This window comes from Actinomadura violacea (assembly GCF_017573465.1).
GTDB lineage: Bacteria > Actinomycetota > Actinomycetes > Streptosporangiales > Streptosporangiaceae > Spirillospora > Spirillospora violacea.
In genome coordinates this window covers 1-111,566 of sequence record NZ_JAGEPF010000015.1, presented here as the reverse complement: position 1 = coordinate 111,566, position 111,566 = coordinate 1, and the positions used below count along the sequence as shown (strand labels likewise).

General features: G+C 74.6%; 105 protein-coding genes (1 of these 105 running past the window's edge). 49 read left to right on the top strand and 56 right to left on the bottom strand.

What is annotated here, in order from left to right:
* Positions 1-1,111: the 3' portion of an NAD(P)/FAD-dependent oxidoreductase gene (locus tag J4709_RS24535; protein WP_208244149.1), read on the top strand. It extends 32 nt beyond the left edge of the window; the window shows 1,111 of its 1,143 coding nt (coding positions 33-1,143); its start codon lies off the left edge, out of view; it ends in the stop codon at positions 1,109-1,111.
* Complete coding sequence (locus J4709_RS24530) at positions 1,104-2,246, top strand: Glu/Leu/Phe/Val family dehydrogenase (protein ID WP_208244148.1); 1,143 nt, start codon at positions 1,104-1,106, stop codon at positions 2,244-2,246. The genes J4709_RS24535 and J4709_RS24530 overlap by 8 nt, the downstream gene beginning before the upstream one ends.
* Here the strand turns inward: J4709_RS24530 and J4709_RS24525 are convergent.
* Together J4709_RS24525 and paaZ are read right to left on the bottom strand one after the other, a co-directional pair.
* Positions 2,224-3,150: a LysR family transcriptional regulator gene (locus tag J4709_RS24525; protein ID WP_208244147.1), complete on the bottom strand. Its 927-nt coding sequence runs from the start codon at positions 3,148-3,150 to the stop codon at positions 2,224-2,226. The two genes, J4709_RS24530 and J4709_RS24525, sit on opposite strands and share 23 nt — an antisense overlap.
* A 61-nt stretch (positions 3,151-3,211) precedes the next feature.
* Positions 3,212-5,251 carry a phenylacetic acid degradation bifunctional protein PaaZ gene (paaZ, locus tag J4709_RS24520; protein ID WP_208244146.1) on the bottom strand — a complete coding sequence of 680 codons (2,040 nt, stop codon included), beginning with the start codon at positions 5,249-5,251 and terminating at the stop codon, positions 3,212-3,214.
* Between the two features lie 175 nt (positions 5,252-5,426).
* On the opposite strand from paaZ, the gene J4709_RS24515 reads away from it, so the two are divergent.
* Both J4709_RS24515 and J4709_RS24510 read left to right on the top strand, forming a co-directional pair.
* Positions 5,427-6,251 (top strand): NmrA family NAD(P)-binding protein, encoded by an 825-nt coding sequence (locus J4709_RS24515; protein WP_208244145.1) that lies wholly within the window; start codon positions 5,427-5,429, stop codon positions 6,249-6,251.
* Positions 6,252-6,315: 64 nt separating this feature from the next.
* The gene (locus J4709_RS24510; protein WP_208244144.1) at positions 6,316-7,893 is read left to right on the top strand and encodes an AMP-binding protein; all 1,578 of its coding nucleotides are present in this window, start codon (positions 6,316-6,318) and stop codon (positions 7,891-7,893) included.
* Here the strand turns inward: J4709_RS24510 and J4709_RS24505 are convergent.
* Entirely contained in the window at positions 7,890-9,095 is a 1,206-nt protein-coding gene (locus J4709_RS24505; protein WP_208244143.1) for an MFS transporter, read from the bottom strand. The genes J4709_RS24510 and J4709_RS24505 overlap by 4 nt on opposite strands.
* Before the next feature lie 89 nt (positions 9,096-9,184).
* On the opposite strand from J4709_RS24505, the gene J4709_RS24500 reads away from it, so the two are divergent.
* The 4 genes from J4709_RS24500 (at position 9,185) to J4709_RS55715 (ending at position 11,978) form a co-directional block, all read left to right on the top strand.
* Positions 9,185-10,099: a LysR family transcriptional regulator gene (locus tag J4709_RS24500; protein ID WP_208244142.1), complete on the top strand. Its 915-nt coding sequence runs from the start codon at positions 9,185-9,187 to the stop codon at positions 10,097-10,099.
* A gap of 13 nt (positions 10,100-10,112) precedes the next feature.
* Positions 10,113-11,138, top strand: coding sequence for an L-glyceraldehyde 3-phosphate reductase (gene mgrA / locus J4709_RS24495; RefSeq protein WP_208244141.1), 1,026 nt, complete (start codon positions 10,113-10,115; stop codon positions 11,136-11,138).
* A gap of 67 nt (positions 11,139-11,205) precedes the next feature.
* The gene (locus tag J4709_RS24490) at positions 11,206-11,658 is read left to right on the top strand and encodes a YbhB/YbcL family Raf kinase inhibitor-like protein (protein WP_208244140.1); all 453 of its coding nucleotides are present in this window, start codon (positions 11,206-11,208) and stop codon (positions 11,656-11,658) included.
* On the top strand, positions 11,655-11,978 hold the full coding sequence (locus tag J4709_RS55715; RefSeq protein WP_208244139.1) for a DUF6343 family protein: 324 nt from the start codon (positions 11,655-11,657) through the stop codon (positions 11,976-11,978). The genes J4709_RS24490 and J4709_RS55715 overlap by 4 nt, the downstream gene beginning before the upstream one ends.
* Here the strand turns inward: J4709_RS55715 and J4709_RS24480 are convergent, their stop codons facing one another.
* Complete coding sequence (locus J4709_RS24480) at positions 11,979-12,860, bottom strand: helix-turn-helix transcriptional regulator (protein WP_307801502.1); 882 nt, start codon at positions 12,858-12,860, stop codon at positions 11,979-11,981.
* A gap of 102 nt (positions 12,861-12,962) precedes the next feature.
* Here J4709_RS24480 and J4709_RS24475 point away from each other — a divergent pair, with 102 nt between their 5' ends.
* The gene (locus J4709_RS24475; RefSeq protein WP_208244138.1) at positions 12,963-14,390 is read left to right on the top strand and encodes an MFS transporter; all 1,428 of its coding nucleotides are present in this window, start codon (positions 12,963-12,965) and stop codon (positions 14,388-14,390) included.
* A 43-nt stretch (positions 14,391-14,433) separates the two neighbouring features.
* Here J4709_RS24475 and J4709_RS24470 read toward each other — a convergent pair whose 3' ends face one another.
* A complete protein-coding gene (locus J4709_RS24470; protein ID WP_232383995.1) occupies positions 14,434-15,258 on the bottom strand; it encodes a glycosyltransferase family 2 protein in 825 nt (274 codons plus the stop codon).
* Between the two features lie 17 nt (positions 15,259-15,275).
* Positions 15,276-16,163, bottom strand: coding sequence for a glycosyltransferase family 2 protein (locus tag J4709_RS24465; protein WP_208244136.1), 888 nt, complete (start codon positions 16,161-16,163; stop codon positions 15,276-15,278).
* A gap of 275 nt (positions 16,164-16,438) precedes the next feature.
* On the opposite strand from J4709_RS24465, the gene J4709_RS24460 reads away from it, so the two are divergent.
* The 10 genes from J4709_RS24460 (at position 16,439) to J4709_RS24415 (ending at position 27,553) form a co-directional block, all read left to right on the top strand.
* Positions 16,439-18,079 carry a carbamoyltransferase family protein gene (locus tag J4709_RS24460; protein ID WP_208244135.1) on the top strand — a complete coding sequence of 547 codons (1,641 nt, stop codon included), beginning with the start codon at positions 16,439-16,441 and terminating at the stop codon, positions 18,077-18,079.
* Positions 18,076-19,596 carry an HAD-IIIA family hydrolase gene (locus J4709_RS24455; RefSeq protein WP_208244134.1) on the top strand — a complete coding sequence of 507 codons (1,521 nt, stop codon included), beginning with the start codon at positions 18,076-18,078 and terminating at the stop codon, positions 19,594-19,596. Before J4709_RS24460 ends, J4709_RS24455 begins: the two co-directional genes overlap by 4 nt.
* A complete protein-coding gene (locus J4709_RS24450) occupies positions 19,593-20,621 on the top strand; it encodes a glycosyltransferase family 9 protein (RefSeq protein ID WP_208244133.1) in 1,029 nt (342 codons plus the stop codon). Before J4709_RS24455 ends, J4709_RS24450 begins: the two co-directional genes overlap by 4 nt.
* Positions 20,618-21,613: a glycosyltransferase gene (locus J4709_RS24445; RefSeq protein WP_208244132.1), complete on the top strand. Its 996-nt coding sequence runs from the start codon at positions 20,618-20,620 to the stop codon at positions 21,611-21,613. The genes J4709_RS24450 and J4709_RS24445 overlap by 4 nt, the downstream gene beginning before the upstream one ends.
* Before the next feature lie 8 nt (positions 21,614-21,621).
* Entirely contained in the window at positions 21,622-22,857 is a 1,236-nt protein-coding gene (locus J4709_RS24440) for a glycosyltransferase (protein WP_232383994.1), read from the top strand.
* Between the two features lie 73 nt (positions 22,858-22,930).
* Positions 22,931-23,539, top strand: a complete 609-nt coding sequence (locus J4709_RS24435) for a D-sedoheptulose-7-phosphate isomerase (RefSeq protein ID WP_208244130.1) — start codon at positions 22,931-22,933, stop codon at positions 23,537-23,539.
* Complete coding sequence (locus J4709_RS24430; RefSeq protein ID WP_208244129.1) at positions 23,536-24,978, top strand: PfkB family carbohydrate kinase; 1,443 nt, start codon at positions 23,536-23,538, stop codon at positions 24,976-24,978. Before J4709_RS24435 ends, J4709_RS24430 begins: the two co-directional genes overlap by 4 nt.
* Complete coding sequence (locus J4709_RS24425; protein WP_208244128.1) at positions 24,975-25,652, top strand: SDR family oxidoreductase; 678 nt, start codon at positions 24,975-24,977, stop codon at positions 25,650-25,652. The genes J4709_RS24430 and J4709_RS24425 overlap by 4 nt, the downstream gene beginning before the upstream one ends.
* A complete protein-coding gene (locus tag J4709_RS24420) occupies positions 25,643-26,587 on the top strand; it encodes a glycosyltransferase family 9 protein (RefSeq protein WP_307801500.1) in 945 nt (314 codons plus the stop codon). Before J4709_RS24425 ends, J4709_RS24420 begins: the two co-directional genes overlap by 10 nt.
* A 9-nt stretch (positions 26,588-26,596) precedes the next feature.
* Positions 26,597-27,553: an NAD-dependent epimerase/dehydratase family protein gene (locus J4709_RS24415; RefSeq protein WP_208244127.1), complete on the top strand. Its 957-nt coding sequence runs from the start codon at positions 26,597-26,599 to the stop codon at positions 27,551-27,553.
* Between the two features lie 13 nt (positions 27,554-27,566).
* Here J4709_RS24415 and J4709_RS24410 read toward each other — a convergent pair whose 3' ends face one another.
* The 5 genes from J4709_RS24410 to J4709_RS24390 form a co-directional block, all read right to left on the bottom strand.
* Positions 27,567-28,472, bottom strand: a complete 906-nt coding sequence (locus tag J4709_RS24410) for a polysaccharide pyruvyl transferase family protein (protein ID WP_307801499.1) — start codon at positions 28,470-28,472, stop codon at positions 27,567-27,569.
* A 312-nt stretch (positions 28,473-28,784) separates the two neighbouring features.
* Positions 28,785-29,147: a fluoride efflux transporter FluC gene (locus J4709_RS24405; protein WP_208244125.1), complete on the bottom strand. Its 363-nt coding sequence runs from the start codon at positions 29,145-29,147 to the stop codon at positions 28,785-28,787.
* A complete protein-coding gene (locus J4709_RS24400) occupies positions 29,144-29,494 on the bottom strand; it encodes a DUF190 domain-containing protein (RefSeq protein ID WP_208244124.1) in 351 nt (116 codons plus the stop codon). Before J4709_RS24400 ends, J4709_RS24405 begins: the two co-directional genes overlap by 4 nt.
* Entirely contained in the window at positions 29,491-29,976 is a 486-nt protein-coding gene (locus J4709_RS24395) for a fluoride efflux transporter FluC (protein ID WP_307801498.1), read from the bottom strand. The genes J4709_RS24400 and J4709_RS24395 overlap by 4 nt, the downstream gene beginning before the upstream one ends.
* A 219-nt stretch (positions 29,977-30,195) precedes the next feature.
* Positions 30,196-30,657, bottom strand: coding sequence for an SRPBCC family protein (locus J4709_RS24390; RefSeq protein ID WP_208244123.1), 462 nt, complete (start codon positions 30,655-30,657; stop codon positions 30,196-30,198).
* 190 nt (positions 30,658-30,847) lie between these two features.
* Between J4709_RS24390 and J4709_RS24385 the strand changes: the two genes are divergently transcribed.
* Positions 30,848-31,663: an RNA polymerase sigma factor SigF gene (locus J4709_RS24385; protein WP_208244122.1), complete on the top strand. Its 816-nt coding sequence runs from the start codon at positions 30,848-30,850 to the stop codon at positions 31,661-31,663.
* 32 nt (positions 31,664-31,695) lie between these two features.
* On the opposite strand, the gene J4709_RS24380 is transcribed toward J4709_RS24385, so the two are convergent.
* Positions 31,696-32,544, bottom strand: coding sequence for a S1 family peptidase (locus tag J4709_RS24380; RefSeq protein ID WP_208244121.1), 849 nt, complete (start codon positions 32,542-32,544; stop codon positions 31,696-31,698).
* A gap of 116 nt (positions 32,545-32,660) precedes the next feature.
* Between J4709_RS24380 and J4709_RS24375 the strand changes: the two genes are divergently transcribed.
* On the top strand, positions 32,661-33,650 hold the full coding sequence (locus J4709_RS24375; RefSeq protein WP_208244120.1) for a Gfo/Idh/MocA family protein: 990 nt from the start codon (positions 32,661-32,663) through the stop codon (positions 33,648-33,650).
* On the opposite strand, the gene glpK is transcribed toward J4709_RS24375, so the two are convergent.
* From glpK to J4709_RS24345, 6 genes are all read right to left on the bottom strand, one after another.
* Positions 33,626-35,143 carry a glycerol kinase GlpK gene (gene glpK, locus J4709_RS24370; RefSeq protein WP_208244119.1) on the bottom strand — a complete coding sequence of 506 codons (1,518 nt, stop codon included), beginning with the start codon at positions 35,141-35,143 and terminating at the stop codon, positions 33,626-33,628. The two genes, J4709_RS24375 and glpK, sit on opposite strands and share 25 nt — an antisense overlap.
* Before the next feature lie 81 nt (positions 35,144-35,224).
* Positions 35,225-36,073: an MIP/aquaporin family protein gene (locus tag J4709_RS24365; protein ID WP_208244118.1), complete on the bottom strand. Its 849-nt coding sequence runs from the start codon at positions 36,071-36,073 to the stop codon at positions 35,225-35,227.
* Positions 36,074-36,165: 92 nt separating this feature from the next.
* Positions 36,166-37,863 carry a thiamine pyrophosphate-binding protein gene (locus tag J4709_RS24360; protein ID WP_208244117.1) on the bottom strand — a complete coding sequence of 566 codons (1,698 nt, stop codon included), beginning with the start codon at positions 37,861-37,863 and terminating at the stop codon, positions 36,166-36,168.
* Positions 37,860-38,633, bottom strand: coding sequence for a cyclase family protein (locus tag J4709_RS24355; protein ID WP_208244116.1), 774 nt, complete (start codon positions 38,631-38,633; stop codon positions 37,860-37,862). Before J4709_RS24355 ends, J4709_RS24360 begins: the two co-directional genes overlap by 4 nt.
* Positions 38,634-38,737: 104 nt before the next feature.
* Positions 38,738-39,241: a MarR family winged helix-turn-helix transcriptional regulator gene (locus J4709_RS24350; RefSeq protein ID WP_208244115.1), complete on the bottom strand. Its 504-nt coding sequence runs from the start codon at positions 39,239-39,241 to the stop codon at positions 38,738-38,740.
* A 44-nt stretch (positions 39,242-39,285) separates the two neighbouring features.
* A complete protein-coding gene (locus J4709_RS24345) occupies positions 39,286-40,959 on the bottom strand; it encodes an FUSC family protein (protein WP_208244114.1) in 1,674 nt (557 codons plus the stop codon).
* Positions 40,960-41,079: 120 nt separating this feature from the next.
* Between J4709_RS24345 and J4709_RS24340 the strand changes: the two genes are divergently transcribed.
* A complete protein-coding gene (locus J4709_RS24340) occupies positions 41,080-41,649 on the top strand; it encodes an ATP-binding protein (protein ID WP_208244113.1) in 570 nt (189 codons plus the stop codon).
* A 52-nt stretch (positions 41,650-41,701) separates the two neighbouring features.
* Here J4709_RS24340 and J4709_RS24335 read toward each other — a convergent pair whose 3' ends face one another.
* Complete coding sequence (locus J4709_RS24335; RefSeq protein ID WP_208244112.1) at positions 41,702-42,163, bottom strand: nuclear transport factor 2 family protein; 462 nt, start codon at positions 42,161-42,163, stop codon at positions 41,702-41,704.
* A gap of 164 nt (positions 42,164-42,327) precedes the next feature.
* Here J4709_RS24335 and J4709_RS24330 point away from each other — a divergent pair, with 164 nt between their 5' ends.
* Positions 42,328-43,173, top strand: coding sequence for a siderophore-interacting protein (locus J4709_RS24330; protein WP_208244111.1), 846 nt, complete (start codon positions 42,328-42,330; stop codon positions 43,171-43,173).
* A 108-nt stretch (positions 43,174-43,281) separates the two neighbouring features.
* Here J4709_RS24330 and J4709_RS24325 read toward each other — a convergent pair whose 3' ends face one another.
* The 3 genes from J4709_RS24325 to J4709_RS24315 form a co-directional block, all read right to left on the bottom strand.
* On the bottom strand, positions 43,282-44,640 hold the full coding sequence (locus J4709_RS24325) for an ABC1 kinase family protein (protein ID WP_208244110.1): 1,359 nt from the start codon (positions 44,638-44,640) through the stop codon (positions 43,282-43,284).
* Between the two features lie 100 nt (positions 44,641-44,740).
* Complete coding sequence (locus tag J4709_RS24320; RefSeq protein ID WP_208244109.1) at positions 44,741-45,421, bottom strand: QsdR family transcriptional regulator; 681 nt, start codon at positions 45,419-45,421, stop codon at positions 44,741-44,743.
* A 66-nt stretch (positions 45,422-45,487) separates the two neighbouring features.
* Entirely contained in the window at positions 45,488-46,669 is a 1,182-nt protein-coding gene (locus J4709_RS24315) for a M20/M25/M40 family metallo-hydrolase (protein ID WP_208244108.1), read from the bottom strand.
* Between the two features lie 52 nt (positions 46,670-46,721).
* Here J4709_RS24315 and J4709_RS24310 point away from each other — a divergent pair, with 52 nt between their 5' ends.
* Complete coding sequence (locus J4709_RS24310; RefSeq protein ID WP_208244107.1) at positions 46,722-47,555, top strand: cyanophycinase; 834 nt, start codon at positions 46,722-46,724, stop codon at positions 47,553-47,555.
* 2 nt (positions 47,556-47,557) lie between these two features.
* Positions 47,558-50,212 (top strand): cyanophycin synthetase, encoded by a 2,655-nt coding sequence (gene cphA, locus J4709_RS24305; protein ID WP_208244106.1) that lies wholly within the window; start codon positions 47,558-47,560, stop codon positions 50,210-50,212.
* On the opposite strand, the gene J4709_RS24300 is transcribed toward cphA, so the two are convergent.
* The 13 genes from J4709_RS24300 to J4709_RS24245 form a co-directional block, all read right to left on the bottom strand.
* Positions 50,213-51,037 (bottom strand): phosphatase PAP2 family protein, encoded by an 825-nt coding sequence (locus J4709_RS24300; protein ID WP_208244105.1) that lies wholly within the window; start codon positions 51,035-51,037, stop codon positions 50,213-50,215.
* 101 nt (positions 51,038-51,138) lie between these two features.
* On the bottom strand, positions 51,139-53,370 hold the full coding sequence (locus tag J4709_RS24295) for an MMPL family transporter (protein WP_208244104.1): 2,232 nt from the start codon (positions 53,368-53,370) through the stop codon (positions 51,139-51,141).
* Positions 53,371-53,530: 160 nt separating this feature from the next.
* Complete coding sequence (locus tag J4709_RS24290; RefSeq protein ID WP_208244103.1) at positions 53,531-54,124, bottom strand: acyl-CoA-like ligand-binding transcription factor; 594 nt, start codon at positions 54,122-54,124, stop codon at positions 53,531-53,533.
* 151 nt (positions 54,125-54,275) lie between these two features.
* Positions 54,276-55,436: a 4-hydroxybenzoate 3-monooxygenase gene (locus J4709_RS24285; protein ID WP_208244102.1), complete on the bottom strand. Its 1,161-nt coding sequence runs from the start codon at positions 55,434-55,436 to the stop codon at positions 54,276-54,278.
* A gap of 65 nt (positions 55,437-55,501) precedes the next feature.
* Entirely contained in the window at positions 55,502-56,302 is an 801-nt protein-coding gene (locus J4709_RS24280; RefSeq protein WP_208244101.1) for an IclR family transcriptional regulator, read from the bottom strand.
* Between the two features lie 14 nt (positions 56,303-56,316).
* Positions 56,317-56,697, bottom strand: coding sequence for a 4-carboxymuconolactone decarboxylase (gene pcaC, locus J4709_RS55710; RefSeq protein WP_307801495.1), 381 nt, complete (start codon positions 56,695-56,697; stop codon positions 56,317-56,319).
* The gene (gene pcaD, locus J4709_RS24275; protein WP_307801494.1) at positions 56,694-57,473 is read right to left on the bottom strand and encodes a 3-oxoadipate enol-lactonase; all 780 of its coding nucleotides are present in this window, start codon (positions 57,471-57,473) and stop codon (positions 56,694-56,696) included. Before pcaD ends, pcaC begins: the two co-directional genes overlap by 4 nt.
* A complete protein-coding gene (gene pcaB, locus J4709_RS24270) occupies positions 57,470-58,675 on the bottom strand; it encodes a 3-carboxy-cis,cis-muconate cycloisomerase (RefSeq protein WP_208244100.1) in 1,206 nt (401 codons plus the stop codon). The genes pcaD and pcaB overlap by 4 nt, the downstream gene beginning before the upstream one ends.
* Positions 58,665-59,216, bottom strand: a complete 552-nt coding sequence (gene pcaG, locus J4709_RS24265) for a protocatechuate 3,4-dioxygenase subunit alpha (RefSeq protein WP_208244099.1) — start codon at positions 59,214-59,216, stop codon at positions 58,665-58,667. Before pcaG ends, pcaB begins: the two co-directional genes overlap by 11 nt.
* Positions 59,216-59,881 (bottom strand): protocatechuate 3,4-dioxygenase subunit beta, encoded by a 666-nt coding sequence (pcaH, locus tag J4709_RS24260; RefSeq protein WP_208244098.1) that lies wholly within the window; start codon positions 59,879-59,881, stop codon positions 59,216-59,218. The genes pcaG and pcaH overlap by 1 nt, the downstream gene beginning before the upstream one ends.
* 188 nt (positions 59,882-60,069) lie before the next feature.
* Positions 60,070-61,056, bottom strand: a complete 987-nt coding sequence (locus J4709_RS24255; protein ID WP_208244097.1) for a sigma-70 family RNA polymerase sigma factor — start codon at positions 61,054-61,056, stop codon at positions 60,070-60,072.
* 136 nt (positions 61,057-61,192) lie between these two features.
* Positions 61,193-61,363, bottom strand: coding sequence for a DUF397 domain-containing protein (locus tag J4709_RS24250; RefSeq protein ID WP_208244096.1), 171 nt, complete (start codon positions 61,361-61,363; stop codon positions 61,193-61,195).
* A gap of 304 nt (positions 61,364-61,667) precedes the next feature.
* Positions 61,668-62,540, bottom strand: a complete 873-nt coding sequence (locus J4709_RS24245; protein ID WP_208244095.1) for a helix-turn-helix domain-containing protein — start codon at positions 62,538-62,540, stop codon at positions 61,668-61,670.
* 643 nt (positions 62,541-63,183) lie between these two features.
* Here J4709_RS24245 and J4709_RS24240 point away from each other — a divergent pair.
* The 5 genes from J4709_RS24240 (at position 63,184) to J4709_RS24220 (ending at position 67,493) form a co-directional block, all read left to right on the top strand.
* Positions 63,184-63,801 (top strand): hypothetical protein, encoded by a 618-nt coding sequence (locus tag J4709_RS24240; RefSeq protein WP_208244094.1) that lies wholly within the window; start codon positions 63,184-63,186, stop codon positions 63,799-63,801.
* Between the two features lie 76 nt (positions 63,802-63,877).
* Positions 63,878-65,311, top strand: a complete 1,434-nt coding sequence (locus tag J4709_RS24235) for a B12-binding domain-containing radical SAM protein (RefSeq protein WP_208244093.1) — start codon at positions 63,878-63,880, stop codon at positions 65,309-65,311.
* A 76-nt stretch (positions 65,312-65,387) separates the two neighbouring features.
* Positions 65,388-65,942: a universal stress protein gene (locus J4709_RS24230; RefSeq protein WP_208244092.1), complete on the top strand. Its 555-nt coding sequence runs from the start codon at positions 65,388-65,390 to the stop codon at positions 65,940-65,942.
* Positions 65,943-65,985: 43 nt separating this feature from the next.
* The gene (locus J4709_RS24225; protein WP_208244091.1) at positions 65,986-66,630 is read left to right on the top strand and encodes an adenylate kinase family protein; all 645 of its coding nucleotides are present in this window, start codon (positions 65,986-65,988) and stop codon (positions 66,628-66,630) included.
* Positions 66,627-67,493 carry a 1-aminocyclopropane-1-carboxylate deaminase/D-cysteine desulfhydrase gene (locus J4709_RS24220; protein WP_208244090.1) on the top strand — a complete coding sequence of 289 codons (867 nt, stop codon included), beginning with the start codon at positions 66,627-66,629 and terminating at the stop codon, positions 67,491-67,493. The genes J4709_RS24225 and J4709_RS24220 overlap by 4 nt, the downstream gene beginning before the upstream one ends.
* A gap of 45 nt (positions 67,494-67,538) precedes the next feature.
* Here the strand turns inward: J4709_RS24220 and J4709_RS24215 are convergent, their stop codons facing one another.
* The 4 genes from J4709_RS24215 to J4709_RS24200 all read right to left on the bottom strand — a co-directional run bounded on the left by J4709_RS24215 (position 67,539) and on the right by J4709_RS24200 (position 70,741).
* Positions 67,539-68,612 carry an acyl-CoA dehydrogenase family protein gene (locus J4709_RS24215; RefSeq protein WP_208244089.1) on the bottom strand — a complete coding sequence of 358 codons (1,074 nt, stop codon included), beginning with the start codon at positions 68,610-68,612 and terminating at the stop codon, positions 67,539-67,541.
* Entirely contained in the window at positions 68,609-69,802 is a 1,194-nt protein-coding gene (locus J4709_RS24210) for an acyl-CoA dehydrogenase family protein (protein ID WP_208244088.1), read from the bottom strand. The genes J4709_RS24215 and J4709_RS24210 overlap by 4 nt, the downstream gene beginning before the upstream one ends.
* A 135-nt stretch (positions 69,803-69,937) precedes the next feature.
* Complete coding sequence (locus J4709_RS24205; protein WP_208244087.1) at positions 69,938-70,129, bottom strand: nuclear transport factor 2 family protein; 192 nt, start codon at positions 70,127-70,129, stop codon at positions 69,938-69,940.
* A gap of 213 nt (positions 70,130-70,342) precedes the next feature.
* Positions 70,343-70,741: a nuclear transport factor 2 family protein gene (locus J4709_RS24200; protein ID WP_208244086.1), complete on the bottom strand. Its 399-nt coding sequence runs from the start codon at positions 70,739-70,741 to the stop codon at positions 70,343-70,345.
* A gap of 83 nt (positions 70,742-70,824) precedes the next feature.
* On the opposite strand from J4709_RS24200, the gene J4709_RS24195 reads away from it, so the two are divergent.
* Positions 70,825-71,421 carry a TetR/AcrR family transcriptional regulator gene (locus tag J4709_RS24195; RefSeq protein WP_208244085.1) on the top strand — a complete coding sequence of 199 codons (597 nt, stop codon included), beginning with the start codon at positions 70,825-70,827 and terminating at the stop codon, positions 71,419-71,421.
* On the opposite strand, the gene J4709_RS24190 is transcribed toward J4709_RS24195, so the two are convergent.
* The 3 genes from J4709_RS24190 to J4709_RS24180 all read right to left on the bottom strand — a co-directional run bounded on the left by J4709_RS24190 (position 71,400) and on the right by J4709_RS24180 (position 75,450).
* A complete protein-coding gene (locus J4709_RS24190) occupies positions 71,400-72,293 on the bottom strand; it encodes a DNA-3-methyladenine glycosylase family protein (protein WP_208244084.1) in 894 nt (297 codons plus the stop codon). The two genes, J4709_RS24195 and J4709_RS24190, sit on opposite strands and share 22 nt — an antisense overlap.
* Before the next feature lie 61 nt (positions 72,294-72,354).
* On the bottom strand, positions 72,355-74,358 hold the full coding sequence (locus J4709_RS24185; protein WP_208244083.1) for a HelD family protein: 2,004 nt from the start codon (positions 74,356-74,358) through the stop codon (positions 72,355-72,357).
* Between the two features lie 57 nt (positions 74,359-74,415).
* Entirely contained in the window at positions 74,416-75,450 is a 1,035-nt protein-coding gene (locus tag J4709_RS24180; protein ID WP_208244082.1) for a LacI family DNA-binding transcriptional regulator, read from the bottom strand.
* A gap of 243 nt (positions 75,451-75,693) precedes the next feature.
* On the opposite strand from J4709_RS24180, the gene J4709_RS24175 reads away from it, so the two are divergent.
* The 3 genes from J4709_RS24175 to J4709_RS24165 all read left to right on the top strand — a co-directional run bounded on the left by J4709_RS24175 (position 75,694) and on the right by J4709_RS24165 (position 78,568).
* Positions 75,694-76,893, top strand: coding sequence for an MFS transporter (locus J4709_RS24175; RefSeq protein WP_232383992.1), 1,200 nt, complete (start codon positions 75,694-75,696; stop codon positions 76,891-76,893).
* 22 nt (positions 76,894-76,915) lie between these two features.
* Positions 76,916-77,608 (top strand): alpha/beta fold hydrolase, encoded by a 693-nt coding sequence (locus J4709_RS24170; protein WP_208244081.1) that lies wholly within the window; start codon positions 76,916-76,918, stop codon positions 77,606-77,608.
* 150 nt (positions 77,609-77,758) lie between these two features.
* Entirely contained in the window at positions 77,759-78,568 is an 810-nt protein-coding gene (locus tag J4709_RS24165) for an SDR family NAD(P)-dependent oxidoreductase (protein ID WP_208244080.1), read from the top strand.
* A gap of 6 nt (positions 78,569-78,574) precedes the next feature.
* Here the strand turns inward: J4709_RS24165 and J4709_RS24160 are convergent, their stop codons facing one another.
* Positions 78,575-79,933 (bottom strand): NAD(P)/FAD-dependent oxidoreductase, encoded by a 1,359-nt coding sequence (locus J4709_RS24160; protein WP_208244079.1) that lies wholly within the window; start codon positions 79,931-79,933, stop codon positions 78,575-78,577.
* A 144-nt stretch (positions 79,934-80,077) separates the two neighbouring features.
* Here J4709_RS24160 and J4709_RS24155 point away from each other — a divergent pair, with 144 nt between their 5' ends.
* Positions 80,078-80,926 carry an ATP-binding cassette domain-containing protein gene (locus tag J4709_RS24155; protein WP_208244078.1) on the top strand — a complete coding sequence of 283 codons (849 nt, stop codon included), beginning with the start codon at positions 80,078-80,080 and terminating at the stop codon, positions 80,924-80,926.
* On the opposite strand, the gene J4709_RS24150 is transcribed toward J4709_RS24155, so the two are convergent.
* From J4709_RS24150 to J4709_RS24130, 5 genes are all read right to left on the bottom strand, one after another.
* Entirely contained in the window at positions 80,859-84,071 is a 3,213-nt protein-coding gene (locus J4709_RS24150) for a carboxyl transferase domain-containing protein (protein ID WP_307801491.1), read from the bottom strand. The genes J4709_RS24155 and J4709_RS24150 overlap by 68 nt on opposite strands.
* A gap of 119 nt (positions 84,072-84,190) precedes the next feature.
* Positions 84,191-85,564 (bottom strand): GH1 family beta-glucosidase, encoded by a 1,374-nt coding sequence (locus tag J4709_RS24145; protein ID WP_307801490.1) that lies wholly within the window; start codon positions 85,562-85,564, stop codon positions 84,191-84,193.
* Positions 85,565-85,634: 70 nt separating this feature from the next.
* Positions 85,635-86,519 carry a carbohydrate ABC transporter permease gene (locus tag J4709_RS24140; RefSeq protein WP_307801489.1) on the bottom strand — a complete coding sequence of 295 codons (885 nt, stop codon included), beginning with the start codon at positions 86,517-86,519 and terminating at the stop codon, positions 85,635-85,637.
* Positions 86,512-87,555 carry a carbohydrate ABC transporter permease gene (locus J4709_RS24135; RefSeq protein ID WP_208244076.1) on the bottom strand — a complete coding sequence of 348 codons (1,044 nt, stop codon included), beginning with the start codon at positions 87,553-87,555 and terminating at the stop codon, positions 86,512-86,514. Before J4709_RS24135 ends, J4709_RS24140 begins: the two co-directional genes overlap by 8 nt.
* A gap of 7 nt (positions 87,556-87,562) precedes the next feature.
* Entirely contained in the window at positions 87,563-89,002 is a 1,440-nt protein-coding gene (locus J4709_RS24130; RefSeq protein ID WP_208244075.1) for an ABC transporter substrate-binding protein, read from the bottom strand.
* A gap of 156 nt (positions 89,003-89,158) precedes the next feature.
* On the opposite strand from J4709_RS24130, the gene J4709_RS24125 reads away from it, so the two are divergent.
* The gene (locus J4709_RS24125) at positions 89,159-90,460 is read left to right on the top strand and encodes an ROK family transcriptional regulator (RefSeq protein WP_208244074.1); all 1,302 of its coding nucleotides are present in this window, start codon (positions 89,159-89,161) and stop codon (positions 90,458-90,460) included.
* On the opposite strand, the gene J4709_RS24120 is transcribed toward J4709_RS24125, so the two are convergent.
* A complete protein-coding gene (locus J4709_RS24120; protein WP_307801488.1) occupies positions 90,385-91,194 on the bottom strand; it encodes a class I SAM-dependent methyltransferase in 810 nt (269 codons plus the stop codon). The two genes, J4709_RS24125 and J4709_RS24120, sit on opposite strands and share 76 nt — an antisense overlap.
* 46 nt (positions 91,195-91,240) lie before the next feature.
* Here J4709_RS24120 and J4709_RS24115 point away from each other — a divergent pair, with 46 nt between their 5' ends.
* Positions 91,241-91,849 carry a TetR/AcrR family transcriptional regulator gene (locus tag J4709_RS24115; RefSeq protein WP_208244072.1) on the top strand — a complete coding sequence of 203 codons (609 nt, stop codon included), beginning with the start codon at positions 91,241-91,243 and terminating at the stop codon, positions 91,847-91,849.
* 137 nt (positions 91,850-91,986) lie between these two features.
* Positions 91,987-93,495 (top strand): RtcB family protein, encoded by a 1,509-nt coding sequence (locus J4709_RS24110; RefSeq protein WP_208244071.1) that lies wholly within the window; start codon positions 91,987-91,989, stop codon positions 93,493-93,495.
* Positions 93,496-93,499: 4 nt separating this feature from the next.
* On the opposite strand, the gene J4709_RS24105 is transcribed toward J4709_RS24110, so the two are convergent.
* On the bottom strand, positions 93,500-94,933 hold the full coding sequence (locus J4709_RS24105) for an aldehyde dehydrogenase family protein (RefSeq protein WP_208244070.1): 1,434 nt from the start codon (positions 94,931-94,933) through the stop codon (positions 93,500-93,502).
* Positions 94,934-95,081: 148 nt separating this feature from the next.
* Between J4709_RS24105 and J4709_RS24100 the strand changes: the two genes are divergently transcribed.
* Positions 95,082-96,263: an acyl-CoA dehydrogenase family protein gene (locus J4709_RS24100; RefSeq protein ID WP_208244069.1), complete on the top strand. Its 1,182-nt coding sequence runs from the start codon at positions 95,082-95,084 to the stop codon at positions 96,261-96,263.
* Positions 96,264-96,326: 63 nt separating this feature from the next.
* On the opposite strand, the gene J4709_RS24095 is transcribed toward J4709_RS24100, so the two are convergent.
* Positions 96,327-97,793 carry a class I adenylate-forming enzyme family protein gene (locus J4709_RS24095; protein WP_208244068.1) on the bottom strand — a complete coding sequence of 489 codons (1,467 nt, stop codon included), beginning with the start codon at positions 97,791-97,793 and terminating at the stop codon, positions 96,327-96,329.
* A 117-nt stretch (positions 97,794-97,910) separates the two neighbouring features.
* On the opposite strand from J4709_RS24095, the gene J4709_RS24090 reads away from it, so the two are divergent.
* Complete coding sequence (locus J4709_RS24090) at positions 97,911-98,345, top strand: SRPBCC family protein (RefSeq protein ID WP_173092307.1); 435 nt, start codon at positions 97,911-97,913, stop codon at positions 98,343-98,345.
* 22 nt (positions 98,346-98,367) lie between these two features.
* Here the strand turns inward: J4709_RS24090 and J4709_RS24085 are convergent, their stop codons facing one another.
* From J4709_RS24085 to J4709_RS24075, 3 genes are all read right to left on the bottom strand, one after another.
* Positions 98,368-99,171: an enoyl-CoA hydratase/isomerase family protein gene (locus J4709_RS24085; RefSeq protein ID WP_208244067.1), complete on the bottom strand. Its 804-nt coding sequence runs from the start codon at positions 99,169-99,171 to the stop codon at positions 98,368-98,370.
* Entirely contained in the window at positions 99,168-100,121 is a 954-nt protein-coding gene (locus tag J4709_RS24080; RefSeq protein ID WP_307801487.1) for an alpha/beta hydrolase, read from the bottom strand. Before J4709_RS24080 ends, J4709_RS24085 begins: the two co-directional genes overlap by 4 nt.
* 97 nt (positions 100,122-100,218) lie before the next feature.
* Positions 100,219-100,968 (bottom strand): gamma-glutamyl-gamma-aminobutyrate hydrolase family protein, encoded by a 750-nt coding sequence (locus J4709_RS24075; protein WP_208244065.1) that lies wholly within the window; start codon positions 100,966-100,968, stop codon positions 100,219-100,221.
* 660 nt (positions 100,969-101,628) lie between these two features.
* Between J4709_RS24075 and J4709_RS24070 the strand changes: the two genes are divergently transcribed.
* Positions 101,629-102,759, top strand: a complete 1,131-nt coding sequence (locus tag J4709_RS24070) for a globin domain-containing protein (protein WP_232383991.1) — start codon at positions 101,629-101,631, stop codon at positions 102,757-102,759.
* A 63-nt stretch (positions 102,760-102,822) separates the two neighbouring features.
* Here J4709_RS24070 and J4709_RS24065 read toward each other — a convergent pair whose 3' ends face one another.
* Positions 102,823-103,632, bottom strand: coding sequence for a helix-turn-helix domain-containing protein (locus J4709_RS24065; protein ID WP_372442143.1), 810 nt, complete (start codon positions 103,630-103,632; stop codon positions 102,823-102,825).
* A gap of 92 nt (positions 103,633-103,724) precedes the next feature.
* On the opposite strand from J4709_RS24065, the gene J4709_RS24060 reads away from it, so the two are divergent.
* The 3 genes from J4709_RS24060 to J4709_RS24050 all read left to right on the top strand — a co-directional run bounded on the left by J4709_RS24060 (position 103,725) and on the right by J4709_RS24050 (position 105,722).
* On the top strand, positions 103,725-104,186 hold the full coding sequence (locus J4709_RS24060; RefSeq protein ID WP_208244063.1) for a pyridoxamine 5'-phosphate oxidase family protein: 462 nt from the start codon (positions 103,725-103,727) through the stop codon (positions 104,184-104,186).
* 168 nt (positions 104,187-104,354) lie between these two features.
* Positions 104,355-104,852: a hypothetical protein gene (locus tag J4709_RS24055; protein ID WP_208244062.1), complete on the top strand. Its 498-nt coding sequence runs from the start codon at positions 104,355-104,357 to the stop codon at positions 104,850-104,852.
* A 75-nt stretch (positions 104,853-104,927) separates the two neighbouring features.
* Positions 104,928-105,722, top strand: coding sequence for an IclR family transcriptional regulator (locus J4709_RS24050; protein ID WP_208244061.1), 795 nt, complete (start codon positions 104,928-104,930; stop codon positions 105,720-105,722).
* A gap of 54 nt (positions 105,723-105,776) precedes the next feature.
* On the opposite strand, the gene J4709_RS24045 is transcribed toward J4709_RS24050, so the two are convergent.
* Positions 105,777-106,271 carry a VOC family protein gene (locus tag J4709_RS24045; protein WP_208244060.1) on the bottom strand — a complete coding sequence of 165 codons (495 nt, stop codon included), beginning with the start codon at positions 106,269-106,271 and terminating at the stop codon, positions 105,777-105,779.
* 138 nt (positions 106,272-106,409) lie between these two features.
* Here J4709_RS24045 and J4709_RS24040 point away from each other — a divergent pair, with 138 nt between their 5' ends.
* The 5 genes from J4709_RS24040 to J4709_RS24020 are packed head-to-tail and all read left to right on the top strand — an operon-like array spanning position 106,410 to position 111,483.
* On the top strand, positions 106,410-107,225 hold the full coding sequence (locus J4709_RS24040) for a fumarylacetoacetate hydrolase family protein (protein WP_208244059.1): 816 nt from the start codon (positions 106,410-106,412) through the stop codon (positions 107,223-107,225).
* Between the two features lie 10 nt (positions 107,226-107,235).
* Complete coding sequence (locus tag J4709_RS24035) at positions 107,236-108,216, top strand: hypothetical protein (protein ID WP_208244058.1); 981 nt, start codon at positions 107,236-107,238, stop codon at positions 108,214-108,216.
* A complete protein-coding gene (locus J4709_RS24030; protein WP_208244057.1) occupies positions 108,213-108,899 on the top strand; it encodes a class II aldolase/adducin family protein in 687 nt (228 codons plus the stop codon). Before J4709_RS24035 ends, J4709_RS24030 begins: the two co-directional genes overlap by 4 nt.
* Positions 108,896-110,494, top strand: a complete 1,599-nt coding sequence (locus J4709_RS24025; protein ID WP_208244056.1) for a bifunctional 3-(3-hydroxy-phenyl)propionate/3-hydroxycinnamic acid hydroxylase — start codon at positions 108,896-108,898, stop codon at positions 110,492-110,494. The genes J4709_RS24030 and J4709_RS24025 overlap by 4 nt, the downstream gene beginning before the upstream one ends.
* Positions 110,491-111,483, top strand: coding sequence for a TAXI family TRAP transporter solute-binding subunit (locus J4709_RS24020; RefSeq protein ID WP_208244055.1), 993 nt, complete (start codon positions 110,491-110,493; stop codon positions 111,481-111,483). Before J4709_RS24025 ends, J4709_RS24020 begins: the two co-directional genes overlap by 4 nt.
* Positions 111,484-111,566: the final 83 nt, after the last annotated feature.

Below are 111,566 nucleotides of genomic sequence, written 5' to 3'. Positions count from 1 at the left end.
CGGCGGGGTGATGGGGACGAGCATCGCGTTCCACCTCGCGGAGGCCGGGGTGCGGGTGGTGCTGGCCGAGCGGGACGGGCTGGGCTCCGGGTCGACGTGCAAGGCGGCGGGCGGGGTCCGGGCGCAGTTCTCCGACGAGGTGAACATCCGCCTCGGCGCCCGCAGCCTGGAGGCGTTCGCGCGGTTCGGCGAGCGTCCCGGGCAGGAGATCGACCTGCACCGGGTCGGGTACCTGTTCCTGCTGTCGCGGCCCGAGGACGTCGCGGCGTTCGAGGAGGGCGTCGCGCTGCAGAACTCCCTCGGCGTGCCGAGCCGGATGGTCTCGGCCGAGGAGGCGCGGCGGCTGTCCCCGCTCATCGAGACCGGCGGCCTCCTCGCCGCCGCGTTCTCCCCCGACGACGGGCACTGCACGCCGGAGTCGGTCGTCCTCGGGTACGCGACCGCCGCGCGGCGGCACGGCGCGACGCTGCTGACGCACTGCGAGGTGCTCGGTATCGACACCGGCGGCGGCGAGGTCCGGGCGGTGGAGACCTCGCGGGGACGGATCGCCGCGTCCGCCGTCGTCTGCGCCGCCGGGGCCTGGTCGGCGAAGGTCGGCGCGATGGCGGGCGTCAGCCTGCCGGTCGAGCCGCTGCGGCGGCAGATCGCGTTCACCGGACCGATGCCGGACCTGCCGCGTCCCGTGCCGATGACGATCGACTTCACCACGTCGTTCTACTTCCACGGCGAGGGCGAGGGGCTGATGCTCGGCATGTCCGATCCCGACGAGCGGCCCGGCTTCCTGCTTGACCGGACGGACGCGTGGCTGCCGCGGCTCACCGACGCCATCGCCGCCCGCGCGCCCCGCCTCCTCGACGCGGGCCTCGCCGGTGGTTGGGCCGGCCTGTACGAGGTCACCCCCGACCACAACGCGCTGATCGGCGAGGACGCCGGGGTGTCCCGGTTCCTGTACGCGACCGGGTTCTCCGGCCACGGGTTCCTGCAGGGCCCGGCGGTCGGCGAGGTCGTCCGCGACCTGTACCTGCGCCGCGAGCCGTTCGTGGACGTCGCCCCCCTGCACGCCGCGCGGTTCGCCGGCGACCGCCCCCGCCCGGAGATCAACTGTGTCTGACGTGCTCGCGCTGATGGACGAGTGGGGCCCCGAGCGGGTCGTGTGCGTCTCCGACGCCCGGACCGGAATGCGCGGCGTGCTCGTCATCGACAACACCGCCCGCGGGATGGGCAAGGGCGGCATGCGGATGAGCCCAACGGTGACGGTCGCGGAGGTCGCGCGGCTCGCCCGGGTGATGACCTACAAGTGGGCGGGCGCCGACCTGTTCTTCGGCGGCGCGAAGGCCGGGATCGCGGCCGACCCCGCCTCGCCGGACCGGGAGGCGGTCCTGCGGGCGTTCGTGCGGGCGCTGGCGCAGGAGATCCCGGCCCGGTACGTCGCGGGCCTCGACATGGGGCTGACGGAGCGGGACGCGGCGGTCGTCCAGGACGAGCTGGGCGACCGCGGCGCGGCGGTCGGCACCCCGCACGCGCTGGGCGGCATGCCCTACGACGAGCTGGGCGTGACCGGGTACGGGGTCGCGGAGGCCGCCGACGCTACGGCGCGCGACGCCGGGCTGGAGCTGTCCGGCGCGCGGGTGGCGGTGCAGGGGTTCGGCGCGGTCGGGCACGCCGCCGCGCGCCGCCTCGCCGAACTCGGCGCGACGGTCGTCGCGGTGTCGACCGTCCACGGCGCGCTGCACGACCCGGACGGCCTGGACGTCGCGCGGCTCCTCGCGCTGCGGGACGAGGCCGGCGACGCCGCGGTGAAGGAGTACGGCGGGCGGCTCCTCGACGTGGGCGCCGAACTGCTGGTGCCGGCCGACGTCCTCGTGCCGGCCGCGCTCCAGGACGTGATCGGCGAGGACGTCGCCGCGCGGATCCAGGCGCGGATCGTCGTCGAGGGCGCGAACCTGCCGACCGACCGCCCCGCGCAGCGCGTCCTCGCGGCGCGCGGCGTCACGGTCGTCCCGGACTTCGTGGCGAACGCCGGCGGCGTCGTCGCGGCCGGGTTCGCGATGGACGCCCGCTACTCGGCGTTCCGTCCCGACCCCGGCGCGGTGTTCGCGGCGGTGTCGGCGAAGATGCGCGACAACACCGCGGCGGTGCTCGCCGCCGCCCGCGCGCAGGGCACGACCCCGCACGAGGCGGCGCTCGCGCTCGCGCAGGAGCGGGTCCGCGCCGCGATGGAGCTCAAGGGCCGGTGGCGCCGCTGACCTCCGCCTCGACGTCGCGGGCCACGTCCATCAGGCCGCGCATCGCGTCCTTCACCAGCGGGTTGGTGTTGGTGGTGCGGCGCAGCACGGTCACGTGGCGGCGCGGCGTGCGGCGGCTGAGCCGCAGCGTCCGCAGGCCCGGTTGCGGGACGCAGCCGAGCGCCGGGACGAGCGCGATGCCGAGGCCGCAGCCGACGAGCCCGCACACCACCGCGTAGTCGTTGCTGCGGAACGCGATGTCCGGCGTGAACCCGGCGGTGCCGCACAGCCGCAGCAGCGCCTGCGCCCCGCAGCTGTCGGGTCGGCTGGCGATCCACGTCTCCGACCGCAGGTCCCGCAGCCGAGCGGTGCGGCGCCCGGCGAGCGGATGCTCGGCCGGCACGCACAGCACGAGGTTCTCGTCCATCACCGGCGTCTCGACGATCTGGTCCGGCCAGCCGCGCGGGAACAGGTCGTAGCGGTAGACGAGCTGCAGGTCCAGGTCGCCGTCGAGCAGCTCGGGCAGCAGCTCGTCCGGCTCGCCCTCCGACAGCTTGATCTCGATGCCGGGCCGGATCCGCGCCAGCTCCGCCAGCACCCGCGGCAGGATGCGGGAGCTGGCGGTCGGGAAGCTGCCGAGCCGCAGCGCGCCGCGCTCCCCGCTGGCGACGGTGCGCAGCTCCCGCTCCAGCGTGGCCAGCGCCGACAGCACGTCGTTGCCCTTGCTGACCAGCAGGAACGCCGCGCTGGTCGGCCGCACGCTGCGGGCCCGGCGCTCGAACAGCACCAGCCCGCAGGCGCGCTCCAGCGCGGCGACCTGCTGGGAGACGGCGGACGCGGTGTACCCGAGGTTGCGGGCGGCGTCCGCGAACGATCCGGTGCGCACGACCTCGCGCACGGTCTGGATGTGCAGGGGACTGATCATCGGTGCTCCCCGTGACCGGCGGCGCTTCGACGTCTCTCCGCGGACGCCCCCTCCCTTCGTTCTAGTCCTGCGCGGGCCGTTTGGCCACCAGCGTCAGCACGTCGTACTTGGCGACGGACGCGCCGTCCTGGTTGGTGACGTCGGTGTCCCAGCGGACCTCGCCGTAGTCGGCGCCCTCGCGCGGCGAGATCTGCTTGGCGGTCAGTGTCACCGTCAGCTCGTCGCCGGGCTTCACCGGGGTGAGGAACCGCAGGTTCTCCAGCCCGTAGTTCGCCAGCACGGGACCCGGCGCGGGCTCGACGAACAGCCCCGCCGCGAACGACACGACGAGGTAGCCGTGCGCGACCCGGCCGCCGAACAGCGGGTTCTTGCGGGCCGCCTCCTCGTCGGTGTGCGCGTAGAAGGTGTCGCCGGTGAACTCGGCGAAGTGCCCGATGTCGTCCAGCGTGACGACGCGGGGCCCGCCGACGGCGGTGTCGCCGACCCGCAGGTCCTCCAGGTGCTTGCGGAACGGGTGCTCGTCGGTGACGGTGCGGTCGGTGCCGGGCACCCAGCGGCCGGTGAGCGCGGTGAGCATCGCGGGCCCGGCCTGGACGGCGGTGCGCCGCATGTGGTGCACGACCCCGCGGACCCCGCCCATCTCCTCGCCGCCGCCGGCGCGCCCGGGGCCGCCGTGGACGAGCGCGGGCAGCGGCGACCCGTGCCCGGTGGACTCCTTGGCGTCCTCGGAGTTCAGCACGAGCAGCCGCCCGTGCCAGGGGGCCAGGCCGAGGACGACGTCGCGCGCGAACTCGGCGTCGGCGGTGACCACCGACCCGGCGAGGCTGCCCCGGCCGCGCGCCGCGAGCGCGATCGCCTCCGCCGCGTCCGTGTACGGCATCAGGGTGCTGACCGGGCCGAACGCCTCGACCTCGTGCGGCTCGGCGCGCCCGGTGTCGTCGGCGCGCAGCAGCACCGGCGACATGAACGCGCCGCGCTCGGCGTCCGCGCCCTTCACCTCGACGTGCTCGGGGTCGCCGAACACGATCCGGCCCGCGTCCGTCAGCGCCTTGAGCGAGCGGCGGACCTCCTCGCGCTGGTCGAGGGTGGCGAGCGCCCCCATCCGCACGTCCGGGTCGGCCGGGTTCCCGACGGTCACCCGCGCCAGCCGCTCCTGGACGGCCTCCGTCACGGCGTCGATCAGCGGGGCGGGGACGAGCGCGCGGCGGATCGCGGTGCACTTCTGCCCCGCCTTGACGGTCATCTCCGCGACGAGCTGCTTGACGTACAGGTCGAACTCCGGCGTGCCGGGCGCGGCGTCGGGACCGAGGACCGAGCAGTTCAGCGAGTCGGCCTCGGCGTTGAACCGGACCGCGTTGCCGACGATCGCCGGATGCGTGCGCAGCAGCCGCGCCGTCGACGCCGAGCCGGTGAACGCCACGATGTCCTGCTCGGTGAGGTGGTCGAGCAGGTCGCGCGGGTCGCCGCAGACCAGCTGCACGCTGCCCTCCGGCAGCAGCCCCGACTCGACGATCAGCTCGACCAGCCGGGCCGTCAGGTAGGCGGTCTGGCTCGCCGGCTTGATCAGGCTCGGCATGCCGGACAGGAAGGCGGGCGCGAGCTTCTCCAGCGGCCCCCACACCGGGAAGTTGAACGCGTTGATCTGCACCGCCACGCCGTGCGACGGCGTGCACAGATGCTGGCCGACGAACGTCCCGCCCCGGCCGAGCGGCTCGACGGCGCCCTCCACCAGCACCGTGTCGTTGGGCAGCTCGCGCTTGCCCTTGCTGGCATAGGCGAGCAGCACGCCGATGCCGCCGTCGACGTCGAACTTGGAGTCGCCGAGCGTCGCGCCGGTCCGCGCGGACAGCGCGTACAGCTCCTCGCGGTGCTCCCGCAGGTGCGAGCCCAGCGCCTTCAGCAGCGCCGCACGCTGGTGGAACGTCAGCTCCCGCAGCACCGGGCCGCCGACGGCCCGCCCGTGCTCCAGCGCGGCGCCGAGATCGATCCCCGCGGAGGAGATCCGCGCGACCTCCTCCCCCGTGACGGCGTCGCGCAACGGCGCCCCCTCGTCCTCCGGAGCACGCCATGAACCCGACACATAGCTGCGCAGCACGACCACCGGGACCTCCTCGTCCGCATATCTCTGGTTCTTCCTGCCACGATCGGCGTCCGTTCACGCCTGGCAGACATGACAGCCCAGAGGGGGTTTCTTTGTCGACATGACGACCATTCGGAATGAAGCATTCCGTTCTGCTATAGTGGAATCGAACATTCCGTTCTGCATGGAGGCGAGCATGAGCATCCTGGTCACCGGGGCCACCGGAACCGTCGGCCGGCACGTCGTCACCGAGCTGCTGCGGCGCGGACTGCCCGTCCGCGCGCTGACCCGCGACCCGTCCCGCGCCGCGCTCCCCGCCGGCGTGGAGGTCGTCGCGGGCGACCTGGCCGTACCGGACTCCCTCACCGCCGCGTTCGACGGCGCGACCGCCGCGCACCTCATCAACTTCGCCGGCGACGGCTACGCGCCCCTGGAGGACGGGCAGGCCATCGCCGACCTGGCCGTGAAGAGCGGCGTCCGGCGCGTCACCCTGCTCGGCGGCCGCGCCGAGGGCGAGCTGGAGCAGGCCCTCGCCGCCGCGGACCTGGAATGGACGATCCTGACCCCGGTCGAGTTCATGGCGAACACGCTCCAGTGGTGGGCGCCGTCCGTCCGGGCCGAGGACGTGGTCCGCGAGCCGTTCGGGTCCCGCACGAGCAGCCTCGTCCACGAGGCCGACATCGGCGCGGTCGCCGCGGCCGTCCTCGCGGACGGCGGGTACGCGGGCGAGTCGCTCGTCATCACCGGCCCGGAGCGGATCACCACGACCGAGAAGGTGCGGATCCTCGGCGACGCGCTCGGCCGCGAGATCCGGTACGTCGAGCTGACCGAGGACGAGGCGCGGGCCAAGTGGGCGGCCGACGGGCTCCCCGCCCCGCTCATCGACTTCCTGATCGACACGCTCGGGAACCCGCCCGAGGTCGGGCGCACCGTCCGCGGCACCGTCGAGCGGGTCACCGGCCGCCCCGCCCGGCCCTTCGCGCAGTGGGCCCGCGAGAACGCGGAGGCGTTCCGGCCCTGACGGACATGGGTGAACAGGGGAACAGATCTTGTGAATCTGTTCCCCTGTTCACTACGCTGCGCGCATGCCCACCCTCTCCCGCGTCTCCGCCGAGCTGAGCGGCCTGCGGGCCGCCGCCCGCGCGGGGATGGTCGGCCCGATGCCGCCGGGCGCGCTGCTCGCGGCGGCGCGCGCGATGCGCGCCTACGGGCCGCTCGGCGCCGTCACCGCGCTGCCCGCGCACCGCTTCCCCGACCGCACCGGGCTCGTGGACGAGCGGGGCCCGCTGACGTTCGCCGAGCTGGAGCGGCGCTGCAACGCCCTCGCCAACGCCTGGCGCGAGCGCGGCGTCGGCCCGGACTCCACCGTCGGCATCCTGTGCCGCAACCACCGCGGGCTGCTGGAGGCGATGTCGGCGGCGGCCAAGACCGGCGCGTCCGTGCTGTTCCTCAACACCGACTTCGCCGCGCCGCAGCTGCGCGACGCCGTGTCCCGCGAAGGCGTCACCGTCCTGGTGCACGACGAGGAGTTCGCGGGCGTCGCCGACGGCCTCGGCCTCCCCCGCCACACCGACGCCGACCTCGACGAGCTCATCGCCGGAGGCGACACCTCTCCCCCGCCCGCCCCGTCGCGGCACGGTTCGATGGTGATCCTGACCAGCGGGACGTCCGGCCGCCCGAAGGGCGCGCCGCGCTCGCAGTCGCCGTCGATGGCACTGCCCGGCGGCATCCTGTCGAAGGTGCCGTTCCGCGGCCGCGAGGCGATGTTCGTCGCCCCGCCGCTGTTCCACGGATTCGGGCTGACCTGCGCCGTCCTCGCGCTCGGCCTGGGCTCCACCCTCGTGCTGCGCCGCCGCTTCGACGCCGCGGCGGTCCTGGACGACCTCGCCGAGCACCGCTGCACGTCGCTGATCGCCGTCCCGGTGATGCTGAACCGGCTGCTCGCCTCGCCCGCCCTCGACGCCCGCGACCTGTCCCGGCTCAAGGTGATCCTCACCGGCGGGGCCCGGCTCGACCCGGACCTCGGCCGCCGCACCGCCGAGGCGTTCGGGCCCGTCCTGTACAACTTCTACGGCTCCACCGAGGCGTCCTGCATCACCATCGCCACCCCGGACGACCTGGCCGCCGCGCCCGGCTGCGTCGGCCGCCCGCCCGCCGGGACGACCGTGGCGGTCCTCGGCGACGACGACCGCCCGGTGCCGCCGGGGGCGACCGGCCGGATCTTCGTCGACTCGCCCGCCCGGTTCGGCGGCTACACCGGCGGGGGCGGCAAGGAGGAGGTCGGCGGGCTGATGGCCGTCGGCGACCTCGGCCACCTCGACGCCGGCGGCCGGCTGCACGTGGACGGCCGCGCCGACGACATGATCGTCTCCGGCGGGGAGAACGTCCATCCGGGCGAGGTCGAGGACCTGCTGGCCGCCCATCCCGGCATCGCCGAGGCCGCCGTCGTCGGCGTCCCCGACGAGGAGTTCGGCCAGCGGCTGCGCGCCTTCGTCGTCGGCGCCGCCGGCGCCGGCGGCGCGGGCCTCGGCGAGGACGACGTGAAGAAGCACGTCGCCGCGAACCTCGCCCGGCACAAGGTGCCGCGCGAGGTCGTGTTCCTCGACGCGCTCCCCCGCAACCCCGCCGGCAAGGTCCTCAAGCACGCCCTGCCGGAGCCCTAGCGGGCCTCGCGGCGCAGCGCGGCCGTCCCCGCGAGCATCGACGCCGCCCCGGCCAGCACGATCAGCGCCGCGATCAGCACGGTGGCCGGAACGCCCAGCGCGGACGAGGCGGCGCCGAACGCCAGCGGCGCCACGGCCGCCCCGCCGAACAGCCCGATCTGCACGGTCGCGCCGGCCCGCTCGCCCTGCCCCGGCAGCAGCCGCATCACCGCGGCGAGCAGCAGGCCCGTCCAGCCCCAGCCCCCGGCGACCGCGAGCAGCGCACCGGCGACGAACGCCGCGGGGCTGCCTGCGGCGACCAGCGCGAGGCCGGCCGCGCCGCTCAGCATCATCGCGGTGACCAGCGCCGGGTTGCGCCGCGGCGCGCGGTCGGCGAACCCGCCCGCGGCGAGCCGGACGGCGACGGCGACGACCCCCGCCAGCGACTGCATCAGCCCGGCGAGCGCGGTCGACAGCCCCGAGTGGGTGCCGAGCTGCACGAAGAACGACGCGGCGGCGTTCGAGCCGATCGTGGCGAGACCGGCGGCGACCGTCCAGAGCACGAGGACGCGGCCCACCGGCGCCGCGCCGCCCGTCGCGGCCGGTCGCGCGACGGCTGCGGCAGGACCCGTCCGGGCCAGGAACGCCGCCGGGATCGCGAGGACGGGCAGGACGGCGCCGAGCAGCAGCGCCGCCCGCCAGCCGAGCGGGCCGGCGGCGAACCCGGCGAGCAGCCCCGGCACGAGCGGCGCCGCGCCGAGCGCGGCGCTCACCATGCCGGTGGCGAGCGACAGCCGTCCCTGCGGCACGCGCGCGCCGATGTAGCGGCCCGCCGCGGGCTGGACGAGGGCGTTGCCCGCCCCGGCCAGCAGCAGCGCCAGCGCCAGTACGGCCAGGTTCCCGGCGGCCGCGGCGAGGGCCAGCGCGGCGAGCGCGAGCGCCCCGGCCGCCGTCAGCACCACCGGCACGGGCAGCCGCGCCGCGACGCGCTTGGCGGCGAACGAGCCCAGCGCGCTCGCCGCGAAGAAGCCGCTCAGCGCCAGCCCGAACCCGGTCGCCGAGACGCCCAGGCCGTGCTCGATCGGCGTGGCGAGCGCGGCGGTGCCGAACGCCGGCGTCATGGCCGCGACGGACGTCAGCACGATCGCGCCCATGCCCGCCCACGGCCGGCCCGCCCGCTCCACCGGGCGGATGGTCTCGATGTCGATCCCTGTAGTCGTCACTTTCCCCTCCTAGGACCACCAAGATCGGCCTTGTCGCTCCGCCGCGTCGAAGATCCGTCCTTATGCCCGGATGGAATTACGATTCGGGAATGGACGTCTCGGTCCGGTCGCTGCGGTACTTCGTCGCGGTGGCCGAGGAACTGCACTTCACCCGCGCCGCGGAACGGCTGCGCATCGCCCAGCCGGCGCTGTCCAAGGCCGTCCGCCGGATGGAGCAGGAGATGGGCGTGACGCTCTTCGAGCGCAGCCGGCAGGGCGTCGCGCTGACCGGCGCGGGCCGCTCCCTGCTGCCCGTCGCGCGCGGCGTCCTCGGCGACCTCGACTCCTGGCTCGCGGGCGTGCGCCGGGCCCGCGACGCCGCGTCCCGCGTCCTCCGCGTCGAGTACCACTCGGGCATGGACGGCGAGACGATCGAACCCGTCATCGCCAGGTTCGCCCGCCTCCGTCCCGGCTGGCGGGCCGACCTGCGGGTCGGCGACTGGCGCGACCCGGCCGGGGGCGTCCTGGAGGGCAGGGTGCACGCCGCGTTCATCCCGCTGCCGGTGCCCGGCCAGGAGAACCTGGACGTGGAGGTCCTGCGCCGCGAGCCCCGCCGCGTCGCGCTGCACGCCGGGCATCCGCTGGCCGCCCGCGACACGGTCCGGCTCGACGACCTGCGCGACGAGCGGTTCGTCGCGCTGCCCGCCTCGTCCGGGCCGCTGCGCGAGTTCTGGCTCGCCGCCGCCGAGTTCGGCCGGACCCCCGCGATCGGCGCCGAGGTCGCCAACTCCGAGGACTGGCTCCAGGCGGTTCAGTCCGGGCGCGGCGTCGCGATGATCACCGAGTCGAGCGCCCGCGTGTACGCGCGGCCCGGCATCGTCTACCGGCCGGTGGAGGGCGTCGCGCCGGCCGTCCGCGCCGTCGTGTGGCGGCGGGACGCGACCGACCCCGTCCTGCGCGACTTCGTGCGCGCCTGCGTCGAGGCCGCCGACCGGCCGCGGGACGAGCCGGCGGAGGCGGGCTGAAATACTCGTGACCATGACTTACACGGCCGACGGCGACCGATACGAGCGACTTCCCTACCGGCGGTGCGGGCGCAGCGGGCTGCGGCTCCCCGCGATCTCGCTGGGGCTGTGGCACAACTTCGGCGACGACCGCCCGATCGACGTCCAGCGCGCGATCCTGCGGCGGGCGTTCGACCTCGGGGTGACGCACTTCGACCTCGCCAACAACTACGGGCCGCCCTACGGATCGGCGGAGACCAACTTCGGCCGGATCATGCGCGAGGACCTCGCGCCGTACCGGGACGAACTCGTCATCAGCACGAAGGCGGGCTACGACATGTGGCCCGGCCCGTACGGCGAGTGGGGGTCGCGCAAGTACCTGCTCGCCAGCCTCGACCAGTCCCTGAAGCGGATGGGCCTGGACTACGTCGACATCTTCTACAGCCACCGGTTCGACCCGGAAACGCCGCTGGAGGAGACGATGGGCGCGCTGGACCACGCCGTCCGGTCCGGGAAGGCGCTGTACGCGGGGATCTCGTCGTACTCGCCGAAGCGGACCGCGGAGGCCGCGCGGATCCTGCGGGAGATGGGCACGCCCCTGCTGATCCACCAGCCGTCCTACTCGATGCTGAACCGCTGGATCGAGGGCGGCCTGCTCGGCACGCTCGAGGAGGAGGGCGCCGGCTGCATCGCGTTCTCGCCGCTGGCGCAGGGCATGCTCACCGGCAAGTACCTCGGTGGCATCCCGGAGGGGTCGCGGGCCAGCAAGAACACCTCGTTCTCCAGCGACCTGCTCACCGAGGAGAACGTCCGGCACGTCAGGACGCTCAACGAGATCGCGCGGCGGCGCGGGCAGTCGCTCGCGCAGATGGCCCTCGCCTGGTCGCTGCGGGACGCGCGGGTCACCTCGGCGCTGATCGGCGCGAGCAGCGTCGCGCAGCTGGAGGAGAACCTCGCCGCGCTCGACCGGCTCGACTTCACCCCGGACGAGCTGGAGGCGATCGACCGGGACGCGGTCGAGGCCGGCATCAACATCTGGGCGGCCTCCAGCGCCGGCTAACGGCGCCCGGCCGGGGCGGGTCGCGGGCGGCGTGCATCGTCGTCCCCGCACCGGGCACGACGCCCGCATGGAAGAGATGACGCTGCGCAGTACCGCATTCGACGATCACACGCTCATGCCATCGGACTACTCGCACGACAGGGGCGACGTCTCACCGCCGCTGGAGTGGTCGCAGGTCCCGGAGGAGGTGGTCGAGCTGGCGCTGGCCTGCGAGGACCCCGACGCCCCGGTCGGCACGTTCGCGCACTGGCTGGTCGCCGGCATCGACCCGGTCACCACGGCCCTGGACGCCGGGGAGCAGCCGACCGGCGCGGTCCTCGGCCGCAACGACTACGGGACCGAGGGGTACGGCGGGCCGAAGCCGCCGTCCGGCGACGACCCGCACCGCTACTTCTTCCGCCTGTACGGGCTGTCAGAGCCGTCCGGGCTGCGGGACGGGTTCACCGCGGAGGAGCTGCGGGACGCCGTCGAGGACAAGGTCGTGGCGGCGGGCACGCTCGTCGGCACGTTCGCCCGGTGACCGCCGGGTTCCCCGGCCCGGACGACGAGGACGGCCGCGACCGGGACGAGGGCGACGGCCGCGACGAGGGCGAGGACCGCGGCCCGGGCGGGCAGCCGCCGGGGAACGAGCCGCTGACCGCGCGCAGCGCCCTCGGCCTGCGGGCCGTGCTGTCCGGCGTCGCGCTCGTCGCGGCGGTGGCCGCCGCGATCGTGTTCGCGATCGTCGCGAACCGCAACGGCGGTGGCGCCGCGTGGGGCGCGGCGGTGGTGTGCGCCGTCGTGGCCGCGATCGCGGCGGCGGACCTGGCCGTGATCGCCCGCCGCGCCCGCGGCCGCTGATCAGTGCCGGTGGGCCGGCACCGCCAGCTCGGGGTGGGCCAGCAGCCAGGAGATCCGCTCGCGGCTCTCGCCGTCGGTGGGCGTGTAGACGACCATCCGGGCGCCCGCCGTCCCGGTGATGTCCATGCTGGTGGTGCGGGTGCGGACCTCCTTGACGACGGGGTGCCGGAAGACCTTCACGCGCGGGCCCGGCAGCGCCACGTCGTGCTCGGCCCACAGCCGCGCGAACTCCGGGTTGGCCGCCTGGAGCCGCTGGACCAGCTCCTTCCAGCCCGGCTCGTTCATGTGCCGGCTGTAGCGGTACCGGAACACCGCGACGTGCATCGGCATCTCCTCGGCCATGTTCCCGACCGGGTTGCAGCACCCCGGCGTCGTGAAGGTGATCCACAGCGTGTTGCGCTCGCACGGCGGGAACGCCCTGATGCACGGGAAGATGGCCTCGTAGGCGGCGTTCCAGGCGAGCACGTCGGAGCGGGCGTTGCACACCGCCGCGGGCAGCGGCAGCAGCCCGTCCAGGATCGTCTGCATGTCCTCGGGCAGGTGATCGGCCTCGTCCGGCGCCTCCGCCTCCGGCACCTCCGCCAGCCGGTACAGGTGCTCGCGCTCGGCGCCGTCGAGGCGCAGCGTGCGGGCCACCGCGTCCAGCACCTGGGGGCTGGCGTTGATCGGGCGGCCCTGCTCCAGCCACGTGTACCAGGTGACGCCGACCCCGGCGAGCTGCGCGACCTCCTCGCGGCGCAGCCCGGGCGTGCGGCGACGCTGCCCCGGCGGCATGCCCACCTCGTGCGGGGCGATCCGCTCCCGCCTGCTGCGCAGGAACGCCGCCAGTTCGGTGCGGCGCCGGGACGCGCCGCGCCCGGTCGCCGTGCCGGTCGTCGTCACGGTTCCACCTTGCCCTCCGCCCGCCGCGCTTGCCAGGTGCTGTCAGTACCAGTATCGAAGGGCTCTCGTTACCGGTACCGATTTCGCTCCAGTGTCGTTCCCATGACACAAACAACCGATCTGCGCGGGGTCGTTCCCGAGCGGGGTGCGCGGAACGGTCCCGGAGGCGCGACCCTCGGCCTCCTGCTGCTGGGCCAGTTCATGGCGATCCTGGACGTGAACATCGTCAACGTGGCGCTGCCGACGATGCGCGCGGACCTGCACGCGTCCGGCGCGGGGCTGCAGCTCATCGTCGCCGGCTACACGATCACCTACGCGGTGCTGCTGATCACCGGGGCGCGGCTCGGCGACATCGCCGGGCACCGCCGGATGTACCACACCGGCCTGGCCGCGTTCACGGTGCTGTCGCTCGCCTGCGGCCTGGCGCCGTCCACCTGGCCGCTGGTCGGGTTCCGGTTCCTGCAGGGCGCCGGGGCGGCGCTGATGACGCCGCAGGTGATGTCGATGATCCAGCGGGGCTTCACCGGCCCGGCCCGGGCGCGGGCGCTCGGCCTCTACTCGGCGGTGATCGCGGGCGGGGTGGTCGTCGGCCAGGCCGCCGGCGGCCTGCTGGTGAGCGCCGACCTGTTCGGCGCGGGCTGGCGGACGGTCTTCCTCGTCAACGTCCCGATCGGCGCGGCGCTTCTGGTGGCCGGGCCGCGGCTGCTGCGGCGCGACGAGCACTCGCGGGGCGGGGACCTCGACCTGCCGGGGCTGCTGACGCTGTCCCCGGCGGTGCTGCTGTTCGTCGTCCCGCTCATCCTCGGGCACGAGCTGGGCTGGCCGCTGTGGGGCTGGGTCTCGCTGGCGGCGAGCGCCGCGTTCCTCGCCGCGTTCGTGGCGGTGGAGCGGCGCGTGGCGGCGCGCGGCGGGCGGCCGCTGGTCTCGCCGCGGGTGCTGCGCGCGCCGGGGCTGCTGCCCGCCTGCGGTGCGATCATGCTGGCGCCGGGCTCGTGGGGCTCGTTCCTGTTCACCACGACCCTGCACCTGCAGGGCGACCTGAAGATGTCGCCGCTGGAGTCGGGGCTGGCGTTCATCCCGTGCGTCGCCGCGTTCGCGCTGGTCGGGCTGAACTGGCAGCGGCTGCCGGCCCGCTGGCACCGGCGGGTGATCCCGGCCGGCTTCGCCATCGCCGCCGCGGGCTACCTGTGCGTCGGGCCGCTGGCGGGCGGCGGCGTCGCGTACGAGCTGCTCACCGCGGTGATCGGGTTCGGCCTCGGAGTCATGTCGATCATCATGACGGTGGGGCTGGAGCACGTCCCGGCGGCGGACGCGGCGGACGCCAGCGGGCTGATGCTGACGCTCATGCAGATCAGCCAGGTGATCGGCATCGCGACCATCGGGACGCTGTTCCTGACCGCGGCGGAGTCGAGCGGCTCCACCCGGCACGCCGAGTACGGCACCGGGTGGGCGCTCGGTGCGGTCGCGCTGGCAGGCACCGTGTTCACCGTGATCCTGGCCCGCAGGCGGGAGGGCGTGCGCGACACCTGACGCGCTCCCCCGGCAGCGGCGTCAGGCACCGCTCCGGCGGGCGTCAGGCGCCGAGCCGGGCCCGCGCGGTCTCGACGGCGGGCGGGAGGTGACGGCGCGCGCGGGCGAGGCGGGGCAGCGCGCGGACCGCGTCGGCGAGCCCGCCGCGGCCGTCGCGGGTGCCGAGCGCCGCGGCGGCCGTCCGGGCGACCGCGGGGAGCGGGCGGCGCAGCCACGCGGTCAGCAGCCGGTTGCGGACCTCCCGGCGGCGCCGCGCCGCCGGGTTCCGGCCGCTCCGCGACGGGTGGTGGTGCACGACGAGTTCCGGCACGTAGGCCAGGCCCCAGCCGGCGGCGGCGAGGTCGAGCGCGAGGAGCTCCTCCTCGCCGGCGAAGTGCAGGACCTCGGAGAACCCCCCGGCGTCGAGGTAGGCGTCGCGGCGCACGATGGCCGAGCACGCGAGGAAGCCGAGCACGGCGGGGCCGGGCAGGCCGTCCGGCCGCCCGAGCGGCGCCCGCGCCATCTCCTCCGACACCGGCTCCAGCCGCTCCTCCTCGCCGACCAGGACGCGGGCGGCCAGCAGCGCCGTCCGGGGATGGGCGTCGAGGACCTCCACGGCCCGCTCCAGCGCCCCGGGCGCCCACCAGGAGTCGTCGTCGGCGAAGGCGACGTAGCGGGTCGCGGCCTCGCGCACGCCCGCGTTGCGGGCGGCGCCGCCGAGGTTGCCCGACAGCCGCAGCACCCGGGCCCCGGCCGCCTCGGCGACGTCGGGGGTGCCGTCGGCGGAGGCGTTGTCGACGACGATCACCGGCGCGGCGTGCCGGGTGAGGCTGTGGCGCAGCTCGTCCGCCCGGTCCCGGGTGGCGACCACGATCGTGACGTCGGCCATGTGCTCCTCCGCTCCCATCAGCTGACGTACCGGCGCGCCTTGGAGGTCCGCTGCGTCTCCTCCAGGCTGCGCAGCCGGGACTCCACGTCGCGCGGCAGCCTGCGGCGCTCCCGGGCGACCCAGCTCAGCCCGGCGGCGGCCTCGGCGAGCGCGCCCGCGGTGACGCGGTCGCGCGGCAGCGTGCGCAGCAGCCCGGCGGTGCGGCGGAACGCGACGGGCAACGGGCGGCGCAGCCAGGTGAACCACAGCGTGTTGCGGATGCCGTGCCGGCGCCGCAGGTGGGCCTCGCGCAGCGGCGACGGCTCGTGGTGGACGACGACGTCCTCGGCGTAGCACAGGTGCCAGCCGAGGGCCATCAGGTCGGCGCTGAGCAGCTCCTCCTCGCCGCCCAGCCACAGCCGCGGCGAGAACCCGCCGGCCTCCCGGAACGCCTCGGCCCGCAGCATGGACGCCCCCGCCAGGAACGACCCGAGCGCCGGGCCGGGCAGCCAGGACGGCCCGGGGACGGGCGAGTCGCGCAGTTCCGGGACGATCGGGTCCTCGCGGCCGCCGGGCTCGACCAGGATCCGCCCCGTGACCACGGCGAGCCGGGGATGGGCGTCCAGCAGGGCGGCGGCGCGCGGCGGCGCGTCCGGCTCCCACCAGGTGTCGTCGTCGCAGAACGCGACGTACGGGGTGCGGACGTGGTCGACCGCGAGGTTGCGGGCGACGGCGCCGAGGTTGCGCTGGGACCGGATCAGCCGGAAGCCGGGGAACTCCTCGGCGACGGCGTCGGGCGTCCCGTCCCGCGAGGCGTTGTCCACCACGATGACGGGGGGCGCGCCGGGCAGCGCCCGCAGCCGCCCGAGCGTCGCCAACAGCGAGCGCCTGCGGTCCCGGGTGATGACGACGACGGTGCAGCGCATGGCACGCCCCGTACCCCCCGCGCCGGGCTCCATGTCGCGGCTTGCACCACCAAGGCCCACAAACCCCACCAGGCACCGCAATACGCATGAAATCCCATTTCAGGCGTCACTTCGTTCACCGACGACTTTTCCTGGCACAGCGTTTAGAGCCGGACTTCCCGGTAATGCACGAAATCACCTATAGGGGATTCGCTCCCACGGAGATCCTCAGGGCGATGCCCACGACGGCGGCATCCGCCACTCCACCGAACGCTGCGCCGAAACGGGGCTCATACATGCGCGTGCTCGGAATCAACGCGATCTTCCACGACCCGGCCGCCGCCCTCGTGGTGGACGGAACGGTCGTGGCCGCGGCGGAGGAGGAACGCTTCAGCCGCCGCAAGCACGGCAAGCGGCCGGTCGCCTTCGCCGCCTGGGAACCGCCGGAGCTGGCGGCCCGCTGGTGCCTGGAGCGCGCCGGGCTCGAGCCCGGCGACCTGGACGCCGTCGCCTACGCCTATGACCCCGGCCTGGTCGAGCCCGGTCTGGACGGGCACGACGAGCAGTGGGAGCGGCTGCGGACGCTGTACGCGCACCGCGCCCCGAACTTCCTGGCCACCGCGCTGCCGGGGCTCGACCCGGGGATCGTCCGGTACGTCCCGCACCATGTGGCGCACGCCGCGTCCGCCGCCCTGGCCGCGCCGCGGCCCTGCGACGGCGACGTCCTCGTCCTGGACGGCCGGGGCGAGTCGCATTCGCACCTCGCCGGTACCTACGCGGGCGGGGAGCTGACCCCGCTGCACGCGCAGCGCCTGCCGCACTCGCTCGGCCTGATGTACGAGGACCTCACCGAGCACCTCGGCTTCCTGCGCTCCAGCGACGAGTACAAGGTGATGGCCCTGGCGTCCTACGGCGAGCCGCGCTTCCTGGACGAGCTGCGCGAGCACGTGCGGGCCACCGGCGACGGCGGCTTCGCGGTCGCGCCGATCGACTGGGGCGCCCTCGCCAAGGCCCGCGCGTCCGACGGGGAGTGGACGCGCGACCACGCCGACCTCGCCGCGAGCGTCCAGGCGCGGCTGGAGGAGGTGCTGCTGGACCTGGCGTCGTGGCTGCACGGGCGGACCGGGTCGCGGCGGCTGATGCTCGCCGGCGGGGTCGCGCTGAACTGCGTGGCGAACTCGCGGCTCCTCGCGGACGGCCCCTACGACGACATCTGGGTGCAGCCCGCGGCCGGGGACGCGGGCACCGCGCTCGGCGCCGCCCTGCACCTCGCGCAGGAAGGCGGCGACGCCGTCACCGCGATGCCGGGCGCCGACCTCGGCCGCCAGTGGGACGAGGAGTCGATCGCACGGATCCTCGACACGGCCAAGGTGCTCTACGAGCGCCCGCCCGACCTCGCAGCGGCCGTCGCCGAGGCGCTGGCCCGCGACGAGATCGTCGCCTGGTTCCAAGGGCGCTCGGAGTTCGGCCCGCGCGCGCTCGGGCACCGGTCGCTGCTCGCGCATCCCGGCCACGCCGCCAACATCGAGCGGCTCAACGACGTGAAGGGCCGCGAGCAGTTCCGGCCCATCGCCCCGATGGTCGCCCTGGAGCACGCCGCCGAGATCTTCGACGGCCCGATCCCGAGCCCGTACATGCTGTTCGTGCACGACGTCCGCCCGGAGTGGCGGGAGCGGATCCCGGCGGTCGTCCACGTGGACGGCACCGCGCGGGTCCAGACCGTCGCCCAGGGCCACGAGCCGCTCGTCGCGCGGCTGCTGGAGGAGTTCCGGCTGCGCACCGGGCTGCCGGTCATCGTCAACACCAGCCTGAACACCGCGGGACGGCCCATGGTGGACGACCCGCGGGACGCACTGGAGTGCTTCGGCTCCGCGCCGGTGGACCTGCTGGCGATCGGCCCGTTCGTCGTCCGCCGACGGGAGGTGCACGCCCGATGAGCTGCACCGTCGTCGTCCCGACGATCGGCCGGCCGAGCCTGCGGACCGTCCTGGAAGCGCTGCTGGACTCGATCGCCGGCGGCCCCGAGCCCGCCCCGCACGAGATCATCGTGGTGGACGACCGGCCCGCGCACGGCGCGCCGCTGCCGCTGCCGGGCTCCGGCGGCCGGCGGATCCGGGTGATCCGCTCCGGCGGGCGCGGCCCGGCCGCCGCGCGCAACGCCGGCTGGCGCGCCGCCGCCACCGAATGGGTCGCCTTCCTGGACGATGACGTCGTCCCCGACCCGGGCTGGACGCAGCGGCTCGCCGCCGACCTCGCCGGGCTGCCGCCCAAGGTCGCGGGCTCGCAGGGGCAGGTCACCGTCCCGCCGCCGGACGGCCGCCGCCCCACCGACTGGGAGCGCAGCACCGCCGGGCTCGCCGGCGCGGACTGGATCACCGCCGACATGGCGTACCGGCGCGGCGTCCTCGCCGAGCTGGGCGGCTTCGACGAGCGGTTCCGCCGCGCCTACCGGGAGGACGCCGACCTCGCGCTGCGCGCCCTGGCCGCCGGGCACGAGCTGGTCCGGGGCGAGCGGCACGTGACGCATCCGGTGCGCCCGGCCGGGTTCTGGGCGTCGGTCCGCGCGCAGGCCGGCAACGCCGACGACGTCCTCATGTGGCGCGTGCACGGCGCCGGCTGGCGCGCCCGCGCGGGCGAAGGCCCCGGGCTGCTGCGCCGCCACGTCATGACGACCGCCGCCGGCCTCGCCGCGCTCACCGCGGTGCCCGCCGCAATGCGGGGGAACCGGGCCGCGACCGCCGCCTCGGCGCTGGCCGCGGGCGCGTGGACGGTCTCGACCGCCCGGTTCGCGCTCCAGCGGGTCCGTCCCGGCCCCCGGACGCCCGGCGAGGTGCTGAAGATGGCGGTCACCAGCGCGGTCATCCCGCCCGCCGCCGTCCGGCACCGGATCCGGGGCCTGATCCTGCACCGCGACGCCCGGCCCTGGGCCGGTCCGTGGGTCGTGCTGTTCGACCGCGACGACACCCTCATCCGCGACGTCCCGTACAACGGCGACCCGGCGCTGGTCGAGCCGATGCCGGGCGCGCGCCGGGCGCTGGACCGGCTGCGCCGGCACGGCGTCCGGATCGGCGTGGTGTCCAACCAGTCGGGCGTGGCGAAGGGGCGCATCACCGCCGGCGACGTCCGCCGCGTCAACGCGCGGGTCGAGGAGCTGCTCGGCCGTATCGACGTGTGGGAGTTCTGCCCGCACGACGGCGACGACGGGTGCGAGTGCCGCAAACCGCGGCCCGGCATGATCGAGCGCGCCGTGCGGCGGCTCGGCGCGCTGCCGGCCGACTGCGCCGTCATCGGCGACATCGGCCGCGACATCGAGGCCGCCGCGGCGGCCGGCGTCCGGGGCATCCTGGTGCCGACCGTCCGCACCCGGCCCGCGGAGATCGCGCGGGCCTGGGAGACGGCACCGGACCTCGGCGCCGCCGTCGACCTGGTCCTCGGCGGAAGGCGGACGCGATGAGGGTGCTGCTGGCACGCCAGGACAACCTCGGCGACGTGCTGCTCGCCGGGCCCGCGGTCCGGTCGGTCGCCGCGGGGGCGGACGAGGTCGTGCTGCTGTGCGGGCCGCGCGGCCGCGCCGCCGCCGACCTGCTGCCCGGCGTGGACGAGGTCATCGAGTGGCGCGCGCCCTGGATCGACCCCGAGCCGGCCCCGGTCGACCGGGCCGACATCGAGGCGGCCGTCACGAAGCTGGCGGGCTTCGACCGGGCGCTGATCCTCACCTCGTTCCACCAGTCGCCGCTGCCGCTCGCGCTGCTGCTGCGGCTGGCAGGCGTCCCGTGGATCGGCGGCATCAGCGACGACTACCCCGGCTCCCTGCTGGACCTGCGGCACCGCCCCGACGGCGACGTGCCCGAGCCGCTGCGGATGCTGGCGCTCGCCGAGGACGCCGGGTTCCCCGCGCCCGCCGACACCCGGCTGCGGGTGCGCGAGCCGCTGCCCGACACCGACCACCTCACCGGCGGCGCCGGCTACGTGGTGGTGCACCCGGGGACGTCGGTCCCGGCGCGGGCCTGGCCGCCGGAGCGGTGCGCCGAGGCCGTCCGGCTGCTGCGCGCCGCCGGCCACCGGGTCGTGGTGACCGGGCACGGCGAGGAGAAGGAGCTGACCGCGCTCGTCGCCGGGGAGGACGGCCTCGACCTCGGCGGCCGCACCGCGCTGCCGGAACTGGCGTCGGTGCTGCGCGGCGCCCGCGCCGTCGTCGCCGGCAACACCGGCCCCGCGCACCTCGCCGCCGCCGTCGGCACCCCGGTCGTGTCGCTGTTCGCGCCGACCGTCCCGGCCGGCCGGTGGGCGCCGTTCGGGGTTCCGATGGCGCTGCTCGGCGACCAGGGCGCGCCCTGCAAGGACAGCCGCGCCCGCGTCTGCCCGGTCGAGGGCCACCCCTGCCTGGCGTCGGTCGGCGCCGACGAGGTCGCCGCGGCCGTCGAGGTCGTCGCCGTGGACCCGCGCGGAACACCCCGGGAGGAGGCGCGCGCCCGATGAGAGTCCTGCTCTGGCACGTCCACGGCTCGTGGGCCACGTCGTTCGTGCACGGGCCGCAGACCACGCTCGTCCCCGTCACCCCGGACAAGGGCCCGGACGGCCGGGGCCGCCCCGACACGTTCACCTGGCCCGACCGCGCCGTCGAGGTCGCGCCCGAGCGGTTGCGGCACGAGGACGTCGACGTCGTCGTCCTGCAGCGCCCCCGCGAACTGGAGCTCGCCGAGCAATGGCTCGGCCGCCGCCCCGGACGCGACGTCCCCGCCGTCTACGTCGAGCACGACACCCCCCGCCGCACCCCGGCGGACGCGAGCCTGCCCGAGGAGGTCGTCCCCGACAGCCGGCACTTCCTGCACGACCGCGGCGACATCCCCGTCGTGCACGTCACGAACTTCAACCGGCTGTTCTGGAACTGCGGCCGCGCCCCGACCACGGTCATCGAGCACGGGGTCGTCGACCCCGGGCACCGCTGCACCGGCGACATGCCGCGCGCCGGCGTCGTCATCAACGACCCGCTGCGGCGCGGCCGCGTCGCCGGCACCGACCTGCTCGCCGAGCTGGCGCGCGCCGTCCCCCTGGACCTGTTCGGCATGAACGTCGCCGGCGTCCCGGAGGCGCTCGGCATCGCGCCGGAGTCGCTGTGGACGTTCGAGGACCTGCCGCAGGCGCGGATGCACGAGGAGCTCGCCCGCCGCCGCGTCTACGTCCACCCCTACCGGTGGACCTCCCTCGGCCTCGCCCTGATCGAGGCCATGATGCTCGGCCTGCCCGTGGTGGCGCTCGCCACCACCGAGGCGGTCGAGGCGGTGCCGCCGGAGGCCGGGGTGCTGTCCACGCGGGTCGCGCATCTGGCCGACGCCGCGCGGGCCCTGGCCGCCGACCCGCCGCGCGCCCGCCAGATGGGCAAGGAGGCGCGCGCGTACGCCGTCGAACGCTACGGCCTGCCGCGGTTCCTGCGCGACTGGGAGCGAACTCTCACGGAGGTAACGCGATGAGAATAGCCATGATCTCCGAGCACGCCAGCCCGCTGGCCGCCAAGGGCGGGCTGGGCGGGGCGGACGGCGGCGGCCAGAACGTCTTCGTCGCGGAGCTGGCGGCCGAGCTCGGCCGGCAAGGCCACTACGTCACCGTGTACACGCGGCGGGACGCGCCGGCGCTGCCGCGCCGGGTGCGCCTCGCGCCCGGCGTGACGGTCGAGCACGTCCCGGCGGGCCCCGCCGAGCGCATCGCCAAGGACGACCTGCTGCCGTGGATGCGCGACTTCGGGCTCTACCTGGAGCAGCGCTGGGGGGCCGAGGCGCCGGACGTGGCGCACGCGCACTTCTGGATGAGCGGGCTCGCCGCGCTGCAGGCGGTCGCGCCGCTCTCGTCGCGGCGCGTGCCGGTGGTGCAGACCTACCACGCGCTCGGCACCGTGAAGCGGCGCCACCAGGGCGGCAGGGACACCAGCCCGCCGGCGCGCCTGCGGCTGGAGCGCACGATCGGCCGCTCCGCCGGCGCCGTCATCGCCACCTGCGCCGACGAGGTCGCCGAGCTGACCGCGATGGACGTGCCGCGCGAGCGGATCTCGGTGGTGCCGTGCGGCGTCGACCTCCGGCTGTTCACCCCGGACGGGCCCCGCTGGGAGGGCCCCTGGCCGGACGAGGACGCCGCCGGCGGCAGGGAGCGGCACCGGCTCGTCGTGCTGTCGCGGCTCGTCGAGCGCAAGGGCGTGGACACCGCGATCCGGGCGCTGGCGCACCTGCCGGACGCCGAGCTGGCCGTCGCAGGCGGCCCGCCGCGCGGCGACCTGGACGCCGACCCCGAGGTGCGGCGGCTGCGCGGCGTCGCGCGGGACGCGGGCGTCGCGGACCGGGTGGAGTTCCTCGGCCGGCTCGGCCGCGAGGAGGTCCCGCCGCTGCTGCGGTCGGCGAGCCTGGTGGTGACCCTCCCCTGGTACGAGCCGTTCGGCATGGTGCCGCTGGAGGCGATGGCGTGCGGCGTCCCGGTCGTGGCCAGCGCCGTCGGCGGCCATCTCGACACCGTCGTGGACGGCGGAACCGGCGTGCTCGTCCCGCCGCGCGCCCCGGAGGCGGCGGCCGCCGCGATCCGGGGCCTGCTGGACGACCCGGCGGGCCGCGCCGCGCTGGGCTTCGCCGCGGCCGACCGGGCCCGGGAGCGCTACTCCTGGACGCGCGTCGCCGCCGACACCGCCGGCGTCTACGAGCGCGCCGCGACGCTGAGCGGGGTGGCCGCATGACCGAGCGAAGCGAGGGCATGCGGCGGTTTTGCCGGGGGGCGCGGGGGGTCGCCCCCCGCAGGGAGGCAGCCTGATGACGACCACTACGCAACGGGTCGCGCGGACGCGCACCGCCACGGCGCAGGACCGCCGGCTGGAGGCGCTCGCCGAGGCGGCACTGGAGTTCCGCGCACAGGTCCCCACCATCGAGGCGTGGGGCCGCCGGCTCGCGGGCGTGCTGCGCTCCGGCGGGCGGCTGCTCGCCTGCGGGAACGGGGGCAGCGCCGCCGAGGCGCAGCATCTGACCGCCGAGCTCGTCGGCCGGTTCGAGGACGAGCGGCGGCCGCTGTCGGCGATCCCGCTGCACGGCGACACCTCGTCGGTCACGGCGATCGGCAACGACTACGGCGCGGCGCACGTGTTCGCCCGGCAGGTGCAGGCGCACGGCCGCGCGGGCGACGTGCTGGTGTGCCTGTCGACCAGCGGCCGCAGCCCCAACGTGATCGCCGCGGCGGACCGGGCCCGCGGGCTCGGGATGACCGCGTGGGCGGTCACCGGGCCCGGCCCGAACCCGCTCGCCGACGCCTGCCACGACGCGATCACCGTGCGGGCGGCGGCGACCTCGACCGTCCAGGAGATCCACCTCGCCGCGATGCACCTGCTCTGCGGGGTGGTCGACGACGCCTTGGGGGTTACCAGATGACCGCACCGCTGGTGGTGGTGGGCGACGTGCTGCTCGACGTCGACATCGTCGGGACGAGCAGCCGGCTGTGCCCGGACGCGCCCGTCCCGGTCGTCGAGCAGGCCGAGGAGCACGCCCGTCCCGGCGGCGCCGGGCTGGCCGCGCTGCTCGCGGCGGCCGAGGGCCGGGAGGTCGTCCTCGTCACCGCGCTCGCCGACGACGAGCCGGGGCGGCGGCTGCGCGCGATGCTGGAGCGGCACCTGGAGGTCGCCGCGTTCCACCTGCACGGCGGCACGCCCTGCAAGCTGCGCATCCGGTCGGGGGACCAGTCGGTGGCGCGCCTGGACGCCGGGGAAGGGCAGGCCCTCGACGGGCCCGTCGGCCCGCGCGTCACCGACGCGATCGCGGGGGCCGGCGCGGTGCTGGTCTCCGACTACGGGCGCGGCGTGACCCGGCACCGCGCCGTCCGGTCGCTGCTCGGCGCGCTGCCGCGCGGCGTCCCGGTCGTGTGGGACCCGCATCCGCGCGGCGAGCCGCCGGTGCCGGGGACGCGGCTGCTCACCCCGAACGAGGAGGAGGCGGCCCGGCTCGCCGCCGCGGACGGCGCCGACATCACCGGGTTCGGGCTGTCGGCGGCGGGCCGGCGCGGCCGCCACCTCGGCCGGTCGTGGAACATCGAGGGCGTCGCGATCACGCTCGGCTCCGAGGGCGCGCTGCTGTGCGACGGGTCGGAGGCGCCGTTCCTGGCGCCCGCCGAGCCGGCGCGCGGCGACTCCTGCGGCGCCGGCGACAGCTTCGCCGCCGGGACGGTCGAGGCGCTCGCCGACGGCGCGTCGCTCACCGGCGCCGTCACCGCGGGCGTGCGCCGCGCGTCGGACTTCGTCCGGGCGGGCGCGGCGGCGGCCGTCGCGGCGCAGCTCGACGAGACCGGCAGCGCCCGGCTCGTCCCCGAACGCGGGGACGACGCCTGGGACGTCGTCGAGCGGACGCGGCGGGCGGGCGGCACGGTCGTGGCGACCGGCGGCTGCTTCGACCTGCTGCACGCCGGGCACGTCAGCATGCTGCAGCAGGCCCGGCGGCTCGGCGACTGCCTGATCGTCTGCGTCAACTCCGACGCGTCGGTGCGCCGCCGCAAGGGCCCGACCCGCCCGCTGACGCCCGCCGCGGACCGCGTCCGGGTGCTGGAGGCGCTCAGCGACGTGGACGCCGCGGTGGTGTTCGACGACGACACCCCGGCGCCGCTGCTGGCGCGGCTGCGCCCCGACGTGTGGGTCAAGGGCGCCGACTACGCCGGGACGATCCTGCCCGAGGCCGAGACGGTCCGGGCCCACAACGGAGAGGTGGTCCTGCTGCCCCTGCTGGAAGGGCGCTCCACCACGCGCCTGCTGTCCACCACCGACACGCCGTCCACCCCCAACACGCTTTCCACCACCAACTCCTCGAAGGGAAACGCGTCATGAACGTCCTCATCACCGGTGGAGCCTCCGGACTCGGCGCGGCGGTCGCGCGCAAGGTCGCCGACGACGGCGGACGCCCCCTGATCCTCGACCGGCACCCCCCGAAGGACGACTTCGAGCACATGCAGGCCGACCTCGCGGACCGCCCGTGCGCCGAGCGCGCCGTGCACGGGCTGGCGCGCGCGGCGGGCGGCCTCAACGCGGTCGTCACCGCCGCGGGCACCGACGCGTGCGGGTCGCTGTGCGAGGTGCCCGCCGAGGACTGGGAGCGGGTCGTGCAGGTGAACCTGCTCGGCACCGCCGCCGTCGTCCGCGCCGCGCTCCCCTACCTGGAGAACGAGCCGAGCGGGCGGATCGTCACGGTCGCCTCGACGCTCGGGCTGCGGGCGCTGCCCGACGCCACCGCGTACTGCGCGTCGAAGTTCGGTGTCGTCGGGTTCACGCGCGCGCTGGCCGCGGAGATGGCCGGGAAGGTCGCCGTCACGATGATCGTGCCGGGCGGGATGGACACCGCGTTCTTCGACGACCGCACCGAGCAGTACAAGCCGGGCCCGGACGCCCAGCTGAACAGCCCGGACGACGTCGCCGCGGCGATCGCCTTCGCGCTGCGCCAGCCGCCCGGCTGCGAGGTGCGGGAGATGGTCGTCTGCCCGTCCAGGGAGCCGTCGTGGCCGTGACGGCCCCCCGCCGCGCGCTGGTGCTGCGGGCGCTCGGGCTCGGCGACCTGCTCACCGCGGTCCCCGCGCTGCGGGCGCTGCGGCGCGGGATGCCCGGGGCGCGGATCACCCTCGCCGCGCCGCCCGCGCTGGCGCCGCTGGCGCTGGCCACGGGCGCGGTCGACGACGTCCTGCCGGCGGACTCGGGCCTCGGCCCGCTGCCGCCGGCCGGCCCGGTCGGCGCGGCCGTCAACCTGCACGGCCGCGGCCCGCAGAGCCACCGGCTGCTGGCGGCGCTGCACCCCGCCCGGCTGCTGGCGTTCGCGCACACCGGCGCGCTGCACACCGACGGCCCCGACTGGGACCCGGGCGAGCACGAGGTGGCGCGGTGGTGCCGGCTGGTGCGCGCCTACGGCTTCGACGCCGACCCCGACGACCTGGACCTCGCGCCGCCGCCGGTCGCCTCGCCCGTGCCCGGCGCGGTCGTCGTGCACCCGGGCGCCGCGTTCCCGGCGCGGCGCTGGCCGGCCGAGCGGTTCGCGGCGGTCGCGGCGGCGCTGCGCGCGGGCGGCGAGCGCGTCGTCGTCACCGGCGGCCCCGGGGAGGCGGACCTCGCGCACGAGGTCGTGGAGCTCGCCGGGCTCGACGCGTGCGACGACCTGTCCGGCCGCACCCATCTCCCCCAGCTGGCCGCGCTGGTCGCGGGCGCCCGGCTGGTGGTGTGCGGCGACACCGGCGTCGCGCACCTCGCGACCGCCTTCCGCACCCCGTCGGTGCTGCTGTTCGGGCCGACGCCGCCCGCGCGGTGGGGGCCGCCCGACCGGGCCGAGCACCGCGTGCTGTGGGCCGGCCGGATCGGCGACCCGCACGGCGGCGAGCCCCACCCGGGCCTGCTGGAGATCTCCGCGGACCAGGCCGTCGAGGCGGCCGGGAAGGCGCTCACGCCACACGTTTAGGAGGAACTGATGAGGCAATCACGCGCCGTCGTGACCGGAGGGTCCGGATTCCTCGGCTCGCACCTGTGCGAGGCGCTGCTGGCCCGCGACATCTCCGTCGTCTGCCTGGACAACCTGCTGACCGGCTCGTCCCGCAACATCGCGCACCTCACCGACCGGCGGGACTTCCGGTTCCTGAGGCGCGACCTCACCGAGCCGGTGCACGTGCCCGGCGACGTCGGCTACGTCTTCCACCTGGCCTCGTCGGCGTCCCCGGCGGACTACCTGCGGTACCCGATCCAGACGCTCGAGGTCGGCAGCCAGGGCACCCGCAACGCGCTGGAGCTCGCCGAGGAGAAGGGCGCCCGGTTCGTGCTGGCCTCCACGTCCGAGGTGTACGGGGACCCGCTGGTGCATCCGCAGCCCGAGACGTACTGGGGCAACGTCAACCCGGTCGGCCCGCGCAGCGTCTACGACGAGGCGAAGCGGTTCGGCGAGGCGCTGACGTCGGCGTTCCGGCACTCCCGGGGCCTGGACGCCGGGATCGTGCGGATCTTCAACAGCTACGGGCCGCGGATGCGCCCCGACGACGGCCGGGCGATCCCGACGTTCCTGCGGCAGGCGCTGACCGGCGAGGACCTGACCGTCACCGGGGACGGCTCGCAGACCCGGTCGATCTGCCACGTCCACGACACCGTCCGCGGCCTCATCGCGCTCGCGATGTCGGAGCATCCGGGGCCGGTCAACATCGGCAGCCCCTACGAGATCTCGATGGCCGACCTCGCCGGGCTGGTCGTCGAGCTGACGGGGTCGCGGTCGCGGATCCGGTTCGTCGAGCGGCCGCAGGACGACCCGAAGGTGCGGCGGCCGGACACCGCGCTCGCCGAGGAGCTGCTGGGCTGGCGTCCGAAGTTCGGCATCGAGGAGGGGCTGCTGTCCACGATCGAGTGGTTCTCCCGCGAGCTGCTCATCGCCCGTCCCGCCTAGGCGGGCCCCGGGGTCAGGCCCGGAGGGCGGACAGCAGGTCGGCGAGGAGGCCGGCGGACGGGGGCCGGACGGGCGCGCGGCCCCCGCCGCCGTCCCCGTCCCCGTCCGCACGGCGCAGGCACCACCGCCACCACCGGTCCAGCTCGGCGGGGTCCAGCAGCGGCGGCTCGTCCCGCTCGCCCGCGGTGACGATCGCCGGCCACGACCAGGCGCGGGCCTGCGCGGCGACCTTCGCGCCGCCGGCGACCGGGTCGACGGCCAGGGCCGGGACGCCGTTCTTCAGCGCGAGGACGAGCCCGTGCAGCCGCGTCGTGACGACCACGTCGAGGCGGCGCAGCGCGGACTCCAGTTCGGCGGCCGTGGAGAACAGCCGCCAGTCGCGCGGGTCGAGCCGGGTGTCGAGCGACAGCCGCGCGCACTCGCGGCCCGCGAGCCACCCGGTGAGCTCGGCCTGGATCCGGTCGTGGCGGCGGCGCGTCCCGTACTCGTGCTGGCCGGGGGCGAGGACGACGCCCGCGACGGTCACCGGCCGGGTCTCCGGCAGCGCCGCCAGGTCGCCTGCGGGCTCGGCGCCCGGCGCGTCCCTCGGCAGGACGGCGTCGAAGCCGGTGACGGCGGGGTCGTCCGGGTCGATGACCGAGACGCCGACCGCGATCCGCCGGCAGCGCGCGTACCGCCGGTGCAGGTCCTCGACCTGCGCGCCGTGCAGCGGCCCGCACGCGAACACCAGGTGGGTGTAGCCGGCGGGGTCCGCGCGGCCGAGGTCGAGCCCGCCGGGCCGGAACACCGGGCTCCAGGCGAGGTCGCAGCCGGTCCCCGCTTCGTCGAGCGCCCGCCGGACGGCCTCCATCGCCAGGACGTCCCCCGCGGTGGCCTCGCCGTGCAGGAAGCTCGGCCAGCCGGTCACCAGGACGCGCACGGCCCACCGCGAGTCATCTCGTTCCCTTCCGTCGGTGGCACGCGGGTGGCTGCTACCCGGGGACGGCGCGGCCATGTCCGCGGCGGCGCCGGATTTGGCCGTCCGTGACGGAGCGCGGGGCGGCGCGTGGCCCGCCTCTCCCCGCCGTGACAGTTGAGACACCTGCCGGTTTACCGAATGGGGGCGGCGGGAACGGTACCGTCGCGGCCCACTCGCAGCCCAGGACCCGCCAGGCCCCTTGGACAGCGAGCCTGGGCCGCGCCAGGTTTCGCGGCGCGGCTCCCGGCCGGCAGTTGCGTGCGGACCGGGCCGTCAGCCCGTGAACGCCTGCGCGAGCGCCATCCCGCAGTAGGCGGCGCCGAGCCCGCCGGCGATGCTCGCGCCCGCGTTGAGGACGGCGTAGAACCGGGCGCCGTCCTCGGCCAGCCGGAGCGTCTCGTACCCGAACGTGGAGTAGGTCGTCAGCGCGCCGCAGAAGCCGGTCCCGGCGAACGCCATCGGCCCCCCGGTCGCGGGCAGCGCCGCCAGGAAGCCCAGCAGCGCGGACCCCGCCACATTGACGGTGAACGTCCCCCACGGGAACACCGAGTCGTGGCGCGCCTGCACGGCCCGGTCGGTGAGGTAGCGCAGCGGCGCGCCGAGCGCCGCCCCCAGCGCGATCAGCAGGACCGTCACGCCTCCCCCTCCATGCCGCGGCCCGTGTAGCGGATCACCTCGACCGGGTCGATGATCACCAGGCCCTCCTCCACCAGCTCGTCCAGCTCCGGCAGGAAGGCGCGGATCTTCCGCTCGGCGTCCACGATCACGATCACCATCGGCAGGTCCTCCGACAGCGACAGGATGCGAGAGGTGTGGATGCGGCTGGACGCGCCGAACCCCTCGCAGCCGCGCAGCACGCTGGCGCCGGCGAGCCCGGCCCGGTGCGCCCGGTGCACGATCTCGGTGTACAGGGGCCGGTGGTTCCACCGGTCGCTCTCCCCGACGAACACGGTCAGGCGCAGCGCCGGACCCTGGATTCTCATGACCGCTCCCTGGGACGCGCGCGGACGGCGAGACGGGTCAGCCGGACGCCCGCGAACACCGCGGCGAGCGCGGCGGCGAGCGTCCCGCCGAGATACAACAGTCCCACCGCGGGCGCCCCGGCGGACAGCGCCCTCTGGAAGTCGACGATGTGGGTGGAGAACGTGGTGTAGCCGCCGAGCACCCCGACACCGAGGAACGGCCGGACGAGCCGGTGCACCCGCCACGTCTCGGTGATCAGCACCATCAGCGCCCCGATCACCAGGCAGCCCGACACGTTGATGAGGAACACCGGCCACGGGAACTCGCCCGGCCGGTAGGGCATCGCCTCGGTGAGCCCGTAGCGGGCGAGCGCCCCGAGGACCCCGCCCGCCGCGATCGCGCCGAGCGTCGCCCAGGGGGCGCGGCGCAGCTCGAACCGCTGGCGCGGCACGCTGAGATCGACGTCGGGGTCGACGGGACGTCCGGTCACGGCATCGGGCACGGCACACTCCTACCAGCGGAAACAGCTGTCACCGGTAGGGACCGTTGGCGGATCGCACCGCGGTTCTCCCCCGTCGCGGGGACGGCGGGCCCCACCGCCGTGGCGCCTCTCCCCCCGGAGGGCGCGCGCCCAGTCTACCGATCACCGGCGGTGCCCCGGGCGCGGCCCCGCCCTCCCGGCCCGCCGGCACCGGTCCCGGTCGCGGGCTGGGCCGTCCCGTCAGGATCCGGGCCGGTCGACCTTGCCGCGCCATCCGCCCGTCTGCACGCCGCGCGACTCGACGAACGTCTTGAACCGCCGCAGGTCGTCCTTGACGCGGCGGTGCAGCGCCCCGGCCCGGTCGCCGGCCTTCTCCACGAGCCCCTCGGGATCGAACTCCATCTGCGCGGTGACGCGGGTCGTGTCGTCGTCGAGGCGGTGGAACGTCACCACGCCGGCGTGCGCCGGCCCCTCCGTGGACGTCCACGCGACCCGCTCGTCCGGCAGCTGCTCGGTGATCCGCGCCGCGAACCGCCGGGTGACGCCGGCGACGCGGACGGTCCAGCGCAGCGTGGTGTCGTCCACCTGCCGGACCTCCTCGACGCCCGCCATGAACCGCGGGAACTCCTCGAACTGCGTCCACTGGTCGTAGGCGACGCGGATCGGGACGGTGACGTTGACCGACTCGGTGATCGTGCTCACGGGGCTCCCCTTCGTCCGTCACCGCCCCGCTACCCGCCGCGCCTCCTTCTACACGGCGGCCCTCGACACGGGCTTGCCGGGCGCGGGCGGTTCCGCCGGTCCGTTGTGTGGGAGGCGGATCGCCGGGTACAGGAGGCGCAGCGATCCGCGTCCCCGCCCATCGCCGCCTCGGCAAAGGAGAAAGACCCCCATGACGTCGGCGCCCCCGTCCGGTCCCCCTCGATCCGACGTCCGGGTCCCCCGGTTCGGGGACGGCCAGGCCGAGCTCCTCCTGGCGGAGATGAGGCGCCTACCCCAGGACGATCCGCGCCGGGAGCGGCTGCGCACCCGGATCGTGGAGATGCACGTCCCGCTGGTGCGGAGCGTCGCGCGCCGCTACGCCAACCGCGGCGAGCCGCTCGACGACCTGCAGCAGGTCGCCTACCTCGGGCTCGTCAAGGCCATCAACCGGTTCGACCCCGACGTCGGCGACCGCTTCGTCACCTACGCCTACCCGGTGGTGACGGGCGAAGTGAAAAGGCACTTCCGGGACAAGACCTGGGGACTGCGGGTGTCGCGGCGCATCCAGGAGCTCCGGCCGGTGCTGCAGAGCACCGTCCAGGCGTTCACCCGCGAGCACGGCCGCTCCCCCACGACCCGGGAGATCGCCGCGCTGATGGAGATCAGCGAGGAGGAGACGGTCGAGGTGATCGTCGCCTGCGACGCCTACCGGCCGCTGTCGCTGGAGGCCCCGGCGGACGGCACCGCCGACGGCGACGCGGCGACGGTCGGCGAGCGGCTCGGCTCCGACGACCCGGCCCTGGAGAACCTCATCGACGGCGACGCGCTCCGCCCGCTGATCGACGAGCTGCCCGAGCGCGAGCGCACGATCCTGCTGCTGCGCTTCTTCGGGAACAAGACGCAGACGCAGATCGCCGAGCAGGTCGGGCTGTCGCAGATGCACGTGTCGCGGCTGCTGCGCGCGACGCTCGAGCGGCTGCGCGGCGGGCTGCTCGCCGAGAGCTGACCGGCGAGGGCCGGTCGGCTCTCGGGGCTTCGTCAGGGCTTCGGCAGCGCGCAGGACCTGCCCAGCACGACGTCGTTGCCCTTGCCGAGGCACCGCGCGAGCAGGTACGTCTGCTGGCCGTAGTGGATGCCGTGCCGCACGGTGACGTTCCCCTTGCGGTCCACCTCGCACGGGTTGTTCAGCGTGCAGCGCTCGCCGTCGTCATTGCCGGTGTTGTTGATGGCGACGACGCGGTGGCTGCGGGCGTCGATGACGGGCGAGCCGGACGTGCCGTGGATCGTCTGGCACTGCGGCGCGTACCGGATGGAGTCCTTCCATGTCCACCCGGCCTCGCGCAGCCGGTAGACGGTCGCGTCGGTCTTGCAGCCGTAGATGGCCTTCCAGTAGCCCGACACGATCCGGATCTCGGTGCCGTCGTGGGGCCGGGACGTCGACAGCCGCAGCGCCGGAACGCCGTACCGCTTCCGGATGGCGGCGTAGGTCTCGTCCAGCCGGTACACGGTGACGTCGGTGTCGGTCATGGTCGAGTACTCGACCTTGGTGGCCCGCAGCGTGCCGAGCGTCGAACGGCCGGTCCGGTCGAGGAGGGTGAACGTCCGGGTGGACGGCCGGTCGACGATGACCTGCCCCGGCTTCGGCATCCCGTTCTCCAGGCAGTGGCCGTTGGTGAGGACCAGGGCCTTGTCGGAGTCGTGCGAGCGCGGCCCGCGCACCAGCGAGCCCGAGCAGTTGCTGAGCGCGACGATTCCGGTGAAGTCGACCTCGCCGTGGCCGCGCGGGGCGGCCTGCGCGGTGCTCGCCGCGGCGGGCGGCGCGGCGGCGAGCGCGGCCCCGGCGAGGGCGAGCGACGCGGTGACGGCTCCGGCGGATCGTCGGTTCATGCGGGGTCCTCTCGGGCTGGCCGGCGGGAGCGCCCGGCCGGTGACGGCGCTGTCCCGGCGGATGCTAGATCAGCTTCGCCGCCGGACGAAGGACCGCCACACCGTACGATCGGCCCATGACCGAACCATCGCTGCGCTGGGGGATCCTCGGGACGGGCGGCATCGCCTCGGTGTTCGCCGAGGACGTGCTGCGCCTGCCCGGCCACGAGATCGCCGCCGTGGGCTCGCGCTCGCACGGCACCGCCGCCGCGTTCGCCGAACGGTACGGCGTCCCCCGGGCGCACGGCTCCTACGCCGAACTCGCCGCCGACGACGGCGTCGACGTCGTGTACGTCGCGACGCCCCACCCGATGCACTTCGAACCCGCGCGGCTGTGCGTCGAGGCGGGGCGGGCCGTGCTGGTGGAGAAGCCGTTCACCACCGGCGCCGCCGAGGCCGAGAAGCTCGCGGCGCTCTCCCGCGAGCACGGCGTGTTCGCGATGGAGGCGATGTGGACGCGGTTCAACCCGCTCGTCCGGCGGCTGCGCGACCTGGTCGCCGACGGCGCGATCGGTGACGTCACGGCCGTGTACGCCGACTTCTCCATCGCGGCGGAGTTCGACGCCGGGCACCGGCTGTGGTCGCCGGAGCTGGGCGGCGGCGCGCTGCTCGACCTCGGCTGCTACCCGCTGTCGTTCACCTGGCCGCTGCTCGGGCCGCCCGCGTCCGTGCAGGCCACCGCGTCACCCGCGCCGACCGGCGTGGACGCGAACACCGGCATCCTGCTCGGCTACGAGTCCGGCGCGATCGCGCTGCTGCACTGCGGGCTGCACGGCGACTCGCCGCACAGCGCCACCGTCGTCGGGACGCGGGGCCGGATCGACGTCGCGTCCCCGTTCTACCGTCCCGCCTCCATGACGGTGGTGCGGACGGGCGGCGACCCCGAGGTCCTCACCGCGGACATCGACGGCCACGGCTACACCTACCAGGCGGAGGAGGTCGCGCGCTGCCTGCGCGCCGGCCTCACCGAGTCGCCGCTGATGCCGCTCGACGAGACCATCGCGATCCTGCGCACGATCGACGAGATCAGCGCCCAGTTCGGTCAGTCGACGTCCACCCAGCCGTAGGTGCGCTCGACCGCCTTCTTCCACCCGGCGTAGCCCTTCTCGCGCTGCTCCTCGCCCCAGGTGGGCAGCCACCGCTTGTCCTCGTTCCAGTTCTGGCGCAGCTCGTCGGTGGTGTTCCAGAACCCGACGGCGAGGCCGGCGGCGTAGGCGGCGCCGAGGGCGGTGGTCTCGGCGACGACCGGGCGCGACACCGGGACGCCGAGGATGTCGGCCTGCATCTGCATGCACAGCTCGTTCGCCGTCACGCCGCCGTCCACCTTGAGGACGTCCAGCGAGACGCCGGAGTCCTCGCGCATCGCCTCGACGACGTCCTTGGACTGGTAGCAGATGGACTCCAGCGTGGCGCGGGCGAGATGCGCATTGGTGTTGAACCGTGACAGCCCGACGATCGCACCGCGCGCGTCCGACCGCCAGTACGGCGCGAACAGACCGGAGAACGCGGGGACGAAGTACACGCCGCCGTTGTCCTCGACCTGCCGGGCCAGGTTCTCGCTCTGCGCGGCGCCGGAGATGATGCCGAGCTGGTCGCGCAGCCACTGCACCGCCGACCCCGTCACCGCGATCGAGCCCTCCAGCGCGTACACCTGCGGATGGTCGCCGAACTTGTAGCAGACCGTCGTGAGCATCCCCGCCTTGGACCGGACGAGCTCCTCACCGGTGTTGAGCAGCAGGAAGTTGCCGGTGCCGTAGGTGTTCTTGGCCTCGCCGGGCGAGAAGCACACCTGCCCGACCGTCGCCGCCTGCTGGTCGCCGAGGATGCCGGTCAGCGGCACCTCGCCGCCGAGCGGGCCGTCCGCGCGGGTCACGCCGTACGGGTCGGGCGCCGAGGACGGCTTGATCTCCGGCAGCATCGAGCGCGGGATGCCGAAGAACGACAGCAGCTCCTCGTCCCAGTCGAGGGTCTCCAGGTCCATCAGCATGGTGCGGCTGGCGTTGGTGACGTCGGTGACGTGCACGCCGCCGTCCGTCCCGCCGGTCAGGTTCCACAGCACCCAGGTGTCCATGTTGCCGAAGACGGCATCGCCGCTCTCCGCGGCCTCCCGCACCCCGTCGACGTTCTCCATGATCCACTGGACCTTGCCAGCGGAGAAGTACGTCGCGGGCGGCAGCCCCGCGCGGTGCCGGATCGTCTTGCCGCGGCCGTCGCGCTCGAGCGCGGAGGCGATGCGGTCGGTGCGGGTGTCCTGCCAGACGATCGCGTTGTAGTACGGGCGGCCGGTGCGGCGGTTCCACACCAGCGTCGTCTCGCGCTGGTTGGTGATGCCGAACGCGGCCAGGTCGTCGTGGTGCAGGTTGGCCTTGTTCAGGGTCGTCTGCACGACCGCGCGGGTGCGCTCCCAGATCTCGGTCGGGTTGTGCTCGACCCACCCCGCCCGCGGCAGGATCTGCTCGTGCTCGAGCTGGTGGCGGGCGATCTCGTTGCCGCCGTGGTCGAAGATCATGAACCGGGTGCTGGTGGTGCCCTGGTCGAGGGCGCCGACGAAGTCGGCCATGCGGCTCTGCCTTTCTGCGCGGGGACGTGCGGTGCCTGGTGGTGCGGCGTCTGGTGGCGCGGGGCCGGTGGCGCGGCGCCGTCACTCGACGTCGTACTCGGGCCTCGGCTCGGTGCCCCCGGGCCCCTCCTCGGGAATGTGCCGGCCGATGAACAGGATGTACAGGCCGGCGCCCAGCACGCCGCCGATGATCGGCGCGACGATCGGCACCCAGAAGTAGAAGTGCCCGTACTGATCTCGCCAGGCGTTGTCGTACCCGGTGATGAACTGGGCGAGCCGCGGCCCGAAGTCGCGCGCCGGGTTGATCGCGTACCCCGCGTCCGAGCCGAACGCCATGCCGATCGCGACCACGACCAGCCCGATGATGAGCGGCGCCATGTTCGCCAGCGGCGGCGAGTTGCGCGCGTCGGTCAGCGCCAGGACCAGGAACAGCAGGATCGCGGTGCCGATGATCTGGTCGCGGAACGCGCCCCAGGTGTGCACCGGCAGCGACCCGTTGCCCGGCATGGTGGAGAACACGAACTGCGTCTTGGTGGTGTGCCCGGGGTCGAACTTGTCCAGGATCTCGCTGTAGTCCCACCGGACGATCAGCGCCGCGATGAACGCGCCGAGCGTCTGGGCGAAGATGAACGGGAGCACCTTCCGCCACGGGAAGCCCTTGAAGACCGCCAGCGCGACCGTCACCGCCGGGTTGATGTGGCCGCCGCTCAGCCGCGCCGAGACGTAGACGCCGAGCGTCACGCCCCAGCCCCACGCCCAGGTGATGGCGTCGTGGCCGCCGAGGCTCTGCGGAGCGCCGAGACCGCTGCCCGCGATGGCCTGCGCGACGACCCCCACCCCGAACAGGATGAGGATCAGCGTCCCGGCGAACTCCGCGGACATCTCCACGACGACGTCCGGGAGCCTTCGTGCTCGCGGCGGTGCGGCCATCTCTCCTCCTCGGGGCGTGACGCACGGCACAGCAGATGATCACTGTCCGCGTTCCTTCCCCGGTCGGCGGGCCCTACACGAACCGGTACCGGTCAGTGCCCCCGGAACGCCTCCGCCAGCCACCAGGACGGCCGCCCTCGCGCGATCTTCGCGTGCACGAGCATCGGCCGGTCGCGGGGGCCGGCCAGCCAATCGGCCACGGGCGCGAGGTCGCCCGGCCGCCGGACCGTCACCGCCGCGCAGCCGAAGCCGCGGCCGATCGCGGCCACGTCGGCGGGCGGGAACGTGACGGTGCCGAGCGGATGGCCGGACGGCCCGAAATGGTGGACCTCCGCGCCGTACGCCTCGTCGTCGTAGACGACCACCAGCAGGCCGAGGCCGAGCCGGACCGCGGTCTCCAGCTCGGCGGCGGCCATCAGCGCGCCGCCGTCGCCGAGCGCCGCCACGGTCAGCCGGTCCGGGCGGGCGACGGCCGCGCCGATCGCCGTCGCCAGGCCCAGCCCGATCGACTGGAACGCCTGCGTGAACACCAGGCCGTCGGCGTCGGGGACGTCCAGGAACATCGCCGGGTACCCCATGAAGTTGCCGGAGTCGACGGCGACGGTGCGCTCGCGCGGCAGCATCCCGTCCAGCGCGATCGTCAGCGTGCGCGGGTCGACGCGGGGGCCGCCGTCCGGGTGCTGGTCGTGCTCCTTGTCCTCCTCGTAGGGGATGTCCTGCCAGCGGCCCTCGCGGGCGATGCGGGCGGCGACGTCCTGCGTGCGGTACCCGGTGGCGGAGTGCCCGCGCGCGTCCAGCTCGGCGGCCGCGGCCCGCGCGGTCTCCGCGACGTCGCCGATGAGGCCGAGGTCGACCCGGTGGTGCGCGCCGAGCGCCCGGGCCTCCACGTCGACCTGCACGACCGTGGCGGCGCGGCCGACGAGCGCGCCGTGCCGGGTCGTCCACATGGTCAGCGAGCAGCCCCACCCGACGACCAGGTCCGCGCCGGCGATCAGCTCGGCCGCCGCGGGGGTGGCGAAGCCGCCGCTGACGTCCAGGCCGAACGGGTCGCCGGCGAACAGGCCGCGCGCGACCGCGGAGGTGGCGACGAGCGCGCCGCACCGCGCGGCGAGGTCGGCGAGGTCGCGGCCGGCGCCGGCCAGGCGCGCGCCCCGGCCGGCGATGAAGACCGGGCGCTCGGCGGCCTGCAGCGCGTCGGCGAGCCGGGCGACGGCGCCCGGCGGCGGCACCGGCAGCGGCGGCACCCGCACCGCGCGGGGCCGGTACCCGGCGCGCGTCCCGCCCCGCGCGTCGGCGGCGGGCAGCTCGGCGCCCTGCACGTCCAGGGGCAGCCCGAGCAGCACCGTGCGGCGCTCGGCGACCGCGGTCCGGCAGGCGCGCGCCACGTCGGCGAGCGCGGTCTGCGGCGAGTGCACCCGCTCCGGGACGGCGCCGACGGACGCCGCCAGCGCGGCCTGGTCGATCCGGAAGTTCGAGCGGACCGCCGACGCGGCCACCTCGCCGGCCAGCACCAGCAGCGGCGTACGGCTCTTGGCGGCCTCGGCGATGCCGGTGACGGCGTTGGTGAGGCCCGGCCCCTGGTGCACCGACACCACCCCGAGCCCGCCGCTCACCCGCGCGTACGCGTCCGCCATCGTCGCGGCGCCGCCCTCGGTGCGGGCGGCGACGAACCGGGCGCCGTGCGCGGCCAGCGCGTTGGTGACGTGGAAGTTGCCGCTGCCGACGACGCCGAACACGGTGCCGGCACCGAGCCGGGCGAGGGCCTCCCCCACGGCCTCCGCGACGATCATCGCTCGACCAGGGCCAGCACCCGCGCGGGGCTGCCGGAGCCGCCGACGATCGGCAGCGGCGCCGCGACCAGCACCGCGCCGCGGGCCGGCAGCCGGGACAGGTTCTGCAGCTGGGTGAGGCCGTACTTGCCCGCGCCGAGGAAGTAGGAGTGGCAGGGGAACGGCGGGTCGAAGGCGTGCGCGCCGCCCGCGTCGGTGCCGACCGTCTCCACGCCGAGCCCGAGCAGCGGCGTCTCCTCCGCCAGCCAGCGGGCGCACTCCGGCGAGATGCCCGGCGCGTGCGAGCCGTTCTCGTCGGCGTTCAGGAACGCCTCCGCGTCGGCGGAGCGCGCGTCCCAGCCCGTCCGGTACAGCAGCCAGCCGCCGTCGGGCAGCGGGCCGTGCGCCTCCTCCCACGCGCGGACATGCTCGATCTCCAGCAGGAAGTCGGGGTCGGCGGCGGCGTGCTCCGAGGCGTCGAGCACGACCGCGGGGGCGACGAGCCGCCCCGCCGGGACCTGCGCGACGTCCTCGCCGTCGCGGCCGGTCGCCCAGTGCACGGGCGCGTCGAAGTGGGTGCCGACATGCTCGCCGGTCGTGATGTCGTTCCAGTACCAGGCGGGGCCGCGGTCGTCGTACCGGCTGATCTCGCGCAGCGAGAAGGGGACCGTGTTCGCGAACGGCTCGGGCAGCCGCAGGATCGGCGTCCGGTCCGACAGCGGCGCGGTGAGATCGACGATCTCCACCGAGCCGCCGGCGAGGGCGGCGAGGAGCTGGTCGAGGACGGGCATCGTTCCTCCGGGCGGCGCGTACGGGCTGGGGGTCTCGCGCGGGGTCCCCCGAACGTATCGCAGACACCCCTGTTCGGAGGGTCACCCCGCGCAGGTGCGCCGTGCTATCCGATCAGCCCGCCCAGCCTTCCCTCCAGGACGACGAGCAGCTCGGCGAGCGCGCCCGCCAGCTCGTCGCGGCGCTCCGCGGGCATCCCCGACAGCAGCGCGGACTCGTATGCCACCTGGTCGGGCATGATCCGGTCGATCAGCGCGCGCCCGTCCGCGGTGAGCGCCAGGTGCTGGACGCGCCGGTCCCGCTCGTCGGGGCGCCGCTCGACCAGGCCGCGCTCCTGCAGCCGGCGGACCCGCTTGGTGACCGCGGCGCCGGAGGAGAACGTCTCGCGGGCGAGCCGGGTCGGGGTGACGCCGGGGCCGAGCCGGCGCAGCGCGGTGAGCACGTCGAACTCCGGCCGGACGAGCCCCTCCCGGCCGAGCGGGCCCTCCTGGGCCTGCTGCAGCAGCGCGGCGCAGCGGGTGATCCGCCCGATCACCTCCAGCGGGGAGGTGTCCAGCCCGGGATCGACGGCCCGCCACTGGCGGACCACCTCGGCGACCACGTCCTCCACGCCCGGCTCCCCCTCCGCGTGCCGTCCGGGTGATCGTACGCCCGTCAGGCCGCCCGGGACGCGGGGACGCGTCCGGGGGCGAGCCCGGCGAGCGCCCGGTGCCCCTCCCGTTCGGCGCGTTCGACCCGTTCGGCGGGCAGCGCGCCCTGCCACCATTCACCGGACGCGACGTCGGCGGCGTCGCGCACGTCCACCAGCGCGGACGCCAGGCGCTCGCGGGCCCGCGCGGCCCGCGCCGGGTCCGGGGCGCCGGCGCCGATGGTGCGGGCGGCGGCCGTGGCGGCGTCGAGGCGGTCGAGGGCGGCGCCGACCCGCCCGCCGGCACGGCGGTTGGTGACGAGGGCGCAGCTCAGCAGCCCGGCCGCGACGCCGACACAGGTGTCCAGCCAGCGCTCGGCCGCCAGCCGCCCGGCGGGCTGGAGCGCGGCCAGCTCGACCATCAGCAGCGCCATCGGCGTCACGAACACGCTGCCCAGCCAGTAGTTGCGGGCCATCGTCGCCTCGGTGCAGAACTGCAGGCCCATCACCGCGGCGACCAGCGCGAGACCGCCCGCGCGGGTCACCGGGAGCAGCGCGGTGAACAGCGCGAGCCCGGCCAGGTTGCCGAAGGCCCGCTGCAGGCCGCGGCTCCAGCTGAGGGTGATGTTGGCCTGGAAGACGGCGGCGGCGGTCACGACCGCCCAGTACGGGCGGCCGACGCCGAGCGCCATCGACGCCCAGCCGGCGAGCGCGGCGCCGACGGCGACGCGGGCCGCGACGGGCAGCAGCGGCGACCCCGGCCGCAGTGCCCCGAGCACGCCGCGGACGCCGCGCGGCGCGGCGGCGGCCCGGTCGGCGGCGATCCCGGCGAGCTCGCCGTCCTCGCCGGGACGGCCGGGCGCGTCCGGCACGGGCCGGTTGCGGCGCAGGTCCGCGGCCCAGCCGGTGAGCCGGTCCGGGTCGTCCGGGGTGCCGGCGACGACGGTCCCCGCGTGCACGAGGAGGCGTTCGAGGCGCCGCCGGTCCGCGGCGCGGCCCGCGGTCCGGGCGCCGGACCGCAGCAGCGTGTGCCAGGCGGCGTTGATCGCGGCGGCCGCGTCGTGGCGGGCCCGCGCGGCGCCGTCCGGCTCCGCGCCGGCGAGCCGGGACGCCGCCTCCAGTGCGCGGGCCACCGCCGTGCGCTCGGGGCCGTCGGGCCGGACGAGGCCGGGCGCCATGACGACGAGCCAGGCGACCGCGCCGCCTGCGAGGCCGAGCGCCAGGTGGAACGGGACGTCGGAGAGCCGCGCGTCCGGGACGAACAGGCAGCTCGCCGCGACGAAGGTGAGGATGAGGCCGCCGGGCGGCCCGGTGCGCGCCGCGTCGCAGAGCGCCTTGTGCGCGGCGGCGAGCAGCGCGGCGACCGCGACGCGGATCGCCGCGGAGTCGGTCGAGGCCGCGGTGACCAGGGCGATCCCGACGCTAGCGACCATGCCGAGCACCATCACCGCCATGAAGCGGGCGCGGGAGGCGTACGGCTCGCCGTGTGCGTAGAGCGCGCACAGCGACCCGGCGGAGGCGTAGAGCGCGAGGTCGAGGCGGCCGAGCGCCAGCAGGACCAGCGCCGGCACGCCGAACGCGATGGGCGCGCTCAGCGCGGCCTTGTGCCAGATGTCGGCCGCCTTGCCGACCTTCAGGACGCCGCGCAGCGGAAGCGGCCGGATCCGGACGACCGGGGCGCCGATGCTCTCTTCGCTCACCCCTAAAGCTTAACAAGTAATTTACTCGTGAAATATATGGAGAGCGTGTGCTCCCCGCCACGTTCCCGCCCGGCTCCATGATCGTGGTCGAGGGCCGGTCAGAGGCGGCAGAATGGGGCGGTGCCGAAGAACTCCGGGCCAGCCCACGTGCCCGCGGGACTCGTGCTCCTCGTCGGCCCGCCGGCTTCCGGCAAGACCGGCTTCGTGCGGGCGCTGCTCGCGCACGGGCAGATCGACGAGGGCGCCGTGGTCTCCAGCGACGAGATCCGCGCGGAACTCCTCGGCACCTCACCGGCCGACGCGGACTCCGACGCGGCCGACGCACGGATCTTCGAGGAACGCGACAGCAGGATCGTCGCCCGGCTCGCCGCCGGACGAACGGCGATCGCCGAGTCCACGAACGTCGCCCCCCAGGCACGCGCCCGCCTCATCGCCATCGCCAGGCGCTTCGACGCCCCGGTGACCATGCTGCGATTCGCCCCGGACCTCGGCACCCTCCTCCAACAGCACGCCGGCCGGGACCGTACTGACATCACCACCGCGGACGTCCGCGCCTACGCCGCGGTCATGGCCCGCCACGGCGGGGCCGACCAGCTGCGCGCCGAGGGCGCGAACGCCGTCCACGACGTCCCCGGCCGCTCTCAAGGGGTTACGGCCGCCGAAGCCGCAGCCCACTTCTCATTCACCTGACGACATCCAGGCTCATCTGCCCACGGGCCGCACGGACTCCTGCGGAGCAGGACTAGGGCTTCAGCCAGGGGTAGCGTGCGGTGTCACCGCTCGCGTAGTCCGGGTCCAGGTAGATGAACACGCGCTGGATCTTCCAGTCCCGGATCTCGAAGACGTCGCACCAGCGGCCGGCGCCCCACTCGGGCACACCCGCCCGCCACGGCCCGTCCCGGTGCTCGCCGTGGCTCGTGCCCTCGACGACCAGAGTGTCCCCGCCCGAGAACACCCAGTTGAACGTCGCGTAGTGGTGCTGGATGGACCTGATCGTCGCGCCGACGTCGCCGAACAGCCGCCCGATCGCGTCCTTGCCGGTCGCCAGCCCCCACTTGGGGAAGTAGACCTGCGCGTCGTCGGCGAACAGGTCCAGCAGCGGCGCCCCGTCGGACGTCACCCCGCCGTTGTCGAATCCCTTGAGGTACTCCAGCGCGACCGACTTGCGCTGCTCGTCCGTCATCGTCTGCCTGCTGACCGCCAACTACCTCACCCGTCCCGTGCGCAGTGGGAGCCGCCCCGCAGACCGTACCCCGGCGGGCGTCCCGCCGTTAGCCCTCCGGACGCGCGGGCACCACCGGAACAAACCTGACGCGTCAGAGGTTAGGGTTGCCTAATTACCACTGATCCATTTCGGCGGAGGTCCGCATGGCCACGGAACCGGTACGCAGAGGGCGCAGGCTCAACCGGGGGACGGTGCTGCGCACCGAGCGCCTCACCCCGCACATGATCCGCGTGGTGCTCGGCGGCGAGAGCCTCGCCGGGTTCGGCGCAGGCGAGTTCACCGACCACTACGTCAAGCTGCTTTTCCCGCAGCCCGGGGTGGCCTACCCCGAGCCGTTCGACATGGAGAGGGTCCGCGCCGAGATGCCGCGCGACCAGTGGCCGAGCGTGCGGACCTACACGGTCCGCGCCTGGGACCCCGAGGCCGTCGAGCTGACCATCGACTTCGTCCACCACGGCGACAAGGGCATCGCCGGGCCGTGGGCGGCGGCCGTCCGGCCGGGCGAGGAGATCTTCTTCAACGGCCCCGGCGGCGCCTACGCGCCCCGCGCCGACGCCGGCTGGCACCTGCTGGCCGGCGACGAGAGCGCGCTCCCCGCGATCGGCGCCGCCCTCGAGCGGATCCCCGAGGGCGCGCCCGCCCGCGTGTTCGTCGAGGTCGCCGGCCCCGAGGAGGAGCAGGACCTGCGCACGCCCGCCGGCACCGAGATCACCTGGCTGCACCGCGGCGGCGGCCAGGTCGGCGACCTGCTGGTCGAGGCCGTGCAGAAGCTCGACTTCCCCGACGGCGAGGTGCACGCGTTCGTGCACGGCGAGGCCGGCTTCGTCAAGGCGCTCCGCCGCCACCTGCGCGTCGACCGCGGCCTGCCGATGGAGCAGCTGTCGATCTCCGGCTACTGGCGCCGCGGCCGCGACGAGGACGGCTGGCAGTCGAGCAAGCGCGACTGGAACCGAGAGGTCGAGGAAGAGGAGGCCCGCGCCCTCTCCTGACGGCGACCTCCGCTCGCCGGCGCTCGCTGCGTTCGCCGTGCGATCGGTCGGCCCGCTTGGACAGGCGGCCTCCGGTCGCCGGCGCTCGCCGTGCGGTCGGGGGACCGGTCAGGCGGTGGCTTCGGTCCGGTCGTCCAGGTCGGGGCCTTCGTCGTCGGCGAAGCCGGGAAGCCAGCGCTCGGCCTCGGCGCGGTAGTCGCCCTCCGCCTCCAGCTGGCACAGGACTCCGCCGCCGCCCGCCAGGGCACGGCTGACCGCCAGGTACTGCGGCGGCAGCCGGAACTGGCGGGCGAGCGCGCCCGGCCGCATGTCGGAGGCGAGGCCGAGGCCCCGGGACGTCTGCTCGCGCATCCATTCGCGGGTGTAGCGGAACCGGTCGACGGCGAACGGCGCGGCGTGCGGGGTGACAAGCGCGGCGACCTCCTCCGGGTCGACCTCCGCGTCCGGGGCGAGGAAGCCCTCCTCCCACAGCGCGTCGACGATCTCGTCGGGGTCGCCGAGCGTGCCGATGCGCAGCAGCCGGCCGATCGACCACTGCAGCTCGCCCGGGACGCGGGCGGCGCCGCCGAAGTCCATGACGCCGAGGCGGCCGTCGTCCAGCACCCGGAAGTTGCCCGGGTGCGGGTCGATGTGGATCATCTCGCAGCGGGACGGGCCGGACAGCAGGAAGCGGAACAGCAGCAGGCCGGCCCGGTCGCGCTCCTCCTGGCTCCCCTCGGCGATGACCTTGGCGAAGGGCGTGCCGTCCAGCCACTCGGTGACCAGCACGTTCCCGGACTGCGCGACGACCGCGGGGACGACGAAGTCGGGGTCGTCGGCGTAGGCGTCGTGGAAGGCGGTCTGCGCGCGCGCCTCGTCGACGTAGTCGAGCTCCTTCTCCAGCCGCCGCTTGAGGTCGGCGATCACCGGTTTGACCTCGACGCCGGGGAACAGCGGCGTGATCACGCGGCTCAGCCGGGACATCTGGTTGAAGTCGCTCATCAGGGCGTCGGCGGCGCCCGGGTACTGGACCTTGACCGCGACGGTCCGCCCGTCGTGCCAGACGGCCTTGTGCACCTGGCCGATGGACGCGGCGGCGGCGGGCCGGTCGTCGAACTCGGCGAACCGCTCGCGCCAGTCCGTGCCGAGCCCTTCGGCGAGGACCTTGTGCGTGGTGGCGGCGGGCATCGGCGGCGCGGCCTCCTGCAGCCGGGTGAGGCTCGCGCGGAACGGCGCGGCGACCTCCTCGGGCAGCCCGGCCTCGAAGATCGACAGCAGCTGCCCGACCTTCATCGCGCCGCCCTTGAGCTCGCCGAGCACGGAGAACAGCTGCTCGGCGGTGCGGCGCTGGACCTCCAGCGCGACGGCCTCGGCGGGCCGGCCGATGGTGCGCTTGCCGAAGCCGAGGGCGGTGCGCCCGGCGAAGCCGAGCGGCAGCGTCGCCAGTTTCGCGGTCCGCGTCACCGCGCGGCGGGGGATGTCAGTCACGGCCCGGCCGCCCCTCGTTCGACAGTGCGTCCAATGATCTCCAGCCTCTCATGGCGAACGAATGCCACGAAATAGTCATTCCCGCTAAAAACTTCAGCGCTCAGACCGGCTCGGAGATTCCCGCGCCGGTCCGCGGCCGGGCGGCCGGACCGGCGGGCGCATCATGCCCGCACGGGCGCAGCAGCAGCTCCACCACCTCGAGGGCCTGCTCGATCTCCGGCCGGTTCCCGCCGAGGTAGTGCGCGTACATGAACGAGTCCGCGATGCGGACGACGGCCTGGGCGAGCGTCCGGGTCGGCAGCGGCACCCGCAGCGCGCCGCGGTCGGTCTCCCGCTGCAACTCCCGGGTCAGCAGCTCGGTCGCGCGGTCCTCGATGGTGCCGGGCATCGTGGCGAGCCGGATGAACAGCCGGGGCTCGCGCTCGGTGAACGCCTTGAGCGGCGCCGCGTCCACCACCGCCCGCATGAACCGGTCCAGCACGGTCAGGATCCGCTCCGGGCCGGTGCCCCGGACGCCGCGCGCCGCGACCCGGTAGGTGCGCTCGGTCATCTCCGCCAGCACGGTGCCGAGCAGCTGCTCGCGGCTGCCGACCCAGCGGTAGAGGGTGGCGCGGCCGACGCCCAGCTCGGCGGCGAGCGCCGACATGTCGATCGGCTCGCCCCGCAGGTAGTGCGCGGACGCCGCGGCGAGCGCGGCCTCGGGCCCGGTCGGGCGGCGCGCGGGCGCCGCGGCGGGTGACGGGCCGGGCCGCCCGTCCGGGGGAACGGAGCTGCCGCTCATCCGCCCAGCATGACACAGCGGGGACCGTGCTCCGGCGGCCTTGCGGACCCGGGCCGGGGGCGAGGGTCAGGCGCCGGCGACGCGGTCGATCAGTGCGGCGAGCAGCGCCGTCCGCGGGACGACGGAGGCGAGGTCGAGCCACTCCCCCGGCGCGTGGTCGCAGCCGCCGACGGGTCCGAGGCCGTCCAGGACGGGCACGCCGAGCGCGGCGATCAGGTTGGCGTCGGCGCCGCCGCCGGTGGCCGCGTCCCGCACGGGGACGCCGACCGTCCCGCCCGCGAGGACGGCCTGGCCGACCAGCCGGGCGGTGGCCTCGCCGCGCTCCCACGGCGGCATCGGGGCGTGCTCGGTGACCTCGGCGGCGACGCCCGGCACGCCGTGCTCCGCCGCGAGCCGCCGGATGTCGGCGATCATCGCGTCGAACGCCGCGGCCCGGTCGGCGCGCACGTCCACCACCAGGCGGCCCGAGGCCGCGACCACGTTCGGCGCGGACCCGGCGGCCAGCACGCCGACGTTGACGCCGGCGCCGGGCCGGGAGCCGTTCAGCGCCTGGCACGCGACGGTCAGCCGCGCGGCGGCGAGCGCGGCGTTCGCGCCGCGGCCCGGCTCGATGCCGGCGTGCGCGGCCCGGCCCCGCAGCGTGATCTCCAGGTCGGTGACGCCGCTGCGCGCGGACACCAGGTCGCCGTTCTCGCGGGCGCCCTCCAGGCACAGGGCCGCGGCGGCGCCGCGCGCCTCCGCCTCCAGGACGGCCCGGCCGAGCGGGGAGCCGGTCTCCTCGTCGGGCGAGCAGACCAGGACGATCTCCCCGTACCGTTCGGCGCCGAGCGCGATCAGCGTCTCGACCGCGGCGATCCCGGCGAGCAGGCCGCCCTTGTCGTCGCAGACGCCGGGGCCGTGCGCGCGCCCGAGCGCCCCGTCGACCCGGAAGGGCCGCTCGGCGGCGGTCCCGGCGGGGAACACGGTGTCGAGGTGCCCGGCGAGGACGATCCGGGCGCGGCCGGTGCCGCGGCGGCGGGCGACGACCGCGGTCCGGCCGTCCGCCAGCGGCCGCTCCTCGGCTTCCAGCCCGGACTCGCGGGCGTATCCGGCGACGAGGCGGGCGGCGCGGTTCACGCCGGGGACGTCGGCCGTGCCGCTGTCGACGCCGACCAACGCGGCCAGCCGCGCGAGGTAGCGGTCGCGGCCCGCGCCGGCCGCCGACAGCAGCGCGTTGCCGCCGATCGCGGCGCCCGCGGCCGTTACCATGACACCTCGCGAACGAGAGACTACCCGGAGTGATCAAGGGTAGTCGGTAGGTGTGGAAGACAGAAGCGGGGACGCCGGACGCAAGGGCCGGCTGCTGATCATTGGCGGGGCGGAGAACCGGACCTGCGGCTCCGGGCCCCTGGAGACGTTCGTCGAGCTGGCCGGCGCGGAGGACGCGCGGATCGTCGTGGTGACGACCGCGACGGAGGTCCCCGAGGAGGTCGCCGAGGAGTACACCGCCGTGTTCGGGCGGCTCGGCGTGTCGTCGGTGCGGGAGCTGCGGCTGCTCGGCCGCGCGGCGGCCGACGACGCCGCGACGTTGCGCGCGCTGGACGCGGCGACCGGGGTGCTGTTCAGCGGCGGCGACCAGTCGCGGATCCGGACGCTGGTCGGGTCGCGGACCAACGAGCTGCTCAAGCGCCGGCTGGAGCAGGAGGGCCTGGTGATCGCCGGGACGAGCGCCGGCGCGACCGCGATGGGGCACTGGATGATCCTCGGCGGGCACGGCCACGAGGTCGCGGCGTCCAGCGTGAAGGTGGGGCCCGGCCTGGCGCTGCTGGACAACGTGCTGATCGACATGCATTTCAACGAGCGGGGGCGGCTGCCGAGACTGCTCAGCGGCATCGCGCTCGACACCCGGCTGCTCGGCGTCGGGATCGACGAGGACACCGCGATCGTGGTCGGCGACGGGCAGTTCCAGGTGGTCGGCACCGGGGTCGTGACGGTGGTGGACGCGGGCCAGTCGACGGTGGCGTACGCCGCGTCCGACGACGAGCCGATGGCGATGTTCGATGTGTCCCTGCACCTGCTGCCCGCCGGGTGCTCGTTCCAGATGCACGACCGGCTGCCCGCGATCGGCACGATGCGCGGGCCCGGGGAGGAGTAGCCGTGCGGCTTGAGCATGTGCGCCGCCTCGGCGGCCCGAACGTCTATCTGGCCCGTCCCGTCGCCATCGCGCGCCTCGACCTGCAGGGGCTGACCGGGCACGAGACCACCGACCATCCGGGGTTCGCGGAGCGGCTGGTGGCGGCGCTGCCGGGGCTGCGCTCGCACCACTGCTCGGCGGGCCGGCCGGGCGGGCTGCTGGACGCGATGGCCCGCGGCACCTATTTCGGCCACGTCACCGAGCACGTGACGCTGGAGCTGTCCGGCCTGGCCGGCCGGGAGGTGTACTTCGGCCGGACGGTCCGCTCCGGCGGCCCCGGCGACTATGAGCTGATCCTTGAGTGCCCGCGCGACGAGCCGGCCGACACGGACGTGGTGGAGCACCTGGTCGAGCTGGCTGTGCGGACGGTGACCGCGGCGCTGTCGGGGATCGTGCCGGACCCCGCGCCGGCCCTGGCCCCGATCGCCGCGGCGTACGAGGCGTCGCGGCTCGGGGTGAGCACGGCCGCGCTGGCCCGCGCGGCCCGCGAGCGGGGCATGCCGGTCCGACGCGTCGGCGATCTGAACCTGCTGCGGCTCGGGTACGGGCGGCACCGCCGGCTGGTGTGGGCGGCGATGACCGGCGGCACGTCCGCGATCGGGATGGAGATCGCGGCGGACAAGCGGCTGGCGCACCGGGTGCTGGCGGACGCGGGCGTCCCGGTCCCGGAGGGCCGGGTGGCGGCGTCGCCCGCCGAGGCGGTGGGGGCGCTGCGGGAGATCGGCGCGCCGGTGGTGGTCAAGCCGCTGTCGGGGCACCAGGGCGAGGGCGTGCACATCGAGCTGTCGGAGCCGCCGGAGGTGGTGGCGGCGTTCACCTCGGCCGCGGGCGAGGACGGCCCTGGCAACCGGTGCGAGGTCCTCGTCGAGTCCTACATCCCGGGCCGCGACTACCGGGTCCTGGTGGTCGGCGGGCGGGTCGCGGCGGCGGCGGAGCTGACCGCCGCGCAGGTCACCGGAGACGGGACGTCCACGGTCGCGGAGCTGGTGGAGCGGGTCAACGCCGACCCGGCGCGCGGCGAGGGCCATGACCGCCCGCTGACCCGGATCGTGCTCGGCGCGACCGAGCTGGCGCTGCTGGCCCGGCAGGGCCGCGGCCCGGACACGGTGCCCGCGGACGGCGAGACGGTGCCGCTGCGCCGCAACGCGAACCTGTCCACCGGCGGGACGAGCCGCGACGTCACCGGCGACATGCACCCGGAGGTCGCCGCGATGTGCGTGCGGGCCGCCTCGACCGTGGGGATGGACGTGTGCGGGATCGACCTGCGGCTGCCCGACATCGGCTCGCCGCTGCCGGCCGAGCGCGGCGCCGCGGGGATCCTGGAAGTGAACGCCGCGCCGGGGCTGCGCATGCACCTGGCCCCGTACGAGGGCGAGCGCCGCGACGTGGCGGGCGACATCGTCGACCTGATGTACCCGCCGGGGACCCCGTCGCGGGTGCCGGTGGTGTCGGTGACCGGCACCAACGGCAAGACCACCACGGTCCGGATGATCGCGCACATGCTGGAGATGGACGGCGTGCGCACCGGCATGACCAGCACCGAGGGCGTGTACGTGGGCGGCCGGCTGATCCACCGGTCGGACGCGTCCGGGCCGCGGTCGGCGGAGATGGTGCTCGGCGACCGGTCGGTGGAGGCGGCGGTGCTGGAGACGGCGCGCGGCGGGATCGTCCGGCGCGGCCTCGGCTACGACAGCGCCGACGTCGCGGTCGTCACCAACGTCACCCGCGACCACCTCGGCATGGACGACACCGAGTCGGTGGACGACCTGATCGACATCAAGGCGCTCGTCGCCGAGGAGATCCGCCGGGGCGGCCGCCTGGTGCTGAACGCGGAGGACGGGCCGTCGGCGGGGCTGGCCGAGCGTCCCGCGGTGCGGCGCCGCGACCCGGAGCTGTGCTTCTTCGCGATGTCGGCGGACGCGCCGGTGCTCGTCCGGCACCTGGAGGGCGGCGGCACCGGCTACCACGTCGAGGACGGCTGGCTGACCGAGGCGCATGGCGGGCGCCGCACCCGGGTGCTGCCGGTGGAGGACGTCGCGGGCTCGTCGGGCGGCCAGGCCGGGCACGTCGTCGCGAACGCGCTGGCCGCGCTCGCGGCGGGGCGCGCGCTCGGCGTGCCGCTGGAGGTCGCCGCGCAGGCGCTGCGGACGTTCGAGCCGCACACCCGCAACCCCGGGCGGGGCTGCGTCTACCAGGTCGGCGAGAACCCGGTGCTGGTCGACTACGCGCACAACCCGGCGGCGGTCGCCGCGGTCGGCGCGTTCGTGCGGGCCCGCTGGGGCGGGGGCGTCGCCGCGGTGACGCTGCCCGGCGACCGGTCCGACGAGCTCGTCGCCGAGACCGCGCAAGCGCTGGCGGGCGCGTTCGGACGGGTGGTCGTCTACGAGGACGAGGACCTGCGGGGCCGCCGCTCCGGCGAGATGACCCGGCTGATCGTCCAGGGGCTGCGGGAGGGCCGCCCGGACGTGCGGCACCATCCGGCGGGCGACCTCAAGGGGGCGCTGGCCTCGGCGCTCGACATGGCCCGGCCCGGCGAGCCGGTGCTGCTGCTGTACGAGAAGCTGGAGCCGGTCGTCGAGCTGCTCGACACCCTCGGCGCCGAGCCCGCGATGCCCTGACTAGGACGGCTCCGGTTCGGCGCGCGTCCCGCCCGGGGCCTTCGCTCCGCCGGGGGGCGCGGCGGGCTCGGGAGCACGCAGGAGCAGGACGGCGACGGCCAGCAGCGCCAGCACGACGATCCCGTCCATCCAGTAGTGGTTCGCGGTGCCGACCACGACGGCGATGGTCGCGACCGGGTGCAGCAGCCACAGCCACCGCCAGCGCGTCCGGCACGTGACGACCAGCCCGATCGCGATGATCGCGGCCCAGCCGATGTGCAGCGACGGCATCGCCGCGTACTGGTTGGCCATCGTGTCGTGCTGCGGCGACCCGTACACCGACGGGCCGAAGCGGGCGGCGGTGTCGATCAGGCCGGTGGCGGGGAGCATCCGCGGCGGCGCCAGCGGGACGAGCAGGTGCAGCGCGAGCGCCCCGGCCGTCAGCGCGACCAGGACCCGGCGGATCCACCGGTAGTGCGCGGGGCGGCGCAGGTAGATCCAGAGCAGGAACAGCGCCATCGCCGGGAAGTGGACGTAGGCGTAGTAGCAGTTGGCGACGTGCACCAGGAACTGGCTGTGCAGCAGCTCGTGCTGGACGTGCAGCTCGTTCGGCAGGTCCAGGGCCCGCTCGACGTCCCAGATCCGGTGCGCGTTGCCGAACGCCTCCCCCACCCGGTCGTTGGCCAGCAGCCGCCCGAGCTTGTAGATCGTGAACAGCACCGCGATCAGCAGCAGCTCGCGGACGGGCCGCGGCCGCCCGCCCGGCCGCCCCCCGCCCGGCCGTCCCGGTCTGCGCAGCCGCGCGAACGACGAGACCGGCCGGGACGGCTGTTGGAGGAGGCTCATGCTGCTGTCCTTCTGGCGGGCGGTCCACCGCGCTCGGGCGAGCCGGCGGCTGCGGGAAAGGCCCGGGCCGTCCCCTCGTCGGGGACGGCCCGGGCCCTCGGTCAGGTCACGGCCGGGTCGAGCTCGCGCTCGTCCTCGCCGGGACGCGGCGCGGGGCCGCCGTCCCCGCCGCCGTGTCCGTCGTGGAGCAGATGCCGAAGCCTCTCACCTTCGACGTCCACGTTGGGCAGGATGCGCGCGAGCCACCGCGGCAGCCACCAGGCGGACCGGCCGACCAGCGCCATCACCGCCGGGACGATCGTCATCCGGACGACGAAGGCGTCGAAGGCGACGCCGGCCGCCAGCGCGAAGCCCATCATCTTGATCATCGACTCGGAGGAGGACAGGAACCCGGCGAACACCGCGATCATGATCACCGCGGCGGCGGTGACGACGCGGGCGCCGTGCCGGAACCCGGTGACCACCGCCTCGCCCGGGGCCGCGCCGTGCACGTGCTCCTCGCGCATCCGGGTGACCAGGAAGACCTGGTAGTCCATGGCCAGCCCGAACACCACGCCGATCATGAAGATCGGCATCATGCTCATGATCGGGCCGGTCGTGTCGACGCCGAACAGCCCGGACAGCCAGCCCCACTGGAACACCGCGACGACGGCGCCGAAGGTGGCCGCGACGGTGAGCAGGAACCCGAGGGTGGCCTTCAGCGGCACCAGCAGCGACCGGAACACCAGCATCAGCAGGATGAACGCGAGCCCGACGACGAGCCCGAGGTAGGGCGCGAGCGCGCCGCTGAGCTTGGCCGACACGTCGATCATCATGGCCGTCCGGCCGGTGACCATGGCCTCGGCGCCGGTCTGCGCCTTCAGCCCGTCGCCCTTGTCGCGGATCGCGGACACGAGGTCCTCGGTCTGCTGCGTGCTCGGGCCGCTCTTCGGGATCACGGTCAGCACGGCGGTGTCGCCCTTGGCGTTCGCCTGCGGCGGCGTCACGGTCACCACGTCCGGGAGGGACTTGATCTCGCCCGCGAAGGTCTGCGCCGCGGCCTTGGCCTGGCCGCCGTCGACGACGACCATCAGCGGTCCGTTGAAGCCGGGGCCGAAGCCCTTGTCGAGCAGGTCATAGGCCTTGCGCTGGGTGGTGGCGGGCGAGGCGGCCTCGTCGCCGGGCATGCCGAGCCGCAGGTCCAGCGCCGGGGCGGCGATGACGCCCATGCCGACGATCGCGAGCAGCAGGACCGGCAGCGGGCGGCGGATGATGAACCGCGCCCACCGCTCCCCGAACGGCGGCCGGCCGCGCCGCGACACGCCGCCGCGCAGGAACGGGATCCAGCCGCCGAGCACCTTGCGGCCGGCGAAGCCGAGCAGCGCCGGCAGCAGGCTCAGCGCGATCAGCACGGCGACGACCACGGCGAACGCGGCGGCGAGGCCCATCTCGGTGAGCATCGGGATGCCCACGACGGAGAGGCCGGCGAGCGCGATGACGACGGTCAGGCCGGCGAACACCACGGCGGACCCGGCGGTGCCGACGGCGCGTCCCGCGGCCTCCTCCCCGCTGCGTCCCTCCTGCAGCTCGTGCCGGTAGCGGGAGACGATGAACAGCGCGTAGTCGATCGCGACGGCGAGGCCGAGCATCAGCGCCAGCGTCGAGGTCATCGAGCTCATCTCGAACAGCCCGGTCGCCGCGGTGATCCCGGCCATCGCGATGCCGACGCCGAGGATCGCGTTCAGCAGCGGCAGCCCGGCGGCGATCAGCGACCCGAACGTGATGATCAGCACGACCGCGGCGATGGCGACGCCGATCACCTCGGTGGCGCTCTGCTCGGGCATCGCCTGGGTGGCGTCGCCGCCCATCTCCACCTGGAGCCCGGCGTCCTTCCCGGGCTGGGCGGCGGCGGTCAGCGCGTCGCGCGCCGCGTCGGTGAGGTCGATCGCCGGCACCTTGTAGGTGACCTGCGTGTAGGCGATCCGGCCGTCCTGCGAGACGGCCTTGGCCTGGTACGGGTCGACGACGGAGGCGACCTGCGGCGCGGTCTTCAGCTTGGCGACGACCTTCTCGACGCCCGCCTTGCCGGCCGGGTCGGTGACGGTCTTGCCGTCGGGCGCGGCGAACACGACCCGTGCGGTCGCGCCGTCCGCCGATGCCTGCGGCATCCGGTCCTTGAGCAGGTCGATCGCCTGCTGGGACTCGGTGCCCGGCATCGAGAAGTCGTTGGAGGTGGGCCCCTTGAGCACCGCGGCGCCGACGCCGAAGAGCACGAGCAGCCCCACCCAGAGCAGCGTGACGAGCCGGCGGCGCCGGAACGAGAACCGGCCGAGCCGGTAGAGGAAGGTGGCCAAGAGAGCGTCCCATCGGTAACGGGGCGTGCGGACATGGCCCCACGGCGGCCGGCCGTCGGGCTGTCACTTCGGTCAGGGGGGTGGAGGGAGTGCTCGGCCGCCATGTCGGGGACCCGGAGCCGCCTGGCGGCGGTACGGCGCCGGGGTCGGAGGGGCCCGGTTAGGGGCCGGGCAGCCCGGCGCGCAGCTGCGCGAACGCCGAGTCGATCAGGTCGGGCAGGTCGGCGCCGGTGCGGCCGTCCACCCACAGGTCGACGGCGGTGCGCATGGCGACGCCGGCGGCGCCCGCCAGCAGGTGCGGGTACAGGTCGCGGCCGGCGTGCGTGCCGGTGCGCGCGGCGATGACCTCGGCGATCTGCCGCTGCATCTCGCCGAGGCCGCACAGCTGCTTGCCGACGAGCCCGGGGTTGCGCTTGACCACGCGCAGCAGCGCGATGGTCTCGTCGCGGGTGTCGGTCTGCAGCAGCACCTCCCGGACGACCGCGCGCAGCGCGTCCCAGATCGGCTCGCCCGCCGGACGGGCGCGCAGGGCGTCGATGACGGCCTGCGCCCCGTCGGTGAGCGGCGCGACGATCGCCTCTTCCTTGCCCGGGAAGTAGTTGTGGAACGTGCGGGGCGAGACCCCGGCCGCGTCGGCGATCGCCTCGATCGTGACGCCCTCGACGCCGCGCTCCACGGCGAGGAGGGCGGCGGCGCGGCTGAGCGCCTGGCGCGTCGCGACCTTCTTGCGCTCGCGCAGGCTCGTCTCGGTCATGCTCTCACGGTAAACCGAACTTGCATGTCCGGCAAAATTGCAGGCACTGCCAGCTTGCGTGATGTGCATCTCATCGCGGGCCGGGAACGGATCCGCGCCGCGCACCGTTCCCGGCGCCGCCCACTGGCGCCCCACCGACGACGTGCGCCCGCTAGTCGATCGGCAGGCCCGTGTAGTTCTCGGCCAGCGACGCCTTCGCGGCCTCGGACGAGGCCACGTAGTCCAGGTGCGAGCGCTGCAGCCGCAGGGCGAAGTCGTCGGCGGCCGGATCCACGTGCAGCAGCGTGGTCATCCAGTAGGAGAAGTGCTCGGCGCGCCACACGCGCCGCAGGCACGTCGAAGAATACGTGTCGAGGAGAGTGTCCGAGCCCGTCGCGTACCGCTCCGTCAGCGCCCTGGCCAGCACGATCACGTCGGACACCGCCAGGTTCAGGCCCTTGGCGCCCGTCGGTGGGACGATGTGCGCCGCGTCGCCCGCCAGGAACAGCCGGTCGTGCCGCATCGGCTCGGCCACGAAGCTGCGCATCGGCGTGATCGACTTGTCGGTGATCGGGCCCTCGTGCAGCTTCCACCCGTCGTCGGTGGCGAACCGGGTCGCGAGCTCGTCCCAGATCCGCGCGTCGGACCAGGAGCCGATGGACTCGTCCGGCGACACCTGCAGGTAGAGCCGGCTGACCTGCGGGGACCGCAGGCTGTGCAGCGCGAACCCGCGGTCGTGGTTGGCGTAGATCAGCTCCTCGGTGGACGGCGGGACGTCGGCGAGGATGCCGAGCCAGGCGAACGGGTACTCGCGGGAGAACGTGCGCAGCCCCGGCACCGCCGGGCGGCTGACGCCGTGGAACCCGTCGCAGCCCGCGATGTAGTCGCACTCGAGGGTGTGCGTCGCGCCGGCGGCGTCGCGGAACGTCACGCTGGGCGCGGAGGCGTCCAGGTCCACCACCTCGGTCTCGAACCGCACGTCGCCGCCGTCCGCCAGCCGCTTGGCGACGAGGTCCTTGACGATCTCGGTCTGCGCGTAGACCGTCACGGTCCGGCCCGTGAGGTCGGTCAGCGGGACCCGGTGGCCGGCGCCGCCGAACCGCAGCTCCAGGCCGTGGTGGACGAGGCCCTCGCGGTCGAGCCGCTCCCCCGCCCCGCTCTCGCGGAGCACGTCGGTGGTGCCCTGCTCGAGCATCCCGGCCCGCTGCCGCCGCTCCACGTAGCCGCGGTCGCGGCTCTCCAGGACCACCGAATCGATCCCCTGCAGATGCAGCAGATGCGACAGCAGCAGCCCCGCCGGGCCACCTCCGATGATCGCCACCTGGGTACGCATCGAGCCTCCTCGTCATCGGTCCTCGGGGGGATCCCCCTGTGATGCTGGCGCGCGTACCCGCAGGTTCAGGCGCCGGTCTTCCGCTCGGTGGAAAACGTCTCGGGGCGTGCGCGCCAGTGCCGCTCGACGTCGCGCGACAGCGCCCGCGCCGCCGTCGTCAGCGGCGGCAGCAGCCGCCGCAGGTCGGCGCTGCGGGTCCGCGCGACCAGCGACAGCGCGGCCACCACCTCGCCCGTCCCGTCGCGGACCGGCGCGCCGACCGACGAGGCGCCCAGCGTCATCTCGTCGCGGGTCAGCGCGTACCCCGAGCGGCGCACCTGCTCCAGGCAGCGCCGCATCTCGTCCGCGTCGGTGATCGTGCGCGCCGCGTGCCGGGCCAGCCCGGCGGCGATCACCCGCTCCCGGTACTCCGGCGGCGCGAACGCCAGCAGCACCTTCCCGACACCGGTGGTGTGCAGCGGCAGCGTCGCCCCGACCTGCGTCACGACCGGCACCGACCGCGTCCCGCGCAGCCGCTCGACGACCAGGACGCGGTCCTCGCGCAGCACGGCGAGCTGGACGTTGTCGTGGGTCGCCTCGTACAGGTCCTCCATGTGCGGCAGCGCCAGCTCCCGCAGGCCGGTGACGGCGGGTGCCTGGCTGCCGATCCGCCACAGCCGGGTGCCGATCCGGTACGTCCCGTCGGGCACCCGCTCCAGGAACCCGCCGGCCGCCAGCTCGCCGACCAGCCGGTGCCCGGTGGCCAGCGGCAGCCCGGCGCGGCGGCAGATCTCGCTCAGGTTCAGGCGCACGTCGTCCTGGGCGAAGGCGTTCAGGATGGCCATCACCTTGCCCGCCACGCTCATCGGGCGCGCGCGCTCCGCCATGGCCCTCCCGCCGGTCACTCCTGTTCGGCCAGTACCCGCTGGGCGACGGCGAACGCCGAGTTCGCGGCGGGCACCCCACAATAGATCGCGGTCTGCAGCAGGACCTCCTTGATCTCCTCGGGGGTCAGCCCGTTGCGCAGCGCGGCGCGCACGTGCATGGCCAGCTCGTCCAGGTGGCCGCCCGCGACCATGGCGGTCAGCGTGATGCAGCTGCGGGTCTTGCGGTCCAGCCCGGGACGGGTCCAGATCTCGCCCCACGCGTACCGGGTGATCAGGTCCTGGAAGTCGGTGGTGAAGGCGTCCTTGCGCGCCTCGGCGCGGTCGACGTGCGCGTCGCCGAGCACCTCGCGGCGCGTCCGCATGCCCGCGGCGTGGCGTTCCTCGTCGGTGCTCATGCCCGTCCCTTCCAGGTGCGATCCAGGTGCGCGGTGATCGCCTCGGTGACCGGTTCCGGCCGCTCGGCGTTGGCGAGGTGCCCGGCGCCGTCGACCACCGCCAGTTCGGCGCCGGGGATGCCGCCGGCGAGGCGGTCGGCGTGCCCCTCCGGCGGGGTCGGGCCGTCCTGCGCGCCGGCGATCACCAGGGTCGGCGCGGTGATGCCGCCGAGCCGCGCGGTGGCGTCGAACGCGGCGAGCGCGTCGCAGCAGCCCGCGTAGCCCTCCGGATCGGTCGCGCGGAGCATCGCCACGTACGGCTCCGCGCCGGTGAACCCGGGGGTGAACCAGCGCTCTGCGGCGGTGTCGGCGACCGGTCCGACGCCTTCGCGGCGGACGAGCGCGGCGCGGTCCCGCCACGGCTCCGGGTCGCCGAAGCGCGGCGAGGTGCAGCACAGGACGAGGCTCGCGACCCGTTCGGGGGCGCGGAGCGCGAGGGCGGTGCCGACCGCGCCGCCGAGCGAGACGCCCGCGTACGCGGCCTCGGCGATGCCGAGCCGGTCGAGCAGCGCGGCGACCCCGCCGGCGAGGTCCTCGACGGTGAACGGGCCGTCCGGCGGCGGCGCGCCGCCGTGGCCCGGCAGGTCGTAGCGCAGCACCCGCCATGACCGCGTCAGCGCGGGCAGCTGCGGCAGCCACAGGTCCATCGAGGTGCCAAGGGACGGGCCGAGGACGACGACGGGCGCGTCCGCCGGCCCGTCGAGGCGGTACTGCGGGGTCTCGGGATGCGGGGTCACGCGCGGCTCCTCCGGTACGCGTCGAGGGCCCGGTCGGCCAGGGCGGCGGCCGCGCCGGTGCCGGGGTCGGCTCCGAGGACGTTCAGCAGGCCGTCCAGGTTCGCGCGCATCCGGTCCGCCGACACCTCCAGCCCGCAGACCAGTTCGGCGGCGGTCTCGGCGGCGCCGCCGGTCAGCCGCAGGCACTCGCGCAGCGGCTGCCACTCGGCGTGCCACTCCCCCGCCGGCCGCTCCAGCGGCGCGGCCTGCGCGGCGAGGACGACCTGCGCGTACGCCGGGACCTGCAGCGCCGCCGACCGGACGAGGGCCGACAGCGCCGGGTTGCGCTTGTGCGGCATCGACGACGAGCCGCCCCGCCCGGGCCCGGCGGCCTCGGCGACCTCGTCGACCTCGCTCTGCGCGAGCAGCCACACGTCGGTGGCGATCTTGCCGAGGGCGCCGGCCGTCACCGCGAGAGCGGACGCGAGGTCGGCGACCGGGGTGCGGCGGGTGTGCCACGGCAGGACCGGGACGTCCAGGCCGGTCTCCTCGGCGAACGCGGCGACCAGGTCGAACGCCGCGTCCCCGTAGGCGTCCAGGGTGCCGGCGGCGCCGCCGAGCTGGACGGGCAGCGCCACCGCAGCCAGCCGCTCGCGCGCCTCCAGGCAGCCGAGCAGCCAGTTCGCCGCCTTCGCGCCGAACGTGGTGGGCAGCGCCTGCCGGCCGAGCGTGCGGCCCGCCATCGGGGTGTCGCGGTACCGCGCCGCCGTCCCGGCCAGCGCGTCCAGGGCCCGGTCGAGGTGGGCCAGGGTGACGCGCCGCGTCCGGGCCGCGACGAGCATGGCGCCGGTGTCGGCGATGTCTTGGCTGGTGGCGCCCTTGTGCACGTGCTCGCCCGCCGCGCCGGCGCGGCTGCGCAGGTCGGCGACCAGCGGCACCACCGGATTGCCGGACCCGCGGGCGCGGCGCGCCACGTCGGCCGGGTCGAACCCGCCGCCGGCCGCGGCGGCGGTGATCGCCTCCGCCGCGGCGGCCGGAACGATCTTCAGCCGGGCCTGCGCCCGGGCGAGCGCCGCCTCGGCGTCCAGCATCGCCGCCAGGTACGCGGCGTCGCTGGTGGCCGCCTCGGCCTCCGTCCCGGCGCGCACCGGCGACAGCAGCCCCGCGTCCGGCGACGGCCCCTCGGTGGGCGCCGTCTCAGAAGGCGGCGTCTCAGAGGGCAAGGAAGACCGTCTCCCCCTCGCCCTGCAGCCGCACGTCGAACCGGTACGTCCGGTCGGCCTCCCGCTCGGCGACCAGCGTCCCGCGGCGGTCCGCCGGGACCTCCGCGAGCAGCGGGTCGGCGGCGTGCGCGGCCTCGTCCTCGGGGAAGTAGATCCGGGTCGCGACCGGCTTCAGCAGGCCCCGCGCGAACACCAGCAGCGCGATGTAGGGCGCGCCCGCGCCGACCGCGCCCGGCTTCACCGTGGTGAACCAGTACCCGCCCGCCGGGTCGGTGCCGCACCGGCCGAACCCGGAGAAGTCATGCCCCTCCCGGACGATGCCGCCCGGCCGCCGCGGGATCTCCCCGTTCTCGTCGGCCTGCCAGATCTCCAGCAGCGCGTCCGGCACGGGCTCGCCGGCGCCGTCCAGCACCCGCCCCCGCACGGTGATCGCGTCCGGCCGCCACGCGGGCGCCACCCGCGGGCCGGCCTCGTACGGCAGCGCGTAGCCGTAGAACGGGCCGACGGTCTGCGACGGGGTGGTCTTCGCCGATGCCGTCATCACGCCTCCATCGGGGTGTCGCCGAGCACGATGTCCCACTGGAACCCCAATGCCCACTCCGGCTTGGTGAGGTCCATGTCGAACCGCGAGATCAGCTTGTCGCGGTCCTTCTGCTCGGGGATCGACTGGAAGATCGGGTCGAACGGGAACAGCGGGTCGTCCGGGAAGTACATCTGCGTGACGAGCCGCTGGGTGAACGCGGTGCCGAACACCGAGAAGTGGATGTGGGCCGGCCGCCACGCGTTGTGGTGGTTGCCCCACGGGTACGCGCCCGGCTTGATCGTGATGAAGCGGTAGCGGCCGTCGTCGTCGGTGAGGCAGCGCCCCGCGCCGGTGAAGTTCGGGTCCAGCGGCGCCGGGTGGATGTCGCCGAGGTGGTCGTAGCGGCCCGCGGAGTTCGCCTGCCAGACCTCCACGAGCGCGTTGCGCACCGGGCGGCCCGCCCCGTCCAGCACCCGGCCGGTCACGATGATCCGCTGGCCGAGCGGCTCGCCGGAGTGCTGGACCGTCAGGTCGTGGTCCAGCCGGCCGAGCTCCTGGTGGCCGAAGACCGGCGCGGCCAGCTCCACGCTGTCCGGGCCGAGCTTCGGCATGATCAGCTCCTGCGCCGGGGCGCGGAGCACGGTGCTCTTGTAGCCCGGATACAGGTACGGGGGATGCGTCATGCGCTCGTTCCTTCCTCGACGTGCTCCGCGGTGCGGCCCGCCACGATGATCACCTTAGGGCCGCCGTGCACGTCCGCCCCGCCGTCGCGCCGCACTGCGCTCCACCCTGGCAGCAGCCGGGGACCGCGCCGCACCCGGCTTTCCGCTCAATGGAAAACCAGGGGCGCCGTCAGCGGGAGGGGCCGGGATCAGGCGCGGTCGGGCAGCCCGAACACCGGGAACAGCGACGTGTCGAAGAACGCCGACACCTGCGACACCCCGTCGCCCGTGATGCTCAGCACCTGGATCTGGAACGGCCGGTGCACGCCCTCGGCGTCGCGCCGGTACATGCCGAAGGCCGGCTGGCCGTTGGCCGCCGCCGGGATCATCCGCAGCTCGCCCGGCTCGGGGCCGCACTGCGCCTTGATCAGCCGGACGATCGCGTCCGAGCCGACGAACCACTCGGGGAACGGCGGCATCTCCCAGACCGCGTCCTTGCGGAACAGCTCCAGCAGCGCGTCCACGTCCGCGTCGTCGAACGCCTTCGCGTACCGCTCGAGCAGCTTGCGCTGGCCCGGGTCGGTCGGCTCGACCAGTTCGTCGCGCAGCGGCGCCGCCTCCTCCAGTTGCGCGCGCGCCCGCTGCAGCGCGCTGTTGACCGCCGCCGTGGACGTGCCGAGCAGCTCGGCGGCCTCGGCGGCCTTCCACTTCAGCACGTCCCGCAGGATCAGCACGACCCGCTGCTTGGCGGGCAGGTGCTGGAGCGCGGCGACGAACGCCAGCCGGGTGCTCTCGCGGGCGGCGACGATGGTGGCGGGATCCGTGGCGTCCGCGCCGAGCACCGCGTCCGGCGCGGGCTCCAGCCACGGCACCTCCGGCGACGCGACGACGGGCCGCTCCGGCTCGTCGCTGGGCGCGCCCAGCCCGGACGGCATCGGCCGGTGGCCGCGCTGGTCGATCGCGGTCAGGCAGACGTTCGTGGCGATCCGGTACAGCCACGTCCGCAGGGACGACCGCCCCTCGAAGTTGTCGTAGGACCGCCAGGCCCGCAGATAGGTCTCCTGGACGAGGTCCTCGGCGTCGTGGATCGACCCCAGCATCCGGTAGCAGTGCGCCAGCAGCTCCCGCCGGTACGGGTCGGCCAGCTCCTGGAAGTCCTGATCCGTCTCTTTGGTGCTGTTCACCATGGTGGTCATCACCTTCGCTGGGCGGCGTCAGTGCGGCGGCGCCGCTTCGGCCGCCGTCCACCCCGACCGTAGGCGACCCCACCGACAGAACACATGCGTTCTGACGATCCTACGCCCGACCTGCGGTTTCACCACCCCGAACGGCTCACCCGGCGCGCCCGCGAATCCCCGCCACCAGCCCCGCGAAAGCCTCCCGCGTCATCGCGATCACCGGCCCCCCGGCATCCTTGGAGTCCCGCACCCAGACCAAAGCCCGCGCCCCCGCCACCTCGACGCACTCGGCCTCCCGGCTCGCCGAGGCCTTGCGCCAGCGCACGGCTCCTGCGGGCTCCTCGCGAGCGCCGGTGGGCGCGGCTCCACCGGACACGGAAACGGACCGCTGGACCAGTGTCACCAGAGCCTCCCACCGGCCTCACCGAGGCCGTTTCGCCTATCCGCGGGCACCACCGCCCGTTGCCTACCCAGAGCGATCAGCGAACACTCTCCGTAATTCGCATCGATCTCGGCAGGAAGAGTCCATCGATCTTGGCAGGAAGATTTGTACCAGCTTCGGCAGCGACCGGACGGCGCAATGCGACTCTTGGTCCGGGGTTCGCCGGTGGCTCGGCGGCCGGCCGGCGTCACGTCATGGAAGCGATGATCTCTTCGATGAAGCGGCCGGTCTCATCGGGGCGCACGGCCAGTTGCCGCAGGTTCTCGTACGCCGCCCGGTAGCCGGTGATCCTCGCGTCGGGGTCCATGACGGTGACGTCCGTCTGCTCGATGTACAGGACGTCGTTCACTCTGGCATCGGCGAACTCTAGAACGGTGAACTCGCCCCCCATGCCGAAATGGGCGCCCTTGGAGAACGGGATGACCTCGATCGACACATAAGGCTTCTCGAGCATCCCGAGGAGATGCCGCAACTGCCTGGGCATGATGCCGGGGTCGACCTGACCGCCCACCCGGCGGCGGAGCGCCGCCTCGTCCACCACCATCGATATCCGCGGGGGTCCGCTCTGCGAGAAGATCTCCTCCTGCCGCCGCATCCGCACCTCGACCACGACATCGCGCTGGTTAAGGGTCGGAACGAACTCGACCGTAACCGCGTTCGCGTACTCCTCGGTCTGGAGAAGGCCGGGCACCAGCAGCGGCTGGAAACTGCGGATGATCGACGCGCCGTTCTCATACCCGATGTACCTGAGGTATTCGGGGGCCAGCTCGTTCTTGTAGAGCGCCCACCAGCCGCGCTGGCGGGCGTCCCGGGCGATTTCGGTCAGCTTCGCGATCTGCGCGTCGCCGTCCTGAATTCCATAGTGGCGCAGCAGCGCATGCAGGTCGGTCGTGGAGACGCCGACGGCCCCGCCCTCGATGCGGATCAGTTTGGACGTCGACCAGTCGAGCGCGGCGGCCACCTGCTCCTGGGTCGTGTCGTTCTCCTGGCGGAGGCGCTGCAGCTCACTGGTCAGAACCGCGCGCTGGACCACCGGCCCGGGTCGGGAGGGCACACCCATGCTCACCCCTCTGCTCGCCCTGGCAGAGCGGCACGTCACCGACCGCCGCCGTGCGGGATGCCTCCATTAAAACAGCGATGTGGCAGTTTGCCAGGCCCACTGCACCAGGTTGCAGATTGCAGCGGGACAAGGGCGGAAAGCACTCTGGAACCTTGCCGTGCGGGCGCGGGGCGGCGGCGGCGGACGCTCACCGCCCCAGGAGGCCCACCGGTCGCGTCTCCTTTCACTGAGTGCGTCGAGAGGCGTGCCATCGCGCGCTTCGCCTGCCGCCGAACCGCCATGCGCCGTGCCGCCGTCAGGCAGGGCGCGTGGCGCCGTGTTGCCACTTATCGCGGCGACAGGTGGAGAAAAAGATTCTTGCGATCTGCGGCGCGCAGATCTGCGCCAGGCAATCAGCCGCGGGCAGGGGCCTCTCCGCGAGTCGGCGCATAATAGTCGACGAAGGTGAACGCACCAGCCCCCGCGGGCCGACGGAAACCGCCGGAAGCCCGCCCGAACAGTGGCGGGACCCCTGTTGCAGCAGGGGTCCCGCGCGTGACCGTAACAGCCATTCCCAGAAAGGCTTCGATCCTCAATGAGGATACGACGCGCGCACGACCGGAAGCCAGTGTCACGGGACGCTTCCGTCACGCAGGTGCGCTTCATGGGCGGGTGGGCGCCGCGCCCGGCCGCCGCCCCCGCCGACCCGCGGCACTACACGTGCCTCCTCGCCGTGGACGTGGTGGGCTTCAGCGCCCCGCACCGGGACGAGGCGATCCAGGAGGAGCTCCGCGGCGCGACGTACGAACTGGTGCGGCGGGCGTTCGAGATGACCTGGCTGCCGTGGGAGGCCTGCCATGTGGAGGACCGGGGCGACGGCATGCTCGTCGTGCTGCCGCCGGGCATGCCCGGGCATCTGCTCCTCGATCCGCTCGCTCATCATCTCGGCGCGATGCTGCGGCATTCGAACCGGTGCCGGAGCGAGGCGTCGCGGCTGCGGTTGCGGGTCGCGGTGTCGGCCGGTTTCGTGCGGCGGGACGCCTACGGTGTGGCGGGGCATGCCGTGATCCATCTGTTCCGGCTGCTGGACGCGCCGGCGTTCAAGGAGGCGATCGAGCTGTCCGGTTCGGACGTCGGCCTGCTCGTCGGCGACCGGATGTTCGAGGACGTGACGGGCAGCGGCGCCTACGTCGAGCGGGAGCGGTACCGGCCCGTCCACGTGGTCTGCAAGGAGACCAAGGCGACGGCGTGGCTGTGGACGTCGGGTTCCGGCCCGGCGTAGTGCGGCGGGGGGACCTTTACGGGATCTCCACAATGGCGGCACATGTCGCGCTTTTCCGGGCGCCAGGGTGAAGAGCATGCGCGTGAAGATGATCCTTCCGGCCCTGACCGAGGCGACGTCGCCGTTCTACCGGCCGATCAAGTACTCGCTCTTCCCGCCGCTCGGGCTGGCCACGCTGGCGGGGTACCTCGAGCCGGACGACGAGGTGACGCTCACCGACGAGCACGTCCAGAAGGTCGACCTGTCGGACGAGCCCGACCTGGTGGTCATCCAGGTCTACATCACGTCCGCGCGGCGCGCCTACGAGCTGGCCGATCACTACCGCGCCAAGGGCGTGCACGTGTGCCTCGGCGGCCTGCACGTGACGTCGCTGCCGGACGAGGCCGCGGCGCACGCCGACACGGTGTTCCTCGGACCGGGCGAGGACACCTGGCCGCGCTTCCTCACCGACTTCCGCGCGGGACGTCCGGCGGCGCGCTACGAGTCCACCGAGCGGACGCTGGCGGCGCTTCCGCCGGTGCGGCGGGATCTGATCGACCGGCGCAGGTACCTCGTGCCGAACTCGATCGTGGTGTCGCGCGGCTGCCCGCACGTCTGCGACTTCTGCTACAAGGAGGCGTTCTTCGAGGGCGGCAAGTCCTTCTATACGCAGACGGTCGACGCGGCACTCGCGGAGATCGAACGGCTGCCGGGCCGTCACCTGTACTTCCTGGACGACCACCTGTTCGGCAACGCGCGGTTCGCCGGGACGCTGTTCGACGGGATGCGCGGCATGGGGCGGCTGTGGCAGGCCGCCGGGACGGTCCAGTCGGTGCTGCGGCCGGGGCTGCTGGAGAAGGCGGTGGAGTCGGGGCTGCGCAGCCTGTTCGTCGGGTTCGAGACCGTCAACGCCGGCAACCTCGCCGAGCAGCGCAAGTGGCAGAACATCGACCGGGACTACGGGCAGGTGATCAGGCGCCTGCACGACCACGGCGTCATGGTGAACGGCAGCTTCGTGTTCGGCATGGACGAGGACGACCCGAGCGTGTTCGAGCGGACGGTGGAGTGGGCGGTCGGGCAGGGCATCGAGACCGCGACGTTCCACGTCATGACGCCGTACCCCGGTACGCGGTTGTACGCGCGGATGGAGAAGGCGGGGCGGATCCTTCACCACGACTGGGACCGCTATGACACCCGCACCGTCGTGTTCAAGCCAGCCCGGATGACCGCCACCCAGCTGGAGAGCGGCTACTGGCGCGCCTACCGGGACTTCTACAAGTGGCGGAACATCGCGAGGGGCGCGGCGTCGAAGCCGACGCTGCGGGGGAAGGCGCGGCACGCGGCGTACGCGGGCGGGTGGAAGAAGTTCGAGCCGGCGTGGGACGTGGTGATCCGCGCGAAGCGGGCGGGGGCGGCGCTGCCGCTGCTGGAGTCGGTCCTGTCGGGGTTCGGCGCCCGGCCCGCGAGCGCCCGCGGCGAGCGGCCCGCCGGTGACACGCCGGTGACGATTGCGGAAACTCGGCTTTCCTGAAGCGGAAACACTTCCGTCGGAACGGGTATGCCTGCACCCTAGAGTGCACATCAGTCCGTTGCCTTCAGGAGGGACCGTGATCGCGAGACCGGAGGGCGGCCCGCGCGTCGTCGTGGGGGTCGATGACTCCGCGGGGGCACGATGCGCGCTCTCCTGGGCGATCGGCGAGGCGCGGCTGCGCCGGCTGCCGCTGCTCGTCGCCCACTCCGCGCCGCTGCCGCCGCACGTCTCGGCGGCGGGCCAGCTCGGCTGCGGGATCACCGACGCGCTGCGCGGGTCGGGCGCCGAGCTGGTCGCCCGGCTGCTGGACGAGGTGAGCGGCGGTCCCCCGGACGGGGTGGAGATGACGGCGCTGGCGCTGGTCGGGGAGCCGGGCGCGACGCTGGTCCGGCTGGCGGGCGAGGACGACATCCTGGTCGTCGGGCACGGGACGCGGGGGCCGTTCTCGCGGCTGCTGCGGCCGTCGGTGCGGCTGCACTGCGCGCGCCGGGCGCGGGCGACGCTGGTGTGCGTGCGCCCGCCGGCGATCGGGACGCTGCCGGACTACATGACGCTGCGCGACGAGCCCGAGCACGCGCCCGACCGGTCGCGGTTCCGCTGGCTCGGCCGGGCGCTGCGGCTCGCGCGCTGACCCGCGGCGCGGGCGGGCGGCCCGCGCCGCATAGGCTGCGGGCATGCGCAAGTACGTGATCATCGGCGCGCAGGGCAGCGGGAAGGGGACGCAGTCGCTGCTGCTGGCGCGCGATCTCGACCTGGTGCACATCGGCGTCGGAGACATCTTCCGCTGGCATGTGCAGAACCACACCAAGCTCGGCGCGCAGGTCCGGCGCGCGATGGCGGCGGGCGAGCTGGTGGGCGACGACCTGGTGGAGGGCGTCGTCCGGGACCGGCTCCACCAGCACGACTGGAACTACGGGTTCATCATCGACGGGTTCCCGCGCAGCCGCCGGCAGGCGGAGTTCTTCCTGGAGGGCTACGACATCGACGGCGTGATCCACCTGGATCTGCCGGACGAGGAGGTGCGGCGCCGGGTGCTGGCGCGCAGGCTGTGCTCCGAGTGCGGGATGGACTACAACCTGATCGCGGACCGGCCCGACCAGGAGGGCCGCTGCGACGTGTGCGGCGGTGAGCTCGTCACGCGCGCGGACGACACCGAGGAGGCGGTCGCGGAGCGGCTGCGGCTCTACCGGGAGAAGACCGCCCCGATCCTGGAGCTGTTCGGCCGCAAGGAGTACGTGGTGACGGTGGACGCGCGGCCCGACGCCGACACCGTGCAGCGGACGCTGCGGGAGAAGCTCGGCCTGCCCGCACCGCGATGACCGCCGCCGGCGTGCCCGAGGCGGCGCCCTCACCGGTCGTGGAGCTGGACGACGCCCGGTTCGCGCGGCGCGGCCTGCGGCTGTTCCTCAAGCGCGACGATCTCGTCCATCCCGAGCTTCCGGGCAACAAGTGGCGCAAGCTGCGGCACAACATCGGGCCCGCCCGCGAGCACGGGACGCTGCTGACGTTCGGCGGGGCGTACTCCAACCATCTGCGGGCGACGGCGGCGGCCGGGGACGTCTTCGGATTCGCGACGATCGGCGTCGTGCGGGGCGAGGAGCACCTGCCGCTGAACGCGTCGCTGGCGTACGCCGAGCGCAGGGGCATGCGGCTCACCTATATGGACCGGACGACGTACCGCCGCAAGCACGAACCGGACGTCGTCGCCGCGCTGCGGGACCGGTGGGGCGACTTCTACCTGCTGCCCGAGGGCGGCGGCAACGCCCTGGCCGTCCGGGGCTGCGCGGAGCTGGGCGCCGAGGCGGCGGGCTTCGACGTGGTCTGCTGCCCGTGCGGGACGGGCGGGACGCTCGCGGGCCTGGCCGCCGGGCTGCCGCCGGGCGCGCGTGCGCTGGGGTTCTCCGTGCTCAAGGGCGGTTTCATGGACGCCGAGGTGGACCGCCTCCAGCACGAGACCTACGGGGAGCGGCGCGGGGCCTGGAGCGTCGAGCACGGCTTCCACTTCGGCGGCTACGCCAGGACGTCCCCGGAGCTGGACGCTTTCATCGGCGACTTCGCCGACCGGCACGGGCTCGTCCTCGACCGGATCTACACGGCGAAGATGATGTTCGGGATCGTCGCGCTCGCCGAGCGCGGCGTGTTCCCCGCCGGTGCCCGGATCCTGGCCGTCATCACCGGCTGACCGCCCCGGCGAGGAGTTCGCCGGGGCGGGCCGCGGACCCGTGGTTCAGGCCGAGGGGAGGTCGGCCAGGGTCGCGAGCGCGGCGCGGTGGCGGTCGGCGGTGCCGAGCGCGATCGCGTCCGCCTTGGCGCGCTTGAGGAACAGGTGCGAGGAGTTCTCCCAGGTGAAGCCGATGCCGCCGTGCATCTGCACGCACTCCTCGGCGGCCTTCAGCGCGACGGCCGAGCAGTGCGCCTGCGCGACGGCGGCGGCGACGGGCAGGTCGGCGTCGCCGGAGGCGGCGCAGGACACGGCGTACCGGGCGACGGCGCGGGCCTGCGTGATCGACGTCCACAGGTCGGCGAGCCGGTGCTTGAGGCCCTGGTAGGAGCCGACCGGGCGGCCGAACTGGTAGCGCGTCTTGACGTAGGCGACGGTGTCGTCCAGGCAGCGCTGGGCGAGGCCGAGCTGCTCGGACGCCAGCAGCGCCGCGCCGGTCAGCAGCGCGGTGCGGACCGCTTCGCCGCCCTCCGCGACGCGCCGCGCGGGCGCTCCGGAGAAGGCGACGTCGGCCAGGCGCCGGGTCATGTCGAGCGAGGTGACGGCGGTGCGCGCGGCGTCGGCGGCGTCGACCGCGTACAGGCCGTCGGCGGTGGGGACGAGCAGGACGTCGGCGGCCAGGCCGTCGGCGACCCCCGCCACCTCGCCGGTCAGCTTCCCGTCCGACACCTGGGCGGTCGGGGCGACGTCGCCGGGCGGCGTCGCGAACGGGACGGCGAGCACGGCGATCCTCTCGCCGGCCGCCAGGGACCCGAGCAGCTCCCGTTCCCCCGCCGCCAGCAGCGCCGCCGTCGCGACGACGGAGCTGGTCAGGAACGGGACGGGCGCGACGGCGCGGCCCAGCTCCTCCAGCACCACGGCGGTCTCACGCCAGGTGGCGCCGGCGCCGCCGAGCTCCTCGGGGACGGGCAGCCCGGCGCAGCCGAGCTGCCCGGCGACGGCCTGCCAGAGCGCCGCGTCGTACGGCTCGTCCTTCTCGGTGCCGGCGAGCACGCCGGTCCAGGGCGCCTTGTCGTCGAGCAGCTCGCGGACGCCGGCGCGCAGGTCGTTCTCGATCTCGGAGTAGAGCAGGTCACTCACTTGGGCAGGTCCTTCCACGCCACGTCCTTGTCGACGCGGATCTCACCGGGCAGGCCGAGGACGCGCTCGGCGATGATGTTGCGCAGGATCTCCGAGGTGCCGCCCTCGATGGAGTTGCCCTTGGCGCGCAGGTAGCGGTAGCCGGGCGAGCGGCGGGTGAAGTCGACCTCGGTGGGGCGGCGCATCGTCCAGTCGTCGTAGCGCAGGCCCTCGTCGCCGAGCAGCTCCAGCTCCAGCCCGGAGACCTCCTGGTTGAGCTTGGCGAAGGCGAGCTTGGCGCCGGACCCCTCGGGGCCGGGCTGCCCGGCGGTGAGCTGCTGGCGCAGCCGCTCGCCGGTGAGCCGGGCCGCCTCGGTCTCCACCCAGGCGCGCAGGACGGCGTCGTGCAGGCCGGGGGTGCGCAGCTCGGGCCGGTCGCGCCACAGGCCGGCGACGACGCCGATCATCCCGCTCTCGCGGGGCGCGGCGGCGCCGCCGATCGCGACCCGCTCGTTCATCAGCGTGGTGGTGGAGACCTGCCAGCCCTGGCCGACGTCGCCGAGCCGGTGCTCGTCGGGGATCGCGACGTCGGTGAGGAAGACCTCGTTGAACTCGGCCTCGCCGGTGATCTGCCGCAGCGGCCGGACCTCGACGCCCGGCGCGGTCATGTCGCAGACGAAGTAGGTCATGCCGCGGTGCTTGGGCACGTCCGGGTCGGTGCGGGTGACGAGGATCGCCCAGCGCGCCTCGTGCGCCATGGACGTCCAGACCTTCTGGCCGTTGACGATCCACCGGTCGCCGTCGCGGACGGCGCGGGTGGCGAGCGCGGCGAGGTCGGAGCCGGCGCCGGGCTCGCTGAACAGCTGGCACCACAGCTCCTCGCCGGTCCACAGCGGGCGCAGGAAGCGGCGCTTCTGCTCCTCGGTGCCGAACGCCAGGATCGTCGGGGCCGCCATGCCGAGCCCGATGCCGTTGCGCTCGGGATGGTTGGTCGGCGCGCCGGCCTTGGCGAACAGCCGGTCGACGGCGGGCTGCAGAGCGCGGGGGGCGCCGAGCCCGCCGAGCCCCTCGGGGTAGTGGACCCAGGCCAGGCCGGCGTCGAACCGGGCGCGCAGGAACTCCAGCGGTTCGGTGGCCGACGGGTCGTGGGCGGCGAGGAACTCCTCGACCCGCCTGCTCAGCTCGTCGGCGTCGGGCGGTGCAGTGCTCACAGGGCGAACCTCCGCGCGGGGTGCAGGGTGGCGAACGGGCCACCGCGAACGAACATACCAACCGGTCGGTATGGCCCGTCCACCCTAGGAACCGGCACGGGGGTCGGTCAACCGTCCACGCCCGCTGGGCGCGGGCTAGGCGCGGGCGGCGAAGGCGCGGGCGAGGCCGCGGTGGTCGTGGTAGTCGCGCGTCTCGACGATCAGGCCGTCCCGGACGCGCAGCATCTGGATGTTCGGAACGCGGAACCCGTGACCGGTGGTGGCGATGCGGCCCTCGTAGTCGAACTCGACGATGATCACCTCCGGGTCGCCGGTCTCGTGCACCACGACGTTCCTCGCGCAACCGGAGCGGCCCCTCGCCCGCCCTCCGGAAGTGCTCGCCGATGACCGCCCGGCCCTCCAGGTGCGGCGGGGCGGGCGGCAGCGCGAACGGCTGGCCGGCCACGGCGTCCTCGGCGTAGAGGTCCGCCAGCTCGCTCCAGCGGCCCTCGGAGATGCCGGCGCTCAGCCGCGCGAACACCTCGCGCGGCGTCGGGGCGGTCATGCCATCGCCTCCTCGAACGCCTGGTGGTGGGCGTAGTCGCGGGACTCGACGATGCGCCCGTCCCGGATCCGCATGACGAAGATGTTGGGCACGACGAAGTCGCGGCCGGTGTCGGTGTTGCGGCCCGCGTACTCGAACTCGGCCACGATCACCTCGGGGTCGGCGGTCTGGTGGACGACCACGTTGCGGGCCGTCATCTCCACCGGGAGGGCCGGCAGCCGCGCGAAGTGCTCGCGCAGCGCCTCGCGCCCCTCCAGCCGGGACGCCGGGTAGGCGAACGGGTGCACGACCACCGCGTCCTCGGCGTACAGCTGCGGCAGCCCGTCGGGCCGCCGCGCGGTCACCCCGTCGATCAGCCGCTGGAAGACGGCGCGCGGGGTGGCGAACTCGGACATGAGTCTCTCCCGTACAATCGGAGTTGCTGCTCCGCATCCGAAAATACGGAGTCGCTACTCCACTTGTCAACGGGAAGGCCGCGATGACGACGAGCCCGTCCGGGAGGCCGCTGCGCGCCGACGCCCTGCGCAACCGCGCCAAGGTCCTCGCCGCGGCCGAGGACGTGTTCGCCGAGCAGGGCACCTCCGCCTCGACCGAGGAGGTCGCGCGCCGCGCCGGAGTGGGGATCGGCACGGTGTTCCGGCACTTCCCCACCAAGGAGTCGCTGCTGGAGGCGGTGCTCGTCGCACTGCTGGAGCGGCTGGCCGGCGAGGCCCGCGAGCTCGCGTCGGCCCCCGACCCCGGCGAGGCGTTCTACCGCTTCTTCGCCCGCGTCGTCTCCCAGGCGGCGACCAAGCAGGCCCTCACCGAGGCGCTGGCCGAGGCCGGCGTCGACGCCCGGAGGGCCACCGGACGCACCGGACCGGACGTCCGGGACGCGATCGGCGCCCTGCTGGAGCCGGCGCAGCGGGCCGGGGCCGTCCGCCCCGACATCGGCCCGGCCGAGGTCACCGCGCTGCTGGCCGGGATCTCCTACGCCGCCGGGCGGGCCGGCGGCAGCGACGACGTCCTCCGGATCGCCTTCGACGGCCTGCGGCCGCAGGACGCGACGACGGATCAGGAGGCCGCGCGCAGGTAGTGCGCCCAGTAGCCCTGCCACGGGCCGTAGCCGGCGGCGATCCGCTGCAGTTCGTCGTCGGACAGGGACCGGCCGTAGGCGCGGGACGCGGCGCCGCGCAGCGCCTTCTCCAGCGGCGTCTCGTCCATGCGGCCGAGGCCCCTGATCAGGATGAAGTTCGCCGACCACGCGCCGATCCCGGGCAGGGACAGCAGGAACTCCTTGACCTCGCCGTACGGGCCGGTCCGCAGGAACTCCTCGTCCGTCCCGTGCCAGGCGTGCAGCGCCCCGTGCAGGTAGCGGCCCTTGCGCTGGTTCCCGACGAGCTCGGCGATCCGCTCCTCGGGCAGGGTGACCAGCTGGTCGATGTCGGGGAACGCGGCGTACTCCGCGCCGTCCACGGTGATCCGGTCGCCGAACTCGTCCCGCAGGGCGTGCTTGCCGCGCGTGGCGGCGGCCTGCGGCGCGCGCTGCGACAGGATCGCCCACACCAGGTTCTCCAGCGGGGTCGGGAACTTCACCTGGTGGTAGCCGTGCAGCCGGTCGAGGACGGGCGCGAAGGCGAGGTCCTTCCTCCCGATCGCGTAGAAGCCGGTGAGGTCGTCGTCGAGGCTGAGCTGGAACGCGATGCGATCGGCGGCGGCGCCGACGACGTCGCCGGTGAGCGGCTCGGCGGCGTGCAGGGTCGCGCGCACACCGTCGCCCGCCTGGACGACCTGGGCGGCGACCGTCCGGCCGGCGGCGCGCAGCGCCCTGGTGAGCGTCCCGCCGTCGGTCGACTGCTCACCGGCGGTCGGCGCGAAGCCGCACATGAAGCCGAGCGCGGCGGCCAGGTCGAACGGCGGCGCCGCGGGCAGCTCGACGGTCTCGGTGAACAGCGGCGGGACGGTCATGGACGGTTCTCCTCGGCGAGGGCGGTGGGTACGGACGGGCGCGGCGGCGGTCCCGCCGCGGTCAGGGGGCCAGCTCGGCGGGGAGGTCGCGTGCGTGCAGGACCGTCAGCGAGGTCACCGCGCGGGTCAGCACCACGTACAGCCGCGCCAGGCCGCGCGCCTCGGCGGCGGCGATCACGGCGGGCTCGACCACGATGACGTGGTCGTACTCCAGGCCCTTGGCCAGCGTCGCCGGGACGACCAGCAGCCGCGCGGTGCCGTCGGACTCCGGCCCGAGCAGCGCGGCGTCCAGCCCGGCCTCCGCCAGCGCCGCCGCGTGCGCGGCCGCCAGCGCGTCCGGCACGATCAGCCCGATCGAGCCGGCCCGGGCGAGGGCCTCCCGCGCCGCCTCCACCGTCGCGGTCACCACGTCGGGCACGCGGCGCACGTCCAGCGCCCCGGCGCCGGCGCGCAGCGACCGCGGCCTCTCCAGCTCGGGCGCGACGTGCGGCAGCAGCCGGGCGGCGTAGTCCAGGACGGTCCCGGGGACGCGGAAGCCGAGGGTCAGCTCGGTGACCTCGCCGTCCTGTCCGAGATGCGACAGCACCTCCTTCCATGACCGCGCGGACCACGCCGTCGTCCCCTGCGCGAGGTCGCCGAGGACGGTCGCCGAGCCGGTGCCGCAGCGGCGGCCGAGGGCGCGCAGCTGCATCGCCGACAGGTCCTGCGCCTCGTCCACGACCAGGTGCCCGAGGGACGCGGTCCGCTCGATGAGGTCGTTCAGCTCGTCCATCAGCGCCCGGTCGGCGGCGGTCCACTTCACCGAGCGGTGCGAGCGGGCCGGCTTGGCCCACAGCAGGGCGGCCTGCTCGTCCTCGTCGAGGACGCCCTTGGCGGCGGCGCGCAGGAAGTCGGCGTCCGACAGCAGCCGGTACAGGACCTGCTCGGGCGTGAGCTTGGGCCAGACCTGGTCGAGCAGCTGCTTGACCGGCTTGCTGCGGGCGACCTGGTCCTGGACGCGGTCGTCGGGGGCCTCGCCGCGCTGCTCCATCCGGACGAGGATCTGGTGGGCGAGCCGCTGCGCGAACGCGGCGCGCCCGCTGCCGTAGCGGGTGGTGCCGCGCAGCCCCGCCGCGATCTCCCGCACCTCGTGGTCGGCGAGCCGGTAGCGGGCGACGCCGCGCGTAACGACCAGGCCCTCCTCCGGCTTGCGGACGTGCAGCCACAGCGCCTTGCGCAGCACATCGGCCATCCGCGCCTCGCCCTTGGCGGCCGACACCGCAGCGGGCTCCTCCCCCAGCGGCGCGCCGAGCAGGTCGTCGATGGTGGCCTGCTCGACGCGGACCTCGCCGAGCGCGGGCAGCACCGCGGAGATGTAGGCGAGGAACGCCCGGTTCGGGCCGACGATCAGGACCCCGGACCGCGACAGCCGCTCCCGGTGGGTGAACAGCAGGTAGGCGGCGCGGTGCAGGCCGACCGCGGTCTTCCCGGTGCCCGGAGCGCCCTGCACGCAGACGGTCCGGGGCAGGTCGGCGCGGACGATCACGTCCTGCTCCGGCTGGATGGTCGCGACGATGTCGCGCATCGGGCCGGTGCGGGGCCGCTCGATCTCCTCGGTCAGGATCCGCGACGGGCCGATCTCGGCGCCGCCGTCGAGCGGCTCGTCCTCGAAGGCGGTCAGCTCGCCGCCCTGGAACCCGAAGCGGCGCCGCAGCCGCCAGCCCATCGGCTCGGCCGGGCCCGCCTGGTAGAACGCCCGCGCCACCGGGGCGCGCCAGTCCAGCACCAGCGGGCGGCCCTCGTCGCCGTCGTGGACGTGCCGCCGCCCGACGTACATGACGGCGGGCAGGTCGGGGCCGTCCTCGCCGTCGCGGTCCATCCGCCCGAAGAACAGCGGGGTGTCGGGATGGTCGGCGAGCGCCGCGACCCGCTGGTCGAGCAGCGTCTCCAGGAACTGCTTGGACACCCAGTCCGCCGCGACGTCGGCGGACAATGACTCCGCGTGCTCGCGCATCCGGCGCAGCGCGGCGCGGGACTCGGCCAGATGGGCGCGCTCGGCGGCGAGGATCGGCGGTTCGGCGGGCATGCCGGAGGACCTCCAGAGGCGAGGGGGTGGACGGCGAAACCCACTACCTTACCGGCCTCAGGACGACTCGCGCGGCACCATTTCGACGCGGGTGAGCGAGACGGTGACGGCGGGGTCGCGCTCGCGCTCGGCCACCATGCGGGCCAGCCGCTCGGCGAGGCCCGCCGCGGTGACGTCGCCCGCGACCCGCACCGTGCTGAGCCGGGGCCGCAGGAACCGGCCCAGCGGCAGGTCGTCGGCGCCGACGACCGAGATGTCGCCGGGGACGTCGAGGCCCGCGTCCTGCAGGGCCCGCATCAGCAGCATGGCGTACTCGTCGTTGTAGGCGAACACGCCGTCGGGGCGCGCGCCGCCGGCGGCCCACCCGGCGGCGAGGCGGGCGGCGGCGTCCTCGTCGAAGGGCAGGTCGACGCAGCGCACGGCGGCGCCCGCCGCCTGCGCCGCCGCGGTCACGCCGCCGAGGCGGCGTTCACCGAAGGCGTCCAGGCCGCGCTCGGCCGGCACGACGGCCGCGAGGTTTCGGCGGCCCCGGCCGAGCAGGTGGCGGGCGGCGGCGGCGCCGATCTCGCCGTCGTCGATGACCATCGTCGGGACGAGCGGCGACGGCTCCGCACCCAGCCCGACCACTGTTGCGCATCCCGCGTCGTGGAGGCGGCGGACGGACGCGGCGGTGAGCCGGTGCGCCTCCACCACGACGGCGGCGGGCCGCCAGCGCGTCCAGTCGCGGGCCGCGACCACTCCCCGCGACCGCGCGTCCCCATAGAGGGCGAGCGTGAGCCCGTGCTCGCGCAGCCGCTCGACGAGCTCGTTCAGCAGGCTCAAAACCAGCGTGCCGATGGGGGCGGCCAGCAGCGGCATCAGCACGATGTCGCTGCGGCCGGTGCGCAGCGTGCGCGCCGAGGCGTCGGGCGCGTAGCCGAGCTCCTCGGCGGCGGCGCGCACCCGCGCCCGGGTCGCCTCGCTGATCGTCACGCCCGGGGCGTCGTTCAGCACGTACGACACGGTCGCCTGGGACACCCCGGCCAGCCGGGCGACGTCGACGCTGGTGGCCGGGCGTCCGGAGGGGGCCGGGTCACCGGTGTCGGGCGCCATGCCCGCATTCTCCCGCACAGTCCGGCGCGGCCCCGCCTTGACCTGCGCCAGGAAAGGAGTGCTATACAGAATTTATACGTATAAGTGACTCGCGTCACCGATCCCCCGAGGAGCCCCCATGCACCCCACCGACCGCCGCGCCGCGGCCGTGCACGGGACCGTCCGGTGAGCGCCGGGACCGGCGCGGCCCCCCGCGCGCACGCGGGCGCGGAGTCCGGCGCGGCACGGTCTCAACGCGGCCTGATGCCACTGCTCCTCACCGGCAACCTCATGCTGTTCTCCCTGTACGGCGGGGTGGCGAGCATCCTGCTGCCGACCCAGGTCGAGCACATCGACAAGGCGCACAAGGTCGCGCTGCTCGGCCTCGTCACCGGGATCGGGGCGGCCTTCGCGACGCTGCTCAACCCGATCGGCGGCGCGCTGTCGGACCGCAGCCGCTCCCGGTTCGGCCGCCGGAACCCGTTCCTGCTCGGCGGCGCGCTGCTCGCGCTGGCGTTCGCGGTCGCGCTCGGGAACGCGGGCACGATCGCGCTGCTGGTCGTCGGCTGGTGCCTCGTCCAGGGGATGGGCAACATCTACCAGGCGGCGCTGACCGCGATCGTGCCCGACCGCGTGCGGCCCGACCGGCGCGGCACCGCGTCGGCGATGGCGGGCGCCGGCACCACCCTCGGGCTGCTCGTCGGGATCGTCGTGGCCGGCCGGTTCACGCACGCCGTCGCCTGGGGGTACACGACGCTCGGCGCCCTGCTGGTCCTCGCGGCGGTGCTGCTGGCGACGCTGACCCACGACCCGCGTCCGGACGAGCTGCCCGCGCGCGCCGCCGACGGCTCCTCGCTGCGGCGCGACCTGGCCTCGTTCCTGTCGGCGCTGCGCGTCCACGACTTCAGGTGGGTGTTCGCCGGACGCGCGCTCATGATCCTCTCCTACTTCTGCGTGACCGGCTACCTGCTGTACATGCTCGAAGACCACATCGGGCTGCCGCACGGCATGAAGGGCGCGGACGGCGTCGCCCTCCTCACCCTCATCGGCGCCGCGACCTCGGTGGTGACCACCGTGATCGGCGGGCCGCTGTCGGACCGGCTGGACCGCCGCAAGACGTTCGTCTTCGTCGCCAGCGCGGGCATGGCCGCCGCGCTGCTGATGCCGCTGCTGTCCCCGCACTGGACGACCATGGTCGTCTTCATGGCGGTCGACGGCCTGTTCTTCGGCGTCTACATGGCCGTCGACACCGCGATGGTCACGCTCGTGCTGCCGCGCGGCGAGGACGCAGCCCGCGACATGGGCGTGCTCAACATCGCCAACGCCGGACCCCAGATCATCGCCCCGTTCGTCGCGTCCGCGATCATCAGCACCCCGGGCGGCTACCCCGCGCTCTACATCGTCGCGGCGGTCCTCGCCGTCGCGGCGGCGCTCTCGATCCTCCCGGTCAAGAGCGTCCGCTGAACCCCTCGGAAAGGAAGACCCCGTGAAACTGAAGGTCCACGAGACCGGCTCCGGCGACCGGACCGCCGTGCTGATCCACGGCATCATGGCGTCCGCCGGCACCTGGTGCCGCGTCGCGCCGCTGCTCGCCGCCCGCGGCTACCGCGTCCTCATGCCGGACCTGCGCGGCCACGGGGAGAGCCCGCACGCCGCCGAGTACTCCCCCGAACTGTTCGCCGCCGACCTGGTGGAGTCGCTTCCGGCCGGCGCGGACGTCGCCATCGGCCACTCCCTCGGCGCCCTGTCGCTGTCGCTGGTCGCGGTGGAACTGCGTCCCGCGAAGGCCGTCTACAGCGACCCCGCGTGGAAGATCGGCGGCGACGCGAATCCGAACCTCGAGGAGTTCGCCGCGTTCACCAAGCGGGCCACGGCCGAGCAGGTCCGGAAGATGTGCCCGAAGTGGGCCGACGAGGACATCGCCGCCGAGCTGGACGGGTACGCGCGCTGGGACGTCGCCGCGGCCGGGTGGCTGGGCGAGGCGGTGGACATGATCCCGGACCGGCCGGTCGTGCCGTCGCTGGTGCAGGCCGCGGGCGACCCGCGCCTGGTGCCGGACGACCTCGCCACCGGCCTGCGCGCGAAGGGCTTCACCGTGACGCGGGTCGAGGGCACCGGCCACTGCGTGCACCGCGACGACCTCGACGGCTTCATGGCGTCCCTGGAGGGCTGGATCTGACCCCGCACCGGCCGCGCGGCGCGCTCCCTCGCCGCGCGGCCCTGCTCTTCTCGCCGCGCGGCCCTGCTCTTCTCGCCGCGCGGCCCTGCTCTTCTCGCCGCGCGGCGGTGCGCCTTGCCGCACGGCGCGGCCGTGTGTGACGTTGGCGGCATGGTGAGTCTGACGGGCAAGTCGGCGTTGGTCACGGGCGCCTCGTCCGGCATCGGCGCGGTCGTCGCGGAGGCGCTGGCCGCCGCGGGGGCGCGGGTCGGGCTGGTCGCGCGCCGGGAGGAACTGCTGGAGAAGACCCTCGCGCGGTGCCGCGAGCACTCCCCCGCCTCGGCGATGTGGGTCGCCGACCTGGCGGACCTGGACGCGGTCGCCGGGCTCGCGGCGGCCGTGGAAGCCGAGTTCGGCGGCGTGGACGTCCTGGTCAACAACGCGGCGATGCCGAAGCGGCGGCGCGTCCAGGACATGACGCCGGCCGACAACGACGACGTGATGCGGCTGAACTACCTGTCGCCGGTGCGGCTGACGCTCGCGCTGCTGCCCGGGATGATCGGGCGCGGCCACGGGCACCTGGTCGCGATCGGGTCGGTCGCGGCGCGGCTCGGCCCGCCGCACGAGGCCGCGTACGGCGCGTCCAAGGCGGCGCTGACCGCGTTCTGGGAGAGCATGGCCGTCGACCTGGACGGGACGGGCGTGCAGGCCCACGTCGTCCAGCCGGCGCTGGTCGACACCGACCTGTTCTCGCTGCCGGGCAACGAGCCGCCGCTCAGCGACCTGTCCGACGCATTGCCGCCGCAGGAGGTCGCCGCGGCGGTGCTGGAGGTCATCGGGAACGGGCGGTTCGAGCGGTACGTGCCGGACTGGTTCACCGAGATGGCGTCCGGCAAGGCGGCGGACGTCGAGGGGTTCATGGCGGGCGTCAAGGAATGGACGCGCGAGCGGGTCGAGGCGCTCGGCGCCGAGCCGGCCTGACCGGCGTCACTGCAGGAAGCGCAGGGCGAGCCCGGTCAGCGGGCCGCGGTCGCCGTCGTCGGCGCGCTGCAGGACGCGCTGCGAGCCGTTGAGGACGAGCCCGCGCAGCGGGCCGGGCGGCAGCGGCACGGGCCGCTTGGCGGCCATCGGCAGCTCCAGCAGCTCGCTCTCGCGGTCGAGCAGCAGGTCGCGGACGATCTTCGCGGTCAGGTGGCTCGGGCCGACGCCGTGGCCGGCGTAGCCGAGCGCGTAGACGACGCGGCGGCCGCGGCCGAGCCGCCCGGCGTGCGCGAAGCAGTTGACGGTGCCGGCGACGGGCCCGCACCAGCCGTGGTCGATCCGCACGTCGTCCAGCTGCGGGAACGTCCAGCGGAACGTCTCCTCCAGACGCCGGAACACCTGCGGCGACCGGTCCTGGCGCGGGTCGGGGCCGCCGGGCGCGAACGGCGCGTCGCGGCCGCCCCACAGGATCCGGCCGTCGGGGGTCGGCCGGTGGAAGTGCGGCATGATCCGCTTGTCCTCGACGCCGGCGCCGCCCGCCCAGCCGGCGCGTTTCCACTGCTCGCCGGTGAGCGGCTCGGTCACGATGATCGAGGCGACGATGGTGAACAGCCAGCGGCGCAGCGCGGGCACGGCGTGCGCGTAGGCGTTGGTGGCCAGCAGCGCCCGGTCCGCTCTGACGTCGCCGCCCGGGGTGCGCGCCAGGACGTGCGTGCCGGGCAGGGCGAGGGTGTGGACGGGCGTCGACTCGAAGACCCGCACGCCGAGGCGGACGGCGGCGTCGCGCAGCCCGCGGGTGAGCGCGGCGGGGTCGAGCAGCAGCGCCTCCTCCTCGAAGTGGCCGCACCGGATCCGTTCCCCGGCCACGAGGGCGCGGCATTCGGGGCCGCTGAGGTAGCGCAGGTCGTCCAGGCCGAGCCGCTGGGACGCTTCGAGGTCCTGGCGGATCCGCTCGTCCTGTTCGGGCCCGTTCGAGACGGTCAGCAGGCCGGGCCGGGTCAGGTCGGCGTCGATGCCCTCGTCGCGGACGAACCCGGCCATCTCCCGCAGGGTGTCGCGCATCGCCAGCCGGGTCGCGCGCGCCCGCGCCGGGCCCACCTTGCGTGCCAGGTCGTGGAGGTTGCGGCCCACCATCGTCATCGCGAAGCCGCCGTTGCGGCCGGAGGCGCCGTACCCCGCGACGCACTGCTCCAGGACGGCGACGTCCACGGAGGGGTCGGCGTGCTTGAGGTGGATCGCGGTCCACAGTCCGGTGAAGCCGCCACCGACGATGACGATGTCCACGTCCAGGTCGCCGTCGAGCGGCGGTGCGGGCTCGTAGGGCTTGCGGGACAGCCACAGGCTCCGCGTCCTCCAGTCCGCCATGGCGTTCCTCCGCCCTGTCGTCCGCGCGCACACGCCCGTTGCCCGCGCGCACACGTCTCAGTAGGGTGATGATCCGTCAGTGATCCACATCACACAAGGCCCGCGATGCGGACCGCCGGGCACCGGACCGGCCGGGAGGCGCCGATGTCGACCGATCAGGGACTGCGGGTCGCGGACGTCACGGTGCGGGTCGGCGGGGTGACCGCCGTCCGCAGCGCCGCGCTGACGGTCCCGCCGGGCACGGTCGCCGGGCTCGTCGGGCCGGACGGCGCGGGCCGGGCGACGCTCTGCGACGTCATCGCCGGGCTGCGGCGGCCCGCCGAGGGCACCGTCCACCTGGACGACGCCGACCTGACGGGCAGCGCCGCGCGGGAGCGGGCTCGGCGCGGCATCGCCCGCACGTCCCGCGAGCCGGAGCGGTGGCGGTCGCGGACGGTCCGCGAGAGCGTCCGCGCCGCGGCGCGCAGGCACGCGGCCCTGCGCGACCACGGCGGGCGCACGGTCCGGGACCGGTGGGCGCGCCGCCGCCGCGCGCGGGGCGAAGCGGGCGCCCGCGCCGACGAGCTGCTGGCCCGCGTGGGGATCGCCGAGTTCGCCGACCGGCCGGCACGGGGCGTCCCGCCGGGTGTGGCGCGCCTGGCCGGGCTGGCGCGCGCGCTGGCTGCCGAGCCCACCGTCCTGCTCCTGGACGAGCCGTGGGCCGACCTCCCGGAGCGCCGGGCGCGCGCGCTGGAGGTGCTGCTGCGCGACCTCGCCGCCGAGGGCGTCGCGGTGCTGGTCGCCGAGCGCGACCTGGAGCCGGTGCTCGGCGTGTGCGACGTCCTGCACGTGCTGGACGGCGGCCGGGTGATCGCGGCCGGCCCACCCGCCGAGGTGCGCGCCGATCCGTGCGTGCGGGCCGCCTATCTGGCCGGGGCGACCCCGGTCACCAGGCGTCCACCCAGCGCCGCGGCCGGTCCCGGGTGGGCGGGGCGGACGCGAACGCCGTCGTGACGAGCCGCCGGGTGCCGGCCGGGTCGATGACGTCGTCCAGCTCGAACACGGTGGCGGCGTTGAGCGCCTTGCCGTGCTCGTAGGCGGCGGCGACCATCGTCTCGAACAGCGCCTTCGGGTCCTCGGCCGCCGCGAGCTCCTTGCGGAACCCGAGCCGGACGGCGCCCTCCAGCCCCATGCCGCCGATCTCGCCGGTCGGCCACGCGACGGTGGCGAGCGGCGCCTTGAACCCGCCGCCCGCCATGGCCTGCGCGCCGAGCCCGTAGCCCTTGCGCAGCACGACGGTGACGAGCGGGACGGTCAGGTTCGCGCCGATGACGAACAGCCGGCTGAAGTGCCGGACGGTCGCGGTGCGCTCGGCGTCCGGGCCGACCATGAACCCGGGGGTGTCGCACAGCGACACCACGGGCAGGCCGTGCGCGTCGCACAGCTGCAGGAAGCGGGCGGCCTTGTCGGCTGCGTCGCGGTCGATGGCGCCGCCGAGATGCGCCGGGTTGTTCGCGATCAGGCCCATGGGGCGGCCCTCGATCCGCACCAGCGCGATGATGACCCCGACGCCGAACGCGCGGCGCAGTTCCAGGACCGAGCCGGTGTCGGCGAGATGCCCGATGACGCGGCGGACGTCGTAGGCGCGCAGCCGGTTCTCCGGGATCACGTGCCGCAGGATGCGCTGGTCGTCGCAGGTCCACTCGTCCGCCGGGCCCTGGAAGTAGGACAGGTAGCTGCGGGCGGCGTCGACTGCCTCCGCCTCGTCCTCGACGACGATGTCGACGACCCCGTTGGGCTCCTGGTCGGCGATCGGGCCGATCTCCTCGGGGGCGAACACGCCGAGCCCGCCGCCCTCGATCATCGCGGGGCCGCCCATGCCGATGTTGGCGTCGCGGGTGGCGATGATGACGTCGCAGCAGCCGAGCAGGGCCGCGTTCCCGGCGAAGCAGCGCCCGGACGCGATCCCGACGGACGGGACGGCCCCGCTCAGCCGGCCCATCGCGTGGAAGGTGGTGACGTCGAGGCCGGACACCATCGAGGTGTCGGTGTCGCCCGGGCGTCCGCCGCCGCCCTCGGCGAACAGCACGACCGGCAGGCTCCGGCGCCGCGCGAGGTCGAGCATCCGGTCGGTCTTGCGGTGGTTCTGGTGGCCCTGCGTCCCGGCCAGGACCATGTAGTCGTAGGACATGACGACGGCCTGGCCGCCGTTGACGTCGCCGAGGCCGCAGACCATGCCGTCGGCGGGGGTGCGCTCGATGAGGTCGTCCAGGGAGCGGCGCTGCCGCTGCGCGGCGATGGCGAGCGCGCCGTACTCGACGAACGTGCCGGGGTCGCAGAGGTCCTCGATGTTCTCGCGCGCGGTGCGGTGGCCGCGCGCGTGCCGCTTGGCGACCGCGTCGGGGCGGGCCGCATCCAGTCCGATCTCGTGCCGCCGGATCGTCTCGGCGAGGTCGGCGCGGATCGCGTCGAGGTCGGCCTCCGCCTCGTCGTCGGCGTGGTCGCCGTCGGCCTCGGCGGGTTCGAGGAACAGCAGCGGCGCGCCCTCCGCGACGGTGGTGCCGGGCGCCGCGGCGAGGGCGCGGACGACGCCCGCCTCGCCCGCCCGGACGACGTGCTCCATCTTCATCGCCTCGAGGATCAGCACCGGCGCGCCCGCGCGCACGAGGTCGCCTTCCGCGGCCTCGACGCTCACGACCGTGCCCTGCATGGGTGCGGCAACCGCGACCGTGCCGGGCGGCGCGTCGGGCACGGCCAGGGCGGGCGCGGCCGGCTCCTCGGCGGACGGCACGTAGAACCGGTGGTGCTCGCTGCTCAGCAGCTCCGGCAGGTGGTCGGCGATGAAGGACGTCGGGACGCCGCCGGCGGTGAACTCGGGATGCCGCAGGACGCCCTGCAGCAGCGGGATGCTCGTCGCGACGCCCGCGATCTCGAACTCGCCGAGCGCTCCGTGCGCGCGGGCGGCGGCCGACGGGAGGTCCTCGGCGCGGGCGATCACCTTCGCGAGCAGCGGGTCGTAGCGGGGGCTCGTGCGGTAGCCGGGCTGCCCGTAGGTGTCGACGCGGACGCCGGGACCGGTCGGCGGCGCGAACGCGGTGAGCGTCCCGGCGTGCGGGTGCGGCGTGCCGTCCGGGCCGATCGTCTCGGTGTTGACGCGGACCTGGACGGCGCATCCGTGCGCGGGCGGCGGCGCCGCGAGCCCGACCCCGGCGAGGTCCTCCCCCAGCGCCAGCCGGATCTGCACCTTCACCAGGTCGACGCCGGTGATCTCCTCGGTTACGGTGTGCTCGACCTGCAGCCTCGGGTTCGCCTCCAGGAACCAGAACTCCTCACCGGCCACGAGGAATTCGAACGTGCCGAGGCTCTCGTAGCGGACTCGCGCGGCCATGCGGACGGCCGCGTCCAGCAGCGCGTCCCGCAGGGCCGACGGCAGCGCGGGCGCCGGAGCGATCTCGATGAGCTTCTGGTTCCGCCGCTGGACGCTGCAGTCGCGTTCCCACAGGTGGGTGACGGCGCCGGAGCCGTCGCCCGCGACCTGGACCTCGATGTGGCGGGCGCGCGGCACGTACTTCTCCGCGTACAGGTCGCCGTTGCCGAACGAGGCGAGCGCCTCGGAACGGCACCGCTCGTACGCCTCCGCCATGTCGCCGGGCTCGGCGACGACGCGCATGCCGCGCCCGCCGCCGCCCGCCAGCGCCTTGAGCATGATCGGCCCGTGCTCGCGCGCGAACGACTCGGCGCCGGCGAGCGTCACCGGTCCGGGCGTGCCGGGCGTCACCGGCACCCCCGTCTCGCGGGCCAGTTCGCGGGACCTCGTCTTGTCGCCGAACAGCTCCAGCAGCTCCGGGCGCGGCCCGACGAACGTCAGGCCGGCGGCGGCGCAGCGCGCGGCGAACGCGGCGTTCTCGCTCAGGAACCCGTAGCCGGGGTGGACGGCGGTGACGCCGGCGTCCTTGGCGGCGGCGATCAGCGCCTCCGCGTCGAGGTAGCCGGCGACGCCCTCACCGGGCAGCGCCCGCACCTCGTCCGCGCGGCGAGTGTGCGGGGAGCCGGCGTCGTCGCAGGTGTGCACGGCGGCCGTCCGCAGCCCCAGCTCCGCCGCCGCCCGGACGATCCGCAGCGCGATCTCGCCCCGGTTGGCCACAAGGATCCCGCCCACCCCGGTCCTCCTCACCCTGGCGCCCGCCGTCACGGGCATGGTGGAGCCTCACTGTAGGCGGGACGTGCGGAACGCCCGGACCGGGGCCCCCATGCGGCGAAGGGCCCCGGTCCGGGCGGTCAGCGGCCGGTCGCGACCGTCCCGGCGGACAGGCCGCGGTGCGCGCGGATGATCTCGGCGTAGCGGTGCCCGCTGTCCTTCACGGTCCGCTTCTGGCTCCCGAAGTCGACGTGGACGAGCCCGAACCGCTGCGCGTAGCCGTACGCCCATTCGAAGTTGTCCAGCACCGACCAGGCGAAGTAGCCGTCCAGCGGGACGCCCTTGCGGATCGCGGACGCGCAGGCCGCCAGGTGCGCCTCCAGGTAGGCGGTCCGCTCGGGATCGTGGACGGCGCCGTCGCCGGTCACCGCGTCGGTGTACGCCGACCCGTTCTCGGTGACCATGAGGCTGCGCGGCGCGTACTCCTCGGTGACGCGGACGAGGATCCTCTCCAGCCGGTCCGGGTGGATCTCCCAGTCCATGCCGGTGCGCGGCGTCCCGGACGGAGTGATCTGCCGGGCGTGCGGCGGAGGGCCGTCCGGGTCGGCGACGTTGACCGAGCGGCGGTAGTAGTTGACGCCCAGCCAGTCCAGCGGCGCCGCGATCGTCTCCAGGTCGCCGGCCCGCACGGGCGGCTCGGTGCCGTACACCTCGATCATGTCGGCGGGCAGGCCGCGCCCGTGGATCGGGTCGAGCCACCAGCGGTTGTGGTGGCCGTCCTCGCGCCGCGCCGCCGCGACGTCCTCGTCCCGGTCGCTCCCGGGCTCGCAGTCGGTGAGCAGGTTGACGATCCCGACGCGGGCGTCCGGCGCCGCGGCGCGGATCGCCTGCACGCCGAGGCCGTGCGCCAGCAGCATGTGGTACGAGGCGGGCACCGCCTGCCGGACGTCGGCGACGCCCGGCGCCATCACGCCGCGCAGGTGCCCTAGCCACGCCGCGCAGACCGGCTCGTTCAGCGTCGCCCAGGACGTCACCCGGTCGCCGAGCGCGCCCGCGACCACCGCCGCGTACTCGGCGAAGCGCTCGGCGGCGTCGCGGGACGGCCAGCCGCCGCGGTCCTGCAGCGCCTGCGGGAGGTCCCAGTGGTAGAGCGTCAGGTGCGGTTCGATGCCCGCCTCCAGCAGCGCGTCCACGAGCCGGTCGTAGAAGGCGAGCCCGGCCGGGTTCACGGGTCCGGCGCCGTCCGGCAGGACGCGCGGCCAGGCGACCGAGAACCGGTAGGCGCCGAGCCCGAGCGACGCCATCAGGTCGACGTCCTCGCGCCAGCGGTGGTAGTGGTCGCAGGCGACGTCGCCGGTGTCGCCGCCGGCGACCGCGCCGGGGACGCGGCAGAACACGTCCCAGATGGACGGGGCGCGGCCCCCCTCGCGGGCGGCGCCCTCGACCTGGTAGGCCGAGGTCGCCGCGCCCCACGCGAAGTCGGGTCCGAACGCGGTCAGGTCGTCGATGGGCACAGGTCTCCCTCTGTGGTGAAGCGCGAACCGTGGTGAAGCGCGAAGCCGTGGCGGGCGGGGAAGCGGGCGGTCACTTGACGGCGCCGGCGGTCAGGCCGGTCACCAGGAAGCGCTGCAGCAGCAGGAACCCGGCGACGACGGGGACGCTCACCACGAGGGAGGCGGCCATCACCTGGTTCCAGTAGACCTCGTGCTGCGTCGAGTAGCCCTGCAGCCCGATGGACAGCGTCCGGGTCTGGTCGTTGGTCATCACCGAGGCGAACAGCACCTCGCCCCAGGCGGTCATGAACGCGTAGACGGTCACCGCGACGATGCCGGGCAGCGACGCGGGCACGATCACCCGCAGCAGCGCGCCGACCGGGCCGCAGCCGTCCACCCGCGCCGCCTCGTCCAGCTCGCGTGGGATCGACTCGAAGTACCCGGCCAGCATCCAGATCGAGAACGGCAGCGAGAACGTCAGGTAGGTGAGGATGAGCGCGCCGCGGCTGCCGTACAGCGCGATCCCGGTCGCGTTGCCCACGTTCACGAAGATCAGGAACAGCGGGAGCAGGAACAGGATCCCCGGGAACATCTGCGTCGACAGCACCGTGACGGTGAACACCCGGCGGCCGGCGAACCGGTACCGGCTCACCGCGTACGCGGCGCCGATCGCGATGACGACCGACGCCGCCGTGGCGCCGACGGCGACGATGACGCTGTTGGCGAAGTACCGGGCCAGCGGCACCGTCGACCACATGTCGACATAGGGGCGGAGCGTCGGTTCCGAGGGCAGCCAGTGGAACGCGCCTTGGACGTCCTTGAGCGGCTTCAGCGACGAGCTGATCATCGCGTAGACCGGGACGAGGGTGAACACGGCCAGGAAGGTCAGCACGATCCGGCGCGTCCAGCGGAAGGACGCGGGCGGGTCGGTGGGCGCGCGGCGTCTCCCGGCGGCGGGCGCGGCGGTCTCAGGCACGGGCGGTCCTCCGTCGCGACGTGGCGATCAGGTAGACCGCCGTGACCAGCAGAAGGAAGAGCAGGAGCAGCACCGACATCGCCGAGCCGGCGCCGAAGTTCCAGGTGATGAACGAGGTCTGGTAGATGTGCAGCGAGACCAGGTCCCCGCCGTCCGGCGCCGCCTTGCCGAACAGCACGAACGGCGTGTTGAAGTCGTTGAACGTCCACAGGAACAGCACCAGCACGAGCACCTGGTTGACGGGCCGGAGCGCAGGCAGCGTGATGTGCCGGATCTGCCGCCAGACGCCCGCGCCGTCCAGCGCGGACGCCTCGTACAGGTCGCGCGGCACGTTCTGCAGCCCGGCCATCAGCACCAGGAACGCGAACGGCCAGGACCGCCACACGATGACCGTGAGCAGCGCCCAGAAGCTGTTCCCGCCGATCAGCCAGAACGGCCGGTCGCCGCCGGTGAGGTGCAGCTGGTCGACCAGCACGTGGTCGACCATGCCGGTGTCGCGCTGGAACAGGAAGCCCCAGGTCATCACGGCCGCGTAGACGGGCAGCGCGTACGGGACGAGGAAGGCCGCGCGCAGCAGGCCGCGGCCCCGGAACCGTTCCTGCATGAGGATCGCGGCGGCCGTCCCGAGCAGCCAGGACAGCCCGACGGCGAGGACGGTGACGCCGACGGTGACAAGGAACGACCCCAGCAGGTCCTTGCCGATGGCGGCGTCGAAGTCGACGGCGATCCGGTAGTTGCCGAGGCCCTTGCCGGGCGCCTTCGCCCAGTCGCGGATGTAGAACAGGGTCAGGTCGCGGAAGCTCATCCAGACGCCGACCGCGATCGGCACGACGTGCACGACCAGCTCGGCGACGACGGCGGGCGCGAGCAGCAGGTAGGGCAGCAGGCGGGGCGGGAGCCGGAGGCGGCGTCGCGGCCGGCGGGCGCGGGCCGTCGGCGCGCCCCCGGCGGCCCCCGGACCGCCGGGGCGCCCGCGCCGGCCGCCCGCCGCGCCGCCCGCCCGCGTCGTTCCGGGCGAGACGTTGGCGGAGGTCATGCGGCGGTCACTTGGCCATCTGCTGCTGGGCCGCTTCGAGCTTCGACTTGATCCTGTCGTCGGTGAGGGGCCGGCCCGCCGCCGCGTCGGCGAACAGCTCCTTCATCGCGGTGCCGACGGCGGTCTCGAACTGGCTCTCGCTCGGCACCTGCGGGAGCGGCGCGGCGTGCGCGGCGAGGATGTCCTTGAACACCTTGAGGTCGGCGGTGTCGAAGGCGGGGTCGTTCTGCGCGGCGGTGACCGACGGCAGCGACCCGTACGCCTTGTTGAGGATCTTCTGCTCGTCGTCGCTCGTCATGAACTTGACGAACTTCAGGGCGCCGTCGCGGTTGTCGGTGTTCTTGAAGACCGCGATGTTGATGCCGGCGACCATCGAGGTGACGTCGCGGCCGCCGGGCGGGGTGGGCGACGGCGCCGGGATCGGGACCACGCCCCAGGCGCCGGGCTTCATGCCGAGGTTGGTGAAGCCGCTGGTGGTCGCCTGCCACATGAGCATCGCCGCCTTGCCGGTGGCGAAGTCGTTGAGGGACTGGTTGGCCGAGTACTCGGCGTTGCCGGGCGCGGCGATCTTGTCGGTGCCGAGCAGGCCCACGTAGGACTTGATCGCGGCGACGGCCTGCGGGGTGGCGAACTGCGGCTTGCCGTCCGGGGTGAAGAAGTCGGCGCCGTACATCTGGCCGATGTTGAACGCGGCGTGCACGTTCTCGGGGATGCTCGCGCCCTCGACCGCGATGCCGTGCACGTTCCCCTTCGTCAGCCGGTGCCCGTCGTCGACCATCTCCTGCCAGGTCTTCGGCGGGTCGAGCTTGGCGTCGGCGAACATCTTCTTGTTGTAGTAGAGGCCGTAGGCGAGGGAGTAGAGCGGCACGGCCGCCGGGTCCTTGCCCTTGGCGCCGGCGCTGGCGAGCGCGGCGGGGACGAACCGCTGGGCGCCGCCGACCTGGGCGATGGTCTTGGCGTCGAACGGCAGCAGCCCGCCGGTCGCCTGCAGGGACGCCGACCAGGTGTTGCCGATGTTGAGCACGTCCGGGCCCTGCCCGGAGGTGGTGGCGGCGAGGATGCGGTTGAGCAGGTCGGTCCACGGGACGACCTCGAGCTTCACCTTGATGCCGCTCTGCTTCTCGAACTTGGCCAGCTCGGGGCCGAGGACGCGCTGGTCCGCGGCGATGTCGGTGCCCTGGTTGCTGGCCCAGTAGGTCAGCGTCTTCGGCGAGCCGTTCCCGCCGGAGCCCGTCCCGCCTCCGCAGGCCGCCGCGGCGAGCAGGATGCCGCCGGCGATCCCCGCGGTGAGGGCGGTCGCGGTGCGGCGCGGCCGGCGCCGCGCGCGCCGCCGGGCGCCGGGGGCCGGTGCGGTGGCGGGCGGTTCCCCAGAGGATGTCGCGCTGTGCGACGTCGCGCTGTGTGATGTCGCGTTGTGTCCGGACGCCGGTGAGGTGGGGTGGCGCATCGGCTCGGCCTTCCGCGTAGGAGTGGGGTGCGTCACTCGGGCGAGTTACGTCACACCTTATTTCACGGCGTGATCTAAGCAGTGACATAATTCCCGGGTCAAGACCTGAGAACCTTCGGGGGACGCGGCCGCAGGGCCGCGGCGAAAGGGGGCCCGATGCCGGACCGGCGCCGCAGGACCGTGCGCGATCTGCGCCGCACCAACCGCTCGGTGCTGCTGCGCAGGCTCTACTTCGACGGCCCGCTCAGCCGCCAGGACCTGGCCCGCGAGACCGGGCTCAGCCCCGCGTCGGTCAGCAACGTCGTCGGCGAGCTGATCGAGGCGGGCCTCGTCGCGGAGGCCGGCAGCGTGGAGTCCGACGGCGGCCGGCCGCGGGTACTGCTGAAGGTCGCGGCCGGTTTCGGCCACCTGGTGGGCGTGGACGTCGGCGAGACCCGCGTGCTGGTCGAGCTGTTCGACCTGGACCTCACCCCGCTCGCCAAGGCCGACCTGCCGCTCGGCGACGGCGGGCACGACGACCGCGCCGTGGCGCGGCACATCCTGGCCGGGCTGCCCGACGTCATCGAGCGCGCCTCGGTCGACCCGTCCACCATCATCGGCGTCGGGGTCGGCGTCCCGGGCGTCGTCGAGCACCGGCCGGCCGAGGGCGGGCCCGAGGCCGTCGTGCACTGCCAGACGATCGGCTGGGACGGGGTGCCGCTGGAGCGGATGCTCCGGGCGGGCACCGCCCTGCCGCTGTTCGTCGACAACGGCGCGACCGCGCTCGGCCAGGCCGAGATGTGGTTCGGCGCCGGGCGCGGGCACCGCAACGCGGTGGTCGCGCTCATCGGCTCCGGCGTCGGCTCCGCGGTGATGATCGACGGCTCGCCCTACCGGGGCGCGGCGGGCAGCGCCGGCGAGTGGGGGCACACGACGTCGCGGGTCGGCGGCGTCCCGTGCCGGTGCGGTTCGCTCGGCTGCCTGGAGGCCTACGTGGGCGCGGCGGCGCTGCTGGAGCGCTACCGCGCCGCGGGCGGGCCCGCCGGCGCCGACGAGGAGACCACGCTCGCCGGGCTGCTGGACGATCCGTCGCCCGCCGCGGCGGAGCTGCGCGCCGACGTCGCCGAGCACCTCGGCGCCGGGGTCGCGGACCTGGTCAACCTGTTCAGCCCCGAGAAGATCATCGTCGGCGGGTGGGCGGGCCTGCTCCTCGGCGGCCGGATGCTCGACCGGATCGTGGACGCCACCGCCCGGTACGCGCTGCGGCAGCCGTTCGCGCAGACCTCCGTCGAGCTGTGCCACCTCGGCCCCGAGGCCGTCGCGGTGGGCGCGGCGACGCTGCCGCTCGCGCACCTGCTCGACGGCGGCGGCGAGCCGGCCGTCCCGGCGCCGCCGCCCCCGGTTCAGCCGTCCGCGGGACGGGTCGCGCGCAGCGAGTACATCAGCGGGACGCGCGGACGCCCCTCCGGCAGCCGGTAGGCCGTCCCGTGCCGTTCCAGCGCCTCGAAGCGCTGGAAGTAGGTGTGGTCGTGCTCGTGCAGGAAGTCGATGCGCAGCCCCGCGGCGGCGAGGGCGCTGACGACCTCGCCGATGCCGTGCTGGAACACCACGGACCGGGTGTTGCGGGTGTCCTGGTCGCCGTCGGTGTAGGTGCCGGGCTCGTCCCAGACCTGCGGCGAGGTGTCGAAGTAGTCGTAGGCGACGGTGGAGCCGTCCGCGTCGTCCCGGACGTCCCCGAACGGGTGGAACTCGCTGAGGTACAGGAACCCGCCGGGTTCGAGCAGCCCTGCCACGGTGGCCGCCCAGCGGTCCATGTCCGGCAGCCACACCAGCGCCCCGATGCCGGTGTAGACGATCTCGTAGGTCTCGCCCAGCGCGGCGGCCGCGTCGTACACGTCCGCTTGGACGAACCGGGCGTCGAGGCCGCATCCGGCCGCGATCTCCCGGGCGGCCTCGACGGCGGGCCCGGAGAAGTCGAGGCCGGTGACCCGCGCGCCGAGCCGCGCCCACGACAGCGTGTCGAGGCCGAAGTGGCACTGCAGGTGCGCCAGCCGGCGGCCCGCCACGTCGCCGACCTCGGCGATCTCGAAGTCGCGCAGCGCCGTCCCGCCCGCGCGGAAGCCGGCGACGTCGTAGAAGTCGCTGGCGACGTGGATGGCGACCCGTTCGTCCCACAGCGCCCGGTTCAGCGCCCGGTAGTCCAATTCCGTCACCGGGCAAGGATAATGACGGGGTGACCGCCGGCCGGAAGGACGACTCATGAGCAGCGCGGAACGTCCGGTGCGCGAATGCCTGCTGGACGCCGCCGCCGCGCTCCTCGTCGAGCGCGGCTACCGGGCGGTGCGCATGCAGGACGTCGCCGCCGCAGCCGGGGTCAGCCGGCAGACCGTCTACAACGAGTTCGGCGACAAGTGGGGCCTGGCGCAGGCGGTGGTGGTCCGCGACAACGACCGCTACCTCGACGGCATCGACCAGGTCCTGTCCGAGCACGAGGACCTGTACTCGGCGGTGGTCGCGGCGGTGCTGTTCACGCTGGAGATGTCCGCCGACGACCAGCTGAAGAAGGCGGTGCTGACCGGCGCGGACGGCGACGACATGCTGCCGCTGCTGACCACCCGCGCCGAGCCGGTGCTGTTCACCGCCAGCTCGCGGCTCGCCGAGCACGCGCTGCGGCAGTGGCCGGACGTGGCCCGCGACGCGCTGGTGGAGATCGCCGACGCGGCGGTCCGGCTGACGATGAGCCACATCATGCTGCCGTCCGGCCCGCCGGAGCAGGTCGCGCACTTCGTCGCCCGGATGGTGACGAGCTACATCGGGGCCTACGGGAAATCCTGTGGACCCGCCGGGGACGGCGCGGTACGGTCGTAACCGCCTCGCGGCTGCTGAACCCGAGGACCGAGCGGGCCCTTCCGTCCCGCTCCCCCGGCCGTCGCGCCTTCGTGCGGACGGCTCCCTTCCTTGCGCGCGTTCTCGCGCGCCTTCCGGCAGCCCGAAGGATCTCCCCCATGCATGCACGTCAGGACCGGCGGCTCGTCCGCACCGGCGACCACTGGCTCCGCCTCCCCAACCCCTACGGCGTCCCCGTCGAGATCTGCGCGGGCGGCGACGTCCCGCTCGAGCACGCCGCCGTCGACGAGGCGCTCGCGCTCCTGGAGACCGCCCGCACCCTGGAGCGCCTCGCCGAGGCGACGCCCGGCTACGACGGCCCGGAGCCGCGCCTCACCCGGGCGGCCCTCACCCCCGACTTCCACAAGGGCGCCGGGATCCCGATCGGCACGGTCCTGGAGACCGAGCACGCACTGCTGCCGCAGGCCGTCGGCAACGACGTCAACTGCGGGATGCGGCTGGAGGTCACGTCGCTGCGCGCCGACCGCGTCCGGCCGAGGCTGGACGCGCTGGAGCGGCGGTTGCGGCACCTGTTCTTCGAGGGCGGGCGCCGGATCGCGCTGACGCCCGTCCAGCGTGAGGCGCTGCTGCGCGACGGACTGCCCGGCCTGCTGCTGGCCGGCGGCACGCCGTGGCAGGGCGTCCGGCCCGAGGACGCCGACGACGCGCTGGACCGCATGCACGCGCCCGGTTTCCCGGCGGAGACGGCCGGGGCGTTCGCCGACTGGGTCGGCAGCGCGGGCGGCGCCAGCCACGACAGCGTCATCGGCGGGATCGGCGGCGGCAACCACTTCGCCGAACTGCAGTACGTCTCCGAGGTGCACGACGCGGCGGCGGCGCACGCGTGGGGGCTGGCGCCCGGCACCGTCGTGACGATGGTGCACAGCGGGTCGCTGTCGCTCGGCCACCAGGCGAACGCGACGGCGCTGGACGCGCTGCGCGCCGGCTGGCCCGCCGGGCTCCCCCGGCCGGGCAACGGGATCCTGCCGTTCCTGCTCGACGAGCGGTCCGCGCCGGCGCGGGGCCGGTACCTGGACGCGTTCGGCAACGCCGCCAACTTCGCGGCCGGGAACCGGTTCTTCCTGTCGCTGACGATGCGGGCCGGCCTCGCGGCGGAGTGCGGCGGCGCGGACGCGCGGCTGCTGTACGACGCGCCGCACAACCTGTTCTGGCGGGACGGCGACCGGGTGGTGCACCGCAAGGGCGCCACGCCCGCGGGCGGCCACGCGGCGATGGCCGGCGGCCCGTACGCGATGTGGGGCGAGCCGGTGATCGTCCCCGGGTCGATGGGCGCGGCGAGCTTCGTGCTGCGCGGGCACGGCGACCCGCGTACCCTCGCGAGCGCGTGCCACGGCGCGGGACGGCGGGTGCCGCGCGGCGCGTCGGCGCGCGGGAACGACGCGGAGCTCGACGCGTTCCTGCGCGAGTTCCACGTCGTCACCCCGCTGGACCACCGCGACCCGATGGTGGCGCGGCGGTCGGACGTGATGGCGGCGTGGCGGCGCGACCTCAAGCAGGAGGCGCCGTGGGCCTACAAGGACATCGGGCCGGTGGTGTCGAGCCTGCACGGCGGCGGCGTCGCGACGCCCGTCGCGGAGTTGCGGCCGCTGCTGACCGTCAAGGGGTGACGTCTCAGGGGATGTCGGTCTGCAGGTGGACGACCTTGACGGCGGTCATCTCGTCCAGCAGCTCGGGGCCGTAGCCGAAGCCCTGGCCGCTGGCCCGGCGCGGGGTGGCGGCGCCTCCCGGGGCGCCGCCGAACACCGCGTTGATCTTCACGGTGCCCGCCTTGAGGGTGCGCCAGGCGTGCTGGGCGTGCGCGATGTCGCGGGTGAGGACGGTCGCGGCGAGCCCGTAGCGGGAGCGGTTCGCCGCGGCCAGCGCCTCCTCGAACGAGCCGACGGCGCGGACCGGCGCGACGGGCCCGAACGTCTCCTCCGCCATGACCGCCATGTGGTCGGTGCAGCCGTCCAGGACGGTCGCCGGGTAGAAGCAGCCGGGCCCCTCGGGGATCCGGCCGCCGGCGCGCAGCCGGGCGCCGTCCGCGACGGCCTTCTCGACCTGCTCGTGCACCTGGGTGCGGTGCCGCTCGTCGACCAGCGGGCCGAGCTCGGTGGACGGGTCGCGGCCCGGTCCGGTCCGCAGCGCGTCCGCCCGCGCGGCCAGGGCGGTGACGAACTCCTTGGCGACCGACTCGTGCACGTAGATCCGCTCGACCGAGGTGCAGATCTGGCCGGCGTTGGCGAAGCAGCCGGTGGCGGCCTGTCCGGCGGCCCAGCCGGGGTCGACGCCCGCGTCCACGATCAGCGGGTCGGCGCCGCCGTTCTCCAGCAGCGCCTTGGCGCCCGTCCCGGCGGTCAGCGCGGCGATGCGGCGGCCGGCGCGGGTGGACCCGACGTGCGCGACCGCGTCGAGGTCGGGGTGGCCGGCGAGCGCCTCGCCGGTCGTGGCGTCGCCGCTGACCATGTCGACGACGCCCGCAGGCAGCCGCCCGGCGATCAGCTCGGTGAGCAGCGCGCCCGTGTGCGGGGTCCGCTCGGACGGCTTGTGCACGACGGTGTTGCCGGTGACGACGGCCGCGCCGATGAGCCCGCAGGCGATGGCGACGGGGTCGTTCCACGGCGTGACGACCGCGATGATCCCGAGCGGCTCGCGGGTCATGAAGTCGGTGGCGCTCCGGCCGCCCTGAAGGCTGCGGCCCCCGTGCAGCGGGCCCAGCTCGGCGTACTGGCGCAGCGTCCCGATCCCGGCCTCGACGCCGCCGAGCGCGTCGCCCGCCGGCTTGCCCATCTCGGCGGTGACCAGAGCGGCCAGCTCGTCCGCGTGCTCCTCGACCGCGCGGGCGGCGGCGTGCAGCGCGGCGCCGCGCTCGGCGGGCGCGGTCGCGGCCCAGCCGGGCGCCGCCCGCGTCGCCGCGGCCACCGCGGCCGCCACGTCCACGGCGGTGCCGACGGGCACCTCCCCCACCGGGTCGCCGGTCGCCGGATCGGTCACCGTGAAGGCGCCGTCCCCGCCGCCGCGGCTCCACCGCCCGCCCGCCAGCGTCCACCTGTCGCCTGGTCGCATCCCCGTGAACCTCCTGCCGCCCTAGCACCCCCGACCGCCGTTGCCTACCCGGAGAGCCGGGCTTCAATGACGGCCGGGACCTGCGTCAGTACTCACTTACTGGATCGGCTACGGTGGAGGCCCCGCACGAGAGTCGAGGGAGGCGCGGGTGGACTTCGATCTGCCGGAGAACGCGGCGGCGGTGCGCGAGGGCGTGCTGGCCATCGCCGGGAAGTACGACCAGGACTACTGGAGCCGCTGCGACGCCGAGAAGCGGTGGCCGGAGGAGGTCTGGCGGGAGCTGGTCCAGGGCGGCTGGCACAGCCTCGCGATCCCCGAGGAGCACGGCGGCGCCGGCCAGGGCCTGCTGGAGCTGGCGGTGGCGCTGGAGGCGCTCGCCGAGGGCGGCGCGGGCGGCGCCGCGTCGTTCATGTACCTGCTCACCCCGGCGTTCGGCGGGCTGACCATCGCCCGGCACGGCACCGAGGAGCAGAAGCGGACGTTCCTGCCGAAGATCGCGGCGGGCGAGATCGAGACCTGCTTCGCGATCACCGAGCCGGACGCGGGCAGCAACGCCATGAACATCACCACGCAGGCCCGCCGCGACGGCGACCACTACGTGGTGACCGGCCAGAAGATCTGGATCTCCGGCGTGGAGCGCGCCGACCACCTGGTGCTCGTCACCCGGACGATCCCGGCGGCCGAGGCCAGGCCCCGCACGAACGGCTTCACGGTCCTGCTCGTGGACGTCAAGCAGGCCGTCGCCGACGGCACGCTGACCTACCGGCCGATCCCCAAGCTCGGCACCAACACCGTCGCGTCCAGCATGGTGTTCCTGGACGGCGTGCGCGTCCCCGCCGACCGCGTCCTCGGCGAGGCCGACCAGGGCTTCGCCGTCCTGTGGGACATCCTCAACCCCGAGCGGATCCTCGCCGCCGCGGGCGGCGTCGGCTCCGGCGGCCTGGTCCTGAAGATCGCCTGCGACTACGCCACCGACCGGGCGCCGTTCGGCAAGCCGATCGGCTCCAACCAGGGCATCGCGTTCCCGCTCGCCCGCATCAAGGCGCAGCTCGAACTGGCCCGGCTGATGACCTACAAGGCCGCGTGGCTGTGGGACCAGGGCCGCCCCTGCGGCTCGGAGGCCAACATCGCCAAGCTCACCGCCGCCGACGCCGCCTGGCAGGCCGCCGACCGCGCCTTCCAGACCCACGGCGGCATGGCGTACTCCCTGGAGTACCCGGTCGCCCGCATGTTCCGCGACGCCCGCATAGCCAAGAACATCCCGGTGGCCGAAGAACTCGTCCTGGCCCACATAGCCCAGCACGAACTAGGCCTCCCCCGCTCCTACTGAGCTTCGCTCGTGGCGGGTCGTCCTCATGTCGATGATGACGACCCGCCGCGCGTGAACGCGGTGCTAGCCGCCCTCGGGGAGGCGGACGGCGCGCTCTGGGTCGTGGGCGGTGCGCAGGGCGCGTTTGAGGATCTTGCCGGAGTGGTTGCGCGGGAGGGCGTCGACCAGCTCGTACCAGCGGGGGCGCTTGAACCCGCCGAGCAGGGCGCGGCAGTGCTCGTCCAGATCGGCGGGCGTCGTCCCGGCGCGGACGACGACGAGCGCCTTGACCGCCTCGCCCCACCGGGCGTCCGGGACGCCGATCACCGCGGCGTCCAGCACGCCCGGATGCCGGACGAGAACCTGCTCCACCTCGGCGGAGTACACGTTCTCGCCGCCGCTGCGGACCATGTCCTTCGCGCGGTCGACGAAGAAGAAGTAGCCGTCGGCGTCGCGGCGCATCAGGTCGCCGGTGCGCAGCCATCCGCCGTCCATCGGGTCGGGCAGCCCCGCGTAGCCGGCCATCACGCTCGCACCGCGGAGAAGGAGTTCGCCGACCTCACCGGGGGCGTCGGCGCCGTCCAGGGCCAGGTCGAACGGCGGGAGGGGCAGGCCGACGGTGCCGGGGCGCTCCAGCTCGTCGTCCAGGGTGGTGATCGTGACGAAGTTGCCGGCCTCGGTCGACCCGTAGACGCCGCGGTAGCCGATGCCGAGGTCGCGGAGCGCCTCCAGGGCGCGGGCGCGTTCGGTGCCGGCCATCCCGAACACCAGCCGCAGCGTCGCGGGCGCGGCGGCGGGATGCCGCAGCGCCCGTCCCGTGCCGGTGGGGAAGATCGCGACGCTGACGCCGTGCTCGGCGACGAGCGGCCAGAGCGCGTCCGGTGACGAGCCCTCCGGGAACACCACCGTCCCGCCCGCGGCGAGATGGCCGAGCGCGGCGCCGTACCCGGCGACGTGGAACAGCGGCAGCGCACCGAGCAGCCGGTCGGCGCCGGTGATGCCGAACGCCTGCACGGCGTTGGCGGTGGCGGCGACCCAGCCCCGGTTGGTGAGCAGGCAGCCCTTCGGACGGCCGGTGGTGCCGGACGTGTAGAGCTGGATGATCGGCGCGTCCGGGCCGGGGCGCGGCAGGTCGTGCGGCGGCGCCGCGTCCAGGGCCTTGTCGAGGGCGGGACCGATCGTCCAGTGGGTCAGGTCGAGCAGCCCGGACGCGCCGGCCAGGTCGCCGAGCGCGGGGTGGACGACCGCGTGCCGCGCCGCCGCGTCCTCGGCCTGGAAGCGGATCTCCGCCGGGGCCAGCCGGACGTTCAGCGGCACCACGACCGCGCCGATCAGCGACGCGGCGAACGCCGTCTCGATCGCCTCCGGGACGTTGACGCTCAGCAGCGCGATCCGGTCGCCGGCGCGCACTCCCCCGGCGGCGAGCAGCCCGGCCCAGCGTTCGACGCGGACGTGCAGCTCGCGGTAGGTGCGGGCGCGGCCGTCCCAGGCGAACGCCGTCCGGCCTGGCCAGAGCGCGGCGCCGCGATGGGCGAGGTCGCCGAGGAGCATGCCCCGATCTTCCCGAATCTGATTCGGCCCGGTCAAGATCCGGCCTCCCCGACATGTTGCCTTGATCACACCGGCGGGCCAGCATGAGGGCAGCATCCGCCGCGCCGAGGAGAACCGATGCCCAGGTCGTACGCCAGCGCCGTGCTCAACGCCCCCGCCGACGAGGTCTGGGCCTACCTGCGCGACTTCGGCAACATCGCCGACTGGATGCCCGGCCCGGAGACCAGCCTGATCGAGGACGGCGGCCCCGCCGACCGGGTCGGCTGCGTCCGCCGCGTCATCGGCCCCGGCGACTCGGTGTTCCGCGAGCGGCTCGCCGGGCTGGACGACGCCGAGCGCAGCTACTGGTACGAGATCCTCGAGGCGCCGCTGCCCATCCGCGCCGCCCGCGGCCATCTGCGCGTCGCGCCCGTGACCGGCACCGGGCAGGCGTTCGTCGAGTGGTGGGGCGAGTTCTCCGCCGACGCCGGCGACGAGGAGGCCATGGGCAAGACGCTGTCGCGCGGCATCTACGCCACCGGCCTGGACGCCCTCGCCAAGCGCTTCGCCTGACGGCCGCGGGCCCGGGCGGCGGTCAGGCGAACCGCGGCGGGCGCTTCTCCCTGATCGCCGCGACGCCCTCCCGCACGTCCGGGCCGGTGAACCCGAAGAACTCCATGGCCAGCGACGCGTCGAACGTCGGGCCGGCGAGCCGCAGCCAGTTGTTCAGCGCGTGCTTGGTGAACGAGATCGCCTCGGCGGGCCCGGCGGCGAGCCGCCCGGCGATCTCCAGCGCGCGCTCGTGCACCGCGTCGTCGTCCACGCACACCGAGACGAGCCCGATCCGCTCGGCCTCCTCGCCGGTGAGGACGTCGTTCAGCAGCAGGTAGTACTTCGCCTTCGCCATCCCGCACAGCAGCGGCCAGATGATCGCGGAGTGGTCGCCGGCCGCGACGCCGAGCCGGACGTGCCCGTCGATGATCTTCGCGGTGCGGCCGGCGACGGAGATGTCCGACAGCATCGCCACCGCCAGCCCCGCGCCGACCGCCGGGCCCTGGATCGCGCTGACCACCGGCTTGGAGCAGTTCAGCACGTTCATCACGATGTCGCGGGCCTCGCGCATGATGCGGCGCCGCGACGCGTGGTCGCCCATCATCTCCTCGATCATGGACATGTCGCCGCCCGCGGAGAACGCCGTCCCCTCGCCGCGCACCAGCACCGCGCGGACCGCGTCGTCGGCGTCGGCGTCCCGCCAGACCTCGGCCAGCTCCCGGTGCCCGGTCGTGTCGAGGGCGTTCAGCTTGCCCGGCGTGCTCATGGTGACGCGCAGGACGCCGTCCGCCGCCCAGTCGATCTTCAGCCGCTCGTACTTCCCGTACACGCCGTCGCCGTCGCTCATGCCGCGCTGCCCTCCCGCGCTCGATCGCCGAATGCCGCGCGCAATCGTCGCACAGCGAACCGCATCGCCTCGGCGCCGGCATCGAAGATCTCCGGGAGCAGGAAGAACGAGTGCACGACGCCGTCGAAGCGGCGCGCCTCCACCGGCACGCCCGCCGCCGCGAGGCGCCGCGCGTACGCCTCGCCCTCGTCGCGCAGGATGTCGTACTCGGCGGTGATCACGGTGGCGGGCGCGGCGCCGGCGAGGTCGGGCGCGCGCAGCGGCGCCAGCCGCGGATCGGCGGGGTCGGCGCCGTCCCGGTAGAGGTCCATGAACCGGCCGAGCGTCGCCGCGTCGAGCCCGTACCCGGTGCCGTACTCGCGCCAGCTCCGGGTGTCCATCGCGGTGTCCGTCACCGGGTAGACGAGCAGCTGGTGCGCCAGGGGCAGGCCGCGGTCGCGGGCCTGCAGCGCGACGGCGGCGGCCAGGTTCCCGCCCGCGCTGTCACCGCCCACGGCGAGCGCGCCCGGCGCCACGTCGTAGCGGGCCGGCTCGCGCGCGACGGCCGACACGACCGCCCAGGCGTCGTCCACCGCCGCCGGGAACGGGTTCTCGGGCGCGAGCCGGTAGCCGACGTTGAGCACGGCGCATCGCGCGCCCGCGGCGAGGTCGCGGCACGCGGCGTCCACGTTGTCGACGCCGCCGAGCACCCATCCGCCGCCGTGCAGGTAGACCAGGGCGGGCAGCGGGCCGCGCTCGATCGGCTCGGGACGGTACAGCCGCACCGTGACGGGACCGCCCGGACCGCGTACGGCCAGGTCCTCGACGTGCGGCAGCTCGCGGCGGTCGACGGGGAACACCTCGCCGATCCTGCGCCGCATCTCCGCGATCGCGGGCCCGGCGTCCACCTCGACCGGCGGCGCGCCCTCCGGCGGTGCCGTCCAGGCGGACAGCAGCTCCAAGAAGCTCACGGTCTGCGGATGCAAGGGCATGCGGCGGCCTCCGGGGGGCGGTTCGCGCGGAATCTACCGCTTCGCCTTCCCCGGTACGCGGGGGATCAATCCCCGGTCAGCGGCCGGCGGCCTCGGCCACCAGCGCCTCGAACAGCCGCTTGTCGTCGCCGTCCTCGGGGTGCCACTGCACGCCGAGGCCGAACCGGTGGCCCTGCAGCTCCACCGCCTCGACGACCTGGTCCTCCGCCCAGGCCACGGCCGACAGGCCCTTGCCGAGGCGGCTCACCGCCTGGTGGTGGTACGTCGGCACGTCCGCGGCGTCGCCGAGGATCTTGCCGATGGCGCTGGTCGCGCTGATCTGCACCCGGTGCGTGCCGATCTTCCCGATGTCGGGCGCGTGCGCCTTGTGCCCCACGGCCTCCGGCAGGTGCTGGACAAGCGCGCCCCCGCGCGCCACGTTGAGCACCTGCATGCCCCGGCAGATCGCCAGGAACGGCAGATCCGCGTCGACCGCCGCGCGGGCGAGCGCGAGTTCGAACCGGTCGCGCTGCGGCTGCGGCGGCCCGGTCTCGGCGTGCCGCTCGGCGCCGTACAGGTCGGGATCGAGGTCGCCGCCGCCCGCGAGGACGAGCCCGTCCAGCCGGGAGATCAGCGCGGCGAGCCCGCGCAGGCCGCCGGTCGGCGGGACCATGACCGGGACGCCGCCCGCCCGCTCGACCGAGCGCACGTAGGACAGGGGGAGCAGCGCGGCCTCGCGCACCCAGACGCCCCAGCGGGCCGGCTCCTCGTACGTGGTGATGCCGATGAGCGGCGGCGCGCCTCCCCCTGCGGCGGGGCCCGGAGCCCCTCGGATCGCCTCTGACATGCGTGGATTCCCCTCTGCTGAGCACTGGCCACGGGTCGGCTACCGATATGTGGTGATTCACCACCGTTGCGTGCACATCATGGCGCATCGCCTGCCCCCTCGGCCCGTCCCGCCCCCGGCCTTTTCCCGCAAAGCCTGCCGCACGGACCCGATCTCCGCAGGCTGACGCCCCGAGCGCGGTCCGGGCCCCCCGACCTGGACGATCTTGGTCGGACGGCCGGGCCGGGCGGTCGCCGGACTTCCGCCACCCACCAGGAGAACATCCATGACTGAAAAAGCAAATCTTTTACTAAGGAGAAGATTTATCCCCCACCTCAGAGGGCCCCGTTTCCGGGGCGACCGGAGCGGGCTCGCGCCGCCCGTCCACGAACATCAGCGTTTCCAGAACGACCGCCAATGCAGCCGATCTTTCCGGCCAAATCCCATACCGTCCAGTATTTGCCCTATTTGTCACGCTTACTGTGATCACAGGGAATGAGAGGACGATTACTCGACGTGACATCGACGCCCGCCCGACCGGCGGCTCCTTGAGGACCTGCGATTTCCGGTGCGAGAATCTCACCGAGCCGGGCATCGCGGAGCGCCGAAGGCGCCGAACCGCCGGCGGCCCCGGCCTCCACCCGCCGAGGGGGCGTGCTTGCCATGTCAACGGAACCCCGAATGCTCAAGGAGAGCTTCACCCGCCTCGAAACCCGGTCCGACAAGGCGATCGGCTATTTCTACGGCCGCCTTTTCACCGCCGACCCGCGGCTCCGGGCACTGTTCCCCATCGCGCTGGACGCCCAGCGCGACCGCTTCTTCCACGCGCTCACCCGCATCATCTGGAGCCAGGACAACCCCGAGGAGCTCGCCGCCTACCTGGCCCGCCTCGGCCGCGCCCACCGCAGGTACGGGGTGACCGCCGAGCACTACACCGCCGTCGAGCACGCCCTCCTCGCCACCCTGCGGGTCTACGCCCGCGACGTGTGGAGCCCGCGCGTGGAGGAGATGTGGGCCGAGGCGTACCGGTCCGCCGCCGCGACGATGATCGAGGCCGCCGAACGGGACGCCGACGGCGCCCCGCCGTGGTGGGCGGCCGAGGTCGTCGAGCACGACCGCCGCGCCGACGACCTCGCGGTGCTGACGCTCAGCCCCGAGCGGCCGCTGCCGTTCGCGCCCGGCCAGTACGTGACCGTGCAGACCTCCCGCTGGCCGCGCGTCTGGCGGCCGTACTCGATCGCCAACGCGCCGCGCTCGGACTGCCGGCTCCGGCTGCACGTGCGGGCCCAGCCGGGCGGCTGGGTGAGCGGCGCGCTCGTCCGCGGCACCGGGACCGGCGACACCGTCCTGCTCGGGCCCGCCGCGGGCACCATGACCCTCGACCCGGACTCCGGCCGCGACCTGCTGCTCGTCGCCGGCGGCACCGGCCTCGCCCCCGTCAAGGCGCTGGCCGAGCAGGCAGTGACGGCCGGTCGGCGGCGCGAGGTGCGGCTGCTGGTCGGCGCCCGCACCGAACGCGACCTGTACGACCTCGCCGACCTGCGGCTGCTCGAAGCGGCGTACCCGTGGGTGCGGGTGCTGCCCGTCGTGTCCGACGACCCGGGCTTCGGCGGGCTGCGCGGTACGCCCGCCGACATCTTCGCCGACCCGTGCAAATGGGACGACCTGGACGGCTGGGACGGCGGCTGGGACGACCGCGACGCCTACGTCGCCGGCCCGGTCCCGATGGTGCGCGGCACGGTCGCCGCGCTCCAGCGGCTCGGGATGCCGCTGGAACGCATCCACCACGACCTGCTGAGAGCGGAGGAGTGAGGGCCGGTGGCCGCCGCCCCCGGATCGGCGCCGCTCGAGGCGGCGCGCTCCGGGGGCGGCGGTTCACCAGCCGGCGCGCTCGCGCAGGAACACGCTCGTCGCCTCGTCCGCCGGGTAGAACGACTCGATCGCCAGCTCGGCGACGGTGATGTCCACTGGCGTCCCGAACGTCGCGATGGTGCTGAAGAAGGAGAGCTCCCGGCCGTCGAGCCGCATCCGCAGCGGAACGAAGACGTCGTGGTCGGCGGGCGGCGCCATCGCCTCCCCCACGTCGCCGGGGAAGCTCCGCAGCTCCTGGTAGAGCTGCGTCAGCGCGGAGTCGGCGGTGAGCGCGACGTGCCGCCGCACCCGGTCGATCATGTGGGCGCGCCACTCCGCCAGGTTGAGGATGTTCTTGGCCATCCCGTCCGGGTGCATGCTGAGCCGCAGCACGTTCAGCGGCGGTTCCAGCAGCTCCGCGGGCGCGCCCTCCATGAACAGCTGCGCGGCGCCGTTGGCGTCGATCAGGTTCCAGAAGCGGTCCACGACCACCGCCGGGTACGGCTCGTGGCCGTCCAGCACCTGCCGCAGGGCCGCGCGGACGGAGTCCATCCGCGGTTCCTCGATCGGCGTCTCGTCGAACACCGGCGCGTAGCCGGCGGCCACCAGCAGCAGGTTCCGGTCGCGCAGCGGCACGTCCAGGTGCTCGGCGAGGCGCAGCACCATCTCGCGGCTCGGCGCCGACCGGCCCGTCTCCACGAAGCTGAGGTGCCGGGTCGACACGTCCGCCTCCGAGGCGAGCTCCAGCTGGCTCAGCCTCCGCCGCTGCCGCCATGCGCGCAGCTGCTCTCCGATGGGTCGCACGTCGCTCAACGCCGTCGTCATTGTCGTCATGGCATGGACGCTATCGGCGGCGGTGTCATGGCGGCGATTACCCGTCAGGTAACGCACCGCGGATTGTCGGTGGCGGCTGGGAGGGTGTCCGGATGGCGACTTGGAGGCAGTTCGAGGAGGAGGCGGCCGAGTTGGCCGCCACGGTCAAGGAGCGGTTCGAGGCGGCGGAGACCCATGTCCTCGCGACCATGCGGCTGGACGGTTCGCCGCGGGTCAGCGGCTCGGAGGTGGACTTCAAGGGCGCGGACCTGTCGTTCGGCTCGATGCTCGGCGCCGTCAAGGCGCGCGACCTGCAGCGAGACGGGCGCTGCGCGATCCACGCGCATCCCGCCGACCCCGAGCACGGCGGCGACGCCAAGGTCGCCGGCGTCGCGGTCGAGATCACCGACCCGGAGGAGAAGAAGGCCTACACCACCGGTGGCGAGCCGCCCGGCGACTTCCACGCGTTCCGGCTGGACCTGCGCGAGGCCGTCCTGACCTCGGTCGAGGACGGCAGGCTGGTCATCCGGGTCTGGCGGCCCGGCGCCGGCGTCCGCACCGTCAGCCGCACCTGAGACACGTTCTCAGGGACGCCTCCGCGCGACGGGGTGCGCGAGGCCGGTTCTCTTGCCGCCGCGGGCCGCGGGCCCCTACCGTGCAGCATGCTCATTCCGAGGAGCCGCCGGGGCGAGCGGGCCGTAGAGCGGATGCGTTCCGCGCCGGGTGCGCGGCGAAGGGCGCCCGTGCGGACGGCACCGGTTCTCGGCCTCGCGCTGCTCGCCCTCACCGCCTGCGGCTTCGGGAGCGATGAGCGCGACTGCACCCTGATCGGGTCGGGGTCGGGCGTCAACGTCGACATCGCCGCACCGGACGCGTCGCGAGTCGCGTCCGCGTCGGTGCGCGTGTGCTGGGACCGGACGTGCCGCACGGCGCGGCTCGCCCTGCGCCCGTCGACGACGACGGTCCCGCAGGGGTGCGACGGCGAGGCCCCGGACGCGGCCTGCGCCGCGTCCGCCTCGCCCGACGGCGGCCGGAACGGGTTCGCCCGCGTCGCCGACCTGCCGGAATCGCCCGTCCAGGTCACGCTGACGCTGCGCGACCAGCACGGCCGCGCGCTCCTCGACCAGGGCGTGCGGCTCACGCCGAAGGCCACGTACCCGAACGGCCCGCACTGCGGCCGGGGCGGCACGCAGGCCGGGGTGACCGTCGCGAACGGCAGGGCGACCGCCCGGACCCGGTGAGCGGGGCGGGGCCGCCCCCCGGCCGCACCCGCGATCAGCTGAGCGAGAACCTGGATTTCATGTAGCGTTTCCTGCATGGCAGGACAACGAACCGAGCGGGCCAGCGGATACCGCGAACGGAACTCCACCGCCGACCGCGCGCTGGACATCTTGCTGCTGTTCGACGACTCCCGGCTGGTCGTCGGCGGGCAGGAGGTCGCCGACCACCTCGGCGTGGCACGCTCCACCGCCTACCGGTACCTCCAGAGCCTCGCCTCCTCGGGATTCATCGAAGAGCAACGACCCGCCGGCTACCGCCTCGGACCACGGGTGTTCGAACTCGCCCGCCTCGCCCGCAAAGGCATCGGCCTGTCCGAGGTCGCCCGCCCCGTCATGCGAGAACTCGCCGAGACCATCGGCGAAGCCGTCCTGCTCACCCGCCGCACCGGCCCCACCGTCGTCTGCCTCGAACGCGAAGAGGCCGACCACCCCGTCCGCCTCTCCTACGAACGCGGACACGTCCTGCCCGTCAACGCCGGCGCCTCGGCGCTCGTCCTGCTCGCCTGGGCGCCCGACGAGGAGGTCGACGACATCATCGGCCACGACGCCCTCCCCCGCTTCACCGGAGCGACCATCACCGACGCGACCGCGCTCCGCCGGCGCCTCACCGCCATCCGCGAACACGGCACCGCCGTCTCACGCGGCGAACTCGACGAGGACGTGCTCGGCGTCGCCGCCCCCATCCGCAACGGCGAAGACGACGTCATCGCCGCGATCAGCGTCGCCGCCCTCTCCCACCGCGTACCCGACGAACGGCTGCCCGAGGTGGAGGCCGCGGTCCAGGACTCCGCCACCCGCATCACCGAACGGCTCAAGCTCATCGACTCCTGACCCGCGGCGTGCGAACGGCGCGGCACCCCGGGGGGTGCCGCGCCGTTCGCACGTCTACTGGACGGGGCGGTAGGCGGGGCCGCCGTCGTCGAGGAGGCGCTCCGCCTCGGCGTAGATCTCCTCGGGCGGCAGGCCGAAGTCGATGCTCTTGCGGAACGGCTGGGGGATGTCCCGGTCGATGCGCAGGTAGACCTCGTTGCGGTTGCCCTCGGGGTCGAAGAAGTAGATCCCGAAGGCGTTGCCGTGGGTGACCTCCTGCTGCACCTTGACGCCCTCCTCGGCGAACCTGCGGTGGAAGGCGCGGATGTCGTCGAGGGACTCGACGCGCCAGGAGATCTGGTGGCTCTGCTTGGCGCCGGGCGGGGCGGTGCGGCCGGTCTGCAGGACGAACTCGTGGTGCTCGACGCCGGGGCGGGCGCTGAGGAAGACGATGCCGAAGTCGTCGTCGTGGTCGGTGACGGTCAGGCCGAGGACGCGCTCGTAGAAGTCGCGCATCAGCGGGAGGTCGTCGACCCAGAGTCCGGTGTGTCCTAGTTCGGCGATGGCCATGGACGGCTCCTTGTCCTGTTTTACAGGAGTGTGATCCTGAATATTGAGCACGCTAGCTCATTGACCCTCGCTCGTTCCAGCTCTAGCTTGTATCGAAAAGTAGGATCTGTGGCTCAAGAAACAGGACATGGTGGTGGGATGCGGTTCGTCGCCTATCAGGACGAGAACGGGGCCGAGGCCGTCGGCCGGCTCGACGGGACGCGGGTCCACCGGCTGCGCGGCGTCGACCGGATCGACCGCGCCGCCGGCGACCTGCGGGCGGCGCCCGCGGCGGAGGACGGCGTGGAGCTGGACGAGCTGACGCTGCTCCCGGTCGCCCGGCCGGAGAAGGTCTTCTGCGTCGGCCTCAACTACCGCGCGCACGTCGAGGAGACCGGCCGCGACCTGCCGGAGTACCCGGTGCTGTTCCCCAAGTTCGGCTCCAGCCTGATCGGGCACGGCGCGCCGATCACGCTGCCGCCCGAGTCGTCCCAGGTGGACTACGAGGCGGAGCTGGCCGTGGTGATCGGCAGGGCCGGCCGCCGCATCCCGCGGGACCGGGCGTTCGAGCACGTGCTCGGCTACACGATCGCCAACGACGTCACCATGCGGGACTTCCAGTACCGGACGCACCAGTGGATGCAGGGCAAGGCGTGGGACGCGTCCACGCCGCTCGGCCCCGTCCTGGTCACCGCCGACGAGCTGGACCCCGGGAACCTGGACATCGCGCTGCACCTGAACGGGCGGGAGATGCAGTCGGCGAACACCGACCGGCTGATCTTCGACGTGCCGCGGCTGATCGAGGCGACGTCGCAGTTCACCCGGCTGGAGCCGGGGGACGTCATCCTCACCGGGACGCCCGGCGGCGTCGGGTACCGCCGCGACCCGCAGGTGTTCCTGGCCGACGGGGACGTCGTCGAGGTGACGGTCGGCGGCATCGGCACGCTGCGCAACACCGTCCGGGCCGAGGGCTGAGGAGGAGACCATGGGCACCGTCAAGGAGAGCTTCGAGGCGTTCCCGTTCGACGCGCCGCCCCGCGTGCTCCAACGGCGCGAGGAGCAGCTGCTCGGCGATCCGCACACGCCGCCGGGCGCGCCCAGGATGGGGCGCGACCATCCGCCGGTCGAGGTCGTCCACTTCGACGCCGAGTACGTGCGGCGGGCGTTCGCGCCGCCGCGCGGGGTGTACGAGGGCGACGCCATGCGCCTGGAGTGGCAGACGATGAACGGGCGGCAGCCGTTCTACCACCGCAACTGCGACGTCGACGAGATGTCGTTCCAGGTCGCGGGCGTGCGGTCGCTGATGACCGAGATCGGCAGCGTCGACCTCGTGCCGGGCGACTTCTCCCGCATCCCGGTCGGGGTCGCGCACGACAACTACGGGCGCGAGGACATCCACATCCTGTTCTACGTGCCGGCGCCGGTCGTCGAGGCGGTCCCGGCGGAGCGGACGTCGCAGGTGGTGATCCCGCCGTTCGACGGGTGGGAGCCCGCCGAGATCAACGAGATGGTCACCGAGTGCCTCGCCGGGCCCGGCCACGACGTCGTGCTCGCACCGGCCGACGAGCGGGCCCTGCTCGAACAGGCCGAGAACGAGACCGACCGGATCCAGGTGCTGCGCCCGGGCGGCGCGTCCGGGACGACCTGGCTCTACCGGTCGTCGCACGTCCTGATCGGGCGGACGGCCGCCGAGGCGTCCGACGGCCGCGTCTACCGCCGGATCCGCAACGCCGAGGAGATCCAGTACCAGATCAGCGGGCGCCGGACGCTCGTCACGCAGCGCGGAACGGTCCGGCTGGAGCCCGGCGACTTCGTGAAGGTGCCGGTCGGGGTCGCGTTCACCTCGATCCACCACGAGCCGAGCGCCCACCTCACCGTCGTGTCCGCGCGCGAGGTGCCGCAGGTCAGTGAGGCGACTCGGACGGCCGAGCGGCTGCCCGCGGCCGAGATCGAGGCGCTGCGATGACGGCGCGGGACCTCGCGATCGCCGCGAACCGGGCGCTGGCCGCGGCGGGGCAGTCGGACATGGTGTGGGGGCACGCGGCGGTCCGCGACCCGGACGGGCGCGGCATCTGGATCAAGGCGCCGGGCTGGGGCTTCGAGGAGATCGACGGCGACCGGATCCAGCTGGTGTCGTGGGACGCCGAGGTCGTCGAGGGCGACGGCGCGCCGCACAAGGAGTGCCACATCCACCTGGAGATCCTCCGGCACCGGCCGGACCTGCACGGCACGGTCCACTCGCACGCGCAGGCGGCCGTCGCGTTCGCCGCGCTGGACACCCCGCTGCTGCCGATCTCGCATGAGGGCGCGCTGTTCGGCGGCGCCGACGTGCCGCGCTTCACCCTGACCGGCGGGCTCGTCCGCACGCCGGACCTCGGGCGCGCCCTGGCCGGGACGCTCGGCGACGCGCCCGCCGCCCTGATGCCCAAGCACGGCCTGGTCGCCGCCGGGACGAGCGCCGAGGCGGCCGTCATGCACGCCGTCCTGCTCGACGGGGCCTGCCGGACGCAGCTGACGGCGATGGCCGCCGGTCCGGTCCGGGTGTGGTCGGACGGCGCGGAGGCCGCGGCGAAACGGGACGAGTGCTGGCCGCCGAGCCAGATCGACGCCGGATTCGGCTACCTCGCGCGCAAGGACGGACGCCGGTGACCCTCTCCACGGAACCGCCCGTGCTCATCGTCGGCGCGGGCCCGGTCGGGCTGACCGCCGCGAACCTGCTGGCGGCGCGCGGCGTGCCGGTCGTCCTGGTCGAGCGGAACGCCGCCACGAGCGACGAGGCCAAGGCGATCAGCCTGGACGACGAGTCGCTGCGCACCCTGCAGGCCGCCGGCCTCGACGACGCCGTGCTGGAGATCGTCGTCCCCGGCACGGGCACCCGCTACTACGACCGCAAGGGCCGTCCGCTGTTCCAGGCCCGCGGCCCGGAGCCGTACCGCCTCGGCCACCCGTTCAAGAACCAGTTCGCGCAGCCGGAGCTGGAGCGCGTCCTGCTGCAGAACCTGAAGGACCGCGACGGCGTCGACGTCCGGTTCGGCACGGAGCTGGTCGCGATCGAGGAGGGCCGGGACGGCGTGACCGCGGTCCTGGAGTCCGGCGGCGCCCGCACCGAGATCGCCGCGAGCCGGGTGCTCGGCTGCGACGGCGGCCGCAGCACGGTCCGGGAGCTGAAGGGCATCGGCATGACCGGGACCAGCCACCGCGAGGTCTGGCTGGTCGCGGACACCACCGGCGACCACCACGATGAGCGCTACGGCATGCACCTCGGCCGCCCGGACCGGCCCACCGTGATCGTCCCCGGGCGCGACGGCCGCTGCCGGTACGAGTTCCGGCTCCGGCCCGGCGAGGGCGAGGGCGGCACCCGGCCGGACTTCGCGACCATCGCCCGGCTCGTCGCCCCCTACCGGACGATCACCCCCGGGCAGGTCGAGCGCGCGACGAACTACACCTTCAACGCGGTCGTCGCCGACCGGTGGAGCGACGGCCGCTGCTTCCTGCTCGGCGACGCCGCGCACATGATGCCGCCGTTCGCCGGGCAGGGCCTCAACTCCGGCATCCGCGACGCCGCCAACCTCGTGTGGAAGCTCGCGGAGGTGCGGCACGGCCGCGCGGACGAGCTGCTGCTCGGCACCTACGAGCCCGAGCGGCGCCCGCACGCCGAGGCGATCGTCGCGTTCTCCGAGCGGCTCGGGCGGGTGGTGATGACCGTGGACCCGATGCGGGGGCGTCTGCGGGACACCGCCGTGCGGGCGCTGCTGCTCGTCCCGTGGAGCCGCCGGTACCTGACCGAGATGCGGTTCCGGCCGCGCGCCGTCCACGCCGCGGGCGTCGTGGTCCGGACGGGGCACGGCGACGAGCGGCTCGCCGGGACCCAGCTCCCCCAGCCGCGCGTGCTCGTCCCGCCGGGGCTGCGCCCGCGGCGGTTCGACGACGTGCTCGGCGACGGCCCGGCGCTGCTCGGCGTGGACGTCGCGCCGGAGGCGTGGGAGCGCGTCGGCGCCGCGCTCGGGCCGTGGCCGGCGCGGCGGATCGACGTCGTGCTCGGCGACCGGCTGCCCCGCCCGCGCGACGGCCGGCAGGCCGTCGCCGACGCCGACGGCCGGCTCGGGGCCGCGCTCGCCTCCGCGCGGGGCCGGTTCGTCCTGGTCAAGCCCGACCGCTACATCGCGGCCGTGTTCCCCTCCGCCCGCGCCGCGCTCGTGCGCGACGCGCTGGCCGGCTACTTCGACATGGAAGGCAGCACATGACCCGCCCGCCCGAACCGAAGATCGACCGGTCGCTGACGCTGCACCTGCGCGGCGACTGGGGCGCCGCGAACCTGCACCGGGTCTGCGGCTGGATCTCCCAGGAGCTCACCGACCGCTGCGGCCCGTACACCCGGGTCGCGATCTGGAACAGCCGGGGGTACGCCGACGCGGTCCGCGCCGTCGGGCGGGGCGAGGTGGACGTGGCGCTGACGACGCCCGCCGCGTTCGCCACCGCCGCGCTGGACGGCCGCGGCCTGTACGCCGGCGAGGCTTTCCCCGAGGTGCGCGCGCTCGGGGTCGTACCGCAGCGCGACCGCCTCGTCGTGGGGGTCCGCAGGACGCTCGGGATCACCTCGTTCGCCGAACTGCGCGAGGCGAAGCCGGCGCTGACCCTCGCGACGTCCGGCCACGACGGGGAGAACCATGTCGGTGTCGGCGCGCACGAGCTGCTCACCCGATCCGGCGTCGACGTCACCGGCTGGGGCGGGACGGTCCTGGCCGACGAGCGCCCCTGGGAGACGTTCGCGCACGTGCTGGCGGGACGCGCGGACGCCGTCGTCCACGAGGCCGTCATGCTGCCGCACTGGCAGGAGTTCGGCGGCGACCTCCACTTCCTGGAGGTGGAGCAGGACGTCCTGGACGGCCTGTGGGCCGACTACTCCTGGCCTGCGGCGACCATCGAGGAGGGTTGGTTCCCCGGCTGCCCGCGCTTCCGCACGCTCGACTTCTCCGACTTCCTCGTGCTGACCCGCTCCGACCTGCCCGACGACGTCGCGTACGCGATCGCCTGGGTGCTCGGCGAGACCCGCGAGGTCATCGAACGCCAGTACCGGCACATCCCGCCGGAGAAGAGCCCCGTCACCTACCCCCTGGACCCGGTAGCGATGGGCCGCACGCCCGTCCCGCTGCATCCGGGCGCCGCCGAGTACTACCACGCCCTGCCGCAAGGAATCTCAATGACTAAGTCAAGTCGGCCGGGTGACCTGTGAGCGGTTCAGGCAGCGTGCGCGAGGGGCCCGGGCGAGAAGGCTCGGTTGTCGCGCAGCATCGCCCACAACACGTCGATCCGGCG

What these genes read in the sequence shown, in the direction of transcription:
- J4709_RS24115 (WP_208244072.1), top strand. Translation starts at nt 91,241, where the DNA reads ATGAGCAGCGCGGAACGTCCGGTGCGCGAATGCCTGCTGGACGCCGCC.
- pcaC (WP_307801495.1), bottom strand. Translation starts at nt 56,697, where the DNA reads ATGAGCACCGACGAGGAACGCCACGCCGCGGGCATGCGGACGCGCCGC.
- J4709_RS24085 (WP_208244067.1), bottom strand. Translation starts at nt 99,171, where the DNA reads ATGAGCGACGGCGACGGCGTGTACGGGAAGTACGAGCGGCTGAAGATC.
- J4709_RS24365 (WP_208244118.1), bottom strand. Translation starts at nt 36,073, where the DNA reads ATGGCCGCACCGCCGCGAGCACGAAGGCTCCCGGACGTCGTCGTGGAG.
- J4709_RS24460 (WP_208244135.1), top strand. Translation starts at nt 16,439, where the DNA reads ATGCGCGTGCTCGGAATCAACGCGATCTTCCACGACCCGGCCGCCGCC.
- J4709_RS24110 (WP_208244071.1), top strand. Translation starts at nt 91,987, where the DNA reads ATGCATGCACGTCAGGACCGGCGGCTCGTCCGCACCGGCGACCACTGG.
- J4709_RS24515 (WP_208244145.1), top strand. Translation starts at nt 5,427, where the DNA reads ATGAGCATCCTGGTCACCGGGGCCACCGGAACCGTCGGCCGGCACGTC.
- J4709_RS24490 (WP_208244140.1), top strand. Translation starts at nt 11,206, where the DNA reads ATGGAAGAGATGACGCTGCGCAGTACCGCATTCGACGATCACACGCTC.
- J4709_RS24415 (WP_208244127.1), top strand. Translation starts at nt 26,597, where the DNA reads ATGAGGCAATCACGCGCCGTCGTGACCGGAGGGTCCGGATTCCTCGGC.
- J4709_RS24175 (WP_232383992.1), top strand. Translation starts at nt 75,694, where the DNA reads ATGCCACTGCTCCTCACCGGCAACCTCATGCTGTTCTCCCTGTACGGC.
- J4709_RS24220 (WP_208244090.1), top strand. Translation starts at nt 66,627, where the DNA reads ATGACCGCCGCCGGCGTGCCCGAGGCGGCGCCCTCACCGGTCGTGGAG.
- J4709_RS24195 (WP_208244085.1), top strand. Translation starts at nt 70,825, where the DNA reads ATGACGACGAGCCCGTCCGGGAGGCCGCTGCGCGCCGACGCCCTGCGC.
- J4709_RS24060 (WP_208244063.1), top strand. Translation starts at nt 103,725, where the DNA reads ATGGCGACTTGGAGGCAGTTCGAGGAGGAGGCGGCCGAGTTGGCCGCC.
- J4709_RS24090 (WP_173092307.1), top strand. Translation starts at nt 97,911, where the DNA reads ATGCCCAGGTCGTACGCCAGCGCCGTGCTCAACGCCCCCGCCGACGAG.
- J4709_RS24355 (WP_208244116.1), bottom strand. Translation starts at nt 38,633, where the DNA reads ATGCCCGTCCTCGACCAGCTCCTCGCCGCCCTCGCCGGCGGCTCGGTG.
- J4709_RS24070 (WP_232383991.1), top strand. Translation starts at nt 101,629, where the DNA reads ATGCTCAAGGAGAGCTTCACCCGCCTCGAAACCCGGTCCGACAAGGCG.
- J4709_RS24315 (WP_208244108.1), bottom strand. Translation starts at nt 46,669, where the DNA reads ATGGTAACGGCCGCGGGCGCCGCGATCGGCGGCAACGCGCTGCTGTCG.
- J4709_RS24400 (WP_208244124.1), bottom strand. Translation starts at nt 29,494, where the DNA reads ATGAGAATCCAGGGTCCGGCGCTGCGCCTGACCGTGTTCGTCGGGGAG.
- J4709_RS24375 (WP_208244120.1), top strand. Translation starts at nt 32,661, where the DNA reads ATGACCGAACCATCGCTGCGCTGGGGGATCCTCGGGACGGGCGGCATC.
- J4709_RS24290 (WP_208244103.1), bottom strand. Translation starts at nt 54,124, where the DNA reads ATGACCGAGACGAGCCTGCGCGAGCGCAAGAAGGTCGCGACGCGCCAG.
- J4709_RS24360 (WP_208244117.1), bottom strand. Translation starts at nt 37,863, where the DNA reads ATGATCGTCGCGGAGGCCGTGGGGGAGGCCCTCGCCCGGCTCGGTGCC.
- J4709_RS24300 (WP_208244105.1), bottom strand. Translation starts at nt 51,037, where the DNA reads ATGAGCCTCCTCCAACAGCCGTCCCGGCCGGTCTCGTCGTTCGCGCGG.
- J4709_RS24050 (WP_208244061.1), top strand. Translation starts at nt 104,928, where the DNA reads ATGGCAGGACAACGAACCGAGCGGGCCAGCGGATACCGCGAACGGAAC.
- J4709_RS24380 (WP_208244121.1), bottom strand. Translation starts at nt 32,544, where the DNA reads ATGAACCGACGATCCGCCGGAGCCGTCACCGCGTCGCTCGCCCTCGCC.
- mgrA (WP_208244141.1), top strand. Translation starts at nt 10,113, where the DNA reads ATGACTTACACGGCCGACGGCGACCGATACGAGCGACTTCCCTACCGG.
- J4709_RS24225 (WP_208244091.1), top strand. Translation starts at nt 65,986, where the DNA reads ATGCGCAAGTACGTGATCATCGGCGCGCAGGGCAGCGGGAAGGGGACG.
- pcaH (WP_208244098.1), bottom strand. Translation starts at nt 59,881, where the DNA reads ATGACGCATCCCCCGTACCTGTATCCGGGCTACAAGAGCACCGTGCTC.
- J4709_RS24160 (WP_208244079.1), bottom strand. Translation starts at nt 79,933, where the DNA reads ATGGCGGACTGGAGGACGCGGAGCCTGTGGCTGTCCCGCAAGCCCTAC.
- J4709_RS24130 (WP_208244075.1), bottom strand. Translation starts at nt 89,002, where the DNA reads ATGCGCCACCCCACCTCACCGGCGTCCGGACACAACGCGACATCACAC.
- J4709_RS24320 (WP_208244109.1), bottom strand. Translation starts at nt 45,421, where the DNA reads ATGAGCGGCAGCTCCGTTCCCCCGGACGGGCGGCCCGGCCCGTCACCC.
- pcaG (WP_208244099.1), bottom strand. Translation starts at nt 59,216, where the DNA reads ATGACGGCATCGGCGAAGACCACCCCGTCGCAGACCGTCGGCCCGTTC.
- glpK (WP_208244119.1), bottom strand. Translation starts at nt 35,143, where the DNA reads ATGGCCGACTTCGTCGGCGCCCTCGACCAGGGCACCACCAGCACCCGG.
- J4709_RS24045 (WP_208244060.1), bottom strand. Translation starts at nt 106,271, where the DNA reads ATGGCCATCGCCGAACTAGGACACACCGGACTCTGGGTCGACGACCTC.
- J4709_RS24105 (WP_208244070.1), bottom strand. Translation starts at nt 94,933, where the DNA reads ATGCGACCAGGCGACAGGTGGACGCTGGCGGGCGGGCGGTGGAGCCGC.
- J4709_RS24040 (WP_208244059.1), top strand. Translation starts at nt 106,410, where the DNA reads ATGCGGTTCGTCGCCTATCAGGACGAGAACGGGGCCGAGGCCGTCGGC.
- J4709_RS24125 (WP_208244074.1), top strand. Translation starts at nt 89,159, where the DNA reads ATGCCGGACCGGCGCCGCAGGACCGTGCGCGATCTGCGCCGCACCAAC.
- J4709_RS24200 (WP_208244086.1), bottom strand. Translation starts at nt 70,741, where the DNA reads ATGTCCGAGTTCGCCACCCCGCGCGCCGTCTTCCAGCGGCTGATCGAC.
- J4709_RS24435 (WP_208244130.1), top strand. Translation starts at nt 22,931, where the DNA reads ATGACGACCACTACGCAACGGGTCGCGCGGACGCGCACCGCCACGGCG.
- J4709_RS24465 (WP_208244136.1), bottom strand. Translation starts at nt 16,163, where the DNA reads ATGCGCTGCACCGTCGTCGTCATCACCCGGGACCGCAGGCGCTCGCTG.
- J4709_RS24135 (WP_208244076.1), bottom strand. Translation starts at nt 87,555, where the DNA reads ATGACCTCCGCCAACGTCTCGCCCGGAACGACGCGGGCGGGCGGCGCG.
- J4709_RS24235 (WP_208244093.1), top strand. Translation starts at nt 63,878, where the DNA reads ATGCGCGTGAAGATGATCCTTCCGGCCCTGACCGAGGCGACGTCGCCG.
- J4709_RS24525 (WP_208244147.1), bottom strand. Translation starts at nt 3,150, where the DNA reads ATGATCAGTCCCCTGCACATCCAGACCGTGCGCGAGGTCGTGCGCACC.
- J4709_RS24455 (WP_208244134.1), top strand. Translation starts at nt 18,076, where the DNA reads ATGAGCTGCACCGTCGTCGTCCCGACGATCGGCCGGCCGAGCCTGCGG.
- J4709_RS24450 (WP_208244133.1), top strand. Translation starts at nt 19,593, where the DNA reads ATGAGGGTGCTGCTGGCACGCCAGGACAACCTCGGCGACGTGCTGCTC.
- J4709_RS24190 (WP_208244084.1), bottom strand. Translation starts at nt 72,293, where the DNA reads ATGACCGTCCCGCCGCTGTTCACCGAGACCGTCGAGCTGCCCGCGGCG.
- J4709_RS24470 (WP_232383995.1), bottom strand. Translation starts at nt 15,258, where the DNA reads ATGGCCGACGTCACGATCGTGGTCGCCACCCGGGACCGGGCGGACGAG.
- J4709_RS24035 (WP_208244058.1), top strand. Translation starts at nt 107,236, where the DNA reads ATGGGCACCGTCAAGGAGAGCTTCGAGGCGTTCCCGTTCGACGCGCCG.
- J4709_RS24330 (WP_208244111.1), top strand. Translation starts at nt 42,328, where the DNA reads ATGGCCACGGAACCGGTACGCAGAGGGCGCAGGCTCAACCGGGGGACG.
- J4709_RS24255 (WP_208244097.1), bottom strand. Translation starts at nt 61,056, where the DNA reads ATGACCACCATGGTGAACAGCACCAAAGAGACGGATCAGGACTTCCAG.
- J4709_RS24500 (WP_208244142.1), top strand. Translation starts at nt 9,185, where the DNA reads ATGGACGTCTCGGTCCGGTCGCTGCGGTACTTCGTCGCGGTGGCCGAG.
- J4709_RS24075 (WP_208244065.1), bottom strand. Translation starts at nt 100,968, where the DNA reads ATGTCAGAGGCGATCCGAGGGGCTCCGGGCCCCGCCGCAGGGGGAGGC.
- J4709_RS24030 (WP_208244057.1), top strand. Translation starts at nt 108,213, where the DNA reads ATGACGGCGCGGGACCTCGCGATCGCCGCGAACCGGGCGCTGGCCGCG.
- J4709_RS24095 (WP_208244068.1), bottom strand. Translation starts at nt 97,793, where the DNA reads ATGCTCCTCGGCGACCTCGCCCATCGCGGCGCCGCGCTCTGGCCAGGC.
- J4709_RS24155 (WP_208244078.1), top strand. Translation starts at nt 80,078, where the DNA reads ATGTCGACCGATCAGGGACTGCGGGTCGCGGACGTCACGGTGCGGGTC.
- J4709_RS24185 (WP_208244083.1), bottom strand. Translation starts at nt 74,358, where the DNA reads ATGCCCGCCGAACCGCCGATCCTCGCCGCCGAGCGCGCCCATCTGGCC.
- J4709_RS24240 (WP_208244094.1), top strand. Translation starts at nt 63,184, where the DNA reads ATGGGCGGGTGGGCGCCGCGCCCGGCCGCCGCCCCCGCCGACCCGCGG.
- J4709_RS24475 (WP_208244138.1), top strand. Translation starts at nt 12,963, where the DNA reads ATGACACAAACAACCGATCTGCGCGGGGTCGTTCCCGAGCGGGGTGCG.
- J4709_RS24385 (WP_208244122.1), top strand. Translation starts at nt 30,848, where the DNA reads ATGACGTCGGCGCCCCCGTCCGGTCCCCCTCGATCCGACGTCCGGGTC.
- J4709_RS24065 (WP_372442143.1), bottom strand. Translation starts at nt 103,632, where the DNA reads ATGACGACAATGACGACGGCGTTGAGCGACGTGCGACCCATCGGAGAG.
- J4709_RS24180 (WP_208244082.1), bottom strand. Translation starts at nt 75,450, where the DNA reads ATGGCGCCCGACACCGGTGACCCGGCCCCCTCCGGACGCCCGGCCACC.
- J4709_RS24165 (WP_208244080.1), top strand. Translation starts at nt 77,759, where the DNA reads ATGGTGAGTCTGACGGGCAAGTCGGCGTTGGTCACGGGCGCCTCGTCC.
- J4709_RS24510 (WP_208244144.1), top strand. Translation starts at nt 6,316, where the DNA reads ATGCCCACCCTCTCCCGCGTCTCCGCCGAGCTGAGCGGCCTGCGGGCC.
- J4709_RS24440 (WP_232383994.1), top strand. Translation starts at nt 21,622, where the DNA reads ATGATCTCCGAGCACGCCAGCCCGCTGGCCGCCAAGGGCGGGCTGGGC.
- J4709_RS24425 (WP_208244128.1), top strand. Translation starts at nt 24,975, where the DNA reads ATGAACGTCCTCATCACCGGTGGAGCCTCCGGACTCGGCGCGGCGGTC.
- J4709_RS24445 (WP_208244132.1), top strand. Translation starts at nt 20,618, where the DNA reads ATGAGAGTCCTGCTCTGGCACGTCCACGGCTCGTGGGCCACGTCGTTC.
- J4709_RS24280 (WP_208244101.1), bottom strand. Translation starts at nt 56,302, where the DNA reads ATGGCGGAGCGCGCGCGCCCGATGAGCGTGGCGGGCAAGGTGATGGCC.
- J4709_RS24430 (WP_208244129.1), top strand. Translation starts at nt 23,536, where the DNA reads ATGACCGCACCGCTGGTGGTGGTGGGCGACGTGCTGCTCGACGTCGAC.
- J4709_RS24020 (WP_208244055.1), top strand. Translation starts at nt 110,491, where the DNA reads ATGACCCGCCCGCCCGAACCGAAGATCGACCGGTCGCTGACGCTGCAC.
- J4709_RS24285 (WP_208244102.1), bottom strand. Translation starts at nt 55,436, where the DNA reads ATGCGTACCCAGGTGGCGATCATCGGAGGTGGCCCGGCGGGGCTGCTG.
- J4709_RS24245 (WP_208244095.1), bottom strand. Translation starts at nt 62,540, where the DNA reads ATGGGTGTGCCCTCCCGACCCGGGCCGGTGGTCCAGCGCGCGGTTCTG.